This is a genomic window from Anatilimnocola aggregata (genome assembly GCF_007747655.1).
Taxonomy (GTDB): domain Bacteria; phylum Planctomycetota; class Planctomycetia; order Pirellulales; family Pirellulaceae; genus Anatilimnocola; species Anatilimnocola aggregata.
In genome coordinates, this window is record NZ_CP036274.1 from 2,536,769 (window position 1) to 2,652,111 (window position 115,343).

A 115,343-nucleotide genomic window follows, 5' to 3' on the forward strand; every position below is an offset into this window, starting at 1 on the left:
GACCGCGATTGGCTTCGTGCTGGTAATTGGCCTGCTCACGGTGATGCTGGCCTTTGTCAACGGCATGGTCGAATTGACTAAGTCGAGCGGCCAGCCCGGCAACGTGCTGGTTATTTCCGAAGGCTTTCAGGATGAAACCTTCAGCAATTTGACGGTCGATGTGGTCACCGACGTAGTGCTGCAGCCGGGCATTCTGCGCGACGAAAAAACGAACGAACCACTAGCCAGTCCCGAGACTTACCTGGTGGTCGTCCAGCCGATTGAGAATCAAGATTCCGGCCGTGCCGCGGGGCGACGATTCTTGCAAGTGCGCGGCGTCGACGATGCTCCGATGGCTGCCCGCGTGCATGGCATGTCGCTACTTGCTGGTGGCCGTTGGCTCTCGCGCGAAGGAGTGACCAGCGGCGGTGAGGGGCAACCCGACGTGCTGGAGGCAGTTATCGGTATTGGCATGGCGCGCGAACTGGGAAGCACGCGCACCAGCGCCGAGTTGGCCAAAGCCACTAATCGTGCGCATCTCGATATTGGCGATTTCTTCACCCTGGGCGAGCGCAAATGGATGGTCGTCGGCGTGATGGCACCGACCGGCTCCACGTTCGATTCCGAGATTTGGGCCAAGCGCGGCATCGTGGCCCCGATGTTCGGCAAGAATTCGTACTCTTCGGTGGTACTTCGGGCCGCGGGCGCACCGGAAGCACAAAAACTCAAGGCCTATTTGAACAACGACTACGCCAAGAGCGTGCAGGCGTATGTCGAGACCGAATACTTTGCCAGCTTGCAGGAGACGAGCAAGCAGTTCCTGTTTGCGATCATCGTCTTCGCAGCCGTGATGTCGATTGGCGGTCTGTTCGGCGTGATGAACACGATGTTCGCCACCGTGGCCCAGCGTTCGCGCGATATCGGCGTGCTGCGAATGCTCGGCTATTCACGGGCCGAAGTTCTGTCGTCGTTCCTGGTCGAGTCTCTCTGCCTGGCCATGCTCGGCGGTGCCCTGGGCTGTGCGCTCGGCACCTTGGCCGATGGCTATGAAGTGAAGAGCATCATCGGTGGCGGCCAAGGGGGGGGCAAATTCGTGGCCCTCGATATGGCCGTGAGTGGCGACATCATCGCCGCGGGGATGACCGTCGCCCTCGTCATCGGCGCTCTCGGCGGCCTGCTCCCCGCCATTAGCGCGATGCTGGTCAAACCGCTCTACTCGCTCCGCTGATTGGTTCCCTGGAGAGTGCGGCCGAGCATCGGTAGTGCAAAAGCCAATGAACCCCCGGGACGGGCCGGGGGCGTTTGTTAGGACTGGTCCGTATTCCCTGGCCCCTTCCTCCCTACTTCCTCTTCAGCGTGAAGTCGGTGTAATGAAAGCCCGTTTCGTCGTTGACGATCATGGCACCACCGGGAGCAAAGTAACGGGCGATGACGGAGAAGGGGGGCAACGGATTGTCTTTCATTGCCTTTTCGAGTCGGCCGAAGAACTGATTCGACTCTGCCTGCCGCGAGAGCATGCCTTGGGTGTCTTCGGATTGAGCCAGGTCGTAGAGCAGCTTCATGCCGACTTCAGGACGCGTGAAGCGAACCAGACCAGGAGTTTCGCCGCCATTCTGCCGGCGAATCTTGCTGGCGATTAACTTGTAGTCGAGTTCCGCAGCCAGCGAAGTGCCCGGTTGGCTGTGGGTGATGATGGCCTGCTGAATTGCCTGCGAGCTGTCGGTCAGAATCAAGTAATCGCCGAGAGTGGCGATGCAGGGATCGGGGCGGCGGAGGTTCGCGGGTGGTTCGTTGGCTGGCGGCGGTGTTTTGATTGCGTAGTAAGTGACGCCCGCATAGGCCTTCTCTTCGAGGTTCTCTTTGAATTTTTCGCGCAGTTTGTCGAACGTGGGCTGGAAGGCTTTCACGTCGCGAAGCTTGATGCCGAGAATGTTCGCCTGACTGTTGAGTTTGATTGGTTTCTCGATCCAGGCGACGTGCGAGACGCGCCCTTCCATGGCCGGGAGGATCTCGGTTTCGAAGTCGAGCCCCACCCATTCCTGCACGCGCGTTTTGACCTCCGCTTCCGCGGCCCCTTCGGCCATCAAGCTGTTATAGAGCTTGGCTCCGAGGCGATAAGTATCGCCGAACTTCCAGTGCAGGGTGTTGTAGTTCATCGAGTCGGCAGGGACCCACGGCTCGGGCGCGGTGTCGCCACTTCCCAGCGCGAGCATCTCGACGACGCCACTGCGGGGACTTTCGAGCAGCAAATGAATGTGGCTGACGGAGTCAAATTCGCCAGAGGAAAAAATCAAACTCCCCCCGACACCTTTGATGCCGTCGACACCGAGCACCGGCAGCAATGCGAGGCCAGTTTGCGCGGCGAAGTTGCCGCGGGCTGCGATCTTGGCGATTTGCACCGGATCGACGAAGTAGGTGAGTTGCGGCGGGTCGTCGGGCGTTCCCTGGCAGCGATTCATGATCGTGTTGAAGCGATCGTTATCGGCCAGCGTCTTTTCCAACTTGCCGTCCCAAGCGTCGAGCAAGAGTTTCATCACGTTCTTGCCCGAGGTAATGACGATGGTACCGTCGCGCTCGAGCTGCACGGCCTGAGTGCGGCCATTCTGGTTGGCAAAGAGATGAATGTCGTAGCCGTCGAGCTTCTCAGTCGTCTTGGTGATTTGATTTTCGGCCGCGAAGATCTCGCCTTTCTCCAACAGTTTGCGAGCATTCAGCAGGCGATCTTTCACATCGATGATAATGACCAGGCCGGTTGGTCCTTCGGGAACCGAGATGAAGGCGATGCAGATTTCGCCTTGCGGCACTGACAGAACCTGATCGAGGGGCAACCCAACGCGGTCCTCGATATTTCCCCACAACTCCTGCAGGGCTGCGTAGAACTCGGAAACGAGCGGCTTGATCTGCTCATCGGCCCCCATGCGGCCCAAGCTGGTTTCGCGAAACCGCTCGATCAGCTGGGGCGTATCGAGGATCCGAAAGTAGCCGAGCGTTTGTTCGGGCAGCAACTTGGGGGCAACCGGGCGCTGAGCTTGGGCGGGCAGAGTAGTCAGGCTAACCAATGCCAGCAGGCAGCCGGCGAGGAATGGACGGACGAAAGTCAGCATCTTTGGCACCGAATGGCTAGCGGAGAGAACAATAGGAGAGACGAGTGGGGTTTGCTTGCTGAGACATACCTGCCGCGCGGTGGGCTAGTTTCAAGACGGGGCTGCCGCGAATCTGCCGATTGTGTCAAAATTCCGCCCTGACCAACTGGTCAAGCTGCCAGCAAAAAGCTAAATTAACGGATCACTCCCAATTTGCGGATGGCCCGAAGTGCAGCTTTGGCTGGCGTCGTGTGCTGTTTTGCTTGGTAGCGAGTGGGTGAATGAGCATGGTTTGGGGCGAAATTGCCAGCCTTTGATGACGATCGCAAGCGATCGGCCAAGGTTGATGAGAAAGCCACGCTGCACTGCTTCACCAGCACATCGCTGCCCGGACTTAGGCAACCTTCCTGGTCTGATCTGGCTCGGTCTGGTCAGTGGGATGGTTGTCGAGGAGATGCGTTTATGATTTGACCTGCGGTACCGCCTGATTGGCGCGAAAATTTTGAATCGCGCCACTCGGCCTGAGGAGGGCAATGTGCCCACACGGATTTACGCGTTAGCGAAAGATTTGAAGCTGGATAGCAAAGAACTTGTGGATCTCTGCACAAAAGCAGGTATTCCCGGGAAAGGTTCGGCGCTGGCCAGTCTGGAAGACGATGAAGTAGTGAAGCTCAAGTCCTATCTTGAGGGTCACTCCAAGCGACCTGCTTCCTCCCCCTCAGCGGCACCGCCGGTCAATGTGAAGGCCGTTCTATCGGCCCCCGTTTCGACCACTGCGCTCACGCCGCCACCTCCGCCGCGTCCCACTGTGGGGCGAGCGCGCCCTGGCAGTGCTCCCGCGGTCGAGTCGTCGCCATTTGAAGAATCAACGTCAGCGGTGGCGGTCGAAGAGCCCCCCGTGGTAGCCGCCGAAGCGAAGACGGTCGAGTTGCCGCCCCCTCCGGTCGTCAAGCAGCCGGCTAGCCCGCCCGTTGCCAAGGCACCGGTTGTCGAAACACCCGAGCCGGTCGTATCGGTGCCCGAAGTTGCCCCGCCGCCACCGGTCAGCAAGGCTGTTCCAGCGAGCAAGCCGGCTCCTGCTGCGCCGGAGCCACCAGCTGCTGCACCTCCCACGGTCAGCGCGCACGGTAAAACATTCTCCACTCCAGCTCCCACAACGCCCTCGACCGCTCCGCACTCGGCCGTTCCCCAGCGGGGCGACCCGCTCGGTATGCGTGGTCGTGGTGCGATTCGCGTGATTGGCGCGGCTGGCAAGAAAAAGGAAGCAGAAGCCAAGACTGGCGAGGGAGCTGAAGTTCCCGCCAAGCCAGCGACCAAGGGGCCCGAACGACGTGGTCCCGCGGTGCGCGTGGCTGCGATGCCCGAAGTCAGGCAGCCTCAGCCCGTGGCCAAGGTGAACGAACCGCAGGCTCAAAAGCCAGTGATGCGGATTCCCACCGAGGCCTTGAAGGACAAACGCGGCCAAGGTGCCGCCCCGCTGAAGCAAGCGGCCGAACAGGCCAATGCCCAGCGCAAAGCCCGTGAACAGGGCGAAGCTCGCAAGCCCGGTGCCATGCCCATGCCAGCCGAAGGCGCTGGTTCGGGCAAGGGTGGTCGCGGTAAGGGTCGCCCCGGCGAAGGTGAAGGTCTGGGCGATATCGGTTCCGTGCGTGCCGAACGACAGAAGCAGCGGACTAGTCGCGGCAAGGTTCAGACCGGTGAGGACGATGATGATTCTCGTCGTCGTCGGGGGCTGGTGCGGATCAAGAAGCATGGTGGTCCGACCGCACCGCGCAAAGAAAAGGTCGAGTTGGAACTCCCCTGCACCGTTCGCGAATTCTGCGAGCAAACCGGCGTCGGTGCCGCCTCGGTGCTGCGGGTGCTGATGAACAACAAGATTCCGGCCAGCATCAACGGCCAGATTCCGGAACAGTTCGTCGAACTGCTCGCGGCGGAGTTGGGGCTTGATATTACCGTCAAGCAACCGCCCACGCCCGAAGAAGTGCTCGAACAGCGGTTTGCCAGCGAAGACGAGGCTGCGAACCTCGAACCTCGCCCGCCGATTGTGACGGTGCTCGGTCACGTCGATCACGGCAAAACGTCGCTGCTCGATAAGCTCATCGGCATCAATGTGGTCAAGGGCGAAGCGGGTGGCATTACTCAGCACATTCGCGCTTACTCGGTCCCAACTCCCGATGGCCGCCGCGTGGCGTTCGTCGATACTCCGGGTCACGAAGCATTCACCGAAATGCGTGCGCGTGGTGCCAACGTCACCGATATCGCGGTCCTGGTGGTCGCTGCCGATGACGGTGTGATGCCGCAAACTGAAGAAGCCATCAGCCATGCGAAGGCTGCCGGCGTGCCGATCGTCGTCGCGATGAACAAGATCGACCTGCCCGGCGCTCAGCCCGACAAGGTTTTCCAGCAGTTGGCCACCGCTGGCCTGCTGCCGAGCGAATGGGGCGGCGATGTCGAAGTGATTCGCACCAGTGCAATCACCGGCGAAGGGCTCGATACTCTGCTCGAGACGTTGCTCGTCACCGCTGAATTGCACGATTACAGGGCCAACCCCAATCGCCCGGCGATGGGCATGTGCCTCGAAGCGGAACAAGAAGCGGGCCGCGGTGTCATCGCCAAGGTGATGGTGCAGAACGGTACGCTCCGCGAAGGCGACATCATTGTCTGCGGTGCCGGTCATGGCCGCGTCAAGGCAATGTACGATACGCTCCGTCCGCGCGAACAGTTGGAATCAGCGGGGCCGAGCACTCCCGTCAATGTCACCGGTTTGGATGTCGCGCCCGAAGCGGGCGATCGTCTGTACGTGGTGCAAGACATTTCCGAAGCTCGCGAGTTGGCCAGTCGCCGCGCCTCGCAGACTCGGCAAACGTCGCTGTCGGGTGGCAACGTCAAGATGTCGTTCGAAGACTTCCAGAAGCGGTTGTCGGAAGGCCGGCTGCACGATTCGGAAGACGTGTCGACCCTGAACCTCATCATCCGCGCCGACGTGCGTGGTTCGATCGAGGCCATCGTCAAGGAACTCGGCAAGTTCGAGCATCCCGAAGTGAAGGTCAAAGTGCTACAGGCTTCGGTCGGTGGCATCACGGTGGCCGACGTTACTCTGGCACATGCTTCCGATGCGGTCATCGTGGGTTTCAATGTCATTCCCGATGAAGCGGCCCGGGCCTTGGCGGATGATCGTGGCGTCGAAATTCGCCGGTACGATATCATCTACAAGCTGACCGACGACATCAAAGCGATCCTCGAAGGCAAACTCAAGCCGGAAGAACGGATCGTGGAACTGGGTCGAGCGCTCGTCAAGCAAGCGTTCGCCATCAGTCGCGTCGGCACGGTTGCTGGTTGCCAGGTCATTCAAGGGAGCATCGAACGTGGTTGCCGCGTGCGTGTGAACCGCGAAAATCGCACGATTGGCGATTACGGCATCGATACGCTCCGCCGCGAAAAGGACGATGTGAAGGAAGTGAGCCGCGGTATGGAGTGCGGCATCAAGCTGCAGAACTTCAACGACATTAAAGAAGGCGACGTGCTGGAAGCGTATCGCATCGAGGAAGTGGCTCGTACGCTGTAACGCGTGCCGGCTCTCCCTGGGACGCTGCCACCAGGGCGGCGTCCCGCCTGGTTTTAATCGATTCTGTACGTTTAGCGATTTGAATGTCTGTATGAGCTCTCGCCGTTTATTGAAAGCCGCCGAAGCCTTCCGCGAAGTGGTCAGCATGGCCATTCTCACGGAAGTGCGCGATCCTCGTGTCAAGAACGTGACCGTCACGCTCGTGGAAGTAGCCCCCGACATGAAGTCGGCCAAGATCCACGTGTCGGTCATGGGGGACGAGAAGGAACAAACCCTCGCCTTGCGTGGCCTGCAAAACAGCGCCGGCTTTTTGCAAAGCGTGATCGCGGACAAAATCGATACTCGCTACACCCCCAAGCTGGTGTTTGTCATCGATAAAGGTGTCAAGCATTCGCTCGAAGTGGCGCGCATTCTCAAGGAAGTGCTACCGCCCGATAAGCCCGCCGATCTTCCGCCGCAGCAAGAGGCGGATGAAGAACTGGACTAAGGCTTGCACTCGCAACTGATATAACGCCCCGCAAGCACGCACATCCGACCGACCACTATTGACGAAGAGTCTGAGGCAGGCATGACAGGTTCCAATCGCGCCGCGATTTTGAGCAAGGTTCATAAGGTTCTAAAAAAGCACTACAAGCCTGCGGTGCCGCCGGCCGAGCGCAGCGTGCTCGAGCATTTGCTCTATGCCTGCTGCCTGGAGAATGCCCGCGTCGAAGCAGCCGACGAAGCGTTTGCCAAGTTGAAAGAGCTGTTTTTCGATTGGAACGAAGTTCGGGTCACCACTTTGACCGAACTGGCCGAAGTGATGACGAGCATTCCCGATGCGCCGGCAGCTGCCACGCGCATCAAGAAGTCGTTGCAGTCGGTCTTCGAGGCCAGCTATACGTTCGACCTCGACCCACTCATCAAGCAGAACCTGGGCAAAGCCGAGAAAGATCTCGAAAAGATCGTCGGCTCGTCGCTGTTTGTCCGCGCTTACGTGGTGCAACACGCACTGGGTGGACATTCGATTCCTGTGAACAACGGCGCAATCGACGCGCTGTATGCCGTCGGCGTGATCACCGACCAAGAAGCTGAGAAGAGCCAGGTTCCCGGTGCCGAGCGGGCCATTCCCAAGAACAAGGGCGTGGAGTTCGGCTCGCTGCTGCATCAGTTCGGTGCCGATCTCGCCGCTTCGCCCGGTTCGAGCAAGCTCCGCGCAATCCTGGCCGAAATCGACACGCAATATAAGGAACGGCTCGAAAAGCGGATTGCCATTCGCGAAGCGTTTGCCAAGTTGCCCGTCGTGCGCGAGAAAAAACCTTTCGAGCTTCCTGTTCCCACACCCAAGCCAAACCCAGCTGCCGAAGCCAAAGCTGCCGCCAAGAACGCCAAAGACGCCGCCATCAAAGAGGCTGCCGAAAAAGCCAAAGCGGCCGCCGATAAGATCGCCAAAGAAAAAGCGGCTTCTAAACCCCCGGCGAAGAATTCAGATACTGCCAAGCCTGCAGCTGCTTCCAAGTCTAAAGAAGCCAGCAAAGAGAAGCCCAAGGACAAGCCAAAGACCGACAGCAAGCCAGTCGCGAAGAAGCCCGACTCAAAAGGACTGGCCAAGAAGAAGCCACGCTAGTTCGCTTCACCTTAGCGAGTAGCAATGAGGGCTAACGTCACCCTGGTCACTGCCAGCGAAGCCGTCGATTGGCAAATGAAAATCGACGACGCTCGCTGAAACCTCATGTCCGTCTACCCAAAAACTAAGACGTGACAATCAACTAGTACTCTCGCGATCCTAGTCCAAATCGTCTTCTTCTTTCAGCACGTCCTGCTCCCAGGCGGCAATGGCATCGTACACGCTGTCGAACCAGGCTTCGGGTGGCGAATTGCTGGTCGTCGGCTGCCCATTCTTCGGCAGAGTGACGCGAAAGCCGGGCCCCAGCGGAGCTTTGGTTTCTATCTGCAACTGGCCGCCCAAGTGATGGGCAATCATGAAGGCCGAGAGGAGGTCCATATCGAGCCCGAGGGGCCACTTTTGCAGCGGAATGGCCGCGGAAAAAAGGGACGAGACGTGGCCGTTCGACAGTTTCTCAAAATTCCCGCGCACGCTCAGCACGAGCGGATCGGCGGCGGCATCGACCAGTTGAATCGAAATCTTCATCGGCTCTTCGTGCAGGTCGGCCACGCGGCGGACCATGATCTGCAGCAGTCGATTCAGCAGCCCGCGATCGCTGGCAAGGGCCAGGTCGGCGGGAATCTCGCCAACTTGCAAGTCGATATCTTCCGACTGTAGTTCGGGGCGCGCGCGCTCGGCAAACCCGTTGAGGACTTCGTGCAGGTTGAGCCACGGCTCTTGGCCGGTGGCCGCACCTACCGTGTCTTGCAGAATGACCTGCACTGTCTTAATCATCAGTTCCGCTTCGCGCCGTGCGACGGCCACCATGTTCAAACTGGCGATCTCGTCCATCTGCACGCGAATCCGCTGCTGCACGGGCGATTGCTGCATGTAAGCCACGAGCGCGCCCCAGGCATTGTTCAGCCGGCCTTCGAGCGCGGTGGCCGCGGTGGCCAGGCCGCGAATGCGGTCCATGATAATCAGACGGTGGAGCACGCTCAGTTTTTCGCGCAGCAGGCGATCACGATCGCTGAGAGCCTGGTGATAATCGAGCGCTCGCAATAGCGCGCCGACGATTTCGTCTTCGTTCCAGGGCTTGGTGATGTAACGAAAGGCTCCTCCTTCGTTCACCGATTTGATCGCCGCATCGAGATCGCTGTAGGCGGTCGTCAGAATGCGGACGATGTTCGGATGACGATGGCGCAAGTGCTCCATCAGCGCGACGCCGGTCTTGCCGGGCATCCGCTGGTCGGTGATGACGACGCCGATCTCGCCCGAGTCTTTCTCAAGCAAGGCAAGCGCCTCGTCGACCGAAGGAGCTGTCAGCACTTGAAAGCGGTCGCCGAACAGGCGCACGAAATACTTCAGTGCTTGGGCTTCGTCATCGACGTACAGAATCTGCTTCGCGGTGGGATGAGGATTCATACAAGTTTCCTTCGGAAAGTACGAGAGGCAGATCGAACGAGACTTCCGTCCCGCGCGGACCGCTGTTATTCAGCTCGGTGTTACCCAGCGAGTTGCTAGTTAAGACCAGGCTGCCTCCGTGGTTGCGGATGATCGTATCGCAAATGCTCAAGCCCAGGCCTAAGCCAGAGCCGGGAGCAGCTGTCGAGTAAAAAGGTTCGAGCACGCGGCTCAAGTCGGCGGCAGGAATCCCCGGGCCGTTGTCGGCCACCATCACTTGCACGCGATCTCTCACTCGCCGCGCGCGAATGGTGATCTGGCCTGAAAACTTATCCCCCTGCTTCTGAATGGCAGTCGCAGAGTTCGTAATCAGATTCACCAGCACCTGGCCAATTTGAATTTGCGAGCCGCGGACGAAGAGACCTTCGAAATCAGCATCGGCGACATCGAGGGCAATTGTCCGTGTGGCATGCGACGTAAATCGCAACGAAGTCCGAACGACATCGACCAGGCGAAACTCGGTGTGGAGCTGCGCTTGTTCGGGATAAGCAAAGTTCCGTAGTTCATCGAGAATCTGACCGACGCGGGTCACACCCGATTCGATGTCCCCCACGACTTCGCTCGTATCGCGCCCAGCGGCCAGATCTTTTTTGAGAGACCGAATCGCCAGCAACGTGTAATGCACGGGATTGTTGATCTCGTGCAACAGTCCAGCCGCGAGACTGCCGAGCCCGCGCATTTTTTCGCTTTGAAACAGTTTGACTTCCGTTTCGCGCAGGCGGACGAGCGATTGCTGCAACTCTTCGCGCTCGCGGCGCAGCAGCCCCTGCAAGTGCGAACTACGAACCAGGCCGGCGACACGCGTGCGGACTTCGGTAATGCCAAAAGGCTTCGAGAGAAAATCGTCGGCACCGAGCCGGAGGGCATCGATCTTGATAGTTTCGTCCAGGTTGGCTGTCAGCATGACGACTTTGGTATCGCGGAGCGTGGCGTCTGCCCGCACGGCCTTCAGCACGTCGAGCCCGCTGCCGTCGGGCAACATCAGGTCGAGCAGAATGCAGGCGGGCTTGAGTTCCTTGGCGAGGGCGAGGCCTTGCGCGCAGGTCGCAGCGCCGGCGGTGGCAAATTCACTTTGCAGCGAGTCGACCAGGTAGTGACGCAGGTCAGGTTCATCGTCGATCACCAGCAGTTCTTGCGGCCCTTCCTTAATCACTCGCGCGGCGGCAATGGCCCGCGCGTCGGCCGTCACTTCTTCGACCGAAGGCACAGCTCGCGAAGTCAGCCGGTTTGTGCGGCGTTCTGTCGCGGCGGTATCCTCTGTCTGACTCGCAGGAGGATGATCCGCCGGATCCCATTCGAGTGGCAAGGTGACAACAAAACGGCAACCCTTCACCGGGTTGTTGTGCGCTTCGATCTCGCCACCATGCGAGCGGACAATCTCGCGGGCGATCGCCAGCCCCAGTCCCAGGCCTTGTGAAGCCCGCGCGCGATTATTGCTGGCTTGAAAAAAGCGGTCGAAGATCTGCACCCGATCAGCTTCGGGAATGCCGGGCCCTTCGTCCGAAACGATGATCGCCGCAGCTCGCTCCCGAGCTTCGAGTTGCACGCGGACGGTCGACTTCTCGGGAGAAAACTTGAGCGAATTCGTAATCAAGTTCATCAGCACGCGTTCGACACGGGCGACGTCCAAGCGTAAGTCGAGGGGAGCCGTCTGCAGTTCGGCGACGAGTTTGATCTGCCGATCTTCAGCCATCGGCTGCAACGTGCGAATGATTTGCAGCAGAAACTCGCGAGCATCGACTTCTTCGACATCGAGCCGCATCACGCCGTGATCGAGCCGAACGACGTCCAGCAAATCGTCAACGAGCAGGCGCAGGCGATCGGCATTCTTGCGCACCAGCGTGAGGGTTTGTCCCATCTGCGGAGTGACGGTCTGCCGGGTCGAGAGGATCTCTTCGATCGGGGCAATGATCAGCGACAGCGGCGTCCGCAGTTCGTGACTCACATTGGCCAGGAAGCCCGCGCGCAGGCGGTCGAGTTCTTCCAGCTGATGATTTTTTTCGTCCAAGGTGCGACGGAGGAGAAACTCGGTTCGGCGATTACGCAAATTCAAATGACAGACGACCACACTAACGGCGCTCGTCGCCAGCAGAAAGAAGGTGCCGAGCGCGACGTGGTTGCCACTAACCGAAAAACCATGATTGCCGTAAATGGCTGCCAGATATGCGACCACGACCAGGCCGCAGTAAACGGCCGCTTCGGCAGCGCTAAAGCCCAGGAGTTGGATCAGCAGCATTAACAGCGTGAGGCCGACGAAATAGGTCGAGTTCTCGGCGTCGGTCAGGTAGATCATCAGGGCAATAGCGAGGGCGGGAAACAACACCAGCCCGAGACTTGCCCAACGAATCTTCCGCCCCAGGGGCACCCACAGCATGACGACCAGGCCGGCGGCAAGCACAGCCGTGGTGAGCGCGCGAACGGTCAGCAGTTGCCACAAGAACTGCGGATAAAAGAGGAGGTCGAGGACGATGCCGGCCGGCATCATGAACAGGCCGAGAATCAGGCCGATCTTGCCACGCTGCAAGCGCAGGTCGAGATCTGCCTGTTCAAAGGCTTGCAGTTCATCGAGTTGCGGGGCGGTATCGGACATGCAGTGAAAAAAACGAGTAGGAGGGGAGCAAGTCAATCAATTAGGGTTTGCGAACGGATAGAAACACGTTGACCGAGGTGGCATCGCAATAGACTTCCTGGCGACCGAGTCCCGGCGTGAGGGCCAGCATCTGCTTTTCGTCGCGCAGTTCCAAAGTCCATTCCATCACGAGGCTCATGATGGCTTCGGACGAATGGCGGGGTGTGACATTCGTGACAACTACCTCGCCCCCAGGACGGAGCAAGGAGTAGAAGTGCTGAATTAAAAAGCCGCAGGTCGTGTCGCGGAAATAGTCGAAGAGCCCGGCGGAGTAGACGAGATCGTAGGTGGGCGGTTCGGTTTGCTTCCCTTCCATCGATGTTTGAATGATCTCGTGTACCGACCGCTGCTCGATTTCGATCTTCATGTTGGGGCGTCGCGCGCGGGCCTTGGGAACCAGATTCTCGCGCACGAAGTTCAGAGTTTCCGTATTGAAGTCGACCAGTGTAAATTCCGTTTCATTGGCTAACTCGTCCTCTTCGAGAAAATGAGAGATTTCGACTGCCGGCCCGCAACCAATATTGAGCACGCGCAGGCGTCGTCCTTCGCTGGCCACCCGTTTGGCCTCGCGGCGAAGTGCGTCGACCAGCAGTTTGATGCGATTGCGGTGGGCAGCTGGCGCATCGTGACGAAGGGCGGAAGCATTGAGGATTTTGGCAAACGAACTCCCCCCTTCCCAGGGCTCGCTGAGCATCATCCGCACCATTTCGTAGTCCCCCGCATAGCCGAGCGGCTTGCTGAAGGCGCGGTACATGAAGGGGGAGCACATCATGAGTGGATGGAGTTCGCGCTGCGCATACCCGCGGTGATAGGGGAGCGACTTCCGCGAGATGTCTTTGGCGGTTTCTTCGAACTCTTGGTACAACTGGCCCAGACGAGGCGCAACTCCTTCATCGACGTCGACGACAAAGTTCAACTGCAAATCTTCAGAGACTGTTGTTTCGTGCAACCCGGCTTCGGTTTCCCAATGCTCGAGCCAGCGACTTACCTCTTGCAGGTAGTTCCGCAAGTTGCCAACGCTGAGTTGAAATGGCTTATGGAGCCGCTCGTTGCCGGCCTCCCAGTCGGCGACGAAGTCGTGAACGAACGAGCGGAGAACTTCGCCGGGGCGAAGTCCTTTTAGATCGGACCAGGGGTCGACGAGCGACACCGAGACGATGAGCATCAGCCCGGTGTTCATCAACGTGGTGACGACCGCGCGGCCCTTATAGACCTCGCGCTCGCCTTGATGAATTCGCAAGTCCGACAGTACCTCGGACAGCTGCACAATCGAGTAAGGATTGTAGATTTCGAACATCGCCTGCTGACGGCTGAGGCGCATCAGCGAGCCACGAGCTTCAATTCCTTGCGAATTGCGAAAGCTGACCAGTGAAGAGGCGAGATAGGCGTTCTTCTTACCCACGGGGAGTCTCGTTGCAACAGAAGTAGGGAGTATCGCCCTGCGCGACCTGAGTCGCGCGAGTGCGAACGTTCGGCAGGCTTCCTAAGGAGACATTGCCTCTGGCAAGCAATGTCCCTGATGCTCGTCGAAGTGAGGAAAGCAGCAATCAGGTTGATTCCGGCTTGGTGTGCGGAATGCTCATCGTAATTGGTGGCGGGGCTTCGTGGCGGCGAAAATCGACCGGTGCTTCGGCAAGCGCTGCTTCGCGAATGGAGACTAGCGCCAACTCGATGGTTCGTCCTTCCGGCACGAGTTGACCGCTGACGATTGCGCCAGGCGCGGCGAACGTCAGTTGCACAGCGCCCACGCGGATGGTTCGCAGTTCGCGACCTCCATCGACCAACGTCAAGTCGACTTGCTGCCCCAGGCGAATGGCGCGGAGGAGGAGAGCCACAACTTCGTGGTCATAGCCCTCGCTGGAGGCGCTGGCTTCGCTATAGAGAGGGAGGCGGCAGTAACGCAAAAAGTGCTCAACTTCGCTGCGATCGGTCGTGGGCAAGCTCGCCGCCAGGTGCTGAATGGTGCGGCCGATCAAATCGGCATTACCGCGGAGAATAAAGTTACCCAGGGCGGCCGCCTGCAACATGCGGAGCAGATCGGGCGAACGAATTCCTTCGGCCAGAAACTCTGGCAGGGCTACGAGGCTGTAGCAGGCTGTTTCGGGATCGAAACGGATCGGAATGCCCGCTCCTCGCAGCAGGGCAACATCGCGAAAGACGGTCCGCCGGTGGACGTTGGTCTCTTGCGCCAGTTGCAAGGCGTTGAACGGGGCGCCGCTCTGCAGCAGCGAGAGGATCCTCAGTATGCGCTCTAGACGGTGGGTCATGGTGCCAGTTGACTTGAAAGGCTGCTTGGGCCGAGCAACCCGAGACTGCGACAGAGAGGCAAACAATTACACAAACGAAAACGCAGTCACCAACGATCCGCAGCGAATCGGCCTTTCTTCCCCTGCCCAGGGAAAAAGAGGCAGACCGCCACACATCATTCTTCATCTTGGAATCATCGTCTACTGCAGTGACAGCATTTTGTCACCACTTCTCTGTTCGGGCACATTCTGCCATCGTTGTTAGTCTTTGTCGAATAAAGAATCGCGCACACAAAAGATTAAATGCGAAAATTAAACAAAAGCTTGAGAGCGAATCAATTGACATTGTAGTTGATTTGCGGGGAACTCCGGTCGGCGGGCAGCACCTTGGAGTGGGTTCGGCAACGGACGCATGCGCCCATTGGCCGTTGGTGGCAAGGAGTGCCCCTAAGAGCTAACATACGGCCTGGATTTACGCCTCTCGCCGCCCAGTGACCGATTCTGCCATGCCCAAGTCGACTGACATTACCTTGCGCGATCTGAGCCTGGCTCAGGAGCGAATTCAATATCGCGCCCCCATCAAATTTGGAGGCCGGGTCGTGACCGACGCGGTGCTCGTTAATGTCACCCTGCAGGTCGAGACCGTCGCCGGCCAGCGCGGCAGCGGATTTGGCTCAATGCCGATGGGAAATGTCTGGGCTTGGCCCAGCGCCAAGGTTTCGACCGAACAAAGCCTGCAGGCGATGCTGCGGTTTGTCGAGCTATTCGCGGCTGTCATTGCCAAGCAACCACTCACCGCACATCCGCTCGAGATCACCACCGGTTGGCATCCGCTGCAGTTGCAAGTGGCTGAGCAAGTGCAACGGGAACTGAACCTGGCCGAACCGCTGCCGCCACTCGCCCGGTTAGTGGCGGCCAGCCCGTTTGAAGCAGCCATTCACGATGCGTTTGGTAAAGTTCACCAACAAAATGCCTATAACTTGCTCGGTAAAGAATGGGTCGCGCACGACCTGGCTCATTACCTGACACCGGAATTCGCGGGCGAATATCTCGATCGCTATACCAGCCGCGTGCCCAAGCCAACGATGCCGCTGTATCACCTGGTCGGCGCGCTCGATCCGCTCTTCGAGAGCGACATTTCCAAACGCTTGAACGATGGTTTGGCAGAGACCTTGGGGGAGTGGATCATTCAGGACGAACTGACGCACCTGAAGATCAAGCTCAACGGCGACGATCTGGCCTGGGACGTGGAACGAGTCGTTCGCGTCGAACAGGCGGCCGTTCCCGCGCAGCAGGCGCGGGGTTGTACCCAGTGGAATTACTCCCTCGACTTCAATGAAAAATGCAGCGGCGTGGATTACCTGCTCGACTTTCTCAAGCTGGTGCGCGAGCGTACGCCGCACGCGCTCGACCGCGTGCAATACATCGAACAGCCCACGCATCGCGATTTGAAGTCGCATCCGGAAAATCGCATGCACAAGGCTGCGGCGATCAAGCCGGTGGTGATCGACGAATCGCTCATCGATCTTGAAAGCTTGCAGCTTGCGCGCGAGCAAGGCTACAGCGGCGTCGCGCTCAAGGCCTGTAAGGGGCACACCGAAGCGCTGCTGATGGGCGCAGCCGCGCAAAAATATGGCATGTTCCTCTGCGTGCAAGACCTCAGCTGTCCGGGCTATTCGTTTCTGCATTCTGCCAGCCTGGCCGCCCGCATTCCGACGATCGCGGCCATCGAAGGGAACAGCCGGCAGTATTGCCCGGCTGGCAATCAGGGGTGGAATCAAAAATTCCCCGGCATGTTCAAACTGAAGAACGGGACCGTCGCGACGGCGGAATTGACGGGCCCCGGTCTTGGCTTCTGATGGGTGCGCAGCATGAATGACGGAGCCCACCGCGCACACAAGCCGGCCTTTCCTGCCGGGCCACCGACTTGGCCACTGCTAGACGACGACGTTCGTGCGGCAATGCTGGCCTGCTACGCCAGCGGCGATTGGGGTCGCTACGAAGGTGCTCACTCGGCGGCCTTCGTGCAGGCGCTGGCCGAGAAATTTCAAACCGAACAGGCGATTCTCTGCGCGTCCGGCACGATTGCGGTGGAACTGGCACTGCGCGGTCTGAAGGTCGGTGCCGGCGATGAAGTGATTCTGGCCGGCTACGACTTTCCCGGTAATTTTCGCGCGATTGAAGCCGTCGGCGCGCGACCAGTACTGATCGACGTGGTGAAGAATGGCTGGACTATCGATTTGCAGCAGTTGGCAGCAGCAAAAGCGGCGACGACGAAGGCGGTCATCGCATCGCACCTGCACGGTCATTTGGCACCCATGCGAGCGCTGCTGGAGCAGGCTCACTCGCTAGGATTGAAGGTGCTGGAAGATGCCTGTCAGGTGCCTGGCGCGTTGATCGGTGGCCGTCCCGCGGGGAGTTGGGGCGATGTGGGAGTGCTCAGCTTCGGCGGCAGCAAGTTGCTGACAGCTGGTCGCGGAGGGGCGATTCTGACTTCGCAGGCTGACGTGGCGCAGCGAATTCGCAGCTTTACGTTTCGCGGGAACGAGGCTTATCCGCTGAGTGAATTGCAAGCGGCAGTGCTCTTGCCACAACTCGACAAGTTGGCCGCACGAACGCACACTCGCGCCGTAGCAGCAGCACGATTAATTGAAGAACTGCGCGATGTGAGCAAACTTCAAGCGGGACCGGCGAACGATCCGGCCGATCTGTCAGCGTTTTACAAAGTTGCCTGGCGTTACCAGACAGCCGAGGGGGGCGTACAGCCCGACTGCAGCAATCCGTCGCGAGATCGCCTGATCTGTGCTCTGCAAGCCGAAGGCATCGCCATCGATGCGGGCTTTCGGGGCTTTAACAAGCGCAGTGCGAATCGTTGCCGAGTGGTCGGCGAACTCTCGCAGGCGCAAGCAGCGGCCGAAGCGACGCTAGTCTTGCATCATCCCATCTTGCTCCAAAATCAAGAGCAGACGGCGCTTTTGGCAGCAACCATTCGAAAAGTAGTTACACAAGCTTGAGTGGAGGTTTTCCTGCTCAATGTCTTGTGCCGGACAACAGGCACCACGAGTCGAGGACAGGTGGGATGGTGCCTGCTTGGCAACAACGAATGATTACTTGGCCAAACGGGGCACAGCGAATTCGCGAACGTCATGCTCGGCATGAACAGCGGCTTTAGCCACCGCGCGAGTGCTGTCGCTGGGTACGGTTTCGCGTTCGGGCTGCAGTTCGCCACGAACAATGCGGACGTCATCGGGAGCTTCGATGCCGATGGTCACTCGGTTGCCAGCAACCCGGCTGACTACGACCGTGATATTGCCACCGATCACCAAACGCTCACCAACTTTGCGGCTGAGAACCAACATGACTCTTCCTCCTTGATGGGTTCGCTTCCTGCGAAGCGTGTTCCCTCGACTTAAAGCTGAGTTACAGCCCCCCGGCTGTCTGTCACATCGATGGACAGTGTAACTTGGTGGAGGTTCGATGTTGCAAAGTTTGCGCCGGTTACGAAAACTTGAGTAAAAGTTAGGCTACAAGGCCGATTTTGGTCACAAAACGGTGTAGCTGACTTCGCGAGACACCCTAGCGGCCCCATTTTGCCTTGACATGTGGAAAGTTATTGACACTCGCAGAACTTCTTGCCGCTCAAATTGAGACGCGAATCTCAAAATGGGAAATCAGCGCAGACCCTGATTGGTCAAAGTTCAGCCAGGTTGATCTCGCAGCGGTCAACTTTCCCTCGAATTGAAGCGAACTGGCGACGAAATATTGCCCTGTCAACGACCACTAGGTTGCAAGCAGCGTGCCGGCACCGTAGTGTCAGCAGTCGAAACAAATCTCTTTCGCGTGGAGCTGGAACATGCACAAGCTAACCCTCTTTTTGGCTGCAGTTCTTTCCTTTTTGGGCGCGGTTCCGCACGCCAGCTATGTCGCTTTCGCTCAGCAGCCTGCCGTCAAACCGGGCGAACAGCCCGTCGAACTGATGCAGCAAGCAGTGCGAGCGTCGCAGCGGGGAGACAGCTTGCAGGCGGTTGGCCTGTTCACCGACGTCATTAAGCAGGATCCCAAAAACGAGCTGGCCTATTACTATCGCGGTCGCGAGAACTTTCGCCTCGGCAACGTGAAGAAGTCAGTATCTGATCTGGATAAGTATGTCGAGCTCGAACCGCTGGCCGAATCTCGCCAATGGGAGCGAGGCATTTCTTATTACTACGCCGGCGAATACGACAAAGGGGCCGAGCAATTCAAGCTCTATCAGACCTATCACGATCAAGACGTCGAGAATTCCGTCTGGCGTTACCTGTGCGTGGCCGCCGTCGATGGCGTCGCCAAGGCCCAAGAGAACATGCTGCCGATCGAAGCCGATGCCCGCGTTCCCATGATGCAGATTTACGACCTCTATCGCGGCAAGCTCAAGCCCGAAGATGTCCTCAAGGCGATCGACCTCGGCAATCCCCCTGCCGAAGCCAAGAATGCCCGGCAGTTTTATGCCCACCTCTATCTAGGGCTCTGGTACCAGGCGGCCGGCAATCGCAAACTCGCCAGGGAGCACATTCTCGAAGCCGAGAAGCATAAGATTGGCCACTACATGTGGGATGTTGCCCACGTCCATGCCGACCTGCTGCGCGCCGAATCTAAAGATCAGTCCGACAAGAAGTGACCATTTCCCGAGCTGCCGGCGGCTATCGAGTCAGAATGTCACTTCGCAATGAAACCACTGCATGATTGAATTTCTGCAATCGAACTGGACTTACATTTTTGCCGCTGTCGATCTGGTGGTCGTGCTGGTGGCCTCCAGTCATGTGGTTCTTACCAAGCGCGACAACCGCGCCGCGCTCGGCTGGGTCGGCATTATCTGGTTCGCACCAATCATCGGCTCGCTGCTCTATTTTACCTTCGGCGTGAATCGGATTCGCCGCAAAGCCCAGCGCTTGCGCAAACGCGAATCCAAACGAGTTAGCCTGCAGCACGAGCAGGCAGCTGCCGAGGAACTAGCTCGCGCGCTCGAAGACGATGCCTTGCATCTCACGTCGCTCAGCGAATTCGTCCGCGGGCTGACCGATACGCCCCTCATTCCCGGCAATCGAATCGTACCGCTCCATTGCGGCGACGAAGCTTATCCGCGCATGATCGAGGCCATCGACGCCGCGGAACATTCTGTTTCGCTCTGCACCTACATCTTCGATAACGATCCTGAAGGACTGGAGTTTGTCGCTGCACTGACTCGGGCGCGCGAGCGGGGGGTTGAAGTTCGCGTGCTCATCGACGACGTCGGCACGCGTTATACCTTTCCGTCGATTAAGCATGCTCTGCGCCGCGGGAAAATCACCTTCTCCACGTTCTTGCCCACGTTTGTGCCTGGGCAATTTCACTACACCAACTTGCGCAACCATCGCAAGATCATGGTGGTCGATGGCAAGATCGGTTTCACCGGGGGGATGAACATTCGCGCGGGGCATCGGCTGGCCAGCAACACTCGTCATCCCGTCCGCGACATTCATTTCGAACTGCAGGGGCCGATCGTCGGCCAATTGCAAGAAACGTTCGTCGGCGATTGGGAGTTCTCGACCAAGGAACTGCTGGTTGGGCATCAATGGTTCCCAAAACTGCACCCCCGTGGGCCCATGCTCTGCCGCGGCATTGCCGATGGTCCCGATACCCGCCACGACAAAATTCGCTTCACACTCTTAGGCGCGATCGGCTGCGCCCGCCGGTCCCTCACGATCATCACTCCCTACTTTCTGCCCGATACTGCCCTGATTACGGCGCTCAATGTTGCCGCGATGCGCGGCGTGAACGTAACCATCGTCCTGCCGGCAAAAGGAAATCTCGCGCTCGTCCAGTGGGCCACCACCGCCCAGCTATGGCAGGTTTTGCAGCGCGGCTGTCGCGTCTTTCTCACCAAGATGCCCTTCGATCACACCAAAATCGTCACCGTCGACGATGCCTGGTCGTTCATCGGTTCCGCCAACTGGGACCCTCGCAGCCTGCGTTTGAATTTTGAATTCAACGTCGAATGCTACGATCTCGACTTCACCGCGCTCATGAACGAAACCATCCGCGCGCGCCTCTCTACCGCGCAGCAGATCACGCTCCGCGACGTTGACTCCCGCCCCCTCTTTATCCGCATTCGCGACGGCATCGCCCGCCTTGCCACGCCCTACCTGTAGTGCTGCTGGCCCGCACCTCACCCCCTTCCTCCCTTCGCTCCACGCCACCGCCCCTGCGGCGGTGGTTCATTGGCTTGTGCACTAGAGATGCTGAGAACTATCCGAAAATGTTCTCAAAATATGCTTGCGAGGTGAGCAGCAGGGCCTTAATGTTGCGAGTAGTTGCGCAGGATGTTATGCGCAGTTAGTGAGAACGCCAGGCCGGGGTCGGGAGGTTTTTCGGGCTCGGGAGTGGTTGTTTGGGCCGAGAGAGGTCGGCCCGAAAATCCTCCGGAACCCAATGGGGTGGAACCATCGCGCGAGCAGGGCGATCTCGCGGAATTGCGCTTGTGGGTCAGGACAATGTTTCGGGTCGGCGCTGGGCGGCTGAAGGCAACGTCTGCGCGCCCGAAAATTGCCCCGACCCGGTTTGGGGTCGGGAGGTTTTTCGGGCTCGGGAGTGGTTGCTTGGGCCGAGAGAGGTTGGCCCGAAAATCCTCCGGAACCCAATGGGGTGGAATCATCGCGAGATGAGAGCGATCTAGCGAAGCTGCGATTGTGGGTCAGGACAATGTTTCGGGTCGGCGCTGGGCGGCTGAAGGCAACGTCAGTGCGCCCGAAAATTGCCCCGACCCGGTTTGGGATTGTTGTTTTTTCATTTCGAAAGGAGCCGTTATGTCTCGCAGACCACGCATCAGTGCCCAGGATATTGAGATCTTCAAATTGGTTCGCGTCGAAGGGCGCAAGCAGAAGGACGTGGCGATCAGGTTTCAGCTGACGCCGAGCTCGATCTGCAAAATCGTGCAGAAGATGGAGCAATGGCAAGGCTCGCTGGTGCCGCACATCACGCGAAAGACGGCGGAGTTTCGCGAGCTGAGCCGCGAGCAGCGGTTGTACAACTGCGTGCGATTGCGGCGGCGACAGCTGCAAATGATGTACGAAGATTCGATGGAGGCGTGGCGCGAATCGCGCAAGCCGCTGATCTCGGCCAAGGTGGTGAAACGGAACGGCGTCGTCGAACGCGAGGAATCGTGGAGCCGGCAGTGCCGCGGCAATCCACGGATGCTGCGCGAGGCCCGCGAGATCAGCCGCGAGTTGGCCGAACTCGACGGGCTCAAGCGCGACGGCACGGTGGACCTCAGCTGCGAGGGTCGACTGTTCGAGCCCGCCGCGCTGACGAAGGAAGAAATGATCGCCGAGCTGCGCGCGGAGGTGGACCTGTCGCTGCGGGAACTGGCGAAGTGGGAGCGGGCGGGGAAAGAGGGGGAGAGTGGGAGTGCGGGAGAGGGGGAGAAGGAAGAAGAGAATAAGTCAGAAGGTAGAAGTCAGAATGCAGAAGTGAAGACGGAGGAAGAATTCTGGAAATTGAAAATGGAAAGTTTTGGGTGTCAGGAGGAAGTGATTGTGGCGGAAGTCGTGGAAGAGTCAGTAGATAAGAGCGTAGCGAGTCATGTCGAAACAATTGAAGATTCCGGAAATTTCCAGACGTCAATTCCCGCTCCTGTTCCTGTCTCCCCCTCTCCCTCACTCCCACTCTCCCCCTCTTCTTCTGCGCCCAAGCTAGAGATTCCGCAGAACCTGACCGCAGAGGGGAGGAGCCGGTTAGCGCAGCAGTTGTCGCTGTCGTACAAGTTGCAGCATGCTCCGGAACTGCTCGAGCTGCACGAGCGGCCCGCGGAACTTCCAGTGCCGTCGCAGGGCGCGCCAACGCAGCCCGTGAAGAAGAGCAAGCTGCACGTCAACCAGCACGGCCGCATCTTTCGCGACGTGGGTGGCTACCTCATGCCGATTCCAGGCATGTGGGTCGAGCCCGAGAAACCGTGGAAGCGGGAGGAACGGGAGGAACGGGAGGAACGGGAGGAACGGGAGGAACGGGAGGAACGGGAGAAGGCGGAGCGAGAGAAGGCGGAGCGAGAGAGGGGGAGAGAGGGAGAGTGGGAGCTAAGGAAAGGTCGTGCACAGTGCGGCCCCTCTCCCCGGAGTACCGAGGCGAGGGAGTGAGGAAGGAGAACGATCTCGCGGAGTTGCGTTAGTGGGTCAGGACAATGTTTCGGGCCAGCGGTTGGCGGCTGAAGGTAACGTCAGCGAGCCCGAAAATTGCCCCGACCCCTTCACTGGCCAGAGTACCGAGGCGAGGGAGGGAGGAGTAGTAACCTCTTCATCGCTTTGACCCTTCAACGCTTCAGCCCTTTCTCCCTGCAACCCTCCGGCTTGGCGCGGTTGTGAGGGGAATAACGAGGCGGGTCGGGGGACGAATTCTGCGGAAGCTAGGAGTTTTCGCGGGGGCAAAGTATACTGAAAGGCTGCAAGAAGCTGAGGTCCAAAGTGCAAGGAAGCGGAGGGATTGTGGGCGGCAGGCTCGTCGCAGGTTGATGGCGCAATTTATGAAACTGAACTCGATTTCTGGCGTGTGGGCGAAACCGGTCCTGGTTTCCTGGTCGCAAGCTGTCGCGCTGGGCGTGGCAGTGATGGCGCTGGGAATGTGGTGTGCCGTGGGACAGGCTCAATCGCGCCGCCTGGCACCGGGAGTGATGACGACCATTACCCCGGCTCCGCAAGAACACGAAATGTATGACGGGCCGCGGCCTTTGACGGAAATTCCCGTGACGATTCCGGGCCTGGATTATAAGCCCCATCTGCGGCCGAAGAGTGCCACCGTATTTGAGCAAGCCAAGGCGAGTACGCTGCGGCGCACGATCTGGAATCTGGAATTCTCGTTCAAGCCGATGCGGCTGGTCGAAGCTGAAATTCCACAAGCCAATGGCAAGTTGCAGCGGAAGCTGATTTGGTACATGGTTTATCGCGTGCGGAACCTGGGTGGCCACTGGAAGGCGATTCCCAAAGAGGAAGACTTTCGCGGCAATAAGCACATTACGTATTCCAAGGAACTGGTCAACGAGATTAGTGTGTTCGGCAAAGAGACTCAGGATTTGCGGTTCTTTCCGCACTTCATTTTGGAGTCGGTCGAGTTCAACAAGGAATATCTCGACCGGGTGATTCCGGCCGCGCTAGCTCCGATTAAGGCGCGCGAGTTTCCGGGCGATCCGAATGCTAAGCTGTTCGATTCGCAAGCGATTACCGAAGTGCCGATTCCGGTGAGCACCCCCGAAGCTGACAAGAGCGTGTGGGGCGTGGTGACTTGGGAAGATGTCGATCCGCGGATCGACTACTTCAGCGTGTTTGTGCAGGGACTGACGAATGCCTATCGCTATGAAGATCCACCGGGGGCATTCAAGAGTGGCGATAAGCCCGGGACGGGACGGCGGTTGATGCACAAGACGCTGCGGCTGAACTTCTGGCGGCCTGGCGATGCGGTGAACGAAACCGAAGAGGAAATTCGATACGGCATGCGGATCGATTCGGACGCAGCCGAGCAGGCGAGGATTTTCAAGCTGTTTGGAACGACAGAACGCCTTGATTACGAGTGGGTGTATCGCTAAACTCTAGGATTCTGCGAGGTTCTAGCGCTAGCATGGCGAACATGCGGGGCATTGATGCCCGGGGCGCTGTTAGCCGATACATCACATTTGCCAGTCGCCGGATGGCCAACAAGCTCCCCCTGGGTGGAGCGGCTTTCGGGGCCGGGCTCGATCGACGTAAAGGGTTACTGTCATGGCACATAAGAAGGGTCAGGGTTCCACCAGCAACGGCCGCGACTCGAATGGTCAGCGGCGTGGTGTGAAGAAGTTTGGTGGCGAAAAGGTCATCGCCGGGAACATTCTGGTCCGCCAATTGGGGACGGTGTTCCGCGCTGGTCGCAATGTCGGCCAGGGTAAGGACTACACGCTGTTCGCTTTGGTCGACGGGGTGGTGAAGTTCGATCAAGACAGCCGTCGCATCAATGTTGACGTGGCTGCCAACTAGTTCAAACGTGGCCAGTTTCCCACGATGAGTTTCGCTCATTGGGTGTGGGAAGGTTGCTTGCCCGGATCGAAGCTGACAGGATGAAGGCTCACGCGCTTTCGAGGCTCGTGGGCCTTTGCTATTTTACGAATGAGTTTTTTGCGCAGTGGTTCGTGCCGGAAGGTTAGAGTCGTGCAGTCATGTTTGTCGATCGCGTTCAAATTGAGGTTCAGGCCGGCAAGGGTGGCAATGGGTGCATGAGCTTTCGCCGGGAGAAGTACGTACCCAACGGCGGCCCCGATGGTGGTGACGGCGGCAAAGGGGGCAGCGTGATTATTGTCGCGCGGAATGGTGTGAATAACCTTGCGGGCTTCTCGCACCAAAAGTTCTGGAAGGCGAACTCCGGCAATCACGGCAGCGGAGCGAACAAGTCGGGTAAAGATGGCCACGACCTGACGCTCGAAGTTCCCGTCGGCACCTTGATTGTCGATTGCAAGAACGACTTCGTGCTGCGCGACATGATGAACGAAGGCGATACCATCGTCGTCGCCCGCGGCGGTGAAGCAGGCAAGGGAAACACGCGGTTCAAGACTTCGACCAATCGGGCCCCGCGCGATCATACGCCCGGCGGCGAAGGAGAGAAGCGAGAGCTGATTCTCGAACTAAAGGTGATCGCCGACGTCGGCATCATCGGCAAGCCCAACGCGGGCAAGAGCACGCTGCTGAGTCGCTTGACCAAAGCGCGGCCGCAGATTGCCGACTATCCGTTCACCACGAAGTATCCGAACTTGGGCATGGTGCAGGTCGATCGCGACCGCCACTTCGTGCTGGCCGATATTCCGGGTTTGATCGAAGGGGCCAGTCACGGCGCGGGACTGGGGCACGAGTTCTTAAGGCATGTCGAACGAGCCGGGATCTTGGTTCACCTCGTCGAACCAGAGCCAGCCGACCAGACCGATCCGCTGACGAACTATCACGCGATTCGCGAAGAGCTCTCGCTGTATGACAAAGACCTGGGGCTGCGGCAAGAGATTGTCGCTGTGACTAAGGCCGAGTTGCCCAGCGCCGCGGAAGTGCGGCAGCAGTTGCAGGAGTCGATTGGTTCGCCAGTGCTGCTGATTTCGGCAGTCACGGGGGAAGGGCTGAATCACCTGATGCAGGCTGTCACCACTGCCTTGGATGCAAAGGTCGTCGCATGAGTGCGGCGCAGCTGATCGCCGTCGATATTGGCAACAGCTTCGCCAAGCTCGGGTGGTTTGCTAAAGACGCGGTTGCTGCGAACGAGCTACCGCTGCCAACACAGGTCATCGACTTTCGGACTGACATAGGTCCCGGCGATGAACTGCTGGAGATGTTGCCGCGCGAGGCAGTTCGCTGGCGGGTCTCGAGTGTGAATCGAGCCGGGCAACAACGGCTGAGCCAGTGGGTGCAGCAGCATCGGCCGGCCGATGACTATCGCCTGCTCACGCGGCACGACCTACCCCTTGATGTGCAGGTCGATGAGCCACTGAAAGTCGGGCTCGATCGACTGGCCGCAGCCGTCGCGGCCAATGTGCTGCGAACTGCCCAGACGCCAGCGATTGTGATTGGAGCCGGGACCGCGGTGACGGTGAACCTGCTGAGCGCCGAAGGGGTCTTCCTGGGTGGGACGATTCTCGCTGGTTTTCGCATGTCGGCCGAAGCACTCTTTGGCGGTGCCGAGCAGTTGCCACTGACGACGTTTCATCCGAACGAAGAACCACCCGAAGTCGTTGGCAAGAATACCGAAGCGGCCATTCGCAGCGGACTCTTCTGGGGCGCTGTGGGGGCCGTGCGCGAGATCGTCACGCGGATCAAAGCGGACCTTGCGACTGAGCCCGAGTTGTTCATCACCGGAGGCGACTTGCGCAGGCTTTCGCCACTCGTCGATGAGCGGGCGCGGTACCTGCCGCACATGGTGTTGAGCGGAATCGCGGTAGCAAGTCGAAGCTGAAGTTAGTTCGCTTCGCCGAGTAACTCGGTCCGGCGCTCGTGGGCCGCGCGGAGGTTGCTGCTGATGATGGCGTCGAGTTGGGCGGCTTCTTCGGCGGGGCGATCGGGGCGACCGAACTTGGCGTGAATCGAGCGGGCAACGCCTTGGAACTTCTCGCTCTGCTTGAACTCGCTCAACGAGAAGAGCAGGACGAACATCACGAGGAGCAGCGTCATCAGGTCGCTATAGGTGATGAGCCAATCGGGCGTGCGGTCGGTCGGCTCGGTGGTGATTGAGTTGAGGCCGAGCATCAGGCGGTCCCTCGTTCCAACTGAGCACGTGCGGCAGGAGGCAGATAAACCTTCAGACGCTGGGCAATGAGTCGCGGATGCTCACCGGCTTGAATCGCCAGAATGCCGCGCACAATGATCTCGCGAGTCAGCATTTCTTGCCGGCTATAAAAGGCCAGCTTCTCGGCCATTGGCAACAGCGAAGCGGTCGAGAGAACTGCGCCATAGAGAGTCGTGATCAGAGCCACCGCCATGCCGCCGGCAATACTCGATGGATCACTGATGTTGCCCAGCATCACGATCAGTCCGAGCAGGGTGCCGATGAGCCCGAAGGCGGGTGCCGAGCGGCCAAGCTGGTCGAGCATTCCTTTGCCTTCGCGATGGCGACGAGCCATGCTGTCGATCTCGCTCCGCAGCACTTCTTCCAGCATCTCGGGGCGCGTGCCATCGACGGCCAACTCGACACCCAAGCGAACGAACGGATGCTCTCCTTCTTCCGCCCGATGTTCGAGCGCGAGGAGCCCATCGCGCCGCGCGATCTCGGCCAGGCGAACGAGCCGTTGCACGAGTGAACTCGTGTCCGTGACCTGCGGAAACAGCAGTCGGTAGAGCACCGCGGGCAAGCGGGCAACGGTACTGATTGGAAAACAAATCAAGAGGGCCGCGAGCATGCCGCCGCAAACAGTCGTGATCGCTGCGGAGTCATAGAACGCGTTCGGCGAGCCGCCGCTGAGGACGACAGACACGCCGATCATCGTCAATGCGAGTGTCAGGCCAAGTAATGTGGCGAGGTCCATCAGGCCGACTCCTGCTTCTCAAGAGTTGCCTGCTTCGCCGCGGCCCGCACGGCCGGTGGCGAAGGAAGGAGGAATTTCGTCTGTTGATAGCGAACCGCGCGCAGCATCACTTCGTCCATCGGCTCGCGCACGATCATCCGTTCGCCCGAGGTGAGCGTGACGAAGGTATCGGGACGCGATTCGATGTAGCGAATGAGTTCCGCGTTGAGGATGAACTCTTCGCCATCGAGACGTGTGAGCCTGATCATGACAATGCCATTTCCATTCAGTTCATTACTCTCCGGTCGCTAACGCTTCCGGCTCAGGGACTAGCGCCGCAGGTTGAGCAATTCGTCGAGCAACTGCTGGGCAGTCGTGATGACTCGCGCGTTACCACGATATTGGGTCGTGGCGAGTACGAGGTCGATCAGGTTCTTGCCGATGTCGGTATTCGACAGTTCAACTGCACCGGCAATGATCTTGCCTGTGCCGTCGTTGCCGGGGTTCCCTTCGATGGGGAGACCCGAGTTGACCCCTTGGCCGAAGAGGTTTTGTCCCTTCTGTTCGAGGCCTGTGGGGTTCGCAAAACGGGCGAGGCGAATCTGCCCCAGGTCGCGGGTCACACCGCTGCTGAACACACCGCGGATCGTGCCGTCTTCGCCGATGATGTAGCTGCTTAGCGTACCGGCGGCCGAACCGTCTTGCCGGGCAGCAGCAAGCGAACTCTTGGCTTGAGCCAGGCCCGAGACCGAAGTGAAGTCGAGTTGAAACTCAAGTGGATCGGACGAAGGAATATTACGCCGCTGGACGGTGACACGGTCATTGGTGGCACTGACAAAACTTCCCTTACCATCAAAAGTAATGAGTCCCGTACCGACCGCAATTTCGGAACCCGTCAACGGGCTGTTGTTTGCTGCGTCGGCATACCAACGATAAACAGTGGCCGAGTCAGTCACCGATTCGAGCACCGAAGTAACTCGAATGCTGAGCGGAATGCCGAGCGTGTCGTAGACGATAAAGTCGGTCACGGCACTTTGGCCCTTGGCATCTTGGATTTTGCCAAATCCCAAGTTGGGCGTAATCACCTCGCCGGTGGGGGTCGTGATCTTGAAGCTCGAGATATCGATCTCGATGGCGTTGTCGACGCCGTTGTTCGAGACGAGGCGAAGTTGTCCATCGTTAAATACGATGCCAGCAGACAGGGCGGTATTCTCACCGGGAATATTGTTGAGCGAACCGGGAATGGGATGCTGCGGATCGTCGAGCGAGGTCTGAATGCCAACGGCATTCTGCATGAAATCGACGAGGTCTTGCACCGTTGAAGTCGCAGTGATCTCGAACGACTTCGACTCAAGCGAACGACCACCCTTGCGAGCTGAGAACTCTAGTGTGCCCAGCTCAAACATCGGTTCGTAGTTGAGCCCATCACGTTTAATGACGTTCGTAAGCAGCGTGTTGCTGTCGACGCGCGGTCCGTTGAAATCGACTTCTTTATTCGTGACAACATTCAGATCCGAAATCGCGGCATCGGTTCGATTGTCGGTGAACTCTTCGCCGGGGGCCACTTCGCCCACCAGATAAAAGCGGCTCGTATCGGTCGACAGATTGCGATAAATGCGAATAGTATCGTAAGCTGGAAAACCGCCGCCCGGTGGTGGCACTGGTGGCGTGGGCAGGTTCGATAACTGTACGCGGCCATTCACAATGTTCTGTGGGCCTACCAGCAGCGACGGTCGGCTTTCTTCTTCACCCGCGCGGTAGTACGTGACCACATAGCTGTAGTTGCCGTTGATGGTCGTATCGTCAACGGGCGTCGAAGAGAGTGCTACCGAATTGTCGTCAACATAGTTGCTTCCCGCTGCGACGGTATCGAGTTCGAAGAAGTTCGATCCACCGGCAGCCGTGCGATAGATCTTGACCTGCGAATAATTTCCGCTGGCAGCTGGCAACGAGCCCAGGTCGATGGTGTTGTTCGCGAGACCGTCACCGACTGGGATGGTGTAGCTGATTTCGGTCGAAGCCGTAGTTTCCGTACCACTATCGTTGACATAAGCAAAGCGATAGCGATAGGTCGCACCCTCAGCATGGGTGCCGGCACCTTCGGTTGTGGTGCGAGTCACGCCGCTGGCATTGGGAATTGGGGCCACGCCCAGAAGGGCACCGGTTACATCCGGCCGGGGAATGGCAGTATCGCCCAGCGTAGCGCTCTGGATCACACCGGCCGTATCGGCGATGTCACCCGACGGCGAGAGCACCCCTTCGAGAAACACGTTTTGAGTCGCCTGGGCGACCGCAGCCGAACCCAGCGGAATCGTGATCGGCGTGAGGGTTGTCGTTTGAATATCGAACTGGTCGTCGACACCAAACCCCAGCACGCGGTTGCCGGTGGTCGTGACCAACTCGTTGTCGGAGTTCGTTTTGAACTGTCCGTTGCGCGTATATAGCTGCTCTCCCTGCGAGCCTTCGACAATGAAGAAACCATCGCCTTGAATCGCCAGATCCGAAGTGTTGGCACTGACTTCGATTGTGCCTTGCGTGAAGTCGGGTGTAATTTCCGACACGCGCACACCGAGGCCCGTTTGCCGTGGATTCGTACCACCCGAGCCTTGCGTGGGCGATGAACCCAAGCTTTGCGTTTGCAAGAACTGCGTGGCGAATACCGACGTCGAAGCTTTGAAGCCAACCGTCTGCGAGTTCGCCAGGTTGTTACCGACCACGTCGACTTGCGTTTCCGCGGCAGTCATACCCGTGAGTGCGGTGGTGAGTGCTGATGCTAGACCCATGACGAAATCCTCCGGTCCGGAAGGTAAGTAATCTGATTGGAAAGTTAGTTCCTCAGCTGCATTCAGGCGGGGACAGCGGCGAGCTGAGGTGCGCGCGCTGCCTGCGGCGATCGTTAGTCGGCGGGCAGAATTTCGCGAACGTTGCGCAAGTCGATGTTCTTCCCGTCGACATGCACGCGATATGTCCGCTTATCGGGATTGTCTTCATCCACGTCGATCGTGACACGTTCTACGATCCCTTCGACATTCTCCTGATCATCGGAGAGCGCTTGAATCTTGCGGCCGATTAGTGCACTCGCTGTGCTTAGGCTTTGGCCGGTCTGCACGCTTTCGAGCGATGTCGATAGCTTGTCGGTCGCCGCGATTTCTCGGATGCTGCCGATCTGCTGCACCAGTTGCGTATTGTCCATTGGATTGAGCGGATCTTGATTCGTGAGTTCCGCGATCATGATCTGCAGGAACTCGTTGATGTCGAGATCCTTAATATCCTTGGGCTTCTTCTTGTCGGTAGCGCTTGCAGCATCAGTCGCGGCGCTGGTGCCGATTCCATCGATGGCCATAGTCGAGCTTCCTTGCTGATTGATTTATCTCGCCCGTCGTGGGCTGGTGTGGTTTGGTTGTTCTCAAACAATGACGTTGAGTTGGCGATCTTGCCAGCCGGTTGCTGGTGTCGTTGTTGTTGTGATCTCGGCAGCAGTTGTTCGTGGCACGGTTGCTGGTCTCGGAGTTTGCGGCTGACCTTGCTCGCGACCATGCGAGCGATCGGGCATCCCTTCCGGCGGGCGACCATCGGGTTGCCGCTGCGAAAGTTCAACATCGAATCGTTCGAGTCGCAGGCCTTGCTCCGCCAGACGTTCGCGCAGGGCCGGCAAGTTTTCGATCAGCACGGCGCGTGCTTCGGGCGTCTCCGCCTCGACTCGCGCGAAGAGTCCTTCATTGTGCATCGTCACTTCGACCCGCAGGGCACCGAGTTCCGGTGGACTGAGTCGCAAGCGAATCTCGCCACCGCGCTCATTGGCCGATTCAAAAGCTTTGGCAACTCGCTGCAAGAACCGGGCTGCATCGACATGCACGGGAACTGCTTCCGCGGCTCCTGTTCCCGCTGTTCTCACCAGCGCGTGCGCGGGAAGTCGTTGAATGGCCGCCTGGGTAACTGCCAGATTGTTGGATTGAATGCCGGGGGAATTGACCCGTTCGGTTTGAGCAGCAACTGTCGCTTCTGGAACTGACGTTGGCGCGGCTAGAGCCGGTGCAGATGTCTCTGGGTTGACCGCCGCAGGAAAATCGCTCGTAGTCTCCGGAATCGCCACTTCGTCATTTGCAGCATGCACTGGAACTGCTTCGAGCAGTTTGTTGAACGACCTCTCCTTCGGCTCATCCTCGGTTGGTCGGTCGTTGGTCGCTGGTTCGACTGCGGTGGAATTCTGTTCGGCAACTTGCGTGGCACGCTCATCCGCAGTCGTTGCCGTCGTGCTCTTCTTGCCCACAGTTGGCTTTTGGTCGTTCTCTCGCTTCTCCGCAGCCTTAGGCTGATTCTTATCGACGAGAGCCGATGGTAGAACGCCGATGCCCTGCTCGGGCTGAGTGGTAGGGACTTCAGGAAGTGGAACCTCTTCAGCAACTGCTACTTCTGCCGCGGCAATCGTCAGCTGCTCAACGTCCCTCGCGGGAACAGTTATGTCGGTCGTGGGAGTTCCCTTGGGATGAGCAGAGTCGGTAGCAATCTCTGCTGTGGCGATCGTTGACTTCTCAATTGCCTCTTTATCCGCGGCATCGACAGGTTCAACGGCGACCGCACTAACCACTTCAGGCGCTCCCTTCAGCGGTTCAACAGGCTGTTGTGTCGAATGAAGATTCGAAACCGCGATCAGCGACTCAGCCGCAAGGTCGCGATCTGCAGGCTCTTCGTTAGTCGGTGCGATGTCATCTTTGGTTGCTAACTCGTCGGTAGCTTCTTCAGCAGTTCGGCAGATGGCCCCAGATTCGCAGTGTGCCTCTTCAGAAACCGGTTCAGCCTCATTCGAATGATCGGCCGCTTGAGCGCTATTGTCTTCGGTGCTCTCCGCCGGCTGATCGCCCGGCTTGTTCGAGGCTGCAGGCACCGGGGTCACTGATGGGGCGGAGTGGAGCGCGCGATTAAATCCCGCCGCTGAGTCGTCGCGCGCCGGGGCAACCACCGCAAACAAGTCGGTTGCCGTCGTCAGCGCCGTCGAATCAGTCCCGCGGATGTTCATGGCTGGCCTTGCTTCTTGGGGTTCAGCTGCTGCTGCAGTTGTTTGCGTGTATCGCGTAACAACTCGCTCTCCGGCGTGCCGAGGCGAATCTCGCGCAGGATTTCGCTCAGTTTCTCGGTCTCTTCCGGCAGCTTGAATTCGGCGAGGATCTTCTTCCGCTTGTCGAGCGGCATATTCTTCAGCAGATTAACAACGTCGTGCAGCGGCTGATCGTCGGCCGAGCGCGGCGGCGTATTCAAAATCTGCAGGATCTGTTCCTTCGCCTGTTTGGGCTGCATGGCTTCGATCGTTTGTTGCAGTTCGACAATTGCCTGATCGGATCGGCCGCTCTCGAGCGTTGCGATGCGATTGTCGAACGACTGCTTCCATAGATCGAGCCGTTGCCGCTCGGTCTTGATTTGTGATTCGAGGTTCCGCAAATCTTGCAGAGACTTGTCGAGCGCACTTTCCCGCAAATCCAAATCGAGACTCGCGAGTGCGCGGCGCTCAATCACGGCAGCGAGCGACGGCTGTTCCGGATTCTTACCGTCCTGCGCTTTTTCCGCAGCGGTTTTGCCTTCGAGCGGAATGCCATACAGCGCAGCCATTAACGACAGCGAACGATCGCCACTAAGCGCGCCTTTCATCCACAGCATGCCGCCAAGGACTGCGAGCGAGATAACTGTGGCTACGCAAAACGCGATGAAGGCAGCACCAATCCAGCCGACAATTTTCATTTCGAGCCCTCCCGTTGACGGAAGGCACGCACCAGGGCGATTTCATCGAGCTCGCGTTGTTCGAGAGCGAGTGAGGCCAGTTCGTGTTCGGTATAGCGCCGCTCTTGCAATTTCTCCAGCACCCGTACATCGCGATCGGCTTCGACGAGAGCGCTCTGCCGCTTAGCAATCTCTGCCGCAACTTGCTGCTGTTGCTGCGCAAGCTGGATGCCTTGTGCTTTGAGGACGAGCGAGTGACGATGGGCATTGAGCAACCCATCGACGCTCACGCCTTGCTGCGCAGCCGTATGTCGCAGCATCATTTGCCGAGTCTGTTCCTGGTTCTCAATAGCCTCAGCCGCCAATTTGGCCTGTTGCTCGCGCAATACTTCCGCGGCGCGCAACGCGCGGCCCAGTTCGGTGCGGCGTTCATCGCGCGCGGCAATTCGCAAGCGGAGAACAGTCTGCAGTCGGAAGCGGAAGGCTTGCATGAGTTATCAGCCGACGGGCTGGCCTCCTTTGCGAAGGTTCGCGGCAGCGACAGGCTGCGCGACGCCGACGGCCGGTTTGCGTGAAGCAAGACACTTCTGTGCAAGCTGGATCAAGGCCGTTCGCGCGAGTTCAACGCTCGAGCGGTCTTCTACGGTCTGGCGTAAGTACTTCTGCAACTCGTCGCGCATGGCGATCGCCATATCGACCGTCGGATTCGCGCCACTACGATAGGCACCGATAGAGATCAGGTCTTCGTGATCGCGATAGGCAGAAAGCAACTCGCGGATGGTTTGCGAGGCCGCGCGTTGTTCGGGCGGCACGATGTCGGTGAACAGCCGGCTGATGCTGCCAAGCACATCGATAGCCGGAAAATGAGCCTGCGCGGCCAACTTGCGCGAGAGGATCACGTGGCCATCGAGAAGTCCGCGAACCGTATCGCTTACCGGTTCGTTCGTATCGTCTCCTTCCACAAGCACCGAATAGAAGGCCGTAATGCTTCCTTTGTCGTTGCGTCCCGCCCGCTCGACGAGTCGCGGCAGCATCGCAAATACCGACGGGGGATAACCGCGCGTGGTCGGCGGTTCACCCGCAGCCAGGCCAATCTCACGCTGGGCCATCGCAAACCGCGTAAGTGAATCCATAATGAGCAGCACGCTCTTGCCCTGATCGCGAAAGTACTCAGCAACGGCTGTGGCTGTCATTGCCGCCTGCACGCGGACGAGAGCTGGCTCGTCACTGGTGGCGACGATGACCACGCTCCGCTTCAGCCCTTCGGGTCCGAGATCGCGCTCGAGGAACTCGTTGACTTCGCGGCCACGTTCGCCAATCAGGGCAATGACGTTTACATCGGCCGACGTATAACGCGACATCATTCCCAGCAGGACGCTCTTTCCCACGCCCGAGCCGGCAAAAATGCCCAGCCGTTGTCCGATGCCGCAGGTGAGCAGGCCATCGATCACGCGCACGCCGGTCGAGAGCGGGGCATGAACGCGCGGACGTTGCAATGCGGGTGGCGGTTTGCGCCCGAGTGGCACACGTTCGGTGAGCATCGGCCGAGGGAGATCGTCGAGCCAGTTGCCTTGGGCATCAATAACGCGACCTAGCAACTCGTCGCCGACTCCAATCATCCGTGAGGTGCGATGCAGCGTGACTCGGCTACCCGGTCGCACTCCGTTCATTTCGCCCAGGGGATACAACAGCGTGTAGCCATCGCGAAACCCGATTACCTCCGCCTCGACATCGCTGGCCGCTTGCCGCTGAATCTTGGCCAGAGCGCCCACAGGAGCTGGGAAGCCTCCTGCGGCTGCGACCAAACCTTCAGTGCGCACGATGCTGCCGGTCAGGCCGACGGGCAGAATCTGTTCGAGTTGTGACAAGTGATCGGACATGTTTAGTTGCTGCTGCCTAGCTCTTGAGCGATGCGATCAAGTTGGGTTTCGATGCGCTGGTCGACATTGCCGAACTCGGTATCGATGCGGCAGCCACCGGAAGTGATCTGGGGATCGCTGACGACTTGGACTTGACCCAGACGGGCCAGATGTTGCGAAATCTTCAGCACGCGATCGCCGAGTGCGGCGTGATCGGCGGGGTTCAAACGAACCGTAATGTGTTCGTGCCCCACGGCAAGTTCCAGCCCTTCTTTCACCAGATCGAGCGTGATCTCGGGCTGCTGGGCAAGCTGGCGACGAATCACCCGCGATGCGATGCCCAGCGAAAGCTTGAGCGCGTGTTGTTCCCAATGCCGCTGCCAAGCCTGCCGCGATTGTTGAATCTGCTGCACTGCGTTCTGCAATGTCGGAGTCAACGTTTGCAGTTGCTGGTCGATGCGTGTTTTCAGCGTGGCTTCGGCCGCGGCAATCGCGGCGCGCTTGCCATCTTCCATGGCCTGGGCTTTGACCTTGGCAGCTTCGTCGCGAGCTTGCTTGATAATCGCAGCTGCTTCCACCTGTACTTTTTGTAGGTAGGCGTTACCCATGTCGCCGAATTGAAACGGCTGAGCAAGTCCGTTCATGTCGCCGGATTGCGAAGTCGCTGCTTTGATGATGCCAGCCATAGCGAAACCAGTTGTTAAGATTGCAAACTCAAGTGCTGCTTGGCAGCGGGAAGAAACGGCAGTTGAATCAAACGTTGTTCATGCAGATCGACGGCCAACTGAGCGAGTTGCCGCTGAGCGTCGTCGACATCACGCAAACGTAACGCGCCGGGATGGTTCAAACGCTGGCGCAGCGCAACAGCCGCAGCTGTCGGCAGTTGTCGCAAGATCCGTTGTACGAGTTTGTCTTCGGCACCCGTCAGGGCGAGCAAGATCAACTGCGGATCGGCAGCCGCGAAGATCTTTTTTAACGTCTCATCGTTTAGCTTGCTCAATTGCGAGAAAGTGATCGTCGGTTCCGTAGCGGATCGCACCGGTTGCGCATGCAAACTATCCAGGTCGCGGTGCCGCGGTTGAGGGTTCTCCAAAGTCGCACTTCGTGAGTACGAGGCATCGAGATAGCCAAGTTGACGCACCAGCGCGTGATCGCGACTGGCCAAGTGCCCGAGCATCTTCGTGCGATGTTGATCGTTCAAGGCGGAGAGCACAGCGCTCGCGCCGGCAAGTCCTTGGGGGCGTCGTTCAGCTTCCATTCGCGGAACTAACTGCTGACGAATCTCGTCGGCCAAATCGGCGAGCACCTCGTCTGTTAACTGATACAGTCGAGCCATCCGTGCCAGCGATTCGGTGCTCAGTTCGTTTGGCAAACGTTCGAGCACGCGGGCTGCCTGATCGGGATCGAGATTGGCGAGCACGACGGCGACCGTTTGGGGATGTTCGTGACGCAAAAAATCGGCGAGCAATCCTGGGGAAGCTTCGCGAAGGAAATAAAAGGGCTGCAGATGGGTGGTCGAGCCGGAATCGGCTGGCAACGCTTGATTTGCGGCGGGGCTAAGATCGAGTTCAACCCCTGTGTCGTTGATCGCTGGTGCAATCTGTGGCAAGCGACCACCATTGCGCAGGAACTCGGCGATCACCTCTTGCTGAGCTTCAGCAGAAACGCCGTCGAGTTGCAGCATTGCATCGCGGACACGCGCAGCATGCTCTTCGGGCATTTGATCGAGCAACGCATCGGCCGCGCGCAAGTCGAGCGAATTGATCAACACCGCTGCTTTTTGCAGAGTGGTGAGGGCTGTCGGCAGTAAGGGTTTGTGGTTCAAGGTTCAGGTTCGAAATGGGTGGTTGAGAGTCGAGAACGTTTGTTTCTCTGCCTATGCTGCTTCGCCAATCCAGGTTCGCAGGATATTCGCAGCTGCATCTGGGTCTTCCTTCACCAGTACTTGCAACTCTTCCTTCAGGTTGCCTCCAGAAGGATTGAAACGCTTCAATCGCGGCGACGTAGTGGGCCCGTTACTAGCCTCCACGTCGTCTAGGTCATCTGCGCCACCATCGTGTTGATTTGCCGCTGCCGTTGCCGCTCCACCCGCGACTTCCGGCCCCGAAACTGCTTTTGAGTTCAGCATGCTCCGCATCATCATCAGGCTCATCAATCCGATGACGAGCATCGCTAATGTTCGCCAGTTATCACCGAGCCAGCCCAATGCATTGTCTGCCACGCTCGGCGGTACGATCGGGGCGGCGGCCAGATCCGTGAAGGTCGAAACCGTAATGTGGGGATAAGGGTTCGTCCCTTGCGCGACGGGAGGTAGGAGGTTGCGAACAGTCTCTTCGATTCGCTTGCGAGTTTCGTTCTCGATATTGGCGAGCGACACGGCATCTGGCTCAGCAGGTGCTTGACCGACAGACCGACGTTCTTTCCACACTTTCACGTAATAACTCGCCGGAATCTCGATCGAGGCTGTTACTTGGGCAGGAGCAAGTGGAACTTTCGTGATGAGTGTTTGTTCGTGACCGGGCAGGTTGCGGGTCTCCGAGCGAGACTCCGTCGTTTGCGATTGGCCGCCGCCACCGGCGGCATTCACGGCGATGGGACGGTTTCCACCTACTCCATTCGACTCGGCGCCAGGGCGACCACCGATGCTGGGCTGGGTCGCGGTCATTTCGCGGCTCGACTCCTGCGATTGCACGGTGATGGGTTTCGGGTCGAGCTTGATGAGGGAGGTGTTATGTGCCAACTCGGGATTTAGTTCCACATTTACCCCGACAATCACACCGGGAATCATCGCGAGTTGATCATAGATTTTCCGCTGCCATTCGCGCTCGAACTTCGACTTATGCGACGCGTAAATGCTGTCGTCTTCGCTAAAGCCGCCAGCGGACGATGGACCACCGTAGGTGTGATGGCTGGCAATATCGGTGATCGTCACATTTTGGCGATCAAGCCCGACATAGGCAGACGACACGACATTGCGAATTGCTTTGACTTGTTCTTCGCTCAAAGGACTGCCAAGTGTTTGCACGGCAACCATCGCGGTCTTCTTTTTCTGCCGCGAGAGTCCACCTTGCTGCTCCTCGTCGAATTGCACTGTGGCCGATTCAATTCCTCGCATTCGCGAGATAATCAGGGCAAGTTCTTTTTGCTTGGCATTCGATCGTCGCATCTCCAGCGAGCGCGTGGAGGAGAACGGATTGTCGGAATCGGTGGCCTTGGTCATGTGCAGGGAAAAGTCAGCGGGCAACGCATCCGATTCAGCCATCGCGCCGAGATAACGCTGCTTCTGCCCACGTGGGATGCGAATCTGATTGCCGCTGACCACACTTTGACCGAGACCCGCTTTGGCGAAGGCAGCTTCGATGGCGGTGAGTTCAGCGCCGGAAAAAGCTCGGCCATCCAGCAGGTATTCATCACCGCCGCCAACCTCGTACTGAAACAAATAGACCAGGCTTACCACGATCACGGCCAGCAGCAGGCCGGCGGCCACCCGCGTGCCCGGTGTCATCGACCGAAAAACATCGGTCAGCTGAGCGTAAAGTTTGTTGACGAAGTCCATGTTGAGCATCCTGCTTACTTACGTGTGTGCCTGCTTCCTGCCTGCGACATCTGCGACCTAAATCCGAATGTTATTGACCTCCTGCCAGGCACTCACGAGTTTGTTGCGAATCTGCAACATCAGGCGGAACGACATATCGGCCTTTTGCAGCGAAGTGAGAACCTCGGCGGGATTCACCTCGCCACCAGTGACGAGTTGCTGCACCGCCTGATCGGCCTCTTGCTGCATGTTGTTCACTTGATCGAGGGCCTCCAGCAGCATGTTCTTGAACGGCTGCTGCGTTCCTTCGGTCCCGCCCAGCTCGCCGGGCTGCAACCGCAGCGCATCGAGTTGGGGCTGTCCGCCGAGCTTGGCAATGTTCAATTGCGAAGCTGGAAACGAGCTAGTGGCCGAGATGGGATTCATAACCGACTCGCAAGTCAGAGAGTACTAAAGGGAACGCGTTAACCAAGAATCCGCAGCGTTTGTTGACTCATGTTCTTCGTGATTTCCAGTACACCGAGGTTGGCTTCATAAGCTCGCGAAGCCACGAGCGCGTCCACCATCTCGGTTTGCATGTTGATCTTGGGATAAGCGACATAGCCCCGCTTCGGGCCGTCCTTAATCGCGTACGGATGATCGGGCTGCCAACGATAGTTCGGCTCGACATTCTCCGTTTCGACCGAAGAGACTTTCACGCCCTGTGCGCCGTACGGAGTCGCGTTGCTCGGATCGACTTGAAACATGACGTAGCGACCTTGATAGGGCTGCATCTCGCCATCGGGACCGCGCGTCTGCGAGTTCAGATTCGCCAGATTGCTGGAGACCGCATCCATCCTCATTCTCTGAGCGACGAGTGCACTGGTGCTAATGTCCATTGCGCTAATCATGGCTGGCCCTCTGTATCCGATGTTCGTGTTGCTTAAACGCGTTCGCTGATGGCTGATTGAAGGAGTTGCATCTGATTGGTCATCACTTGCAGCGCCAGGCTGTGCAAAATCTGGTTTTTGTTGATCTCGGTGACTTGTTGCTCGAGGTCGATGTTGGTTTCGTCGTGATACAGCAGGTTAGTCATTGATTCGCTGACCTTGCGAATCGGGTCTTCCGGATCCGTCATGCTCATGCCAGCCGACAGCGGTTGCGAACTGCCGAATTTCGACTGCTCGATTGCATCCTTCAGTCGCTTTTCAAAAACTTCCACCGAAAGGTCTCGCGTTTTGTAGCCCGGCGTGTTGATGTTGGCGATATTGCCCGCCAACACACCGTGCCGTGCCTGCGCGAAGTTCAGTACTTGTTGCAGGACAGGGATATTCGTGGAACCAAGCAAGTTGGGCAACATCAGTTGTCCTTTCGAACGCCCCGATTGGGCAGGTATTTGCAATTGGTGTTCCCAGCGTGAGCGAAATTGCTCATCGGTTGATGCTCGGCAGTGGGAACAAGTGCGTAAGTCATAGTCGTGGCAGTAGAACGGGCGTGCGGGTTAATTTGCGAAGTTGAGGTAACATTTTGAATTGCTTTCACTGCCAGCGGCAGTTTTTGCCGCTCACGTTCGGCAAGTTATGCCACCCGAGCGAAGACCTTCGCCCGGGGAGCATAACCATAGAGACGCAGCTTGTTGGTCAAGGTGCGAATCCCAATTCCCAACGCTTGAGCCGCTTTCGCCCGATGGCCGTCGTAGTGGTCGAGGGTGGCTTCGATCAGCTTTCGTTCCATATCTTCCAGCTTCGTGCCAGCAGATAAGGGATTGGCTTCTGCGGGCAGCGACGACTTCGCGACCGGTTCGCCTTCAAGCAGCCAATCTTGGAGATCGTCGGCCGAGATGGGCTGATCGGAAGCCAGCACGCTGGCGCGGGTCACGAGGTTTTCGAGTTCCCGCACGTTACCGGGCCAGTGATAGTGGCAGAGCAGATCAAGAGCCGACTTTGAGAACTGGGCCGGCTCGCGGTTAAGTCGTCCCGCAACCTGCCCGGCGACGTGATTCACGAGAAGTGGCACATCGCTCAGCCGATGACGAAGCGGTGGCACTTCGAGCAGCACGACAGCCAGGCGGTAATACAAGTCTTGCCGAAAACGCCCTTGTGTCACTTCCAACCGCAAGTCGCGATTGGTCGAGGCGATCACGCGCACGTTGGTGGTGCGCGATTGACTGCTGCCGACGCGTTCGTAAGTCTTCTCTTGCAGCACTCGCAAGAGCTTGGCCTGCAGCGGCATATCGATCTCGGTGATTTCGTCGAGCAGGATCGTCCCGCGATCGGCCAATTCGAAGCGTCCCACTCGGGGAGCATCGGCACTCGTGAATGCACCCTTCTCATGACCGAAAAGTTCGCTCTCCATCAATTGGGGAGAGAGTGCTGGGCAGTTGAGTCCCACGAAGGCCCCGGTCGCTCGCCGGCTAGCAGCATGCAAACAACGGGCAACCAATTCCTTTCCTGTTCCACTTTCGCCAGTAATTAGCACCGTTTCGTCGGTCGGAGCAACCTGAGCGATGCGCCGCCGCAGCGTTGCCAGTGGTTCACTTTGGCCGACCATCAGGCCATGCCAATCGGGCACTGCTGACAGAATCTGCGAACGAGCGTGGTCGCGACCACCTTGGCGCAAGGCTCGCCCCACCAGTTGCTCGAGTTGTTCGGCATCGAACGGCTTTTCGATGAAATCGAACGCCCCGTGGCGCATGGCATCCACAGCCGCTTCGACCGTGGCAAACGCGGTGACCATGACCACCTGTCCATCGAACTTGCGGGCTTCGAGCGCGCGAATCAGTTCGAGTCCCGTCATGCCCGGCATTTGCAAATCGGTGACAACCACGTCGATCGCTTCCGTATCGAGCAGTTGCAAAGCTTCGCGACCGCTTGAGCAGGCAAATACCTCGTGCCGCGCATGGCGCAGAACATCGGCCATCGATTGGCGAGCGCGGGCATTGTCATCCACGACCAGTACTCGGCCCGTCTGCTGTTCGTCGTTGGTTTGTGTCATTCTAGATCTCCTCAGTCGGGGATGGAGTGAGCGGGCGATGTGGCAGGCAGAACGTAAAGGCTGCGCCACCTTTTGGGCAGTTGGCGGCGAGCACTTGTCCGCCATGGGCCTCGGCGATTCGTTCGACAATCGCTAGCCCCAGACCGGTTCCAGTGCTCTTGGTAGTAAAGAATGGCTCGAACAACCGGGCCAGCGCGTCGTCTTGCAGTCCCGGCCCGTTGTCGGCAACTTCGATTTCGATACCAAGTGGAGTGGTGCGAGCAGTAACGTGCAACTGCCCCCCCTGGGGCATCGCATCGACGGCATTCAAGATGAGATTTAGTAGCGCGCGGCGAAGCATGTCGGGGTCCGCTGTTGTCGTAAGGTCGAGAGGTGCTTCGACGATGGCCTCAATCCCCTGCGCCACGAACTGCGGCTGTAATGACTGGCACAGATCGTGAGCTAAAGCGCCCGGCGACAGGAGCTGTAATTTTGGATCGCGATGAGCGCTGAAGTGCAGCAAGTCACTGACAATCACTTCAAGGGCCCGAAAGCCCGCATCGACATTGCCCACAATCTCGATTCCCTCGGCATCGTCGCGAATGCGCCGCCGTAGCAAACTGAGATACAACTTGAGCGGTACAAGTCCATTGCGCACCTCGTGAGCTACGTGCGAAGCCATCTGGCCTAGATCGGCCAGACGATTGCGTCGCGCGAGTTCCCGATTCTTATCTTCCAGTTCGTCGCTCAGCCGGCGTACTTCCGCCTGCAGCGCTTCATGCGTGTGCTGCAACCGGTCGGTGGCTTCGTTCCAAGCCGCGAGGATCGTTTGCAGGTCAATCGACTCGGGAGCCAGTTCGGATCGCAGCTCGCTGGTCAGCAAGGTTGTCATGCGCGATTAGCCTTCCATGCTGAGGTCGAGGGAACTGGCGAGTGAAACGGGAGCAGAAACATAGGCACCCTGAGCCTCTTGCGAGCCGTACATGCCTTGCAGTTGCCGGGCTGTCGCATCGCGGCGGACGGTCATTTCGGCTTCCGATTTCTTTTCGAGGGCGACGATTTCGGCCAACAAGACTGCGCACCGTTGTGCATCGCGCTGGCAGGCTTCGCGGGCCGCGGCCGATTCCCAGCGACGTTCGTCTGGCTCTTCGTTGCGGAACGGATCGAGTTGAATTTCCACATGCTGAAGTTGTGTCAGCAGCGAGTCTTTGGAACCCAGCACTTGCATCAACCGCGACATGTCACCTTCGTTGACGAGTGACAACTGTGCTTCGCCTAAGCGGCGCAGCAGTTCGAGCAGCTGTGCTTTGCGAGCCATTGCGGCGGCGAGTTGATTGGAGTTATTCATGGCGTGTCGTTGCGATCGGACAAGTTACAAAGTGCTGAACCATTCCAATAGCTGAATCCACTGTTGGCGATCGAAGCGAGTCGTCTTGGCGAAGTCGGCATCTTTGCGAATTCGCTCGAGCACGACGCGCGCTTGTTCCAAGGTGCCGCGGGCTTCGGCATAGCGCTGCAGCCGGCGATAGCAGGTTGCTATCTGTACGTAGGCTTCGAGCGATTCAGGTTCGTGTTGATAACGATTGGTCGCGGCGGAATAAGCTTGAATGGCCTCTTCGTAACGCCCCAAGTCGAACAAGGCATCGGCTCGATTGAAGTAGCAATTTCGAAGCACCTTGAGATCGACCGTAGCACGGCTACTTTCCTGATCGTCCGACAATCGCTCGATGAGTCGCGTATACTCGGCAACGGCCGAGTTCAAATCGCTCGTTAGTTGTCGATTCAAGGTTTGCCGAGTCGAATCGATGGTGACAACCTGCAAACGCTGCCGTGGCCATTTCGCTGCATGACGATAGGCTTCAGCCACTTCATAGGTGGCTGCAATCGACTGCGACGCTGCGGGAAAGCGCTGGGTAGCTTCGGTCAGCGTCTTAATCGCTTCCTCGAAAAAGCCGGCGGCAATTTCCAGTTCGCGGAGTGATTCCGCCAGTCGTTTGTCCTCGGTCTCTTGCGGGGGCACATTCCGGCTGCGTGCTTCGTGCGTCATTCCTTGCCGGAATTGAATGTGACCAAGGGCAAACAGTGAGTCGCGCCATTCTGTACTTTGCGGCGTTAGGGCTGAGCCAAACAGGTTGGCGTTCAGCAGTTCGCGAGCAGCAGATAGGTCCCCTTGTTCTTGCAGCGCGGCAGCGGCGAGCAAGCGCGCCTGATAGTTGGCTGGATGCTTATCGAACATCTGCTGCACTTGATCGAGCGTGGCGAGAGCCTCGCTAGTGCGACCTTGAGCGAGCAAGGCCTGCCCCAAACCGATGAGTGCTTCGGGTTGTCCTTCGCGAGTCTGCTGTTGCAGGAACTGACGGAAGCCTTGTTCGGCCTGCTGGTAGCCATAGCCTTGCAGGTAAGTGGTCGCCGAGCGGAGGAGATCGTCGGGAAAGTTGCGAGTGGCAACACGGGCCGCTGCCAGTTCACGATCGCGGGCCGCTGCTTCGCGCAGGTGTGTGCGCGCCTGAGCTTGCAGCAAATCCTTCTCTTCGCGTGAGCGTCCCTTTTGTTGATCGAGCAGATCCGCTGCCCAGGCTCGCTCAATCTCGGCTCGCCAGAGCAGCGTTTGGGGCAAGGCGACAAGCGACGCAGCCGCTTCGGCCAGTTCTGCCGCTTCGGCAAACGACTTCAGCTCTTGATAGCGACGAATGGCCGCTTCCAGCCGACGTTCGATCTCTTGCCGCGGCAGCCAATGATTGTCGTAGTCTTCGCTGGGTTCCGCTTCTTGCAGACCACGACGATAGAGCGTGAGGGACTCTTCCACTTGCCCCGCACCGGCCAACCAATCGGCTTCCAGAAAGGTCGACGCGACCGCTTCCGGCGAGCCGTGATGCAGTTTGCGAATGCGGCCATAAAAGTGAGCTGCTTCCTTTTGCTTGCCCAAGCGTTCGTGGCACTGTGCGAGGAGCAAACTCAACTGGGCAGCGACACCCTGCTCCAAACCTTTGCGTTCGGCCAAGGGTTGCAGTTCGGCGATCAACGTTTGCAGCGGCTGTTGCTCGGCGGTACCTAGCGACTGCCCTGGCTTGGGTGGCGGCAGGCGTTGCAACTGCACTCGGGCGGCAAGCGCTTGGGCCTGTGGAAACACCGACGATGTATCGAGCACTTGGGCCAGCGACGCTTCGCAGGCAGCGGTATTGTTGGCCGTGAAATGGACATTCGCGGCCAACAGATGAGCTTCGTCGCGCTGGCGGGGCGAGATGCCCGGCAATCGCAACAGCCGTTCGATGTGCGTCAGGGCCACCTTGGGCTGCGGCGGCTGCATCTTCAGGTAGCAGTCGGTGAGGGCGTGTTCGAGTTCAATGGCCGAGTCAGGATTTTTCGCCAGCGCTTCGGCCAGCATCGTCGCCGCGGGGACGTAACGATTGGCTCGATAAAACGCCCGAGCTAGGGTCAACACACCTTGAGCCTCGCGATCCTTCGGCAGTCCGATTTGCCGCGACTGATCGAGATAGCGGGCTGCGATCAAGTTAAGCAACCGCCGCTGCGTGGGCTGGCCTGTCTTCTCCGCTTCTTCGGCCAGGACCGAACCGAGCACAAACAGGCAAGCCGATTGCAACTCTTCGTCCAGGTCGGGCTGCGACCGCAACTCGGCCGCCTGCTGACGCGCTTCTTGCAGCAAGCCTTCGTCGAGCGGGGCGAGAACATCGGCGACGGTAACTTTTTCCGGCTCAGCCAGAAAATAAAGTGATGTGGCGTAGTACGTAGCGACGATAAACGCCACCAAGCCCAGCGCGAGTGGCAAACCGACCTTGAGCGGGCTCCGCCTGGCAGCGGGCAGAATTTGGGTGACGGCCGCCAGTGAAAACCGGGCCTTGCTCACCTGCGACGTGCTTCCGTGCGCGTCAGTCATCCGTGACGACCTTGCCCCAAGCCCTCGACATCCTGTCAGTGGCTATTTAAGAAATTTGGGAAAGTACCGCCGGCGTTTGTACCGCGAATGCCCCGCGAGTGTCAATTGAGATTCACTCCCCCCGGACGTTGCCTGCTACTTCTCGCTGGCAGAAATTTCCTCACTCGGCACGGTCATGAAAAAGCAGCCACCGGCCTGGAGTTTTCCCTTAGCGACGTCGCAACTTCGCGCGATTCGCAACTTGCCGAAAGTTCATGGCTAAGAAATGGCAGGCAAAAAATTTCCACTATTCCAATGAAATGCGATCGTTGCCCGGCCTTCACAAGGTCTTTCCAGGCATACACTTTGGCGATTTATTCTTGCCTCAGGATGCGGAAATCTCCAAAATCGGTTTCCGTTATGTTTCCAGCAAAATTCGCCTTCGGTTGCCACAACTCGGCAGGCAGAGGATTGCCCGGGCGATCGGTACGCTGGACATCTAGGGCGCAGAATGCACCGTTGTGAATGCGCAGTTGCTAGCAAGTTATTGCCGATTTCCCAACGACAAACCGCGCAATTTACACACAGCTACTACCAGATTAAGAAAGAGCTCGCCGTCCATTAGACGCCAAGCTCGTGACAAGTCTGGTCCGCGGAAAGGAAGATTTTTGTTCCGCTCAAACTGCTCGCTCTGGCGAGCCTAGTTCCACTCTTCGGGAACCGGAGCTGGGGTCGGCTCGCAGGGCATGCCTGTGACCCGTTCCATTAGCCAGACGTCGACATCGTGCAACATCTGGGTTGTGACTTCGTCGCCACAAGGATACTGACGGATGGTGGCACCCAACCCGGCCGTATGGAACAACCGAAGTTCATCGCACAGCTGTTCGACGGGGTAGCGCTCCGAATCGCGGCAATGGGCGATGAACATCGGCATGCGGCGGGCTGCGGTGAGCATCGAGAGGGGCGACTGTCCCGTAGGAAAGTTGCCGCCGAGCGTCAGCGCGCCGGCAAAGCGGGCGGGATTACGCAGGGCCAGTCGCAGGGCCATCGTGCCACCTGCGCCGTTGCCCGCGACAAAGATCCGCTGGTTGTGAATGCGAAATTTCTGCGTGGCCAGATCGAGTGCGTCGCTTAGTTGATTTTCGGCAGCGATCGTTCCTTCGGCCGATTGTCGCCAGGCAAAACCGCGACCAGAGGCGAGGATTTCGCCCGAGATCGACACGCCGACGTAGTTCCGCATGCTGATCAGCGGCATCACTTTTTGCAGTTCGCGGGCATCGCCGCCGTCATCGTGGATCCAAACCAACAAGGGATAACTGTAATTGGGTTCGTAGTGCAGGGGAGCAAAGGTCTGGATGCCGGTCGGGGCCAGAATCGGCCGATGCTTGCGGGCCGTGGTGACCGTGGTCTTCTTGCCTGGGAATGGAACCGAAGGAGCCAGGGAATTAATGCGGTTCATACCGTGCTCGGCAGGGGGGTCTGAGGGGCGTGTAATTCAACTTTGCCAGCATCGCGGGGCGTTAAGTAAACGACGCGATCGGGCTGCTGCGAGTGACGGGCAAGATGCGACTGCAATTGCCGGAGGGTTTGCTGCGTCGTGAGCGACTGCGTCTGTGGAGACTAGGTCTGCTGAGACCAGGTCGCGCCACGCGATTTGCGAGCAGTTCGTTGAATGTCGAACGTGGAGTTCGGCGATCAAGGGAAGTTCTCGATGAGGATCGAAACCCGCAATCGGACGACGCTAAACCTCGTGTAGGCCGGCAGGGCCTGAGACAAGCACAGCTGGCAGACTGTGCCCGGCAGGCCGAGCCAATGCTCGGCGTCTGCCACAAGGTGAGGGGTGTTTTAGGTCATGCACAGGCGACTGTCAACGTCATTCGAACTACATACGGCAAAACGACTTGCAGTCAGTGAGTGCTGTCACCGCAGGTGCTGTGAGATAACGGAACTCGCAGCACCATTGGCCCAACATTGACGTTGCTCGCTTAAGCCTTCGACATCAGTTCGTTCATCGTGGCGACGAGCGACTTCACAGCTGAAACGCTGTGATCGAAAGCTTTTCGTTCTTCAGGATCGAGCTCGAGTTCGACAATCTTCTCGACGCCCTTAGCCCCCAGGATGGCTGGCACGCCCACATAGTAGCCACCGACGCCATATTCTTTGTCGCAATAGGCGGCGACTGGAATGATCCGCTTCTTATCGCGGACGATCGCTTCGACCATTTGCGCGGTCGCAGCAGCCGGTGCGTAGTAAGCGCTGCCTGTTTTCAGCAGCGAAACGATCTCCGCCCCGCCGTCGCGAGCCCGTTGCACAATGGCTTGCAACTTATCTTCTGCTAGCAGGCGGCGAATCGGAATGCCGCCGACGCTGGTGCAGCTGGGCATTGGCACCATCGTATCGCCGTGACCACCCATCAGCAGCGCCGAGACGTCTTCGACGCTCACGCCCAGTTCCATTGCGAGGAAAGTGCGATAGCGGGCCGTGTCGAGCACGCCAGCCTGACCGAACACACGGGCCGGGGGAAAACCAGTGACTTGCAGGGCCCGTTGCACCATAGCGTCGAGCGGGTTGCTGACGACGATCACAATCGCGTTCGGACTGGTGGCTTTCACTTGCTCGGCGACAGAACCGACGATCTTCGCATTGGTAGCTAGCAGATCGTCGCGGCTCATGCCTGGCTTGCGGGGAATACCCGCCGTGATGACCACCACGTCGCTATTGGCCGAAGCGGCATAGTCGGTCGCGCCGACAATATTCGAATCGAAACCCATGATCGGCGACGACTGCATCAGGTCGAGAGCTTTGCCCTTGGGCATGTCGCCGGCAGCTGGAATATCGAGCAGCACGATGTCGCCCAATTCTGCTGCTGCACACCAGTGAGCACAGGTGGCTCCGACATTTCCCGCGCCGACAATCGTGATCTTGGCCCGACCCATATTTGGCTCCTGGTGAGGTAAAACCCTGCGGAAGTCAGTTCACAATTAGTTAAGATTTCGACTGACTTTTCCTGGCTGAGTCCCCGAATATCGGGCTTTGACAGGCAACGTCAAGTGGGGAGCCTTATTGCGGCGCCAGAGCAACACCAAGCGCACACAAAATCTGCTCCCGTCAAGCACTGCCAGTTGACGAATATCCGACAATGTCGAACGAACCACGTTGAGTCACTTTGCACCACTTCAACTTGCCACTCCAAACACCATGTTCTTTCCCTGGGGCCGCAGAGCCCGCCGCCAAAAACTGCTCCAGTCACCCGTGCCCGCGCTGTGGGAAGAGACACTTGAGCATCAGGTGCCGTTGTATGGACTGTTGCCGGCCGACCTGCGCACGCGTTTGATCGGCAAAGCGCGAATCGTCGTGGCCGAGCGCATTTGGGGCGGGGGCGATGGCCTGGCAGTGACGGAAGAAATGAAGATCGTCGTCGCTGCGCAGGCGGTGGTACTGCTGGCTGGTGACGAAGGGTATCTCTACGAAAGGCTCCCGGCGATTCAGCTTTATCCAGAGTACATTGCGGCTCGTCCGCGGCGGGGCGATGGTGGGCCACATGTGGGCGTGCGGCTCGGCGATTCCTGGCAAGGTGGCAACGTGCGCCTTTCGTGGCCAGCTGTGTTCGAAGGGGCTGAGGATCCGCAGGATGGGAGCAACGTCGTCTTCCATGAAATGGCCCACCACCTCGATAGTCTCGATGGACAGATGGGTGGCGAGCCGCCTCTGACGACTGAATCGCTACAAAAGCGCTGGCCCGGAGTGAAGGTCGAGTTTCAGCGCCTGGTGCAACAACTGATGCACAATCGCCAGACCTGGCTCGATCCCTATGCGGCCGAAAGCCCGGCAGAGTTCTTTGCCGTCGTAACCGAGGCCTTCTTCGAAGAACCCGCTGGCTTGGCCGAACACCACCCCGAACTATTCACCACGTTTGCCGAGCTCTATCGAGTCGATCCCCGCGCCTGGTTTGAGCAGTAACGCTCCTCAGCTGAGTAGCAACTTTTGCGAAGTGCTTTTACCTCGCGGTGCGGTTGGTTCTCGTTTCGGTTGCGGCAGCCGCACTTCAGCATCGATCAGGGCGTACCGGGCTAATACCTGCGGCAACAACGCGGCAATCGACTGCGGCTGCTGACTGGTTTCCAGTTCGAGGTAATTTGCCCGGCGGAGACCACCTTCTTCTTGTGCCAAAACGACCATTGCCCGACTCCTTGCACATGGTGAACAAGCGAACACTTGCAAGTCTAGGCAGTAGTGTACAAATGTCAATAATGAATTTATCGATCGCGCAAAGAAAACGGCCCGGGAAATCTCCCGAGCCGTGCGTAAGTTGACGATATTCTTCGCCGCGCACTACAGCGCGCCGGCAAAGTTATCGGCCAGGCTCTTCACGAGCGCGCCGATGGTTTGCACCACACCTTCACCCAGTTCAAAGCGAACCTGCGAACTGCGTGGGGTTGCGGTACTGGTGAGAGAAATCTTGTCGTTGCCACTCTTCTCAAGCGTCGAGATAGCTGCCGGCAACATGGGGTTGTCGTCGACCGATTGAGCGAACTTCAAGATCGGCAGCAGGGCGATATTCAACTGCAGAGGCAGAGCCTCTTTCTCGCCAGCAGAGGCCGACTGATCCATGACCTTCTTAATCAGAGCCTGGCTGTTCTTGCCGAAAGCGACATAGGCGCTTTCGCCACTCGTGCCGAGCACCACATCGGCGCTTGGGCCGAAGAAGTCACGCATTTCGGCTTCACCTTCTGGAATCGGCACCGACAGGGTGTGGAACTTCACACCGGCATGCGTTGCGACGTCGAGCGTGGCCTTCGGAAATTCCGGATCGCTCTTCTTTACTTCCACCAGCTTCTTGAAGGCGGCTTCCAGGGCCAAGCCATCGGCGACCTTACCACCGGCCACAAAGCTGATGTTGGCTGGCTCAAGCACCAGAGCCGCGCCACCATCGAGCGTGCCGCTTTGCACAGTCTTGACGGCCACATCGATCAAATCGCTATAGGCCTGCTTCAGAGGGTCGCGTTTGTCGGCTTCGACTTGCGGATCGTTGTCGACCTGCTTCATCAACTGCTCTTTGGCCGTGTTGATCATGGTCACATTCTGTTCGATTTCTTCTGGGCCCAGCTTGCCGCCGAAGTTGGCGGTGACGGCTGCATTGGGAATCAGAAAGCCGGTGAACTTGGACTTCAGTCCGGCATTCATGGCAAACTGACGAGCCAGTGGAGTCCCTTCCTTGGCCACTAGCGAGAAATCGAAGTGCGACTTCTTGGTGACGGCATCGACCGTCAGGCCGATCGTGATTTCTTCGACTTCTTCGATGTATCGCGCGATCTGGGTCACGCCATTGCGGCCGGCCCGTTCCATGGCTGCCCGTTGCTCGGGAGTGGCATCGCCCGCGCCCCGTTCGAACATCCGTTCGAACGTGACTTTCATTTCGTCGACAGCCCACTTCTTCAACTCATCGGGAATGTTGTTGGCCAGCAAGCGGCCTGCGATGTTGTAGTCCTTGGGCAGATTCCCGAGGAGCGCGGCTGGATCGGCGGGAAGCCCGGTCAGGTGCTCTCGCTGCTGGGCGATGAAGGCCCAGCCATTTTGTTCTTTGATAAAGGCGGTCTGGTCAGTTCCCACTTCCAGCACACCGTCGCCGGCATCCTTGGGTTCGCCCAATTGTTCTTTGAACGTCTCCAGAATCGTTTCCAGATTCTTCACAGGGACGAACATCACCACCGGAAAGTCAGAACCTTGCGAGATGACGTACGCGCCGGAGGGACGCTTCTTGTCGAATCCGTTGGTAAAGGCATTGCCAACCAAGGCGGCGGTTTTACCCACATCGGCCTGCCCGGCAATCCGGGTTAGATAGATGATGTCGGCCAGGTTTTCTTCGATAGTGGCGACCGATACCACGGCTACCGGTTTGACCTCTTGCGCCGAAACAGCGGCCAGAGGCAACACGAACAGGGCAACCGCAGCTGCGCTGTAGGACGACCAAGATGGAGCGAACAATTTCACGAGAGATATCTCCCAGGGTGCCTTTTGGGCCCCAGAACCAGGGGACTCGTACGCGACCGAAACAATCTCAGCTCCGCGCGCGTCACCCCGAAACACTAAGGACGAAAGTTAATACTCGCCCTCTTCGTTCCGAGTTTTAACACGGGGGGAGGAAAAAAATAAGATGAGCTATCACGAGCCCAGAGCGAATCGCCGGAATCGGCCATCAGTAAGAAGTTTGGCCTGGCGTAATGCGAGTTGCTCTGCCGGACGCAGCGACCGGTGCAAATAGATTCGCCTTCGCGCGCAAAGAAAGGTCGATGGCAAGATCGACAAACGAAGGCTGCAAACGCAAGGGCCAGGAAAATGGTCCGCCGCACAGCGGCAGCGGAAATCAACTAACGAACGTCTATCGTTCGCGGTAAACGATGCGACCTTTTTCCAGATCGTAAGGAGACAACTCGACGTTCACCTTATCGCCAGGAACGATACGGATGAAGTTTTTACGCATCCGACCTGCCACGTGGGCCAGAACTTCGCCACCAGTTTCTAGCTGCACGCGAAACCGCGTATTCGCCAGCGCCTGCGTCACCGTACCGGCAACGACCAGGGCTTCTTCTTTCTCCGCCATGCACAACACTCCTTGCCCCGTAAAAGTCACAGCTGCGGGCAATCACAGCCTGCTCGGGTGGGGCAATTAGTCGCTCCGCAAATGTCCGAGTCAGAATCTGTTAGTATTACGCCTGTTACGACTTGCGTCCAGCCACTTTGGCCCCGCTCGCGCGTGAATTTCCGCAGCCAAGTTGATGAAGAGCGTCCATGCCGCGCCAGGTTCTGGTTACCGCGCCCAGTCGTTTGCACTTCGGGTTGTTCGCCTTAGCTGCCTCGTGCGAGGGAGTTGCGCACCCGTCGAGTGAAACTCCATCGCGCAGTTATGGCGGTGTGGGAGTAATGATCTCGCAGCCCGGAATTCAACTCCGAGTTCAGTCCGCAACCGCCTTTGCCGCTTGCGGACAATTGGCCGAACGCGCGGCTAGTTTTGCTCGCCGCTGGGCGGAATTCTACGCGCAGTCGCTCGATGATCTGTCCCTGGAAGTGCTAGCTGCGCCACCGGATCACGTGGGGCTTGGCACCGGGACACAACTGGGGCTGGCGATTTCCGCCGGACTAACCGCCTTTCGCGGCCTGCCCGTTCCTCAGCCCGATGAACTGGCCCGCAGTGTGGGTCGCGGTCTGCGCTCGGCTGTGGGTGCGTATGGGTTTTCGCTGGGGGGAATGATTGTCGATCGCGGCAAATTGCCCGGGGAATTTCTTTCGCCCCTCGATTGCCGCCTGGCGCTGCCGGAGACCTGGCGCTTCGTGTTAGTGCGTCCCTTGCAGGGGAGTGGACTGACCGGCGCGTGTGAACAGCAGGCCATGGACCAGGCCAATCGCAACCTGGCCCCCCTCTCCGAGCAATTGATTACCGAAGCTCGCGAGTCTCTCGTTCCCGCTGCTGCTCTTGGGCAGTTCGATAACTTCGCCGCCAGTTTGGGTCGCTACTGCGAACTGGCCGGTCAGTTCTATACCAGTGTGCAAGGCGGACCCTACAACGGTCCCGTCGTCACCGCCCTCGCCGTGCAAATTCGCGCGCTGGGGCATGTTGGCCTCGGACAAAGCTCCTGGGGCCCCACGCTGTTCGTCGCGTGCCCCGATGCGACTGTCGCTCAAGAGCTGGCCGACCAACTGCGCACTACGTTCTCAGTTCCCCTCGAAATCACGATCACCAGCGTTTACAACCACGCCGCGCTCATTGAGTAGGTTCCAGCAGTAGGTCGCATCGGCTCGATGCGACCTTGTTTCATAGGCATGGCTCGCGCTGAACTTCAAGGTCACATCCGGCGGATGTGACCTACATCTGCACCTTTTTTCTTGCAACCCGCGCACGATTTCGTCACATTGCTCCCAACAGAACTTTCCTCCGCTGGAGTCCCGGTGATGGGCATCGCCGTTCCGTTTGTTCCCTATCGTGCGCAGGCCAAGTTGTCTCCCTCGGCAATCAAGGCCGCGCTGGTCGAGCGCTGGCCAGAATTGCCGGAGCCAGTCGTCAACAAGAAGGCCAACGATCAGATCACACTCGACGTGGGCGATGATGCTTACATCGCGCAAATCGTGCGGGCCCCGGTGCCGTGGAATCAAGTCGAACCGATGTGCAGCGGAGCATGGATGTGGCCGAAAGCGGCCGAGGAACTGAAGCCCTGCGTGGGGCACTTGATTGCGACCGTCGTCACGCAAGATCCGTCGCCCGTCCATGGCGCAACGCAACTCACTCGTTTCTGCACAGCCATTCTCGCCTCCTGCGCAGAGGCTCCCGGTGTGATGTGGGGCTCGAGCGGGCACCTGGTTCCTTCGGGCGTGTTTCAGGATTTCGCCACCAGCGTGATGAGTGCCGGGCCTCCCTGGTATATCTGGGCGGACTTCCGCGAAGGACAAGTGGCGCCGGGCAAAACGAGCGGCTTCACACGCGGCCTGACCGACTTCGGCCTGATGGAGCTCGAAGCGGAAAACACTCCTGAGCCTCCGGGAGAATTGCGCGAACGTTTCTTCGGGCTGGCGAATTATCTGTTGGAGAACGGGCCGGTGATCAAGGACGGTGATACCATCGGCGAAGACGAAAATGAACGCATCCGAGTCGTCTATTCTCCTTCCGCTTTCGGCAATCCAGAGCAAGTGATGAAACTCCTCTACGAACCCACCAGGCCGGCGAAGAAAAAAGGCTGGTTCGGTTAATCCCGTCGCGAACGGCATTCGTCGCTTCCCGCCACTCGCTCCGCGCGGTGAGTCCGAGTTAAGATACTCATCTCCGCTCCATCACTCCCGCCCAATTTGAAAGTGCCTGCCATGTTTCTGGTCGATGGTCATCTCGATCTGTCGATGAACGCGCTCGAATGGAATCGCGACCTCACCTTGCCGCTGGCTGATGTGCGCCGGCGCGAAAAAGGAAAAACCGATAAAGTCGATCGTGGCGTGGGGGTCTGCACGTTTCCCGAAATGCGAAAGGGGAAGATTGGCCTCTGCATCGCCACGCAAATTGCCCGCTATGTCGCCGAAGGGAATAACCTGCCGGGCTGGCATGCTCCGGAAATTGCCTGGGCACAAACGCAGGGCCAGCTTGCCTATTACCGGGCGATGGAACGGGCCGGGCAGATGAAACAGATTGTCGATCGCGCGGGACTCGCCCAGCACGTGGCGCTGTGGCAAAATAATCCGCCCGCTGATGCGCCGATTGGCTACGTCCTGTCGCTGGAAGGAGCCGATTCGATCGTCGACCTCAGCTATCTCGAAACAGCGTATGAGAGTGGCCTGCGGGCGATTGGCCCGGCCCACTATGGTCCCGGTCGTTACAGTCCCGGTACCGGCGCGGAAGGTGGCCTGACGGCAGCCGGCTTTGAGCTCGTCAAAGAAATGCAGCGGCTCGGCATCATTCTCGATGCGACGCACCTGACCGACGAAGCGTTTTGGGATGCGATGAAAATCTACGATGGTCCGGTCTGGGCCAGCCATCAAAACTGCCGCGCACTGGTGCCGCATCAACGCCAATTCAGCGACGAGCAATTGAAAGAACTGATTCGCCGCGATGCGGTGATCGGCGCTGCCTTCGATGCGTGGATGATGGTGCCGAACTGGACTCGCGGCAAAACCACGCCGCAAGAGACAGGCTGCAAAATCGAAACCATTGCCCTGCATATCGATCATATTTGCCAATTGGCCGGCACCGCGCGGCACTGCGCGATTGGCTCCGACCTCGACGGCGGTTACGGGCTGGAACAGACGGCCCTCGATCTCGATTCGATTGCCGACCTGCAGCAAGTTGGCGTCATTTTGAAAAAGCGAGGCTACAGCGATGCAGATGTCGCCGGTATCATGCACGGTAATTGGGTGCGCAAACTGGGCGACAGCTTGCCGAAGTAACTTTTTCTCAATCTCGCTTTGTTCCCTCGCCTCGGTACTCCGCGGAGAGGGAGTAGTGACACCGGAACTCTCTCATGAAGTTGGCCAAATACGTTCTTCCATCGGGCAAGCCTGGCGTCGGTCGCGTGGAAGGAGATCAGATCCTGCCGCTCCATACGACGGATGGTCCGATCCATTCGCTGGCTGAACTGCTGGATGCCGAAGATCCTTACGCAACCGCCGAGTTCATGACGCACACGAGCGACGCTGTGCCGCTGGCGAGTGTGGAACTGCTCCCGCCCATCGATCAGCAGGAAGTCTGGGCCGCCGGCGTGACCTACAAGCGCAGCCGCACTGCTCGCATGGAAGAATCAGCGACCGCAGCGTCGTGCTACGACCGGGTCTATGCGTCGCCCCGGCCGGAGATTTTCTTCAAGGCATCGCCCAGCCGATGCTCGGGTCCGAACAAGCCGCTCCGCATTCGCGTCGACTCCGATTGGAACGTCCCCGAGCCCGAACTGGCCCTGGTGCTGAACAGCAGGCTGGAGCTTGTGGGCTTCACCATCGGCAACGATATGAGCAGCCGCGATATCGAAGGAGACAACCCGCTCTATCTGCCGCAAGCCAAGGTCTACAACCAATGCTGCGGCCTTGGTCCCTGGATCACCTTGCATCGCGACATGCCGCCGGCCGCGGAAATCGGCATCGCGCTCGCCATTCATCGCGGCGGTGCGAAAGTCTTCGAAGGACACACTTCCGTCGCCCAAATGGCCCGCTCCTTCGAAAATCTCATCGGCTGGCTCGGTCGCGACCAAAGCTTTCCCACCGGCTGCTTCCTCCTCACCGGCACCGGCATCGTCCCAGATAACAGCTTCACGCTGCACGCTGGCGACGTAGTCGAAATCACCATCGACGGCATCGGCACGCTGAAGAATCCGATTGTGCGGGGATAGGAGATGCCAAGCAAATCGGCACCACTTTCTCGACTCTCGCCGCAGTCGAGAAAACTCCTCAAATCGCTCATTCGTAAGCATGCCTTAGCGGCCGTTGAATACGCAATCTTGTCTGCTGCAGAAGAGTATGTGCTGTTAATACTCAACGGCCGCGAGGATTACTCAGTCCTTGGTAGTTCTCGCTACGGTGGTGTGCCAGACCTGCCAGTATCCATGCCTTGGCCCAGGTCAGAGCGAGGGTTCCTCACATTCCTGATGCAAGTGAATCTGGCCGAGGTGCCCAAGCTATTCAGAAATCCACTTCCTAAAAAAGGTCTGCTCTACTTTTTCGTCGAGGATGATACTGGAGCCGCCGACGTCGATGCCAAGATTGTTTTTGTTGACGCAAAATCTGTTCAACTCAAGAAAGCGAAGCCGCCTAGTCACGAACAATTCTCCCGGCCTGATTATCTCGGATTGAAAGCACATAAGCTGCGACTTGGATTCGGGATTGATGTTCCTTCTTACTTCTCACCTCTGTTCCAGTTTGTAGAGAAGTCGGTCGCAGAAAACGGACTTGGCACTGCCGAAGATCGATTGGTCGCCCTTGTCCGAGAGGCGGCAAGAGGCAACGGTCGATATGATGAAGCGGGGCAATTACTGGGTTCAGCGTTCACCCATGGTGGGGATCCTTGCATGGCAGCCTTTCTGCATTCGCAGGGCAAACTTGATCGGCTTTATGATTCCCAATACCAACGGCGCAACCATAAGTCGATTGACGCTGGAGCGCGTCAATGGAAACTCCTCTGGACGATCGGATCGAGCCGTAAAGTAAAGTCCTGTTTCGGTGACTTTGGCAGTTTGCAGGCATTCATCAACACGGAGGATTTAAAGCGGCAGGACTTTTCACGCACCTACTTCAGCGCTGAATCGAGTTAGGCGAACAAATACAATATGTGCGGCATTGCGGGAGCCATTTGGACGAAGCCGGAGCGGGCGATTGAGTTGCCCGTGCTCGAGCGGATGACGAGTGCGTTGAAGCACCGTGGGCCGGACGATCAAGGGCTGTATCAAAACGGTTATCGCGTGCGCCCGCCCTACGATGCCCAGCCTGGGATCGCGTTGGGGCATCGCCGCCTGTCAATCATCGACCTCGCTGGCGGCCATCAGCCTTTGGCCAATGAAGACGAAACCGTCTGGGTCGTCTTCAATGGCGAGATTTACAACTTTGTCGACTTGCGCCGCAGGCTGGAAGGCTCGGGGCACAAGTTCCGGACCGATAGCGACACCGAAACCATCGTCCACTTGTATGAAGACGAAGGGCCCGAGTGCTTCGCCCATCTCGCCGGCATGTTTTCGATTGCCATATGGGACAGCAACCGCCGGCGCCTCGTCCTCGGTCGCGATCGCCTCGGCAAAAAGCCACTCGTTTATCGGCACGAAGCAGGCAGGCTGCTGTTCGCCAGCGAGCTCAAAAGCCTGTTGCAAGTTCCAGGCGCGCCTCGCGACATCGATTTCTCGGCCATCGATGAATACCTGACCTATCAATATGTCCCGCACCCAAACACGATCTTTCGCGGTTACAAGAAACTGCCTCCCGGTCATTTCGCGGTTTGGCAGGACGACGAGCTGCAGGTGCGGCCCTACTGGCAGCCCGATTTTACGGCCGAACATCCCTGCGCCGAAATAGAAGCCGTGGAACGCGTGCGCGAGCTGCTCAATTCCGCTGTGAAAACTCGCTTGCGCAGTGATGTGCCGCTCGGCGCGTTTCTGTCAGGCGGAATCGACTCCTCTTTGATCGTCGCCCTGATGCAGCAGCAGGCTGGCGAGCGCGTCAAAACGTTCACGATTGGTTTTCCGATCAAAGAGTACGACGAATCGCCGTATGCCGAGCGCGTCGCGAAGCATCTAGGAACCGATCATCAAACGTTGCGCGTCGATCCCGATGCGGTGAGGGTGTTGCCGCAACTGGCCTATCACTACGATGAACCTTTCGGCGATAGCAGCGCGGTTCCCACCTGGTATGTCTCGCAACTTACTCGCGAGCATGTCACGGTCGCGCTGAGCGGCGATGGTGGCGACGAATTGTTCGCCGGCTATCCTCGCTATCGAGCCGCGGCACTGGGGGGCTGGTTCGACCGGGTGCCAATGATCCGCAGCCTGTTCGCGGCGAACCTTTGGCAATCGCTCCCATCGTCGGGGCGGCAGAAGTCTCGCGTCCGGCAGTTCAAGCGCTTTGCGAGTAGTTTGTCACTGACACCCGAGCGGCGGTATCTCGACTGGATTTCCATCTTCAACGAAGCGCGCCGGGGCGAGTTGTATAACGAAGATTTCTTGGCGCAATTGCCCAATTCCGATCCCGCGGGTTTTCTGCTTGCGGCCTGGAAGCGGACCAAAGGTCGCGACCCGATTTCCGCCGCGTCACTCACCGACCTGGTGACGTATCTGCCATGTGACCTGATGACGAAGGTCGATATTGCCTCAATGGCCCATGGCCTGGAAATTCGCGCTCCGTTTCTCGATCACCGACTCGTTGAATTCGCCGCAGGTTTACCGGTGAAGTTCAAACATCGCAATCGCCGCGGCAAATGGCTGCTCAAGCGGGCGTTTGGCGAGTTGTTGCCAAACGAAGTCTGGCAACGGCCCAAGATGGGTTTTGGTGTGCCGCTCGATCATTGGTTCCGGAACGAACTCCGCCCACTGGTGCGAGAGACGTTGCTCGATGGACAGTGTACGACGCAATGGTTCCGCCGCGAGGCGATCTCAGAACTGATCGAAGACCACGAGCAGCGACGCTTCGATCATAGCGCCCGGATCTGGTCACTATTGATGCTCGAGCTATGGCTGCGCGAGTGGGGCGGACCGCAGATTCCCAACTTGCCTGCGCCGACAACCTCCGTCACTGAGGCGCCCAGTTTGTAGTCCTGAGTTTGCCACGAGCGGAAACGTCCGCGGACTGCCTCTTGGGGTGAACTGCAAATCTGACTAGAATCGACCAACGAGTAGTCGAACTCCTTCTCTCCCCAGATGGAGGATGGGCGCGACTGCGAATCGATTCGCCTGTTTGATGGCCGAGCATTTCACCGCTCGCTCATTTCTGCCAGCTTGCTTCGGCAAGCTTTGCCAGCGCAAGTCTGTTCGCGGGGAGCGGCCCCGAAACGTTCACTTACGTCGACCAACGGGCAGAATCGGCGAGCGGCATCGGGTTTGCACCTATCTGCAACCTCAGCCGGTCGTTTCACGAAGGATCAGCATCATGAAGAATATCCTGGCTGTCATCCTCGCGGGTGGCAAAGGCACGCGACTGGAACCACTTACGCGCGATCGTGCCAAGCCGGCGGTCCCCTTTGGTGGCCTCTACCGCATCATCGACTTCACTCTTTCGAACTGTATCAACAGTAGTTTTCGCAAGATCCTGCTGCTCACGCAGTACAAGGCGATGAGTCTCGATCGGCACATCAATCTCGGTTGGCGTCACTATTTCAATCGCGAGATGGGCGAGTTCATCGACGTGGTGCCGCCCCAACAGCGGATTGATGAACAGTGGTATCAAGGGACTGCTGACGCCGTTTATCAAAACATCTATGTGCTTGAAAAAGAGCGCCCCGAATATGTGGTGATCCTCGCGGGCGACCACATCTACAAGATGAATTACGAATCGATGGTGCAGTACCATCAGGAAACCAAAGCCGACCTGACGGTGGGTGTGCTCCGCGTCACGCCGCAGGAAGGAACCCAGTTCGGGATTGTGCAGGTCGATACCGAAAACCGGATTATTGGCTTTCAAGAGAAACCCGCGAATCCGCGCACGATCCCTGGCGACGATGCTCACTGCCTGGGCTCGATGGGCATTTATGTCTTCACAGCCCGGTTCTTATTCGAACAATTGTGCCGCGATGCGACCAAAACCGGCAGCCGGCACGACTTCGGCCGCGACATCATTCCGGCAATTATCGACACGCATAAAGTCGTAGCATTTCCGTTCCGTGACGAAAACCGCAAGAGTGATGCTTACTGGCGCGATGTCGGCACGCTCGATGCTTACTACGAAGCCAACATGGATCTGATCTCGGTCGATCCGCTCCTCAATCTGTACGACGATACCTGGCCGATCCGAACTTTTCAGGCCAACATTCCGCCGCCGAAGTTCGTCTTTGGCAGTCGCGGCGAGCAGGATCGCTGCGGCCGCGCGATTGACAGCGTGGTTTGCCAAGGGACGATCATCTCGGGCGGGCTTGTCGAGCGCTCGATTGTCGGTCCTCTTTGCCGCGTGAATAGTTACTCGCACGTCGCCGATTCGATCCTCTTCGAAGGGGTCGATATCGGCCGGCATTCACGCGTGAAACGCTGCATCATCGATAAGGGCGTGAAGGTTCCGGCCGGTGTCGAAATCGGTTACGACCTGGAACTTGATCGCCGCCGCGGTTTCACCATCAGCGACAACGGCATCGTCGTCATCGCCAAAGACGACGGCCTCGAACACATGCTGCAGCAAGGGCGAGGCTAACCCGTAGACGAGTCATTCCATGACACGATCCCCTTGTATACCTGCATCAGGAATCGCGCGGAAGACTTCGAGAGATGTCGGCAGTACATCGCTGACAATCCGACGAAAGCTAATTTGGAAACTGGCGAGTTTCGCTACTACGCCAGGGAGATAGGCTAAAATCGAGTCATGGAATGACTCAACTACGGGGTCAGCTGTTTGTATTTCTCTTGATACTTGTCGAACAGCCGTTTGTGGCGGTCGTTCCAGGCGACCTTGCGACCTTGGATATAGGCACCGGTGACCTGCGTGGGTGTTTCGAGTGGGTCACCACTGGTGATGATGAGCGTGGCGTCTTTGCCGGTTTTTAAGGAACCAACGCGATCGTCAACGCCGAGGATCTGCGCCGGATAGAGCGTGATCGATTTCAGCGCTTCGTCAGCGGGCAAGCCATAGGCAGCAGCGGTAGCGGCGTGATAAGGCAAGTTGCGCACGGTCGACGCGCCAAATCGACTGCTGCTGGAGATGCAGAATTTCACCCCCGCAGCTCGCAGCCGTTCGCAGAGGGTGTAGGGGGCGTCGTAATCGTCGTTGCGTCTGCGGGGCAAACGATAGACGGCGGTGACGATGACTGGAATGCCGCGCGGCTTCAGCAAATCGGCACAGCGAGGGGCATCGTAACCGCCCACGATAATCAGCTTCAATTTGAACTCATCGCCAAAGGCAACCGCGGACTGAATTTGCTCCAGGCTCTCGGCATGGACCATCAAGGGCAATTCTCCGGCCAGAACGGGTTGCAGCGATTCCCAGCGGGCATCGGCCGGATAGTTTGCATCAGCCTGCCGCGCCGCGCCATAACTGCGGGCATCGTTCAGCGCCTTGCGAAGTTGCTTGATCGCATCGTCCTTGGGCAAGCTGAGGATGGGATCGTCGCTCGGATCAGCGGGCGCAGGATTCGACGAGGGTTGCGGCCAATGTACCATCAGGCCGGCAGCTGACTTGAGGCTCATTTGCTCGGGAGTCCAGCCATCCATTTGAATGACCGCCGATTGCCCGGCCACGAACACTCCGCGCGGTGCAGTGAGCGCCAGCAGTACGCCGTTGCTGCGAGTGACAGGAATCAGTTCGCTATCGGGATTCACTGCGGATAGTGCCCGCACGTTCGGGTTCATATTGCCGACTTCACGAAAGTCCGCTGTAGCCCGCACGGAGTTAATCTCCACGAGCCCGATATCGGTGTAGGCATCAAAGAGCCCGGGATAGATATGCTGTCCGCGGCAATCGATTTTTTCCGTCTTGGCGGGGAGTTTCACATCGTTACCCACTGCGATGATCTTGCCCCCATCGAACAAAATAGTCCCCGCTTCGATCACAGAGCCTTCCACGGGATGAATCGTGCCACCGACGAGCGCGATTGGTCCGCTTTGCGGTGGCGCAGGAACCTCGGGATTGGCGCGGGCAATCGCGGTAACCGTGCAAACGATTAGTAACGCAAGCGAGAAGCGAGTTAGCGACGGCATGGCAGACTCAATGAGGAAGGACTGGGCGCGACTGCTTTCAGCATAGTCAGTGGCAGGCTACTCGCCACGCTTACTTGTAATCGAGCGTGACGACGAGCGGGTAGTGATCGCTGACGTCGCGCTCGGCTTCGGGAATGGTCCAGAAGATGTCCATGTGATCTTTGTCCTGTTCCTTGCCGCGGATGACCAGGTCGTGACGGATGGCAACCGACTTGAAGCAGAGGTCTTTCCGCTTCGGATCGTCTTCCGTCAGGCCCTTGCTCAGCAGGATGCGGTCGTATTGCTGACCGTTGAGGTGCGTATGGCGCTGCTTATCCTTGAGATCGACCAGAGTATCGAACAGGTCATCGTCCTGCTCCGGCGTGTTCAAGCCGCGCATCGTACCAATATCCCCTTCGGGTGTGGTCTCGGCTGCAAACTCGTCCGAGTTCATATCGCCAAGGAGAATCACGTTCTCGCCCTTCTTGATCAGATCGTTGACCCAGGCACGAATCAGGTTCGCTTGACGCACGCGAAGGTGGGCCACTTCGCCACGGGCGCGCAAGTGCATGTTGACGACCGTCAACGTTTCGCGGTCGTCGCCGGTTCCCCAGGCGAAGGTCGCAAACATGTGCTTGGCCACGCTCATATGTCGCTTGTCTTCGAACTGTTCCTTCGACATGTCCCACCGGCCAAAGTTCGTTAAGCCACTGAGCGCGAGCAGACCGACGTCCTGCTCGGTGAAGAAATCTTCCCCTTCGACAAAGGCCGTGCGGAACTTCAGTTCGGGTTCATTCTTGAATCGCTGCGTCAGATAGAAGAGGACGCGCTTATTTTCGATCTCTTGCAGCGCGAGGATCGTCGGCTTGATTTCGCGGACGACTTTCTCGACACCCGCGAGTTTCCAGTCCCAATCGGGGCGCGTAGGTGCCGTCATCTTCTTACCGAGATCCGAGGGGTTATCTCCCGAATAATTATCGAACAGCCACTCGGTGTTCCACGAGCAAACCACCACTTGCTCGGGAATCGGATCAGCTGCGGCGGTGCCAACAAGCACGCTGCAAACCAGAGCGAGAACGGCAATCGAACAGCAGGACATCCGCAACATTCCAAACTCCTCACGCAGCAAGCCAGATTAATCTATTTGCAGTATTTGTTCGCCAGCGATCATTGAGAGATAACGACCAACAAAGCCACCAAAAAGTCGGACTGGGGCAGGCAAGCCGCCATAATCGAGCCAGGTACTTCTTGGGGGCAATCCACTGACGTTAACTTGCGGCCCGCAGCCAAGATAGTCCCGAGAGTGCGACAATCTACACGCGTTGACGATCTTGCCCGCAAACCGGTAGAGTAACAGGCTCAACAGATTCGGTATTTGGGGCGATTCTCGTCGTTTGGATTCAGGTAGTAAGAGCACGCAATCATGGCAACTGCAGAGCTTTCCGTTGGCATCGAACAATTGGCAATCAACACCATCCGCACGCTGGCGATGGATGCCGTTCAAAAGGCCAATAGCGGCCACCCTGGCACGCCGATGGCATTGGCCCCGGTCGCCTATCAAATCTGGAACAACAACCTGAAGCTCGACCCGGCCAATCCCCTTTGGCCCTGCCGCGACCGTTTCGTCCTTTCCTGCGGCCACGCGTCGATGCTTCTCTATTCGATGATTCACCTCGCCGGGCTGAAGAAGGTCGACAAGAAGGGGGTGCAGCACGATGAGCCAGCCCTGTCGCTCGACGATCTGAAAAACTTTCGTCAACTCGGCAGCCCATGTGCCGGCCACCCGGAATTCGGCGATGCGACGGGCATCGAAACCACTACGGGTCCGCTCGGCCAAGGCTGCGGCAACAGCGTCGGCATGGCGATGGGTGCCAAATGGCTAGCCGCTCGCTACAATCGCCCCGGCTTCGATCTGTTCGAAAACAATGTCTACGTCCTCTGCAGCGACGGCGACATCATGGAAGGCGTGGCTTGCGAAGCCGCTTCGCTCGCCGGCCACCTGCAACTCGATAACCTGATTTGGGTCTACGACGATAACAACATCACCATCGAAGGCGAAACAGAACTCGCCTTCAGCGAAGATGTCGCCACGCGGTTCCAAGGTCTTGGCTGGAACACTATCGTTGTTGAAGACGCCAACGACCTGACGGCTATTCAGGGTGCCATCGATAACTTCCATAGCACCGAGCACAAGCCCACACTGGTTGTCCTCCGCAGCATCATTGGCTGGGGTTCGCCCAACAAGGCGAACACTCACAACGCTCACGGTGCTCCGCTGGGCGAAGACGAAATCGTGCTGACGAAGCGGGCCTATGGCTGGCCCGAGAATGAAAAGTTCCTGGTCCCTGGCGAAGTTCGCAAGCAATTCGAAAAGGGAATCGGAGCCCGCGGCAGCAAGGCTTACAGCGACTGGGCTGCGAAGTTCGCCGACTACAAGGCCAAGTTTCCGCAGGAAGCAGCCGAGCTCGATGCCATGTGGGCCGGCAACTTGCCCGCTGGTTTCGATGCCGGGATTCCCGTCTTCCCCGCCGATGCAAAGGGGATGGCCACTCGCATCTCGTCGGGCAAGGTTCTCAATGGCCTGGCCAAGCACTATCCGTGGATGATTGGCGGTTCAGCGGACCTCGCCCCGTCAACCATGACCATGCTCGAATTCGAAGGTGCCGGGCACTTCGGCCCGCACAACTATGCCGGTCGCAATCTGCACTTCGGCATTCGCGAGCACGGCATGGCCGCAGCCTGCAACGGGCTGTCGCTGATGGGGATTCGCCCTTACTGTGCGACGTTCTTCGTCTTCACCGACTATCTCCGCCCCAGCATGCGGCTAAGCAGCATCATGCACCGCCCAGTCACTTATGTTTTCACTCACGATTCGATCGGTCTGGGCGAAGACGGCCCAACCCATCAGCCGGTCGAACATCTGGCCGCAGCCCGCGCCATTCCTGGCCTGGCGGTTGTTCGTCCCGGCGATGCCAACGAAGTGGGCGAATGCTATCGCGAAGTCATGAAGCGTTTGAAGCAACCCGCTGCGATGGTGCTGACTCGGCAGAACGTGCCAACCATCGACCGGACCAAGTTTGCCCCCGCAGCGATGGCTGCCAAGGGTGGGTACATCCTCGCCGAAGCCAAGAGCGGCAAGCCCGAGGTGATTCTCATCGCGACTGGCAGCGAGCTCGATATCGGCATGAAGGCCTGGGAACAACTGACCGCGGGTGGCGTTGAGGCTCGCCTCGTCAGCATGCCCTGCTGCGAATGGTTCGAAGAACAGGACCAGAAGTATCGCGACGAAGTCCTGCCGCCAACCGTGGTCAATCGCGTCGCCATCGAAGCGGGCATTCGCCAAAGCTGGGACCGCTACCTCGGTTTTCAAGGTCGCTTTGTCGGCATGTCGTCGTTCGGTGCGAGCGGACCTTTCAACCTGCTCTATAAGCACTTCGCGCTCACGCCCGAAAACGTCGTAACTCAAGTGATGGGCCTGCTCGGTAAATAGGCCTGCTTGCTGTTGATATCGTTCATCCGCGCCCGCATTCTGCCGGCGTGCGTGCCGGGCGTGGCAAGTTCGCGCCACGACCCTTTCGGGTGGCGACGTAACGCTGCGGGCTCCGCCTTCTGTGTGTCCATACACCATCAGCGGACGAAATCTTACCTAGCCGGCACGCGCGAACCTGGCGCGTGGACCGTAGCTCACTGACTGTTAATCGCAGAATGAGCAATCGCAATCGGGCGTTGCTCCCGCTGCATGTACGGCTTCGGAGCAATCACGATGTTCGACATTCGGGAAGTCGATCTGCACAAACTAAACAGCTTGACGAAGTATCCGTCAATTTTTACGTATCACGCTTTGGGCGATAAGGGCGTGCTGCGCGATGAGGTCCGGATTCCATTTGCGGGCCGCATGATTGGCAGCGAGAAAGTGGATGGCACCAATACGCGCATCATCTGCTGCCCCGACGGCAGCGTTCTGCTGGGCAGCCGCGAAGATCTGCTGTGGGAACGTCGTGACTTGATTGGCAACTCAGCCATGGGCATCGTCGAGTTGCTCAAGGAAACTGTGAATCGCCTGGCCCCCGTGATTTGCGAACCGGACCAGATTGCCGTCTATTACGTCGAGTTGTATGGACGAAACATCGGTGCTGGTGCAAAGAACTATTCTCGCACCGGAAATGCCGGTTTCCGTTTGTTCGACGCGATGTTCATAGAGAACTTTGGCGAACTGTTGGCCTGGCCAGCGGACAAACTGGCGCTGTGGAGGGATCAAGGTGGACAGCCCTTTGTTCATCACGACCGTTTGCAAGATCTGGCGATGCGGCTTGGCTTGCAACCGGTTCCGGCGCTGTTTGATTTGGATGCCACGCAGCTGCCAACGGACTTGCCAGGCATGTATGAGTTTCTCGTGAGCTTCGGACAGACTCGTTGCCCATTGGATGACGAAGCACAGGGCGTACCAGAGGGGATAGTTGTTCGCAGTCCTGACCGTGCTCGAATCGCCAAGATTCGGCGCGAAGACTACGAGCGCACGCTGAAGCGGCGACCGAAGAAATAGTTGATATTCACGGCATCATCTCATGCTGTGAATATCGGCTGGAAGGAAGTCCGTTGGTGGCAGATCACGTCGACCATAACTCGAACCTCATTTTCTCGATTGGCACGCAGGTCGTCACGCTGCGGAACATCACGGGTGAAGGAGGACGCATTCTGCTGCCCCAAGGCTCGGTAGGGGTTGTCGTGCGTGCTCCGGCCGATCTGGTGCACTCGTACCGCATTCGCTTTCTCGATGGGCGAGAAGAATCGTTGCGCCGCGAGGATGTGATGCTGCTGGCGCGGTTCAAGGAGGGAGAGATCGGCGACTCACAAGTGACGGCCGGACGTAACGATTTGTTCTCGCGCGTGATTTTTCGCTGCGTCATCGGCTCGCGAGCTTACGGGCTCGAAAGCGAACAGTCCGATACCGACTACCGCGGCATCTATCTGCCGGTGGCCGATCTCCATTGGTCGCTGTATGGAGTGCCGGACCAGATCGAGCGGCAAGAAACGCAGGAGCAGTACTGGGAACTGCAGCGGTTTCTGGTCTTGGCGTTGAAGGCGAACCCCAACGTGCTCGAGTGCCTCTATACACCAATCATCGAGAAGATTACTCCGCTCGGCGAAGAACTGCTGCAAATGCGGTCGTCGTTTTTGTCGCGTCTGGTTTTTCAGACGTACAACGGATACGTCACATCGCAGTTCAAGAAGATGCAGGCCGATATCCGCAATCAAGGACAAGTGAAGTGGAAGCATGTGATGCACCTGATCCGACTGTTAATTGCGGGCATCAGCGTGCTGCGCCAGGGCTTTGTGCCCGTGCGAGTGGACGAGCAGCGCGAGCAACTGCTGGCCATTAAGCGGGGCGAAGTCGCGTGGAGCGAAACCGAGAAGCTGCGGCTCAGCTTGCATCGTGACTTTGAGCAGGCCGTGCAACTGACAAGTTTGCCCGAGCGACCGGACTACGAACGCGCGAACGCTTTACTCCTCAAAGCGAGGCGGGCCGCGATGCAGGAGGAACTACCATGAACTTTGACCCTCGTCTCCACAAGCAAGTCGCCGAGCATCCGTACCCGCTCCTCTTCGCCACGATCAGCGGTGCGCACCTGTACGGCTTTCCTTCCCCCGATTCCGACTTTGACCTGCGCGGCGTTCACGTTCTGCCGCTGCGGAATGTTGTCGGGATGGTGCCTGGAGAAGAGACCGTCGAGAAATCGGGCATCCACGATGGCCTCGAAATTGATCTGGTGACGCACGACGCCAGAAAGTTCTTCGAGCTGATGCTGAAGAAAAACGGCTATGTGCTGGAGCAGTTACTCTCGCCGCTAGTGATTCATACAACCCCCGAGCATGCGGAGCTGAAGGCGCTGGCAACTGGTTGCGTTACCCGTCATCATGCGCACCACTACCTGGGCTTTGCTGCCACGCAGTGGAAATTGTTCCGGAAGGAAGATCCGCCGCATGTGAAGCCGTTGCTTTACGTGTATCGCGTGCTTCTGACCGGCATTCACTTGATGCGCAGCGGCGAAGTCGAGGCCAATCTCGTTCACCTCAATGAGACAGCCAAGCTGCCATATATCCCAGAGCTGATTGCGCGCAAAACGGGCGGCCCCGAGAAGGGCCGGCTGGAACAAGCGGACCTGGCATTTCACCAGCGGGAGTATGAGCGCCTGACTGCCCAACTCGAGGAAGCGTATGCAGGCAGCTCGTTGCCTGAAGCAGCAAGTGGTGCCGCGGAGATGAACGAGCTGCTGGTGCGAATTCGTCTGCAGCAGTGAAGTGCAGCAGCAAGAAAAACAAAAGGCGGCTGTTGAAGCCGCCCTTCGTTTACTCCGGTATCAGAAAAATCCAGCTCTTGATCGGGCCATTCCATGCCCAAAGGTCGTTCCACGCGTCATTGCATGCGACCGACCGGAGTCATCATTCGGCAAAATGTAGACGGTGCGAGTTGCAATTGCGAGCCCCTCGCGTGCGGGGATCCAGTTGCACGACAGCTAGCGGCGTCTACGTGGTTTGTTAGCTGACCGAAACTTCGACAGCATCGATCAACTGACGAGCACCCTCAGCTTGGCAATGCTGAATGGCCAGCTGCTTCTCGTAGAACCAGCGGACCTGTCCCCGCAACGTCACGAGTCCTTCGTGCACATCGACAACCAACCGCCGCAAAGCCTGATGATGACTTTGAGCCAGATGGGAAATGATCCGTAATTGCAGGCTACGATCGGAATCGAGCAGCACGGAATCAGAGCACGGAGCAACCATGACAGAGGGCATCCTTACGCGGAACAACCAGTTGAGGGTAAAGCGGGTTTATTAAAGAGCCGTGCCGCCGGTTTCGCCGGTGCGAATGCGGATGGCTTCCTTGATCTCAGACACAAAAATCTTGCCGTCGCCGATTTGACCGGTTTGGGCGGTCTTTACGATCGAACTGATCGCCTTATCGGCCGATTCCGAAGGAACCACCAATTCGATCTTGAGCTTGGGAATGAAGTCGATCTTGTACTCAGCTCCGCGGTACGTTTCTTTTTGCCCCTTCTGGCGGCCGAAACCGCGCACTTCCGTGACCGTCAAGCCGTGAAAACCAGCCGTGACCAGGGCATTCTTGATCTCATCCAAGCGGTGATGCCGAACAATCGCCTCAATCTTCACCATCATTGCGAATAACTCCCAAGCAAGATTTGCAAATCCGCCGGGAAAACAAGTTCTCTCCGGCCGCCTACCGATGCCCCTCCTGTTTAGCAACCTCTATGCCAGCTGCAAGGCCCTGGGACCGTCGGCCGTACGTAACTCTTGATGCCGTAAGGAACAACAAAAATTCGGCCTATTCGCGACAACCCGCAATCTCGCGATTTGCCCATTCTGCTGGCACAAGGTCTGGGCGACCATGCCTAGAAACGTGGCAGGGGACGAATGCAGAAGTGAGAAGTCAGAATGCAGAAGTAAATACAAAAAGCTGCGAAAAAACGACTGTCCGAAAGTGCTCTCAGTGGATGGCAGATGTGCCACCCAATGCTATCACTGCTATCACTTGCTTCGCCTGTTTTACTTCTGCGTTCTGCCTTCTCGCTTCTTCCTTTCTCCCGTTCCTTTACACCACCGTCGAATTTCCTCATACTTCCCCTTCGCGATTTGGAAGTCTGAGATCTCCGCGGTAGCCCGCGCAAAAATACGAGCCGAGAAATGCGCGGTTTGGAACTCCACGGTCGAGAACTCTCTCGTCTCGCGATCAGCGAGATTACGACCTTCCGCTGGTCGTTCGAAGAAGATCTGCAGCACTATCAGGCAGCTGGAATTTCGGCCCTGGGCATCTGGCGACAAAAGCTGACGGACTTTGGTGCGGACCGCGGTGTCGAACTGCTGCTTCATCGCGGCCTGCGGGCTAGCAGCCTGCAATGGGCCGGCGGTTTTACGGGGAGCGAAGGGGGGACGCACGACGAAAGCATCGACGACGCCTGCGAAGCCATTCGGCTGGCCAGTGCCCTGGGTGCCCCCTGCCTGATCCTGCACAGCGGCTCACGGGGCATCCACACCCACAAGCACGCGCGCCGCTTGCTCCGAACCGCCATCGATCAACTCCTGCCGCTGGCTGAAGCCCTGCAGGTTTGCCTGGCCCTGGAACCGATGCCCCGCGAAGTGGGCACCGACTGGACCTTTCTGCACGACTGGAACGAGACCCTCGGGCTGATCAACGACGTCGGCAGCGAGCACCTCCGCGCGGTCCTCGATTTGTACTACTGGGGGAATGACGAAAAGACACTGGCTCGCCTCCCCGAACTGGCTCCCAAGCTCACCCTGGTTCAACTGGCCGATGCCCGCCAGCCTCCGCAACTCGAACCGAATCGCACCCCGCTAGGCGATGGCAACTTGCCCCTGCACAGCATTACCGAGCAACTGACCGCTGCTGGCTATCACGGCTACTTCGAAGTCGAGCTGATGGGGGAAGAAATCGAAGCCAGCGACTACCACGACTTGCTCCGCCGCTCGCAGCAATTCTTCGATCGATTGCCTACGACTTAGCGTGGCTCGTCCCGCACAACTTCGCTCATCGCGGGGCGCAACAGTTAATCGGCCGGCTCATTGCCTACGCTACTTCTGCTGAAACAACTCACTCGCCACAATCGCGTGAATTAAATCGCGGAAGCCGTACTCTTTGGCTTTCACGCGACTGACAATCTGTTCCAGCTGCGGAGCGTCGAGCGTTTCGGGTGGGGCACCGGTGCCATAGGTGATGAGCTTGGTGGCCAAGGCGCGGGTGAGTTGATCTTTATCGGTCAGCAGCAATTGTTTGAACTCGTCGATGTTGGCGAATGCTCGGCCGTCGGCCAGTTTGTCGGCGGGGTCGATGGGCGGGCCTTGCAAATAGGGCATCCGCTTGCCGTCGATCATTACCGCCTTGCCACTGCCGCTCGTGCGATAGAATTCGCGATAGCCGCCGATCACATCGAAGCTTTCGAGCGCGAAACCAGGGGGATCGATCTGCACGTGGCAACTGGCGCATGAGTCGAGCTGTCGATGCTTGGCCAGCTGCTGGCGGATGGTCGTGGCACCCCGAATATCGGGTTCGAGCCCGGCGATGTTCTCGGGAGGTTTGGGGGGCGGTGTGCCCAGGATGCGATCGAGCACAAAGGCCCCGCGCACGACGGGCGAAGTGTGCGTGCCGTTCGCTGTCACCTTCAGCACGCTGGCCATGGTCAACAAGCCGCCACGATGACTATCGGCCGGCAGTTGCACCTTCTGAAACTCCCAGCCCGCGACGCCGGGAATACCGTAGTGCCTGGCTAATCTGCCGTTAAGCATGCTGAAATCGGACGACACAAAGTTCGTCAGTGGCCGGTTGTTACTCAACACTTCGGCAAAGAACAGCTCGGTCTCGCGGACCATCGACGCCTTCAGCATGTCGTCCATTTCAGGATACAAGATATGGCTCGGATTGGTCGCGTCGATCTCGCGTAAGTTCAGCCATTGCCCGACGAAGTTTTCGGTGAAGGCGTGACTTTTTGGATGACGGAGAAGGCGTTCAACCTGATCTCCCAATACGTCTTTGCTCTCCCTCTCCCTCTCTCCCACTCTCCCGCTCTTCTTCAACAAGCCTTGCTCCGCCAAACTCAGCAACTCTTCATCCGGCATACTGCTCCAAAGAAAGTACGACAGCCGACTGGCGAGCGCAAAGTCGTTTAGCTGGCCTGGCTCTTCCTTCAAAAACAGAAACTCGGGCGAGACCATGATTGCGGCCAGGGCCACGCGAATGGCTTGCTCGAACGTTTGCTTCTCGTCCAAGCTGGCGGAGAACAGAGCGAGAAACGGCTTCAGTTCTTCATCAGTCACACTGCGGCGAAACGCGCGGCGGGCGAACTTTTTCACAATCCGCTCGGCATCGACCAGCGGCTGCTCGGAAATCACTTCCACCCGGTCGCGTTGGTTGTAAATGGGAAACGATCCTTGTTTCATGTCACCAAACAAACGCTGATGGCTTTCTGGTGGCCACGTCTCATGCAGCGGTCCTTCGACATCGACCCAGTCGATTGCCAGCCCGGGGCCATCGTAGACATCGGCCCCAATCTTGTTGATGGCCTGCGCGCTCGGCAGCCCATAGGGCAGGATGGTGATGCTGGTGCGCGGCTCCATGTGATCGACGAATTCGATCACCCGCGGCTCTTCGTCGCGCACATCGAAATAGCCGACCAGATGCGCCTTCGGCCCCCCCATGCCGCCGGCTCCGCTCAAGATGCGAAAGGTAACAGGCTCTGCTTTGTTTTGAATGGCCGACGCCGAGAGGCGAAAGCGATAGCGGCCGCGATCTTGCGGATAAAAGTGAGACAGCCCGACACTTTGCCACAGCGACGAACAGAACAGCACCACGCTGCCGTCCTCGCGCTTGCGAAAGACTTTTTCGGTCGTGTTCTTCACCTGATGCGAGTCCTGTAGACTCAGCCGCTTCTTTACCAGCGTCGGTGGCTGCGGACGGTTGGAAATTGCCTGATTGATCGCGGTATCGGCAGCTTCCAGGTAGCGATCGAGCAGAAACGACGACGTGTGGAGCGCTTCGCCCACGTTATCGAAACCAGCTGCCGAAGTATCGAGCGGCAACAGTTCACGCAGCGGAGTTTCGATGCCGAGTAGATCGCGCACGGTATTTTCGTACTCAATACGATTCATGCGCCGCAGGACCACGCGCCCCGTGGCCGCGCGTTTTCGTTCCTCGGCTGCTGCGAGCCGCGCATCGATCCAAGTTGTCAGTTGAGTCAGCTCTTCTTTCGTGGGCCGCGGCTTCTCTTTGGGGGGCATCGCGCCGATGCGCAGTTGCTCATGCACGTTCTGCCACGCTTCGCGAGTCTCTTTGGCGGTCAAATCGGTGCCGAGTTGATCCAGCCGCAGTTCGCCTTTGGGTTCTGTGCCGCTATGACAGCCGAGGCAATGCTTTTGCAAGACGGGACGAACTTCGGCGAGTAGTTTTTCACTGGCAGGATCAGCTGCAGTCGACGCCCCAATATCGAAACAACACAGCACGAGTGCCGCAACAAATAGGTGCCTATTGCTCATGATCGCTCTCCGCTAACCGCCCGATGTCAATCGCCAACCGCTTGCCAGTCTAACGCACAAGCATCAACGGCCGCGAATGGAAAGTCAGCTGCAGCGGTGGCGGCTGTCCGCCTATTGCAATGCCCGCTGATAGATCTGGCGATAAGGAATGTGCGTGAGCGAGCCGAACAGGGCCTCGCGCGAGGCGCGGGCTTTCGTCAGGCCCGGCGAGGTTAGGCCGCACAAGAAGCGAGTGAAGTCGCGCGGCGAGCGGAGAATCTCGTACTGCTGGCGGAGCTGCAGGGCTTGCTGCCAAAGCTTGTCGGGAATCGCTTGCTCGGCCGGTGTTTCGAGATGGAGCGGTTGGCCTGTTACGCAAAAGGTGCAGGTGCCGCAAGGCTGGTTGAGTGTTTCGCCAAAATGCTCGCACAACTGCGCGGTAATGCAGCTTGGCTGGCTGACCAGCGACAGGACTTGCTGCAAACGATCGAGTTCGCGAGTTTCGCGCGCGACGAGCTTGGCATGCAGTTCTGCGGCGAGCGCTACGACGTCGTCGGGCTTGCGCAACAGCGTGAAGCGATTGCGGACACCTTCAGCTTTCAGCGTGAGGAGCTTTTGTTCGGCCAGATAGTCGAGCGCACGCACGATGCGGTCGCGCGGCGCGCCGGTCACTTCGCTGGCGCGAGTCAGGTCGAGCTTGAACCAGGTCTTCGCCTTTTGCGCTTGCCGCAGCACACTGGCGAGGAACTCGCGCCGCTCACCTTCGAACTGCTGCAGGATTTCGGCCGACGTACAGTGAGGCTGAAACGAATAGGTGTCGTAGAACGCGGTTCCTTCTTCGATCCATTCGCCCAGTTCCAAATAGACGAGCAGCGTGCGGACGACCAACTGCTTGATATCGTGCTTGCTGGAAAGATCGTAGAGCGAGACATCGAACTGCTCGGGCTGGCGGAAAATGTACTTCACGAGTGACTGCACCGCTTCGGCCGACGGGGTATCGCCGAGCGCAAAGTTTTCGAGCACTTGCAGATCGGCCGCGCACACCAGCAACTCGCAGGTGGCCGGCAAGCCGTCGCGCCCCGAGCGACCAATTTCCTGCGAATAGTTTTCCAGGCTCTTCGGCAAGTTGTAGTGATAAACATAACGAATGTCCGCTTTATCGATCCCCATACCAAAGGCAATCGTGGCCACGACAATGGGCTGGTGGCTATCGCGGAACCAGTTCTGCACGGCAGTTCGTTCTTCGGTCTCCAATCCCGCGTGATAAGCTTTCGCTGCGAAGCCAGCCGCCGCGAGTCGCTCGGCCACTTGCTCGGCGGTCTTTTGCAACGTGACGTAAACGATGCTCGCGCCCGGTGGCCGCGCGTGCAGCTTCTCAATGAGGAGTGCATCGCGATTGGGCGAGGAAACGGTACTGGCCTGCAGCGCCAGATTGGGGCGGAAGAAGCCGGTGCGAATCGCCGCCTGCGGTTCGATTTTGAATTCGCGGCAAATATCACGGAGCACTTCGGGCGTAGCCGTCGCAGTGAGCGCGAGCAGTCGTTCGGCTCGGCACCGATTGGCAAAACGGACGAGCTTGAGATAGTCGGGACGAAAGTTATGACCCCACTCCGAGATGCAGTGTGCTTCGTCGACCGCGAACAGCGAAACATGCATCCGCTCGATCGCTTCGCGAAAGCGTTCGTTGTTGAAACGCTCGGGAGCTACATACAGCAACTTGATCTCGCCGCTACGAATCCGCTGCATGACGGCTGCGGTTTCGCCAGCCGCCAGGGTCGAATCGATCCTGGCGGCAGCAATCCCGCGGCGGTCCAATGCATCGATTTGATCTTTCATCAGCGCAATCAGCGGCGAAACGACCAGCGTCAATCCAGGCAGCAATAGCGCCGGCAATTGATAACAGAGACTCTTCCCACCACCCGTCGGAAACACCGCAGCTGCCGAATTACCTGCCAGCAGCTGCTCAATCACCGCGTGCTGCCCGGGCTTGAAGGCTGCAATGCCAAAGCGAGCGGAGAGGATTTCTTGAGGGGACATTCAAACTCCACCTGAATTCCGGCAGGGTCTTACGACACTGAGTCGAGACAGATCCGCGGAGGCAACGCCATTGTAGCTGCGTGCGTCTGCCTGAAGGAGCCAATGCGATCACCCAAGAAACGCCAACTGCCGGAAGAATAACCTCCCGGCAGTTGCGTACTTGAGTTGTTTGCCTAACCTGGCAGTAGCGACTACTCGCTCTTCTTCCGTTCGGGGCGCTTACCCCGTTCGCCACCACGTTGGCTGCGACTTTCCTTGAGCTTGGTCTTTTGTTCGTCGGTCAGCACGCCTTCGACTTCCTTGGTGATTTCGGCAGTCAGGGCGGTCAGTTCTTCGCGACCTTTCTTCTGGTCGTCGGTCAGGCCGAGTTCCTTGGCCATGAAAGCTTGCATTTCTTGCCGGGGAGTGTTGGCTTCGCGGGCCTTGGTGAAGACGTCGCGCATCTTGCCTTGTTGTTCTTCGGTCAGCTTGGCCTTGTCCTGGGCAGCCTTCACCTTGTCGGCAAACTTCTTTTGAATGTCGGCGAGTTTGGCTTTTTGCTCGTCGGTGGCTTCCAGTCCACGAGGAAGTTCGGTGGGATTGCGGAAGCCACCAGGGCCACCCGGCCCACGCTGCGGACGGCCTTCCTGGGCAGACAAACTGGAAACAAGAGCCAGCAGGGCAACGCCGGCTAGGCACAATGAGCGGAACGAATGCAACATGAACGAATCCTGTACGAGAAGTGCTGAGTGCGTGGCGAATCCAGGCCAAAAGGGTCTGGGGACAATCGCCCGCTGGACATTCTTAAGGATTCAAACACCTCGCGGGGGCCGATGTTTCGCTGTGTAAGCAATTTCAGGCGGGAATCGTCAAGGTGGAACGAAAAAGGCCCCGCAAACTAATGATTTGCGGGGCCTTGGAAGTTGGTAGCGTGGGCTTTAGCCCACGAACCGATGAAACAAAACGTGGGCTAAAGCCCACCGCTACATTGACTACTTCGAGGTCATATCGCAGCTGAGGCCACCGGCCGAGGGGACGTAGCTATAGCGGGCATAGTCCATCACCATGCGGTGAGCACTAAACCGCCAGGCCAGCGTGCTGATGCTGTTCATCATCCGCTTGATCCATTGGCGGGGCAGACCATCCACGTCGCGGTCGTAGTACATCGGCACGACTTCGTCTTCGATCGCCTTAAAGAGGAACTCACAGTCCCGCTTATCAGTGACCGCGTCATCGTGATGGCTCTTGCCGTGACCAATGGCAAAGCCATTGGTGCCGTCGTAGGCTTCGGCCCACCAACCATCGAGGATAGATAGGTTCAGGCCGCCGTTGAGGACGGTCTTCTGACCGCTGGTGCCCGAAGCTTCCAGCGGACGACGCGGGTTATTGAGCCACACGTCGACACCCTGAATCATGTGACGGCAGACGTTCATGTCGTAGTCTTCGACGTACACAATCTTGCCCGCGAACCGCGGGTCGTGACGTAGGTTGGCAATCGTCTGGATGAACCGCTTACCGGGTTCGTCCTTCGGATGGGCCTTACCGGCAAAGACGAACTGCACGGGGCGTTCTTTGTCGTTGACAAGCGCCGACAAACGTTCGGCATCGTTGAGCAGCAGCGTGGCTCGCTTGTACGTGGCAAAGCGACGGCCGAAGCCAATCGTCAGCACGTTGGGGTCGAGCACATTGCGAGCGGCTTCCACCGTCTCGTCACTTTCGCCCCGGCGACGGCACTGACGGCTGACACGGCGACGCACGAACGCGAGGAGTAAGTTCTTGAGAGCGTTGTGGGTTTCCCACAATTCGCCCGGATCGACGTTGTGAATGGCTTGCCACACTTCGGGCTCACCCATGCGATAGATCCACTGGGCGACGAAGTGCCGGTCGTAGAGCTGCATCATCTGCGAGGCGAGCCACGTCGGAATGTGCACACCGTTGGTGATGTGGCCAATCGGAATTTCTTCTTCGACGCGCCACGGCCACAGCTGAGCCCACATCCGCCGGCTGATATGCCCGTGCAATTGGCTCACTGCATTTGCTTTGCGCGACAGCTTGAGACCCACGACGGTCATGCAGAACGGCTCTTGCGGATTCTGTGGCTCCACGCGGCCGAGCCCCATCAACTGGTCATAGCTGATGCCCAGCGCGTCACGGAGTGGTCCCAAGTGTTCTTCGACCATTTCGCCGCCGAAGCGGTCGTGACCGGCAGGCACGGGTGTGTGCGTGGTGAAGACCGTTTGCGTCGCGACATCGCGCAGGGCTTCGTCGAAGGGCAAGCCGTCGTCGTGCATCCGTTCGCGAATCACTTCGAGCGGGCCGAAGGCGCTGTGACCTTCGTTCAAGTGATAAACACCGGGATGAATGCCCAGAGCGCGGAGGGCTTTCACGCCACCAACACCGAGTACCAGCTCCTGGCGAATGCGGGTTCGCTCATCACCACCGTACAATCGGCTGGTGAGTTCGCGATCTTCCGGGCTGTTGCCATCGACGTCGCAATCGAGCAGGAAGAGCCGGACGCGACCGACCTGCATCTTCCACACCTTGGCGAAGAGTGCGCCATTGCGTGTATCGACGCGCACGGTGATCGGCTTGCCTTCGGGGGAGAGTGCTGGTTCGATCGGCATGTTCTCGACCTTGGTGTCGAGATACTCTTCCTTTTGGAAACCTTTGTCGTCGAGTTGTTGCTTGAAATAGCCTTGGTCGTAGAACAGGCCGATGCCGACCAGGTTTACACCCAGACCGCTGGCACTCTTGACGTGATCGCCCGAGAGCACGCCCAGGCCACCAGAGTAAATCGGAATCGATTCGTGCAGGCCGAACTCAGCCGAGAAATAGGCGACCGGATTGCCACCCAGCACGCCCGCGTGCGTGGCTGCCCAGGTCTTGGTGTTCGCCATGTATTCCTTCAGCCGGCGATGGGCGTAATTAATACGGCTGGAAAGGACCATTTCGGCGGCGCGGCTGGCCAAACGCTCGGCGGTGAATTCACGGAGCAATGCGACCGGATTGTGATCGAGCTGACGCCAACGAATGGGATCCAGATCTCGAAAAATGCTGATGACTTCGGGGTGCCAGGTCCACCACAAGTTCTTCGCCAGGGCCCAACATTTGTCGTACAAAGCCTGGCCTGAAAGCTCGCCGGCCATCTGAGTTGATTCCGCAAGAACGCCGGTCTCGATCGTTGACATTTGGGGTTCCTTCTCCGCCTTTGCCAAAACGCCCCATTTGCCGACAGCCTGCGGAACGACGAGAGAGAGGTCCGCAGCAATGCACATCGGGCGGGCACAATAGGGCAATTTGGCCGCGCATTATAGCTGCGTCTTATCGGCACGGTGCCCCGGTTGTCAAGAGACCGGCGCAGCGAATGTTAAGGCGAACTTCTCGTTGCCAAACGCTAAGGCAAAATCCTCGCCACTAAGGCCAGACTACCGGCAGCTAGCTGACAATCAGTCGTTGTGCTGCGGCGTTTCCACGACATAAGAATCTATGACTTCGGTCCGGCGGATTGCCGCGGCACTTGGGGCTGCCTCGTTGCCTTGCGTGAAAGTCGTGATCACGCGCGCGTGAAAATACCACAGGAGCAAGAGGCCATACCAACGCCGACACCAAGGAATGAGGAGCGTGATGCCGACAAAATCGGTGAGGACACCCGGCGAAATGAGAAGCGTCGAAGCCAGCAGAATCAAAAAGCCATCGACGAGCGAAGCTGTCGGCATTTTGCCCGCGCGCAGATCGTTCTGTACGTTCCGCCAGGCTTGCACCCCTTGAATGCGTAGCAGCACGGTCCCAATCAGGCCAGTAATCAGCACGAAGCCCACTGCGGTCCAGACGCTGGTGTATCTGCCGAGCAAAAGTAGCAGCGTGAGTTCCACGATGGGAAGAATCGTCAGGAATAAGAAGATGCGTGCGAACAAGGTTGGCGTCGTGCTAAGGAATTGGGTGGTAGGAATTCGAACAGCGGCGGGCTGCTGAGTTAATTCTAGGCAGCGGCGCGAGAGTTGAGTGATCTACTTCGCAGAAAGTGAGATCATTTTTGCCGCGCCATTTTCGCCAGCAATCAACAGACGAGACTTATCGGCGGGATCAGCGAGCAGAACATGGACTCGGCCGACCATTCCTGAAAGCTGCTGCACGACGTCCGCAGTTGCCGGGTCGATGACGCGCAGTTGGCCATCGTTGCAGCCAACGAACAATTGTTCGCCCGAATGCGACCACGCCAAAGCGCGCGGAACCGATGACAACCTGGCGAACCTCACCAGTCGACCGATCGTGGCCTGCCACTGCCGAACCGTACGGTCTTCGCTGGCAGACGCAATCAGCGGGATGGTTCCCGGCGCTTGCTGCGGCTGAATCGCCAGGTCGTTCACGCTATCCAAATGATTGTCGAGCGACCGTACTTCTTTGCCGCTGCGAATCTCCCATAGTCTTATGCTGTGATCGGCCCCTGCCGAAATGGCCGTCTTACCGTCCGGCAAACAGCCCAGCGCCAGGACAGCGCGCGAATGCCCCGTGAACTGGCTGGTTTGTTTTCGAGTGGTCGCCGCAAATACGCGGCAGAGTCCATCGGCACCAGCTGTGATCCAAAAATCGTCGTTGGCAGACCAAACAGCGCGATATATTACATCGTCGCCAATCTTCAATCGCTGTGGACTGCTGTCTTGCCCGGGCCAGCGATGGACTTCGACGAACCCACTTTCGCCCGGACTTCCTCCCGCGACGAGCAATAAGCGACCCGTGGTTGAGAAGGCCAGATCGTGAACGTTGGCCAGCTCGGTTGGAAACCGATCTATAAGTTTCAACTCGGGCCACGAGCGGATTTCCACCCCAGCCTGCGAGCCAAGCAGGACGAGCTTGCCATCCGGCGCGAAGGCTGCCGCTGTGATCGGGGGCGCTGCGATGAGCGAACTGGCAAGAGGTGAGATCACCGTGCAAATGATGCTGACGACGCAGCGCACTGGAAACAACATATCGGCAACTCAAATCAGTTCGTGAATCAATTGGCCACCGGTATTCACCCGCACGGGTCGTCCGTCTGCTGTAGGCAACGTCTGCTGCGGATCGATACCGAGTAACGTGTAAATCGTCGCCGCCAAATCGGCAGGGGTGATCGGGCGATCTTGGGGACTTTCTCCAACGCGGTCACTCGCACCGATTACTTTTCCACCGTTGATGCCCGCGCCAGCAAGGAGAGCGCTGAAAACGCGCGGCCAGTGATCGCGACCGCCACGGGTGTTCAACTTGGGCGTGCGACCAAACTCCCCCATCGCAATCACCAGCGTTTCGGCGAGCAGGCCGCGCTGATCGAGATCCTCGATCAAGGCCGAGAATCCCAGATCGAAGGTGGGAATCAGCCCCACGCCCGTTTTCGCGCCGCTATAACCATCGCGCAGCTGCAGCGTGAGTCCGTCGTGCGTATCCCACCCAGTGTTCCAGACAGTGACGAACGGAACACCGCGCTCGACGAGTCGCCGCGCGAGCAAACAACTTTGCCCGAACATGCGAGGACCATACCCGGCACGTACCTCAGCCGTTTCTGCACTCAAATCGAAAGCCCGCTTGGCAGCGGTGGAAGTGACCAGCCGATAAGCCTGCTCGAACGTGGGATCGGTACTTGCCGTGGTTCCTTCTACCGCGGCTTGCGCCCGCTCGAACTCGGCCAGGTACTCGCGGCGGCGATTCAATCTGGCTTCCGTTACGCCCGGAAAACGCTCCAGATCGCGCACGCGAAACTCAGGCTTGCTGGGATCGCTACCGGTCGCGAACGGTTCGTGAGCGCTGCTCAAATAGCCTGCCCCAGCTGGTGAGCGCGATTCGGGCACGGCGATATAGGGCGGTAAGATCGATTCGACCTGTCGCACGTGACTCAAGACCGAACCATAGCTTGGATATTGCAGCACCGGCGATGGTTGGTAACCGGTGAGCAGATAATGGTTCGCCAACCCGTGTTCGCCCAGCGGTGATGTGAGCGACCGCACGAGGGCGAGCTTGCCTGTAATCCGCGCGGTGCGGGGCAGCAGTTCACTGATTTGAATGCCCGGTACCGCGGTTGAGATGGCTCGAAACGGCCCGCGCACTTCTGCGGGTGCGTCCGGCTTGAGGTCGAATGTTTCGAGATGACTGGGCCCGCCATCGAGCCAGAGCAGGATGCAGTTTTTAGCTCGTGGCCGCAAAGCGGGCTCGGCAACTGCCCGACCGCGAACCAGGTCGATCAAACTCAAGCCGAGCGCACCGAGGCTGCCAACGCGCAGGATGTCTCGTCGTGTGATTTGTTTCAGGTGCGCATTCATCAATGATTCTCACTAAACTCGCGACTGCTCAGCAGACTCCACACGAAGTCTTCGCACCGTTCGGTTCGCTCTTGTTGGTTGGTGGAATTCAGTTGTCTCGTCCAACGAGTTAGCTCGGCGACGGTGGGCTCTCTTGCCAGCGCCCGTAAGTAGAACTCTTTCACAATTTCGCGATCCGCTGCACCAGCTGCGAGCAGTTGTTGCAGCCTCCCTTGCTTGTCGATCAATTTGGCGTTGATGAAGTCGCCATTGAGCAGATGCAGCTGCGCCGGCAATCCGCGGGCGCTCGGCGCGGCTTCGTCGCAGTTGCTGCCGCGACCGCAGCGCCCGAGAATCTCGAGCACCGGGGCCGGGCTGAGGAAGTCGACAATTTGCACGGCTCGTGTCTGCGCGGCCAGGTGCGCGTAACCATTGCTCACCCCTGTCACGTCGGCAATGGCATCGGCCAGCACTTCCGCGCTGAGTGGGCGGTGATACGACCGGGCATAAAACCGATCGTCCGTCGCATTGCCGGGCAAGTGCTGCCCGCCGCGGGCATAGGTCTGGCTAAGCGCGATCTGCCTGAGCGTGTGCCGTAGGTCGTAGCCATGCGCGGCAAAATCATCGGCCAATTGTTGCAACAACTGGGGATGCGTGGCTGGGTTGGTCGCGCGCAGGTCATCGGTTGGCTCGACTAACCCGCGACCGAACATACCTTGCCATAAGCGATTGACGAGCGCCTGGGCAAAGAGTGGATTCTCGCGCGAGATCAGCCAGCGGGCGACGGTTTGATGATTTTCGTTGGTTGGCAGAAGGTCGCGATGCCCCGGAATTCGCGGCGTTGCCGGTTGGCCGGTGCGCAAATTCGTGACGCTCCCACGCGCAACAAATTGGACGTGTCGCCCACGTTCGAGGCGGGCAAATACCGCGGCCAGTCCGTGATAATCGTTCTGCGTCCAGCGATCGAGCGGGTGATCATGGCAGTTCGCGCAGCCCAGGCGCGCGCCGAGAAAGAACCGTCCGACCAGTTCTGCCTGGCCGCGCGCATCAGGGACCATGCGGCCGAAATTCGCCGGTCCTACGGCGTGCGAGTCACCGGTCGCGACCAACAGTTGCTCGGCCCACACGTTGATTGGCGCATTCGAGGCAATTTGTGTTCGCAGCCAGGCTGAGTACGCCATTAGTCCTTCGCGTTCGTTGGGAAGCGAGTGAATGTTGAGCAAGCGGGCGAAGCGGAGCGTCCAGTAGTCGTTGAACGCCTCACTCGCGAGCAGGCGGTCGACCAATCTGGTTCGTTTGTCTGGTGCTTGGTCAGCCTGATATTCGCTAACCTCGTCCGGTGTCGGCAAGCGACCCGTCAGGTCGAGTGTCACTCGCCTCAAATAAGTCGCATCCTCTGCCGGAGGTGAAGGAGGAATTCGCAGTCTGCTGAGCGTAAGTAAGACTTCGTCGTCAATGAAATTGACTCGCGGCGAGTGCGCTAGATCCACTGCATCGTCCGATAGTGACAAGCTGAGTTGCACGGAGACAACGCGATCGAGATAGCGGGCAATTACCGTGTGCTGTCCGCGGCGATGAATCGTCGCTACTGCGGTCTGCGGATGAATTTCAAGCGCCGTGGGATCAGCTGAACTGAATACGGTCCACTTTGTCACATCGAGCGGTTGCTCGTTGGCGAAAGTCGCAGTAGCGCGAAGGGGGATCTTCTCGTTCAGCGATTTGGCCAGTTGCTGCTGGGGTGAAACCTGAAAATCAATCAGCGTGCGCGGTGTGCCAAATGCCGCGCCGGCCTTAATCCAGTTGGTGATTTTGTTCGTGGCCGCGCTCTCTTCGTCCCACAGCAGGCCACCTTCATGGTCGAGATAGCCTGTCGGCTTGCGCAGCAGCAGACTGCGCGCGGGCTGCTGCATGTTAATTCGCCGCCCTTCGTAGGCATGCACGATCGCTTCGTAATCCGCGGCCGCATCGCTGCCGAAAAGCGAAAGGTGCAATCCGCCGCGGCCCGCTGCTGCACCGTGACACGCGCCGGCATTGCAGCCCGCTTTCGTCAGGATGGGAACGATCTCCGTGGCGAAATCACTCGTCGTTGGTGGCTGGGCAACAGGATCGGCCGAGATTAGCACGAAGAGGAGCGAAACCAGACTCATCGCTCCTCCCCCGATTTCTTCTGCGGTGCTTCTGCAGCTGGAGTGCCGAACTCCTTTGCCCACTTTTGCAAATACTCCTGCGCTCGCGGGGTGCCATAATCCTTGAGCTTGCCAGCCTTGATGATCGTGTTGGCGATGCGGCCCACTTCCTTGCGCGTCGCTTCGTTGTTCGCAACGTACTCTTCCACCCTCTTCGCCGCGCGGTCGACATCTTCCGGCTGGGCATCGCGGCGAATCACCGGCGTCAGCAGCCCACGCAAATTCGGATCCTGTTCGTTGGCCGCTGGTCGCGCGGGCATGCCAGCCAACTCTTCCAACTTGGGAGCTTTGCCGCCAGCGACTTTCACCACTTCGTCCAAGATTTTAGGCAGGTCCACCTGCAAGCTGGGCTGCACCAGAGCGAAGTTCGCGGTCACCTTGCCGTCTTTGCCAACCAGGATCGTCAGCATCACGTTGCGATTCAGCCCATAAGCGCCCGGCCCTTCGCGCCCGTCGGGCGAAACGCCCGTCGGTGCCTTGGGCGTAAGAGCGTGACTGATCCGCTTGAGCGTGTTTTCGGCTGCGGTGGCATCGTCGTCGAGCAGGATTACGCCGGTATGCAAGCCGTCCTGCTCGCGGCCGACGGTATAGCCGCTGAGCGTGCGGAGCATACCGATCGACTGGCGATTCACATCGTGCAGAAAGATCAGCACCAGCGGTTTACCAGCGGCCTGCGTGACGAAGTCGAGTTCCTTCCCCGCCGCATCGCCCAACACTCCCCGCACTTTAAACGCGGGAAGCTGCTCGCCCACTTGAGGGCCGGAGAACACTACGTCTACCGCGGGCAACCTGTTGGCGCCGCCCAACAGGGTCATAAGTACGAAGAACAAAAAAGAACGATTCATGGATTTGCTTCTCCAAAGAATAGTGCGACGAGTTACTTCGCGGCCGGTTTGTCGGATTGTTTTTCTGCAGGTTTGAGCGACGAACGGAGCGCGTTCTCAATTCGCCGGCTAAGTATTTGAAAACGCTCGGCGCCGACGATCGAGCGCAGTTCGGTTTGCAGCCGATGATGACTAGCCAGCAGTTGTTTTTGTTGCTCGAGAATTTCAGCCTGCAGGCGGGCGACTTGTGGTTCATCCAGTTGGTACTCGGCATAACAACGGGCCAGCTGTTCTTGGGAGGCAGCCAGTTCGGTTTTCAGCTTCGCTTGAACAGACTGCGTCCGCTGCACAAGTTCGCGGACCTTGGTGAGTTGCTCGGCCGTTAGCGGTGGCGGTTCGGCAGCTACCTGCGCGGGGATTGCGGAAAGAAGCAGGAGGAGCGAGGCGATCATTGGTTATTCTCCAAGCGGCGCAGTGCGCCCAAGGCAAGCGACTGTTGCCGATCGAGCAAACTGAGGGGATCGACGGGGGGCGGTGCGAAGAGAGCTTCTAGTTCGGCCAGTTGCAGCCCGTCGCGCGCGCGCTGCGTTGCCGGCCGGTTCCACGCTTGCCAGCTAAAGAGAATAAGGAACGCCACGCTGGCTGAAACGGAGCGAACCAGTACTCGCCGGCGAACATGCTGGCGAATGACTTGCCGCGTTCGTTGCTCCAGATCGCGGGGCGGATAGTCCGTGCCGCGCAGTGTGCAACTCAACTGCTGGTCGAGCAATGTTTCGGATTCGTCGCGTTCGTTGGTCATGGTTGTTCCAAACTGGCTTGCAGTTTTTTTCGCACGCGGCTGAGTCTCATCTTCAGCGCATCACGAGTTGTCCCCAGCACTACGGCGATCTCAGCCAAACTTTGCTCTTCGAAATAGTGCCAATGCACGAGCGCTCGGTCTGCGGGTGAAAGCTGCGCAATTGCAGCCTGCAATCGCCGCGCTCGCTGCTGCTGGTCATCGCTGTTTGCCAATTGCTCGGCCGGATCAACGCTGGAGCCAGCTATTACTTCTTCTGTTTCGACTTTGAACTCCCAGAATCGCCACCAGCGCCGCCGACGCCGATGATGATCGAGCACCACCCGCCAGGCGACTTGTTGAACCCAAGTGCTGGCCTTTGCCGTGCCGCGCCAACTGCCGCAGCGCGACCAAATCGTTGCCAGCGCGTCGGCGGTGGCATCTTCTGCGCGGGCTTCATCGGCCAGCACCCGCAGGGCGAGACGAAAAATTCGCTCCTGAAAATGATGCACTAACTGCGTGAGCGCGCGATCGTCTCCCTGCTGGCAGCGGCGGAGCAAATCGTCCTCGTCCACCCGGTCCTCCCCTTCAGAAATCGAATCGCGTCTGTTGGTTAGACGCTGGCTGCGGGCCGGTGGTAACTACCAACCCGGCATCAAAATGCCACGATCCGGCGGCCGCTTTGGCCAGCATATCGGGGATGAACGGCCAGAAAAACCGATAAAATCGCCGGTTTGCCCAGAGCGACGCAAAGAAATCTCCCTCGGCGGAAAGTTCGGATTAGGATGACAGTAGCATTTCGACGTTGCCTGCGTCATCCGGAGATCGACCTCATGAAGTCTTTGTCGTTGTTTCTGTTTTCAGTTTGCGCCCTGTCCGCAGCGACCACGTTCGCGCAGGCTCCCAAGGGACCGCCGAATCCGGCCACTAACCCCGTGCCGAACAATCCTGCACAAAATCCCAACGGCCAGTTTGGTCAGCCCTTTAATCCCGGCGCGGGTGCGCAAAATGCTGCCGCGGTGCGCGAAGCCATGATGAAGCGGTTTGATCGCAACGGCGATGGCCGACTCGATCAGCAAGAGCAACTGGCGGCGACGAAAGCCATGCAGCAGCAGGGCATTCGCGTTCCCGGCGCACCGAACCTCGTGGGTCCTGGCAAAAACGCCGGGCCGCAAGCTGGCCCTGGTTTGCAGGCCCCACAACCGCAACAGCCCCCGGCTCCCAAGCTCAACAAGCGGGAAGAGCTATTGCTCAAGCGGTTCGATAAAGATGGCGATGGCAAACTGAACAACGAAGAAAAAGCAGCCGCCCGCGCAGAACTCGGTCAGAAGAACAAGACCGACAAGAAGTAACCTACTCGCAACTTCCGGCCAACACACAATCCAGCCCCGGCGAGACTCTCTTTGCCGGGGCTTGGTTCGTTCTTGGGTAGCCCCAATCGGTCGCTGCCATTGGCAACCGCCGAAACTCTCTCTGGCACTCGGTGTTCGATAGGTAGGAACAGCGTGCGCTGAAAAATCAATTTTCCCGAGGGGAGCCAGAAGCGATGAAGATTTTGACCGGCTTGGTGTTCGGCTGTTGCGCCGTGGTGGCAACGGGTTTGTGGGCGGAAGAAGGAAAAGGCCCAGGCAAACGACCCGAAGGTAAGGGTCCGCCTCCTGGTGCGAAACGTGGTCCTGGCGGCCCCGGTGGCGAAGCCATGCGAGCTGAAATGCTGAAGAAGTTCGACAAGGACGGTGATGGCAAACTGAGCGAAGACGAACGAGCCTCGCTCATGGCTGCCATGAAAGAGCGCGGCGGTCGACCGGGTGGCCCAGGTGCTGGCAAGCGCGGCCCGGGTGGTCCTGGCAGACCCAACTTCGCCGAGCTGATGAAGAAGTTCGACAAGGATGGTGACGGCAAGTTAAGCGAAGACGAACGAGCCGCCGCTCGCGAAGCGATGCCCAAGGGTGGTCCAGGCCGTCGTCCCGGCGGACCTCAGGGTGAGAAGAAGCCCGAGTAGTTCAGACTCCCCTTCATTCCCAAATCAACCTCTCCTGCTGGCCCAAGCATTCATTCGAGATTGCTTGGGCCGCTTTTATTCTTGGTGAGACTTTTGCGCACAAACCGCAAAAGGGGGGTGTCCAACAATCGGGTCCATAGTTGGACAGTGCTATGCGTAACGCTCGGGTTTGAGTGCGGGTTAGTGTCCAACTATCGATGGAAAGTTGGACATTTACGCAAAAAATGAGTAGCTGGATTTTGTGTGGAAGCGACGCGCGGACCGCGTGCCGGGGTCACTTCACTTCCCCACTGGTTTGCTCGCGTACAATAGACCGAGTCCTCTCCGCCACCGCGCAATCTCCCGTTCGTGCCATCACCAGGTCGAGATCTGCAATGCCTGAAAAACGCCCCGGCGGAATCATTCACACGTATCAGAAGTTCGACCCAGTCAATTTTCCCAGCCCGACGCAGCCGCCGCCGGATCTGGTTTCGCCCGCGTTCGAGCACATGTTGCAGTATGGCAACATGCGCCGCCTTACCGACGAAGAACTCGCACGGGCGGTGCGGCTCGACCCCAGCCAAATTGCAGGACTTGGACCCAGCCTCGATGCGCTGATGGCGATGTTGCTCGAACGGAAGCGGAAAATTCTGGCCAAGTACGAAACGGATACTGTCCAGCAGCGGGCGAGCACGAATTTCCAAAAGGGGGCAGATAAAGTCCATCCGCCGGAAGCTCTGCAGAAATCGTTTCGCCGCGCCGTGAAGGAAGAACAGCTGCGCGATCTCGAAATGCTCTGGTACGCGGCCGGGGACGACCGCTCGAAGTTCGCCCATCAACTGGTCAGCTTGATCGACGTGCTGGGGCAGAAGTATCAGGTGGACGAGTTAGCAGCCAAGTATCAGTTCACCGGACAAACGCCCCTGACGGTCGAAGAGGCTCTGCAAGTCAAAGAAGAGTTGGAGAAAATCGATCGGCTGCTGAAGCAACTCGAAGAGGCACAGGCCACGGCACAGATTGGCATCATCGAGCTCGACTTGCTCGAACATTTCACCGAACCCGGAGATATGGAAAAGCTCTCCGAGCTGCAACAGATGGTCGAGAACATGGTCCGCGAAATAGCCGAGCGGCAAGGCCTCGAGCGCGACGGCGACGGCTTTCGCCTCACGCCGAAGGCTTACCGGCTGTTTCAAGGCAAGCTGCTCGAAAAGATCTTCAGCAACCTGCTCGATTCGAAAACTGGTCGACATCCCAACGCCGTGCAAGGCGAAGGAGCCGTCGAATTGCAGGTGACGAAGCCTTACGAATTTGGCGATTCGCTCACGCAGATGGATATTCCGCAGTCGTTCGTCAACGCGCTGCTGCGAACGGGTGGCGGTCTGCCAATCCAATTGAAGCAGGAAGATATCGTCATCCATAAGACGCGCAACACGCCCAAGTGTGCGACCTGCGTCATCATGGATATGAGCGGCAGCATGCGGCACGATGGGCAGTATGTAAACGTCAAGCGCATGGGGCTCGCGCTCGAAGGGCTGATTCGCCGCGAGTACCCGGGGGACTTCTTGCAGTTCATCGAGATGGCCACATTCGCCCGCGCGGTGCAGCCCGGCAAAGTCGTCGAACTGATGCCCAAGCCCGTTACGTTGTTCGATCCGGTCGTGCGCTTGAAGGTCGACATGACCCGCGACGATGTGGCTGAGCATCGCATTCCGCCCCACTTCACCAACATCCAGCGCTCGTTGCAGATGGCGAGGCAATTTCTGACCAATCAGGATACGCCCAATCGCCAGATCATTCTCATTACCGATGGCTTGCCAACCGCTCATTACAGCGGTGACTGGCTCTACTTGCTCTATCCGCCCGATCCATTGACCGAAGCGGCCACGATGCGGGAAGGGATGCTCTGCAGCCGGGAGGGAATCACGATCAACCTGTTCCTTATTCCCAGCTGGTCGCAGTCCGAGGAAGACATTCGCTTTGCCTATCGCCTGGCAGAGAGCACCAAAGGGCGCGTCTTTTTCACTGCTGGCAAAGACCTCGATCGCTATGTGATCTGGGACTACGTGCAGCGGAAGCGGGACATCGTCGCCTGAGCTAGCTCTGTTCTCAAATCCGGCTGACCCTGACCGCTTCGCCGGCCGGAACTCACCCCCGCGACTTTCTGACAGCGCTCACGACGCCGTGACCGGACTAGTCACGGGGCCAGGCTCTAATGTCTGCTAGGCGATCTTTTTTAATCGGGTAGCTACTGACGTGCATTTGCGCAGCAAGTGCAGCGCACTTCATTTCGATATTGCGATTTACTGAACACGATCAATGGAGAACATTTTGCCGCAGCGGTCGCACGGGTGATTTTACCGGGGGATTGCCAGAAGGGGCTTTTTGCGTGAATTCAGCAGCAGAATTCCGGAAACTGATTATGGAAATTTCCCCTTCGCAAGCGGGATTTACGACAGTCGAACCAGTCACAACAGCTGCCGGGGGCAAGACTTGCAAGGGAATGGCTCCCCGGAAGGCATTTGTAGATTTTTTGAAATAACGGAAATTTCCTGGGGCATGAAAAGCTGAAATGAAGGCTTCGTCAGCGAAATCCCAGGGTCGTTATCCGGTCGCTTAGGGCGGGGCATTTACCCCAGCCGCAAGCAGTCGGTCAGCGACCAATGAGTGCCATTCCCACCAGCGGAGATTCCTTATGAACCAGATTGCGAGCCAGGCAGTCCATCGTTTGGCTGCACCGGCTCCCCAGCCTTGACCGGTCAGGGGGGAGCCGTCAGAGTAATATGTTTGCCGTGATGTTCCCGGGGGCGATTGCTCGCCCGGTTGGTCCGTTTTTCAGGAGTGCTCCGCGTGTCCGGTACGTGTGTCATTGGTCTGCAATGGGGAGACGAAGCCAAAGGCAAGCTCGTCGACCTGCTCACTTCCCGCTTCGATGTCGTGGTTCGCTATCAGGGGGGGGCCAATGCGGGACATACTGTTGTCGTGGGAGACAAGACCTACAAGTTGCACCACATTCCGAGCGGCATCCTTTCGCCGCAGGTAATGAACGTGGTCACGCCGGGCGTGGTGATCAATCCGCCGACCATCCTGCAAGAGCTTGACTCGCTCGCCTCGCAGGGGGTGAAGGTGGCCGAAAACCTGATGCTGAGCGACCGCGCTCACGTCGTGTTTCCCTGGCACATTGCCGAAGACAAGGTGCGGAACGAATCGACCGACCGCGAAAGCATTGGCACGACTCTCCGCGGCATCGGACCCTGCTATGGCGACAAAGTCGGCCGAATGCACGCCGTTCGCTTGGGCGACATGTTCCGCGATGATTTCCGCACCCGCGTCGAACAAATCGTCGCCGCCAAGAATCGGTTTCTCGCCGCCCTCGGCAGCAACTCTGACCTGCTCGATGCGGGTGCGATTTACGATCAGTACAGCGGCTACGCAGCCCGGCTGAAGCCTTTTGTCACCGACACGACGGCCTATCTGCTCGACGCGGTTGAAGATGGCAAGCGGATGCTGTTCGAAGGAGCCCAAGGTTCGCTGCTCGATATCGATCACGGCACATTCCCTTACGTGACCAGCAGCAATGCCTCGGGCGTAGGCGTTTCGGCCGGTTCGGGTGTGCCGGGCAAGTGGATCAGCAAGGTCATCGGCGTGTGCAAGGCTTACACCACGCGAGTTGGCGGCGGGCCGTTCCCCACGGAACTCAAGAATGACATGGGAAACAAGATTCGCGAACTAGGTCGCGAATATGGCACTACGACAGGTCGCCCGCGCCGCTGCGGTTGGTTCGACGCGGTCGCCGTTCGTTACACGTCGCGGTTGAGTGGCGTCGATGCCATTTCGCTGATGATGATGGACGTCCTCAGCCAATTGCCCGAAGTGAAGATTTGCACCGAGTATGAGATCGACGGTCACCGGACCAAGCAGTTCCCCAGTCATGTCGACGATTTGCGTAAAGTCGTGCCGATTTATGAAACGGTGCCGGGCTGGGAAACCGATGTGACTAAGGTTCGCCAGATTGCCGATTTACCGCTCGGCGCGAGGAAGTATATCGACCGTGTGACGGAATTGGTTGGCAAACCCGTGGAGGTTGTGTCGGTTGGTCCGGATCGAGCGCAAACGATGTTCGCCGGCTCGATGATTCCTTAGCGTTAACCGCCATTTTCCACAGGAACGCGTTACAAACGGCGTTCCCCGAACGATCATAGTGGTATGGCCCCTACGCCCGAAACTTTCGACCCCTACCTGCATTGGCTAGGTATTCCGCCGACTACTCGGCCATTGCATCATTATTTGCTGCTGGGCCTTGAGACGTTTGAAGCTGATCCGGCTCGCATTACTGCTGCGGCCGATCAGCGGATGACGCTGATCCGGCAATATCAGTCTGGCCCGCGCGGCGCGTTCACTCACAAGTTGCTCAACGATCTGGCCACCGCGCGGATCTGTCTTCTTTCGCCGGCCCACAAAGCGGCCTACGACCAGGCACTGCATCAAGCGCTCTATCCCCCCGTGCCGACTGCTGCCGCGCCAGCGCCCAGGCGTCGCAAGCTCGAAGAAGTGATGCCGCCAGGTTGGACGGGAAGTGAACCGCCGCTTCCTCCACCTGTCGCGCCCGTCGCTGCCGTTCCCTCCTATCAACACTATGGTGAGGAGACGGAAGCTGCTCCCGTGAAGAGCAGTTCGTCCAAGATCATGGTCTTGAGCTTGGGTGCAATGATTCTGTTGGTGGCGATTATCGGCGGCGCGGGAATGTGGCTAGCCAATCAGCCTGCGCAAGCTGACCGCGACCGTCCGGTCGTGGCCACGCAGGTCGGCGAGGAAGTCGATCCCAGCGAAATCAAGAGCGATTCAGTTGTGCCGGTGAACGTAGAAGCGAAAGCCGTCGAGACACGACCGACTCCTGATTTCCCGAACAAGGCGGTCGTGCTGATGCAGGAAGGTTCGGGCGAGGTGAATCTCTCACCTGCGACCGCAGCCCTGACAGGGCAAGTAACTCGCGAGGTTGTCGGGACAAGCGATGTCTTGTCGCAGTGGATTTCGCCCAATGATATTGCCGAGTGGCAGTTCAATCTGGTGAAGCCGGGCTTCTTCGAACTCGAGCTTCAGTACACGGCCGGTGCGGCGATCCGTGGCAAGCAAGCGAATGTCATTCTGGACGATGAAACCAAGCGATTCTCGCTGCGTGAATCGGACGGCGAAGGGAAGCTGGTGCGCGACTCGCACATCGTCGTCCTTAAGCGAAGTGGCAAACACAAACTGTCTCTGCACCCGGCTCAACCTTGGGCAGAGGGAGCCTGGCAGCTAAGTAACGTCCGCTTGGTGCCCGCCACTGGCCCCTGATTTTGAGGTTCGTGCAAAGCTCTGCCTCGCATGACCTGCACGACCACTCCAGAGCGACCGGATTGATGGCCGGCACTTTAACCACCGCATTGATTTGGACTAAGCTGGAGTTTGGGAGAAGTGGTTATGTCCTTGCGCGCGAAGCGCTCCGCTTGGAGCTTGTCGATGTGGGCCATCGTGGCCTGCTGCGCGCTTCCGTTAGAGGGAGGCGAACCACATTGGGCCTATCGTGCGCCCGAGCGTGTAGCACTGCCCGCAATCAGGCTGCCTGATAAGGTGGCTGGGCCCATCGATACCTTTCTGCAGCATGAGCTCGCGCGGCACAAACTCGAACCTACTGCCGAGGCGAATCGCTCCACGCTTTTGCGACGTTTGACACTCACGCTGCATGGCCTGTTTCCTGAGTTGGCCGATCTCGCTGACTTCGAGCGGAATCAAGCGCCCGATGCCTACGAGCAGCAAGTCGACCGACTCCTGGCTTCGCCCCGCTATGGTCAACACATGGCCAGCGATTGGCTTGATCTCGCCCGCTACGCCGATACGCATGGCTATCATGCCGACACGGAACGCGAACAATGGCGCTGGCGCGACTGGGTGATCGAGCGTTTGAATGAAGGACAGCCGTTCGATCAATTCACGCTCGAACAACTGGCCGGCGACTTGCTGCCGGATGCCACGCTGATGCAGCGCATTGCAACGGGCTTTTTGCGGAACCACATGCTGAACGATGAGAACGGTGCGATCCCGGAGGAGTTCCTCGCCGAGTATGCGATTGACCGCGTCAGCACCGTCGGCACCACGTGGCTGGGGCAAACGTGGGGCTGTGCTCGGTGCCACGATCACAAGTACGACCCCGTTTCGCAGCGCGAGTTTTATAGTCTGCTGGCCTTCTTCAACAGTGTGGAGGAGCCGCCAATCCTCGCCAAGATGACCACGGCTAAGCCGCGACTAGCCGCACCCACGCGTAAGCAGCAAATGGAACTCGATGCGTTGAATTCGCGAATCGCTGCAGCTCAAATGTCGCTGACCAGGCGAGTTGCGGAATCGAGCACCGATCAACAGCGATGGGAATCGCAAGTTCGACCTGAAGACTTGCAAGCGCCCCCCAGCGATGCTGCTGTTTATTTGCCGCTCGACACAGTGAAAGACAATCTCACGCCGGATGGCGGCCGGTCCCAGCACGCAGCGCGGATTCGCGGGACGGTGCGCACAGCATCTGGACAGTTGGAGCAGGCATTGCTCCTTGATGGACAGACATCGCTGGAACTGGCTCATGTCCCGGCACTTGCCGAGGGTCGCTCATTCACGCTCAGCGCCTGGATCTTTCCGACCACGCGCGACGCGATGTCGCTGGCAGCGCAAGTCGACGAAGTACTTTACCGTCGCGGCTGGGAGTGGAACCTGCACGAAGGGAAATTGCAAATTTGCCTTGCGCAGCGACGCGGCGAAGAAGAATTGGTAGTACGTGCGAAGCAACCGGTCGACCTGCGCCGCTGGCAGCATGTTGCGGCCAGGTACGACAGTCGCAAACCTGGAGCCGTGGAATTGTGGCTCAACGGCAAACAAGTCGAGACTGAGACGACAGGCAAGTTTCCAGCCAGTGGCTTTGCTGCCGCAGGGCCGCTGCGAATCGGTGGGACGGAACACGACGACGGTTGGCGCGGCATGCTCGACGAAGTTCGGCTTTATGGGCGAGCTGTCAGTGAGAGTGAATTGCAACTTCTCAGTGGCAGCAACCCGCTGGCTTCGCTGTTAAGTGTGAAGCCAATTGAGCGATCGCCGCAAGAGCAGCAAGCTGTGCGGCAATATTACCTGGAGCATCACGACGCCGAGTATCGTCGAATAAACGCACTGCTGCACACGGAAATCGCTCGGCGAGAGTTGCTCTCACAGCAAATCCCTTCCGTACTCGTCATGCAAGAACTTAGTGAGCCGCGACCAACATTCGTGCTGCTAAACGGACAATACGATCAGCCCGGCGAACGGGTGCAACGACAATCGCCGGACTATCTTTCGGAGCGGGCGAAACTCGTGCGACAAGATCGCCTCGGCTTTGCGCGCTGGCTCATCGATCCGCAGCACCCACTCACGGGTCGAGTGGGGGTGAACCGCGCGTGGCAACAAGTTTTTGGCAATGGCTTGGTTACCACGCCGGACGACTTTGGCCTGCGGGGTGCGAAGCCTTCGCATCCAGCACTCCTCGATTGGCTTGCGCGCGAATGGGTCGACCGGGGCTGGGACACAAAGCGGCTTCATCGGCAACTGGTATCGTCGGGCGCATTTCGCCAGCAGAGTGATGTCTCGGCTGCAATCGAAGCGGCCGACCCGACGAATCGATTGCTCGCGCGCGGGCCCCGGCAACGGCTCTCGGCAGAAGCGGTTCGTGATTCCATTCTGGGTAGTGCCGGTCTGCTCAACTTCGCTCAAGGGGGGCCCGGAGCTCGGCCTTACCAGCCGGGCGACTTGTGGAAGGAATTGGCTTTGGATGTCAACGAATTAAGCGCGCAAACATACGTCCCGAGCCAAGGGGCCGAGCTTTATCGCCGCAGCGTCTATCTCTTTTGGAAGCGGAACTCGCCGCCGGTGAACTTAACGACGTTCGATGCACCCAGTCGCGACAAATGCACTGCCACGCGCAGTCGCACCAATACTCCACTGCAAGCGCTGGTGCTGCTGAACGATCCCACGTTCGTCGAGGCCGCCCGAGAATTGGCCGCGCGGGTGTTGCAAGCCAAAGGACTGAATGCCGACGCTCGCGTGACTCTACTGCTGGAATTGGTCCTGAGCCGCAAGCCCAGCGACGCCGAGCGAGAATTGCTTACCAAACAACTGACCGCCGATTTCGAACACTACACTCGCGAGCCAGCGGCCGCAGATCAGTTGCTGCACGTGGGGCAAGCTCACCTGCCCCCCAATCTCTCCCACCCCGAATTAGCTGCTTGGACGAATCTGGCGGCAGTAGTCCTTAACCTCGACGAAACCATTACCAACCACTAACGATCATGTCCTCATCTTTCGGACCCGCTTTCGATGAACTCATTCCGGCCAAGCGCCGCTGCGAGCTTGGTCCCGGTAATGCGAATGAAGCGCTTCGCCCCCAACTGGCCGCGCTAACCGTGGCGCGGGCCTTCGCTACGCAAAGAGTAGTCAATGAAGCTGCGGCTCGCTGTTGCCTGTCTGGCATCTGGCTGCTGCACGATTTTCTCGATGAGTCGCATTCGCTCAGCCAGGAGATCGAGTCGACGGACGGCAGCTATTGGCACGGCATCATGCATCGCCGCGAGCCCGACTATGGCAACGCCAAGTACTGGTTTCGCCGCGTAAGGCAACATCCCGTGCTTCCTTCGCTGGCCGCGCAGGCACGCGATCTGATTGCTGCTGAAGGAGCCCAGGACGCGATCGCGAAGAAGATCGAGCAATCCGGAGAGTGGGATCCTGACCTGCTCATCGATTGGTGCGAACAATTAGCTCGCGGCCGAGCGCAGCAGCGTGAACTGGCTGAACAAATCGCTCAGGCCGAATGGCAGCTGCTGTTTGAGCATTGCTACCAGAGCGCAATTGGCACTCGGTAGCTATTTGCCGCCGCGCAAGAAGGCGATGATTTCGTCGTTCGTCTTAAACTTGCCCAGCATCGACTTTACTTCGCCAGTGGCCGGAGCGGCCGCGACAGGTGGAGGTGCGGGCTCGGGTGCCGGTGGAGGAGCTGCTTCCGCTTTGGGAACCGGAGCCTTGGCGACCGGAGCAGCAGGGGCTGGGGCTGCTGCCGGTTTGACACCACCCTTGGCCGCGGCCAATATCTCCGCAGCGGTCATCTTGCCAGCTGGCTTAGCGGGGGCTTCCGCCTTGGGTACTTCTGCAACAGGAGTAGCGGGTTTCGCGCCCCCTTTGGCAGCCGCCAGGATATCGGCCGCACTCATCTTGCCCGTCGGTTTGGGGGCAGCTGTTTCCGCGGGCTTCGTTCCACCTTTAGCGGCTGCCAGAATATCGGCTGCGCTCTTGGCCGCCGGTTTGGCTCCACCCTTGGCAGCGGCCAGAATATCGGCTGCGCTCTTCGCGGCGGGCTTGGCCGGCGCAGCTTCGGCCTTGGGGGCAGCCTCTTTGGGCTTTTTCTCAGCCTTGGCTTCGGGCTTGGGAAGTGGAGCGTCGATCACCTTCAGGTACAGCGGGTCGATATCGTACCAGCCGATGTTGTTATTGCCATCGAACTGCACCAAGGCCCGGCCGCTGAAGTTCACCGTCTTCACGGTGCCGGTTTGGCCGTTAAAACGCCGCAGTTCGGGCCGATTGGCATCGACGATTACGAACTTGTCGGTCAACTGTTTTTGCAGCTTCAGGATGTTATCGAAGACCATGGCGGTGCGGCAGTTGTGCGAAAAAAGGTGCGGGCCGGGGGCTCTTCCAGCTCAGGCAGACGAGCTTGAGAAGTCGCACAATTCTCCCGTCTCTTCGCCTAGAAAACAAGGGCCGATCAGCACCATCGGCGAGTCATTCCCTGGCCGGCATGAGATGGGGTACAGCAAAGATTTGACCGCGTTCTCAGTCACGGAGTGACTGAGTTACGGGTGAGCGAACCACAAAGCTCAGTGATGGGCCTTGGCTGGAGCGGGCGAATGTTCCGTCGCCGGATGGCCGCCGGCATCGCCTTCGGCCGCGTGGGATTTCTTCCAGAAGAGGAGCGCTTGCCAGCCACCGGCCGGGCCATGCCCCAGGTGGATGGCTAAACCAAACCCCAATGCCAGATTGCCAACGCTAACCATCAGCACCACGGTCATCAGAAGTAGAGTCGAAAGCATGGCCGCGTCCGCTAGATTGATTTGCAGGTGAGCCAAACTGCTGTTGGCTCATGATTAGACAAATCTACGGCGCACTTTGCCTCGGCACTGGGGGCGACAAATACTTCGCGACCCGGTTATGCCGATTGTGACTACTGCGACTGGCCGCGAACGATCGGCGAGCCATCGGTCCGTCCATAGTCGCCAGTCTGGCCCAGGCGAGGTGCACTTCGCAGCATGTCTTGCGAAGTGCCGCGCTGGGCAGGTCGGCCCGCTGTCTGCAGCTGTTGCAGAATCTCAGCTGCCGGACGATCCATTACGAAGATCTCACTTTGTCGCGCTGGATTCGAGCGCGAGCGGACAATCACGATTACTTCCGTGTCGTCGGCCGGAAGGCCCGCGGGTGCCATCGCCGGCGTGCTTTGCTGAGAGAACTGCGTCGGCATCGTTGCCGGCAGCAGTGCCGGCGCGGCAGCAACGGGCGGTGCTGCCATTGGCGCAGGTTGATTTGCCAAAGGTTGAGCGCTCTGGAAACTGGCCGGCATAATCGGCGCGGGAGCCGTCGTACCCGCAATATTCATTTGCATCGCCGGGGTCCGCTTATAGATGGCCGACTGACCAATCTGATCAAGTTGCCAATGAACCGAGGCAAGGGCTGCATACAAACCTTCGTTCCCTTTTTCGTCGGCTGCATTGCAAACACCAATCAGCATGCCATTTTCGGCGAACAAACCGCCACCGCTGCGGCCACCGACAGGCATGCCAGCCACGGTAATGTTCGGCGCACCTTGATAACGATTGATCTGCAACACGTGGCTTGGCACCAGGCTCGGGTCTGCCCCCTTGTCGCAACCAATAGTGAAGATGCGGTCGCGCGGAGCCACCACATAGTCACCGGGTGCCACCGGCACTGGATCAATTTTGATTCCCGGTCGAACACTGACCAACGCCACATCGCGATCCAGGTCATAGCCGATTAATTGTCCTTCAATCGACTTGCCCGCACCGGGAGCAAACAAGTCGACCGAAATCTTCCCCTTCCCTTGCGACTGGCGAAAAATGTGGCCGCACGTCATCACGAGTGCTTCATCATCGTGGCGGTCGATAATCGTACCCGTACCAAAGCCATAGCCGCCGGCGTCTTCGACTTTCAATCGCACCGTGGCCCACGCCGCTCGCTGTTCGGGCGAGATGGTCGGACCATTCGGCGACATCATGTTCGCTGCTTCGGGCGCACCGGGCATGCTGACGAACTGAGTCTCCTGCGCACTGGTTGCGGGCTGGTGCCCCGGTTGCTGAAGCGGCTGTTGATACGCGACCTGTTGAACGGCTGCATTCGGCTTGAAGCCCGTCCGTGTGACCAACTGCGAGAGTTGATCGAAGGTTGCGGGGCCTTCGACGCGGTCGACTTCTCGTCCCTGATTAAACAGGATGAACGTCGGCAGACTTCGTACCTTAAATTGCTGGGCTAGTTGCGGCTGCTGGTCGGTATCGACCTGCTGCAGCGGATAGCCTTCGCCTGCCAGGCGTTGCACGACAGGGTGCATCGCTCGGCAAGGGCCACAATTGGTCGAATGAAATTGCACCAGCACGGGGTCGCCCCCGACAGCACAAACGGCAAGTAACACGAGCGAAGATAGCGTGGTCATGGCTTCCCTCCTTGAAAGCTGAGGGAAGCTACGCGCGGCGCGAACCGGCATGCAGTGAACCTGTCACTACAGCCTGCGCTGGCTTGGCATCCCTGCTGGGTTCTTTGCCGGACGGTCGCAGATCCCTTGCGAGAGCTTCCGGCAGTTTCGTGTGGAGTTTGTCGCCTCGGCCGTTGCGGGTGGCCAAAGCGACAGGCGTCAATGTGGACCAGGATTGAAAATTTTACAAGATCAACTTCTTGACCATCCTCGCCTACCCGCTGTTCTCAATAGTCGGCGGGATGGCTAAAACCCTTGCTATACCGCACTTGTAGGCACCAAGGCGACCATCCGCCATTTCTGCCCACAAGCTGCGGCGGCGAGAAAGCGAAACCTATGCCAAGCAAATCTAGTAGCCAACCGAGCTACAACCTGAGTGAACTTCTGGCGGTCGACTACGACTTGGTGATGACGCTCTGGAACTCCGCACCCGGTGTGCGGGCCAGCGAACCGCGCGCTGAGTTCGCAAGGATCCTGCTCCGCAATCCAGGTCTCTCCACCGTAGCGCGAGTCGGCAATGAACTCGCTGGTGCCGTCCTCTGCTGTCACGATGGCCGCCGCGGCTATCTCTATCATCTGGCCGTGGCCGAGAAGTTCCGTCGCCAAGGAATCGCCCGCGCTCTAGTCGATCGTTCCCTCAGTGGCCTGCAAAAAGTCGGCATCAGCCGCTGTACGATTTTTCTCGTTGCCGATAATGCCCAAGGCAAAACCTTTTGGCAAGAACTCGGCTGGTTCGAGCGAACCGATCTCATCGCGTTCGCAAAAGACCTTTAATCGCCGTTATGTCGTAACGTGGCCTTCAGCCCACGCTACGCAATTTGCCCGCGAACTTAACTCAACACCAGCGGTCCACCGCCACAGAAGTCGGGATTGCCAAACTTCTCGATCCGATGGCCGAACGAATGAGCAAAGGCCATCAACAGGCGATTGTGTGGAACCTTGCCGAGCTTGTGCGAGCGCCCCATCTGCCAATCGAGACCATTGCCGACCAGCACGAAGGGCGTGTTATCGAGCGTGTGCGAATTTCCCTTACCAAGCTCGTTCGTCCAGACAATCGTCGTATTATCGAGCATGCTCCCCTGGCCATCGGGCTCGGGGGTTTCGGCCAAGCGCTGAGCCAGGTAAGCCAGCTGTTCGCAGTACCAGTGATTCACCTTCGTTAATTTTTCCTGCACCTTTTCGTTGCTGTCGGGCTCGTGAGACATCTCGTGATGCCCTTCGTCGATCCCCAGCCACTTGTGCCGCGCGCCACCGACACTGTTCGTGTATTGCAACGTGGCGATGCGGGCAAAGTCCGCTTGAAAGCTGTTAATCATCAATTCGATCTGCAGCTTGCTGATCTGCGGAATATTGTCGTTCTCTTCCTTAATTCCCTGTTCAATCTGCGGCACAGCATGCGTCAGCGGGCCCGAAGCCTTCAATTCTTGCTCCAACTCACGGACCAGCGTCGTCTGCTCTTCCAGCAGTCGCTTATCGGCTGAGCTGATGTGCTGGCTGACCTTCTTCAGGTCTTCCTGCAAATCGTCGAGCACGCTCTTCAGACTCTCTTGATCCTTCTGCCGACCATAGAGCTTATTGAACATCTGATACGGATCGTCAATCGGCGCAATCGGTTTATTGCCGGCCGAATAGACCATGCGGGTCCAAGTATCGGCCCGATCGGGAACCATCACCCCAAACTCGAGCGAGCCAAACCGCGTGCGGGTGGCTTCGCTGGCTTGCAGATAATTTTTGATTTCCTGATCGATCGAAATACCGCTCGACCAACCGGCTGGCGTGTGCGAACCGCCCTGAATATTGCCGGGAAACAACTCGGCCCCGGTCAGCAAGCAGCCGATGCCGCGCATGTGGTTGTCGCCGTCGCCGCGCACCTTGTCGCACACGCCGTGTAACACCAGCGTCCGCTCGCGGAACTTCTCCAGCGGCTGCAAGCTTTCTTTCAACTTGAAGTCGGCCCCGACTTCATCGGGCCAGAATGTTTTTGGCACCACGCCGTTCGGGCTGAACATGATGATCAGCCGCTTTTTGCGAGGGGTCTCGGCAGCTGCCAGGCTTTGCAGGTTGGTCACAAACGGCAACGCCGCTGCCCCAACGCCCAGGTCACGCAAAAACTGACGACGGGTGCGATAACTAGCCACAACAAACCTCCCGGCAAAACGGACCAATCAACTTCCATCAGTCTATCACAGTGGGCCCGCTGCTGTCATCGTGTTTCGGCCCATCCATCTTCCCGCTTGAATCCGTTTACATGGACCCTCATCTCGCCCCACATTCGACGTAACTTCGGCCGCGCACCGACTCAATTTCATCCTATTTGTTGATAAACCGACCGGCTTCCTCACCATCACCTAGCGCAACTCTTGGCAATGGCACACTTCTCTGTCGAAAACCGCCCGAGTTTATCAACACCCCCCTTTTGCGGTCACGAGTGACTTACGTCGCGTGAGCGTCCTTTTAATCGCTTGCTCCAATCAATCATCTTACGGCCCCGTTTGACACGTCTGGTCACGACTCGACGCGATTCGTAGCCATTCACGCTGGCACGTCTTTAGGAAACCCGAAGCGTGAGCGAGGAAAGCGAACGGGAGGTACGGAAGTGCAAGTCTCACGAAATACGTTGGAACGACTCGGGGCGGACCATAGCGCTGGTTAAAGCAAATGGTCTAGCGGCCGCGACAGCTCTTAACCGTGATCAGCACGCGCCTCGCTCACGCTTCGGGTTTCCTGAAAGGCGGCGAAACGGAGTCTCATTACCCCCGACATCATGCCGGCGTGAACGATTACGCGAAGTTCCCAAGCGTTCGCCATCTAGCCTCTATCACTTTCCCGCCCACTTCGATTCTAGACAGACGCGCTACCCCGCAAGTACCGTAGAGGACTGCCGAACTGCCCCAGCCTTGATTCGCCTGCCATGACCTCCATCAGTTCCATCAAAAGCGCGCTGAGTAAGCTTGACCCGCCGGTGCGCTGGGATCTCACCCAGTTCGCGCTTGACCTGATCGGCATTTTTGACCCGTCGCCCATTTCCGACGGGGCGAACACCATCATCAGTTTGTGTCGCGGCGATTGGTTTGGAGCGGCAATCAACGCAGTGAGCATGGTGCCCGGTGCCGACCTGGCCAAGATTCTCAAGCTCGAAAAGTATCTCAACTCGCTCAAGCTGGTCGTGAAAGAAGCCAAGCGCAATCCCTACCTGCGGGTCACGCTGCGGCCGATGATGGAGTCGTTCAGCAAGATGCTCGCCCGCCTGCCGCGCACCAACAACACGGTCATCGTGCGCTTGGATGCCGAGATCAAAGCGTTTTTGCATTTGCCCATCGGTCCGCAGAAGTTCCCCCTGCAACTTCTCAAGCACACCAGCCCCGAGCACGTTCGCATGCTCCTCAAGCAGGAAGGCTTCGTGATGGCCTCGGCCGGCGAAGGAGCTTACAAGGTTGCCAGTTCCAAAGGGGTCGGCGTCGGTTCGATCGAAATTTGGGTGAAGAAGGACAAAGCCAGCGGCGGTTACTTCGCCGTGCGCATGGACATGCAGGGAAATGCGTTCAAGAAGGATGGCGGCCCGGGGAACTTTTCGATCGTCTCGCAAACCAAGAGTGGCGTGCATCAAACGCACGGCGGCCGTCCCCACTATCACAAGGAATGGATTCCCGACGGGGACTACAACACCTATCTGAAGTCGCCGACCAGCAACACCTTCAAATACAACGACGCCGGCGATCTGGCCGACGACATCGCCGGCACTCATATTCCTCGCTAACTGCTGGCGCGTCGATTGTGATTGGATCCTCGAGTTGAGGAAATGTGGTCATGTTCCCGATGCGGTCGCACTCGGGCGTTAACGCTTGGTATTCACGAGGCAACCGCCCCTGCGAACGCCTCACGGCCACACCAGTAACCGTCGCGTCAGATCAGGCAGCGCCGCATGTTGCAATCTCTCACGCGACTACTGCCAGATCTCAAGCTCATAGGGCATCTACACACGTTTCGCCGCCCATTCATCTCGAGGGCGCTAACGCGTGGTCTTTGTTTTCTAAGTGGTCAAGCATAGCTCGCGCTTGCGGAATCGCAGGGTTGATTTCTAGGGCACTTCGAAATGCGGATTTTGCATCTTCGGCTCTGCCTTGGCGTGCCATGATCGTGCCCAAGTTACTATGGGCGGCTGCGGGGCCAGAGACTTCGGAAAACAACACAAAAGCCTCTTTATACTTGGACTGATGCGCCAGTGTGATCGCCAGGTTCGTCTTAGCACGGTCATGCGTCGGTTCAGCGGCAATGGCTTGCCTCAAGAGTCCTTCTGCTGCTTCAAAGTTACCTTGTCTATCATTCAGGCAGCCAAAATCGTTGAGCAGGTTAGGATCGGCGGGGTACTTTTGTAACGCCAACTCATATTCGGCCTTGGCCTTGGAGAAATTTTCCTGTCCATCGTAGAGCGAGGCCAGTAGCCGCGAATAATCCGCTGCCTCTGGGTCCAAAGCGCGCGCCTTTTCGTACAGTAGAATCGCCTCTTGCAAATGGCCTTGCTGAGTCAACTCCGCAGCAGTCGTCAGGCATAACTTCACGGTTTGTGCTGTGGGTAGTTCTTCATCTGCGGGGGTCTTCGCTCTCGTCAGCGTTGGTAGGGCTGGCATCGCCGGCAGGCTTGGCTTTTTCAGCGACAAACTCGCGCAACCACTTTGCCAAACGACCGTCAGCACCAGCAAAGCGAACGCTCGCGATATCGTTAGTGGATTCAACATTGGTGTAGTCCTGGTGAGTGAGTCAACGGAGCCTTAGAAAAAGCCGCCCCCACCAAAACCTCCACCTCCCAAGCCACTACTGTTGCTGGTCGATGCCTGTCCGCTGCCGGCCTGACTTCCGGTGCCGAAATAGCCGCGGGCGATGAACGGAGCTTCTTGCCCTAACATCCCTTCAGCAGCAGGATTGCCAATCACAATCCGATCTTCTGCACCGGGAACTTCGCGTTCGAGCAGAAATTGCACAAGTGTTAACCGACGGGATTCGTTCAATGCCGCATCGGTGGTCGGTTCAATCACTACCGTGTAAGGCTGGTCGAGCAAGCGGCGGGCGATGCGAACCAGATGATCGTGACCGTAAGGGCTCAACTGAGCCGTTTTCTCCAGCCATTCTTTTTCATAGACCGCAAAGTCATCCTGCTCCGCCCGAATCATTTGCGCTTGTTGCCATTGGCAGGCATAGGTTCCCACCGGTTGCGGAATCGCACCATGAGGTACTTTGTCGCCACATTTGCCCCCTCCGCTGAGAAAGTCGTCGGTAGTCTGGCAACCTACAATTGCCGAGAACGCACCGATCGCCAGCAGTTCGCCGATTGCCGCGCGACGATTGATGTCAATGTTCATAACTGTCCCGATTGTTCGAAAAGGTGAAGCGGCTTTTGGTTGGACTACTTGATTGCCGGAGTAATTACACTCGCCGGCGGACAGTTACACGTATTCTTATCGCAGCAGCCGTAGGTGGGACCATTGGGACCAATGATGAAACGGTCTTCGCAGAACTTGTCCCCGGCACGAATGCGCGCGAAATCGGTTCTGACTGGACTCCGATAGTCGCGGGTTCGTCGCCCCTCTAAGTGATTGCCCAAGTAGAACTCGACATCTCCAGGTTCGAAGACATCGGCTCCCGGCAGTTGTGGTGTATCGCAGGCTTCCAGCGGATGAACCAATTCTGGAGTGACGAGAATGACGAGTTCTTGCTCACCGGCCGTCGTCCGGCTGAACCCACCAGTGTGACCAATCAGAGGCAAATCGCCCCAGAGCGGCACTCGGTCGCTATCTGCTCCGAAGTTGGTTTGAATTAAGCCGGCAACTGCCAATGTCTGACCTTCTCGCAGTTCCACGGTCGAGTCGAAGGTCCGCGAGTTCAAGCCCGACACTTGTGTTCCGCCTGCTCCCGCCGACCCGCCAATGCTCGTTCCCAAACTCTCGTCGCGCACACTCACGCCAGCAGATAGCTGTAAGCGAATTCGATCCCGATCGATCACATAAGGAGTGAATTGAATCGAGACTCCAAAGGGGACGAAGACCGTGCCCTGCAAACCAGTTCCACCCAGCCCGCCGATTTGCGGCACAGGAAAACTTCCGCCGGCACGAAACGAAGCTGGCTTGCCGTTTAGCGTGGTGAGGTTGGGTTCGGCCAATGTCTTGGCGAGTTTCAAACTTCGTAGTGCGTTGATGGCCAGAATGACCTGTCCGTTATCGAGACTGGCAAGAACATTCGAGAGATTGCCAGTACTCCCCGCGGCATTGCCGCCAGTCGAGAGTCCGCCAGTAAGATTCTGAAAGACGGTTGTCCCTTGATTGTTCCGCACGCTGAAGTTGAGGCCGATGCTACGAGCCGCGGTGCGATTCACTTCCGCCACAGTGACTCGAAGCATGACTTGCTGCTCACCAGGAATTTGCATCAGATTGATGATTCCGGCCCGGGCGAGCACGTTCGTATCCACTACGCTTTGACGGATATTGGCCTGGTCTTGATCGACAAGAGGATCGCGAGTTTGATCGAAGAAAGCCGCTTGTTGAACATATTGCGAGGGCCGCCCAAACTCATCCTGACCTCTGAATGGACTGTGACGGGCAACAATTTGTAGAATATGACTCGCGTCGACGGAATCGTGAGCTTGGCCGCGGACTGCCAACTGATCACCGATTAAACTTAGCTGGATCTTGCTCTTGGGAAATGCCTGATTGATCTCTCGCTCCAGTCCGGCATAGACCTCGTCGAGCCGCTCTTTCTGTTGAGGCTCGGGCAACACTTTTACCAGGTAGCTAAGAACAATCTCTTTACCTGTGGTTGGATCGACCACCCAGATGTTTAACGCGGTTGACCCGACCCTGCGACCCACAACGGAGATTTGTCGGTCGTCAATGACTTGATAGGCGGCAATTCCCTCATCGGGCAGATAGATGCGCTTAGGAGTCTCGTTAAAGACGAGAATGCGCGGCCGACCCAGGATTACTTCGAGTACATTCTCTGGGTCGATCTTCCGTTGAATGAATCGATCAAAGCGCTCGGTAACTTCAGGCGTCGGTTGCGGATTCGCAAATCCAGCAGGCGTTGGAGGCAGATGCTGCAGGCGGCTGAGGCCGCGTTCAGGAACTGCGCTTTGCTGGAGCGAAGGCCCGGCAGGTTGCAAGTAGGGCACTGTTTCCAGCATCGGCGCAGGATTCATGCCAGGTGCGGGCAAAGGCTGCGGCGCAGGCGGTTGATTCAACTGCCATGCTGCTTGCCGAACTTGAAAGTAAGATTGCTCGGGGCTCTGCAGTTGCGGAACGACCTGTGGCAACTGTTGAGCTTGCGATATCTCTCCGGCCAGTAAGACGATTGTGGTAGCAATCGTTAGCAGCATACCTGTCCTGTGCGCTGGCGCGACATGGGCAGTGCTAAGAAAGCGTTTCTGAAACGACGAAGTGGTCACCACAGCCTCACAGTCGATTGCAATTTCGCCACCAACGCCAAATAGACCGATCCCCTGGCGAAGCTCACTTGCTCGTCAGAGCAAAATCAGCCGCCTATTAACCGAGTCTGATTTAACGCAGTGCAAATGGCAGGTTGCCAACAAGCTAACAATTGAGGTGAGCGATCTGTCCGACCTGTGAATCTGTATCGGTTGTAACGCCACTAGACTTCGGTTCGATCCGTTTGCGCAGGCAAGAACTGCCGAATTGTCTCAAGATCGCTGGCTGCTAGCTCAGCTGAGGCCAGATCTCGCGCCCTAGCACGCTTTAGGCCTTCAGCAGGCCTGCGATCAAACTGGGAGGCTTTCCGCGACTTGCCGCCGGAAGATCGTAGAGCGAAAGATAGAGGCGATCACCGCTTCTAGTTGCCACCGTCCCCGAACTGACTTCCACTACACAGGCAGCACCCCAAACTGGATAGGTCGCCCTCCAGGGGCGGACATTGCTTTTGACCGCTAGCACCGTTCCGTCGGGGCTTAGAAAAACCGCGTCGATAGAAAACCTCATCCAGCAACTATGAATGGAATTGCAGGGGGCAATGAGTAAGCCCGCTCGGGGAGGCAACTCCCGCCGGAACTGCAACCCCCAGAATCTCTCGGAGAAGGTGGTGGCAATTTGCAGGTGTTCGACGAGAACCTTCCCCGTGTTTCGATCGTGCAATCGTGCCTGCATGCTAAGTTCACCGCGCTACTCTAAGGCCCTAGGCCGCGGACACGGGTAAACGAATCAGCCAGTTGAAACAACTGAACGAAAAACGGCCCCAACGTCCACACAAACAGGCCAGGCAAAAAACAGACCACGAGCGGAATCACGCGCTTCACCGTTAACGACATTGCAAACGCATTGGCCCGTTCGCGGCGGCGATCCCGCATGTCGTCGGCCTGGCGACGCAGCACCTGGGCAATACCCATTCCCAGCTGCTCGGCTTGAACCAAGGCTGACACGAAAATTGAGATCGGCGGAATCTGCAGTCGATTGGAAAGTCTCCGAAGCGCGTGAATGCGCGGCCGTCCCGACAAGAGGTCCGCCTGAAAGCTGCGAAATTCGGTCGCGAGGGGACGGATTGCCAAACGAGTGCTCTGCAATCGTGCGAGAGCTGCATCGAATCCCAACCCAGCTTCGCTCAGCGTAGCCAGCAACTCCAAAGTCAGCGGCAAATCTTGCTCCACCAGTTCCACTCGCTGCCGCCGAGCACGATGCACGGCCAAGGCAGGCAGCGCTGCGAGACCGAGTAAGACAATCCAGGGGGACATCCAGACCGCTGGCAAGAAAACTTCTCCCACCCCTCCGGGAACTGCATCGGTGCTAATGACCATGAGGCGATACAGACCTGAGAGAAAAAACACCGCCGTCAGCAGAACTCCTAACATGCTGGTCGCCAGAGTTATCAGCATGAACCACGTGGCCGCGTTGGGGTGCCGGTAGCCCGCCAGGAATAGCCAACGCCGCACGAACCACATTTCTTCTAGCTGTGTGGGCGGAATCGTTGCGAGTGCTTCGTCATCTTCCGCAAAAGCTCTTCGTCGTGTTTCTTGCGCCGCATGCAGCCATAGCCAAACGAGATACGCTACGCCCGCGAGACAGAACCAAACAATCGCGACCAAACTGATTTGAAACACGCTCATCAGAACTTCGCCTTACTGATGGCCGACATCCAAATGATCCCTACCGCCTGTAACACCATCGATCCAGCCACAATCGTGCTGCCAATCTCGGTGCCAATAAAAGCCTGCATTTGCCCGGGACTGTTGCGCCATACAACCGCGGCAATAAAGTAGGTGAGCAGCAAAATGAAGACGGTTGAGATCTGGGATTGAGCGATGTTCGATTGAATTCGCCTGCCAATTTCAATCCGGTCACGAATGGTGCGACCCACGCTAGCCAACGTGGGTGCAAGGCTACCACCGACTTCCCAATGCACTGCCAAAGTCGAAGAAAAGAGTAGGAAGGTTTCCAACGGAATCCGCTGCGCCAAGCTACGGAATACGGCTTGAGGATCATCTCCTAAGCGGATCCGACCAAGCAAGTCTTCCAGTTGTCCCTTCAGAGGCTGACTGGTTTCTTCGATGGCCGCCGACATGGCATTCGTAACGCCCGTTCCCGCGCCAAGCGCGCCAATCATCAAATCGATGGCATCGGCTAACTGTCGTTCGATCTTTGCTGCTCTGGCCGTGGCGAAGTAAGACTCGCATTCAGCGCCTAGCATCGCCACGATCAATCCGAACGCAACCGACAATGTCGGCGAAAGACCCAACACCAGCCAACTCACAATCGCAATCAGCACACCAAGTAAATAAGGAACGAAACGCAGTGTGCGCCGTAATGGCCCGCTGCCTGCTGGTTCCTGTCGATCGACTCGCGTGCTCGGCGCGGACGATTCGTTCAGGCGATTGAGCGCCAAGCCGCGTAGCGCAAGTGTCCGCCATTGATAGACAACAAGCGTCGCTACCGCAAACAGACAGCCGAAAGTGAGTGCCAAATGAAACATGGGGAATCTTATGCGTGGCTGGTCCCGCTCGCCTGGCGCTGAAAGAGCGACATCGGCAAGCCAAAGTCTCGCTCGCGAAGTTCTTCGGCAATTCTGGGCACGATTCCCGTGGCGACGAACTCGCCCACGATGCGGCGGCCTACGCGCGACTTCGGCTCGAAGCGAAAGATGTCCTGCATCTGGGGTGTGTTCCCCTCCAACCCCAAAACCTCAGCAATGCTCTCAACCCGTCGCACACCGTCTTCGTAGCGGCGAATGTGGACGACCAGGTGCAAGGCAGCGACCATTTGCTCGCGAATGGCGCGCGAGGGGAGGTCGAGGCCGGCCATCAGCACCATCGTTTCCACACGTGCCAACGCATCGCGCGGGCTATTGGCGTGGACGGTCGTCATGCCGCCATCGTGACCGGTGTTTAAGGCTTGCAGCATATCGAGCGCTTCGGCTGCCCGAATTTCGCCAACGATAATCCGATCGGGCCGCATTCGCAAAGCGTTTACAACTAAATCGCGAGCAACAATGCGACCGCGCCCTTCGACATTTGCCGGCCGCGTTTCCATCCGAACGACATGCGCTTGATCGAGGATCAACTCCGCCGCATCTTCGATGGTGACGATTCGCTCGTGTTCCGGAATTGCTTCGGCAATCGCCCCGAGAAAGGTCGACTTACCGCTGCCAGTACCACCGGAGACCAGCAAATTCTTGCGGCCACGCACGGCTAGTTCCAAAAATTGCATCATCTCAGTCGAAAACATCCCCAACTGCTGCAAGTCGTCGCGTCGCAGACGGCGATGACCGAAGCGGCGAATCGAAAGGGTCGGACCATCAATGGTTACCGGAGGAAGGGTCGCGTTGACGCGGCTTCCATCCGGTAATCGGGCATCGACCATCGGAGAGCTTTCGTCAATTCTGCGTCCCACTCGGGCCGCGATCCGCTGAATGATGCGAACCAAGTGCTCGTCATCGCGGAAGCGGATCGCCGTCCGCTCCAACCGACCGAAGCGCTCGATGTAAACCTGCTGCGAACCATTTACCAAAATGTCAGTAACGGCCGGGTCGGCCATCAGCGGCGCTAGCGGGCCAATTCCCAAAGTCTCTTCGAGCAGGTCGTCGACGAGTCGCCGTCGTTCATCTTCATTGAGCGGCAAATCTTCGTTGGAAAGAGAAGTCTCGACAAACTCTTTCACCTCTTCCGTCAAACGCTCTTCACTGGCCGTAAGCAAATTACGCCGATCGAGTTCATCCAGCAAACGCTGATGCAATTCGCCTTTCACTACCAAATAAGCAGCCGCACCGGGCCTGTCCGTCACTACCTCCGCGGCAGATCCTGCAGGAGCGGCAAGCGGACGCGCGACCGCGCGCTTGGACTGAGCCCGCAAACGATCGAGTGGTAGTATCGAGCTGGTATGTGACAGAATGCTGCGCGAGGTCGCGCCGGGCAACGGCATTTCCTGTTTCGGCTCGTCATTTGGCGATGGTCCGGTCATGGCTGCACCTCGCGAACAAAAGTCGGAGGTGACCGAGATCCCGTTTCGTCCTGTGAGATGTTCGACACTCCTGACCCGGTTTGATGGTCCTGCTCCACTGCGGACTCACTGGCGGCCGGCTTCGTTCCCGAAATCGCCGCCAAGTCTGAGATCAACAGTTTCAGCGGCGGGCCGATCCCGAACCAACGACTCGGTTGCATGGCATAGGGTCGACCAGTGTTTGCAGCAACCATGATTTGCTTGTCGTACGGGAGTACGAAGTCGACCGTCCGTTGGAGCTTGGTTGCCACGTCGAGCAGGCTTAACCCTCCCGTGATCGACTGGTAGCGATTTACGACTACACGTTGCCGCTCGATTGGAAACCCCAAGCCACCCAGCAATTCGAGTAACTTCGCAGCGCCGAGCAGCGTGGGCACAACATTCTCCAGCACGATATAGGCTCGGTCGCTTAGATCGAGAATTGCAATAACCACGCGATCAAACAGCGGAAATGTATCGACAATGACAAAGTCATAGCTACGCCGCGCCAACGTAATGATGCGGCTGATCGACTCGTCGTCGACTTCTGCAGCTTCGATGGCATCTCGTGGGGCTGCGAGCACATGCAGGCCACTTTCGTGGACGGCCGTCAGTTGCCGCAGAAACATTTCGTCCAACCTGGCACTTTCACGCACGGCATCGGTCAGGGTGGCTGACGGGTTGAGGTCGAGCATGGACGCAGCTACACCTAGCTGCAACGAAGCGTCAATCAGCAGCACCCGTCCAGGGTTGAGGCGAGCCAGGCCACATGCAGAGTTGACTGCCAGCGTGCTCTTGCCAACGCCCCCTTTGTTGCTGATGAACGAAATCACGTGTCCCATTTGCGTGGCAGCACGCAATCCTTGCCGGCGAGTGCGTTCCAGTAATTGTTCGAGTTCGCCGGTCGATACAGGCCGGCGCAGAAAATCCTTCACCCCTGCGCGCAGGGCTTCAATGACGACGGCACTTTCGGAAACATCGTTGCCAAAGACATCCGGCCGAAACACGGCGGCAACGGTGGTATCTGGCGCAATGGCCGCCAATTCCATCGTCACGCTTTTCAATGCGGCCAGATTGCGTCCCATCTCGACCAAAGCCAAATCGGGCGCACGACTGCGCGCTGCCTCCACGCCTTGCCGTGCTTCCGTCACAAAATGCGCCACCGGCGCACGATCACCCATCGCGCGCAGCGCGGCTTGCAACTCCTCTTTCAGCTTCGGGTCGGCAGTGATGATCAGGATGTTAGGTGTGGCGGCCAATTGAAACTCGAAGCGTTAGCGCACGAGAGCGGGAGCTAAAAGGGGGAATCGGAATTGAACGTCATCATCGTGGAGTCCAAGCAAACGATGAAGATGAGTGGCATTTGCAGGATTGCGAAAATACTCGTCAAATTGCCGAATCAACGATGCCGACACGTTCTCAGAAGCTATTCGGCCGGCGAAGCGAGTTAAAAAGACAGAGTTACCTTGCAACCTGATGTGCGCAATTCCAAAGCCAATAATGCGATTCTCAAGAGGCCCCGCTTCGGTGCTAATGATAGACACATAACCAAGCTTTTGCTCTTCCGACACAACTTCACGCAACGTGTTCGCAAGCTCAGGCTGAGTTAGGTTAGTACGCTCTTCTTGATCTCCGAGAATTTTCAGGTGGCTGAATCCAACGGCAAAGCCAACATCAATTGTGTTCACCGAAATCGTTCCTGAATCGGCGACGATTTCGATTTCTGTGTCGATAGGCAGTGGAGTTTCCAAATTCCAACTACTGGCAAAAATCGTGATAGGTAATACTCCCGGCAGACGGTCGCTGAGCCGTGCAACTCCGACCGACTTCGCTTTTTGTGTCTGCGAAATCGTCGTTGAGCGTATCGTAACCCCCTTTTGATAGTGCTGCTTTGAGACCAAGTCGGTCTCACCTCCCAGAATTGCAGGGTGCGCAAACAGATACGGAAGAGGCGGCCCCGCACTGCCAACTTCTGGATCGAGACCGCTATCTTCTAGGCGATTCGATCGTCTCATGCGCACGAGAAAAGCGTCTGTACCGGTGTTAGCAGCAAAATCTTCTCGCAGAAACGTATCGCTCTCAGTGTGGCTGCCATTCGGATCATAGATTCCGGCAACCATGTCACCACTGGCCAAGTTGTCAGTGTTTTGGCGTAGTTCGGGGTGATAAATGCCTCGCTTGAGCATCGCAGTGAAGGCGGGGTCGATCTGCGGACTGCTCTCCATTGTGGCAATGGTTTCGTCTCGCTGATCGAAATCAAAAGCCTGTTGTCGCGCGACCAGGTCACTCACGGCACGGCGACGAACCTCGTCATACCAGCCTTCCCACTCAGGCAGCGATTGCGGCAACGGCGGGTGTGGACTCGCTCCTGTTATGAACGGCGGATCGTTTGAAGTGTCTTCATCCACCCACGCTGCCGGCACCCCATCCCGAAATCGCAACCCCTCCAGCGCCGCGCTATCAACTGCAGTCTGCATCTGCCGTTGGGTGAGGCGAACGAGGCCGAGGTCGATCACGAGCGCTGCGAGGGCGAAGAGCGCAAAGAGGAGCATCGCGAAGATCACCAAGGTATAACCTTTGCGGCGTCGATACTTGGATGTTCGCGTAGGTTGTCTCATCATGGCTTCACCGTCGCGGGAAAAACGGAGACTCGCCGCTGGCTACCAACCAGTTGCTCCAAAAACTTAGCCCCCACGAGCGGATCGGCAGCAGTGATGACGTCACTGGCTGCGTTGGCTTGAGGTGCGGCAATGAATACCGTTTGACTGCGCGGAACCACTCGCAGTTCGCCATCGGCGGCCAAGGAGGCTTCGAACCTTGACGCCTCTTCCACGGGAATGGCCAGGACGGCGGCGACTACGCCTCGATTGGGCTCTTTGTAAACCTGCACCACTTCGACGTTCTGGGCGGCAACTTCCACCCTGCCCCGAGCAATCATTTCTGGCGCAACGTCGTAGTTATCTGGAAAGTTCAATTCACTTGCCGCCAACACGTCGACGCGCGACCCTTGCTGGATGACGTCGAGGCCAGCTAACTGGTCCTTTGCCACCAAAAAGCCACGATGCCCTGCGGCAATTCCCGCAGCCACGCCAGGCTTCGCATCCTCGGGCAAAAAGTCGGCTGTGGTAAAGTAATCGCCGGGCTGTTTATTCCGGCTGAGTACGCGACCGGCGTAAGGCCGAAGATCCGTGATGATCTGCCGCGCAGCAACAACGTCATTAGAAACGAAGCTCATCGCGGGCCGCAGCACAGCTGGACTCCACGCATCCAAAGCTTCAAACGCTCGTAAGCCAACCGAACAGATGGGCACGCTGGTAAGATCGGGACTATGAGCTGTCGGCAGGTTCGAACGAAAAGCGGCTGTTAAGACAATCTTCTTATCCATGGCTGCTGCCTGGGCGATGGCTTCCGCATCCTTCAGGCGTACCGCCAGAGTGAGAGATGACACTGGCCGCGCGGTGGGCGCAGCCGAGGCGGCAGAACTGTCCAGGGAACGTGCAATCGCAACAACGTGAGCATCGATCGCCACGAACCAATGCTCTGAACGATGGCCGAGGCTATCCGACCACGCAAGTTCGGTTTTCCGCTCGATCGATTCCGAGAAGTTGCGATTGCGCGCCACATCTCCAACCCGCTCGGTTTCTACGACCGACCGTTCCAGCTCTAAAGCGAAGCTGCCGAGCACATCGAGCCGATCGCCAACACTGAGCATGTCTGCCCCGACAATGCGATGCGCATCGACCACCACTGCCTGACGATCGGCCGGAATCACGCTGCCAATTCCGCCCTGCGCACCTTGCTGCGCCAGTTCGGTTTCGGAGATGACGCTGCCAACATCAATATCGCGGCTGGCGACGCGGCCGAGCAGAAAGTCGTACGGTACGAGTTTCCGTTGCGTGGCTACATCGGGATCGACGTAGGAAAACTCAGGGCGACGAGTCACTGGGTCGATAAAGTCTTGATCTGTGATGCGCTGGAAGGCTGGTATTGTTCGCTTGACGAGCGGAAACGCCACGGCCAACTTGGTAGCTGGTTCAGGCGTGGCCACTGGTGCTCCTTCACCACCACGACCGGACTGGGCGACAGCGATTACGTTCAGTCCTTTATCGATAGCCTTCTTCACATGCGATAGGTCGGCTGGCATCAGCGCCAATACGACTTCCTCAACAGGTATGTTCTGCACTTTCTGGCCTTGGGTCAGCGACGAGGTCGTCGAGGGCTTCTGCCGAATACGCACCGGAGAAATGATCAGGGCACCTTGGGCAATTGTCCGCTCGGCAAACGGTTGCGACGAATCGTCAGTTCCTTTTCCTTTGTTCACATAAACCACGCCGCGGCGCTGCCGATGCGTCGGATCGAACTCGCCGAGAAATTCATGCGGGATCGACGCAATCAAGTCGATGGTGTCGCCGAGTTTCAACCCATGCAACCCGGTGATCTTGCTGCTTTCTAACGTGATGGATTGCATGCCCGGTGGTGTCGCGCCGGCCAAACCAGGCCTGGTTCCCTTGGGCAGAAAGGAGCTTTCGTTGAATGCCAACCCGGGGTTCTTATCCTTACCGACCACGCGACCAATAATGTCATTCACGCTCATCAGTGCCCCGCCTAATTCACGCACGCGACCGAGCGGAACCTTTTGGCCACTGGCTACCACGAGCGTGAATTGGCCGTTGTCTTCCAGCACTTCTTTCACCGCCGA

At 58.3% G+C, this 115,343-nt stretch carries 96 protein-coding genes (2 of these 96 running past the window's edge); 36 read left to right on the top strand and 60 right to left on the bottom strand.

Annotated elements, in window-relative coordinates; translation table 11 throughout:
- Positions 1-1,207, top strand: partial view of an ABC transporter permease gene (locus ETAA8_RS09695; protein ID WP_145087823.1) — the 3' portion only. Its footprint begins 146 nt before the window's first position; the window shows 1,207 of its 1,353 coding nt (coding positions 147-1,353); the start codon falls outside the window, past its left edge; its stop codon occupies positions 1,205-1,207.
- A gap of 112 nt (positions 1,208-1,319) precedes the next feature.
- On the opposite strand, the gene ETAA8_RS09700 is transcribed toward ETAA8_RS09695, so the two are convergent.
- Positions 1,320-3,083: a DUF3352 domain-containing protein gene (locus ETAA8_RS09700; RefSeq protein ID WP_145087824.1), complete on the bottom strand. Its 1,764-nt coding sequence runs from the start codon at positions 3,081-3,083 to the stop codon at positions 1,320-1,322.
- A 514-nt stretch (positions 3,084-3,597) separates the two neighbouring features.
- Between ETAA8_RS09700 and infB the strand changes: the two genes are divergently transcribed.
- The 3 genes from infB to ETAA8_RS34520 all read left to right on the top strand — a co-directional run bounded on the left by infB (position 3,598) and on the right by ETAA8_RS34520 (position 8,233).
- Positions 3,598-6,627, top strand: coding sequence for a translation initiation factor IF-2 (infB, locus tag ETAA8_RS09705; protein WP_145087825.1), 3,030 nt, complete (start codon positions 3,598-3,600; stop codon positions 6,625-6,627).
- A gap of 91 nt (positions 6,628-6,718) precedes the next feature.
- Positions 6,719-7,114: a 30S ribosome-binding factor RbfA gene (gene rbfA, locus ETAA8_RS09710; RefSeq protein ID WP_145087826.1), complete on the top strand. Its 396-nt coding sequence runs from the start codon at positions 6,719-6,721 to the stop codon at positions 7,112-7,114.
- Positions 7,115-7,195: 81 nt separating this feature from the next.
- Entirely contained in the window at positions 7,196-8,233 is a 1,038-nt protein-coding gene (locus ETAA8_RS34520) for a hypothetical protein (protein WP_202921712.1), read from the top strand.
- A 159-nt stretch (positions 8,234-8,392) separates the two neighbouring features.
- Here the strand turns inward: ETAA8_RS34520 and ETAA8_RS09725 are convergent, their stop codons facing one another.
- The 4 genes from ETAA8_RS09725 to ETAA8_RS09740 form a co-directional block, all read right to left on the bottom strand.
- Positions 8,393-9,637, bottom strand: a complete 1,245-nt coding sequence (locus ETAA8_RS09725; protein WP_145087828.1) for a response regulator — start codon at positions 9,635-9,637, stop codon at positions 8,393-8,395.
- Complete coding sequence (locus tag ETAA8_RS09730; RefSeq protein ID WP_145087829.1) at positions 9,594-12,266, bottom strand: ATP-binding protein; 2,673 nt, start codon at positions 12,264-12,266, stop codon at positions 9,594-9,596. The genes ETAA8_RS09725 and ETAA8_RS09730 overlap by 44 nt, the downstream gene beginning before the upstream one ends.
- A 40-nt stretch (positions 12,267-12,306) precedes the next feature.
- A complete protein-coding gene (locus ETAA8_RS09735) occupies positions 12,307-13,707 on the bottom strand; it encodes a class I SAM-dependent methyltransferase (protein WP_145087830.1) in 1,401 nt (466 codons plus the stop codon).
- A 145-nt stretch (positions 13,708-13,852) separates the two neighbouring features.
- Positions 13,853-14,572 carry a helix-turn-helix transcriptional regulator gene (locus ETAA8_RS09740; RefSeq protein ID WP_145087831.1) on the bottom strand — a complete coding sequence of 240 codons (720 nt, stop codon included), beginning with the start codon at positions 14,570-14,572 and terminating at the stop codon, positions 13,853-13,855.
- Positions 14,573-15,057: 485 nt separating this feature from the next.
- On the opposite strand from ETAA8_RS09740, the gene ETAA8_RS09745 reads away from it, so the two are divergent.
- Both ETAA8_RS09745 and ETAA8_RS09750 read left to right on the top strand, forming a co-directional pair.
- Positions 15,058-16,410, top strand: coding sequence for a mandelate racemase/muconate lactonizing enzyme family protein (locus ETAA8_RS09745; protein ID WP_145087832.1), 1,353 nt, complete (start codon positions 15,058-15,060; stop codon positions 16,408-16,410).
- Between the two features lie 12 nt (positions 16,411-16,422).
- Positions 16,423-17,565 carry a DegT/DnrJ/EryC1/StrS family aminotransferase gene (locus ETAA8_RS09750; protein ID WP_145087833.1) on the top strand — a complete coding sequence of 381 codons (1,143 nt, stop codon included), beginning with the start codon at positions 16,423-16,425 and terminating at the stop codon, positions 17,563-17,565.
- Between the two features lie 93 nt (positions 17,566-17,658).
- On the opposite strand, the gene ETAA8_RS09755 is transcribed toward ETAA8_RS09750, so the two are convergent.
- Positions 17,659-17,910 (bottom strand): carbon storage regulator, encoded by a 252-nt coding sequence (locus ETAA8_RS09755; RefSeq protein WP_145087834.1) that lies wholly within the window; start codon positions 17,908-17,910, stop codon positions 17,659-17,661.
- Positions 17,911-18,404: 494 nt separating this feature from the next.
- Between ETAA8_RS09755 and ETAA8_RS09760 the strand changes: the two genes are divergently transcribed.
- The 7 genes from ETAA8_RS09760 (at position 18,405) to ETAA8_RS09790 (ending at position 26,509) form a co-directional block, all read left to right on the top strand.
- On the top strand, positions 18,405-19,205 hold the full coding sequence (locus ETAA8_RS09760; protein WP_145087835.1) for a hypothetical protein: 801 nt from the start codon (positions 18,405-18,407) through the stop codon (positions 19,203-19,205).
- Between the two features lie 61 nt (positions 19,206-19,266).
- A complete protein-coding gene (gene cls / locus ETAA8_RS09765) occupies positions 19,267-20,715 on the top strand; it encodes a cardiolipin synthase (RefSeq protein WP_145087836.1) in 1,449 nt (482 codons plus the stop codon).
- Between the two features lie 654 nt (positions 20,716-21,369).
- Positions 21,370-22,695, top strand: coding sequence for a hypothetical protein (locus ETAA8_RS34525; protein WP_202921713.1), 1,326 nt, complete (start codon positions 21,370-21,372; stop codon positions 22,693-22,695).
- Positions 22,696-23,078: 383 nt separating this feature from the next.
- Positions 23,079-24,134 (top strand): hypothetical protein, encoded by a 1,056-nt coding sequence (locus tag ETAA8_RS09775; RefSeq protein ID WP_145087838.1) that lies wholly within the window; start codon positions 23,079-23,081, stop codon positions 24,132-24,134.
- Between the two features lie 172 nt (positions 24,135-24,306).
- Positions 24,307-24,558: a 50S ribosomal protein L27 gene (rpmA, locus tag ETAA8_RS09780; protein WP_145087839.1), complete on the top strand. Its 252-nt coding sequence runs from the start codon at positions 24,307-24,309 to the stop codon at positions 24,556-24,558.
- Positions 24,559-24,737: 179 nt separating this feature from the next.
- On the top strand, positions 24,738-25,736 hold the full coding sequence (gene obgE / locus ETAA8_RS09785) for a GTPase ObgE (RefSeq protein WP_145087840.1): 999 nt from the start codon (positions 24,738-24,740) through the stop codon (positions 25,734-25,736).
- Entirely contained in the window at positions 25,733-26,509 is a 777-nt protein-coding gene (locus ETAA8_RS09790; RefSeq protein WP_145087841.1) for a type III pantothenate kinase, read from the top strand. Before obgE ends, ETAA8_RS09790 begins: the two co-directional genes overlap by 4 nt.
- Before the next feature lie 2 nt (positions 26,510-26,511).
- Here the strand turns inward: ETAA8_RS09790 and ETAA8_RS09795 are convergent, their stop codons facing one another.
- The 19 genes from ETAA8_RS09795 to ETAA8_RS09885 form a co-directional block, all read right to left on the bottom strand.
- Entirely contained in the window at positions 26,512-26,799 is a 288-nt protein-coding gene (locus ETAA8_RS09795) for a flagellar motor protein MotB (RefSeq protein ID WP_145087842.1), read from the bottom strand.
- The gene (locus ETAA8_RS09800) at positions 26,799-27,575 is read right to left on the bottom strand and encodes a motility protein A (RefSeq protein WP_145087843.1); all 777 of its coding nucleotides are present in this window, start codon (positions 27,573-27,575) and stop codon (positions 26,799-26,801) included. The genes ETAA8_RS09795 and ETAA8_RS09800 overlap by 1 nt, the downstream gene beginning before the upstream one ends.
- Complete coding sequence (locus tag ETAA8_RS09805; protein WP_145087844.1) at positions 27,575-27,823, bottom strand: flagellar FlbD family protein; 249 nt, start codon at positions 27,821-27,823, stop codon at positions 27,575-27,577. Before ETAA8_RS09805 ends, ETAA8_RS09800 begins: the two co-directional genes overlap by 1 nt.
- 60 nt (positions 27,824-27,883) lie before the next feature.
- Complete coding sequence (locus tag ETAA8_RS09810; protein ID WP_145087845.1) at positions 27,884-30,337, bottom strand: flagellar hook-basal body complex protein; 2,454 nt, start codon at positions 30,335-30,337, stop codon at positions 27,884-27,886.
- Between the two features lie 113 nt (positions 30,338-30,450).
- Positions 30,451-30,897 carry a flagellar hook assembly protein FlgD gene (locus ETAA8_RS09815; RefSeq protein ID WP_145087846.1) on the bottom strand — a complete coding sequence of 149 codons (447 nt, stop codon included), beginning with the start codon at positions 30,895-30,897 and terminating at the stop codon, positions 30,451-30,453.
- A gap of 63 nt (positions 30,898-30,960) precedes the next feature.
- Complete coding sequence (locus ETAA8_RS09820; RefSeq protein ID WP_145087847.1) at positions 30,961-32,571, bottom strand: flagellar hook-length control protein FliK; 1,611 nt, start codon at positions 32,569-32,571, stop codon at positions 30,961-30,963.
- Positions 32,568-33,287, bottom strand: a complete 720-nt coding sequence (locus ETAA8_RS09825; RefSeq protein WP_145087848.1) for a hypothetical protein — start codon at positions 33,285-33,287, stop codon at positions 32,568-32,570. The genes ETAA8_RS09820 and ETAA8_RS09825 overlap by 4 nt, the downstream gene beginning before the upstream one ends.
- Entirely contained in the window at positions 33,284-33,757 is a 474-nt protein-coding gene (fliJ, locus tag ETAA8_RS09830) for a flagellar export protein FliJ (protein WP_145087849.1), read from the bottom strand. The genes ETAA8_RS09825 and fliJ overlap by 4 nt, the downstream gene beginning before the upstream one ends.
- Positions 33,758-33,763: 6 nt before the next feature.
- Positions 33,764-35,146 carry a FliI/YscN family ATPase gene (locus ETAA8_RS09835; RefSeq protein ID WP_145087850.1) on the bottom strand — a complete coding sequence of 461 codons (1,383 nt, stop codon included), beginning with the start codon at positions 35,144-35,146 and terminating at the stop codon, positions 33,764-33,766.
- Between the two features lie 2 nt (positions 35,147-35,148).
- Positions 35,149-35,811, bottom strand: coding sequence for a FliH/SctL family protein (locus ETAA8_RS09840; protein ID WP_145087851.1), 663 nt, complete (start codon positions 35,809-35,811; stop codon positions 35,149-35,151).
- 14 nt (positions 35,812-35,825) lie between these two features.
- Entirely contained in the window at positions 35,826-36,950 is a 1,125-nt protein-coding gene (locus ETAA8_RS09845; RefSeq protein ID WP_145087852.1) for a FliG C-terminal domain-containing protein, read from the bottom strand.
- Positions 36,951-37,001: 51 nt separating this feature from the next.
- Positions 37,002-38,681, bottom strand: a complete 1,680-nt coding sequence (locus ETAA8_RS09850; protein ID WP_202921714.1) for a hypothetical protein — start codon at positions 38,679-38,681, stop codon at positions 37,002-37,004.
- Positions 38,682-38,738: 57 nt separating this feature from the next.
- The gene (gene fliE, locus ETAA8_RS09855; protein ID WP_145087854.1) at positions 38,739-39,086 is read right to left on the bottom strand and encodes a flagellar hook-basal body complex protein FliE; all 348 of its coding nucleotides are present in this window, start codon (positions 39,084-39,086) and stop codon (positions 38,739-38,741) included.
- A 38-nt stretch (positions 39,087-39,124) separates the two neighbouring features.
- Positions 39,125-39,550 (bottom strand): flagellar basal body rod protein FlgC, encoded by a 426-nt coding sequence (gene flgC, locus ETAA8_RS09860; protein ID WP_145087855.1) that lies wholly within the window; start codon positions 39,548-39,550, stop codon positions 39,125-39,127.
- A gap of 32 nt (positions 39,551-39,582) precedes the next feature.
- On the bottom strand, positions 39,583-39,999 hold the full coding sequence (flgB, locus tag ETAA8_RS09865; protein ID WP_145087856.1) for a flagellar basal body rod protein FlgB: 417 nt from the start codon (positions 39,997-39,999) through the stop codon (positions 39,583-39,585).
- 218 nt (positions 40,000-40,217) lie between these two features.
- Positions 40,218-41,633 carry a sigma-54-dependent transcriptional regulator gene (locus ETAA8_RS09870; RefSeq protein WP_145087857.1) on the bottom strand — a complete coding sequence of 472 codons (1,416 nt, stop codon included), beginning with the start codon at positions 41,631-41,633 and terminating at the stop codon, positions 40,218-40,220.
- A gap of 1 nt (position 41,634) precedes the next feature.
- Positions 41,635-42,504 (bottom strand): sensor histidine kinase, encoded by an 870-nt coding sequence (locus ETAA8_RS09875; protein WP_145087858.1) that lies wholly within the window; start codon positions 42,502-42,504, stop codon positions 41,635-41,637.
- Between the two features lie 6 nt (positions 42,505-42,510).
- Complete coding sequence (locus ETAA8_RS09880) at positions 42,511-42,960, bottom strand: hypothetical protein (RefSeq protein WP_145087859.1); 450 nt, start codon at positions 42,958-42,960, stop codon at positions 42,511-42,513.
- Between the two features lie 24 nt (positions 42,961-42,984).
- Entirely contained in the window at positions 42,985-45,507 is a 2,523-nt protein-coding gene (locus ETAA8_RS09885; RefSeq protein WP_145087860.1) for a tetratricopeptide repeat protein, read from the bottom strand.
- Positions 45,508-45,761: 254 nt separating this feature from the next.
- On the opposite strand from ETAA8_RS09885, the gene ETAA8_RS09890 reads away from it, so the two are divergent.
- Positions 45,762-45,989 (top strand): hypothetical protein, encoded by a 228-nt coding sequence (locus tag ETAA8_RS09890; RefSeq protein WP_145087861.1) that lies wholly within the window; start codon positions 45,762-45,764, stop codon positions 45,987-45,989.
- Between the two features lie 197 nt (positions 45,990-46,186).
- On the opposite strand, the gene ETAA8_RS09895 is transcribed toward ETAA8_RS09890, so the two are convergent.
- Entirely contained in the window at positions 46,187-46,945 is a 759-nt protein-coding gene (locus ETAA8_RS09895) for an alpha/beta hydrolase (RefSeq protein ID WP_145087862.1), read from the bottom strand.
- 526 nt (positions 46,946-47,471) lie between these two features.
- Entirely contained in the window at positions 47,472-48,422 is a 951-nt protein-coding gene (mdh, locus tag ETAA8_RS09900) for a malate dehydrogenase (protein ID WP_145087863.1), read from the bottom strand.
- Positions 48,423-48,684: 262 nt separating this feature from the next.
- On the opposite strand from mdh, the gene ETAA8_RS09905 reads away from it, so the two are divergent.
- Complete coding sequence (locus tag ETAA8_RS09905; protein WP_145087864.1) at positions 48,685-49,446, top strand: M90 family metallopeptidase; 762 nt, start codon at positions 48,685-48,687, stop codon at positions 49,444-49,446.
- 6 nt (positions 49,447-49,452) lie between these two features.
- Here ETAA8_RS09905 and ETAA8_RS09910 read toward each other — a convergent pair whose 3' ends face one another.
- From ETAA8_RS09910 to infA, 3 genes are all read right to left on the bottom strand, one after another.
- Positions 49,453-49,665, bottom strand: coding sequence for a hypothetical protein (locus ETAA8_RS09910; RefSeq protein ID WP_145087865.1), 213 nt, complete (start codon positions 49,663-49,665; stop codon positions 49,453-49,455).
- Positions 49,666-49,818: 153 nt separating this feature from the next.
- Positions 49,819-51,477 (bottom strand): hypothetical protein, encoded by a 1,659-nt coding sequence (locus ETAA8_RS09915; protein ID WP_145087866.1) that lies wholly within the window; start codon positions 51,475-51,477, stop codon positions 49,819-49,821.
- A gap of 388 nt (positions 51,478-51,865) precedes the next feature.
- The gene (gene infA, locus ETAA8_RS09920; protein ID WP_145087867.1) at positions 51,866-52,087 is read right to left on the bottom strand and encodes a translation initiation factor IF-1; all 222 of its coding nucleotides are present in this window, start codon (positions 52,085-52,087) and stop codon (positions 51,866-51,868) included.
- Positions 52,088-52,275: 188 nt separating this feature from the next.
- Here infA and ETAA8_RS09925 point away from each other — a divergent pair, with 188 nt between their 5' ends.
- The 7 genes from ETAA8_RS09925 (at position 52,276) to glgC (ending at position 60,825) form a co-directional block, all read left to right on the top strand.
- Positions 52,276-53,256 carry a hypothetical protein gene (locus tag ETAA8_RS09925; RefSeq protein WP_145087868.1) on the top strand — a complete coding sequence of 327 codons (981 nt, stop codon included), beginning with the start codon at positions 52,276-52,278 and terminating at the stop codon, positions 53,254-53,256.
- A gap of 177 nt (positions 53,257-53,433) precedes the next feature.
- The gene (locus tag ETAA8_RS09930; RefSeq protein WP_145087869.1) at positions 53,434-54,225 is read left to right on the top strand and encodes a DUF4261 domain-containing protein; all 792 of its coding nucleotides are present in this window, start codon (positions 53,434-53,436) and stop codon (positions 54,223-54,225) included.
- 111 nt (positions 54,226-54,336) lie between these two features.
- A complete protein-coding gene (locus ETAA8_RS09935) occupies positions 54,337-55,407 on the top strand; it encodes a dipeptidase (protein WP_145087870.1) in 1,071 nt (356 codons plus the stop codon).
- Positions 55,408-55,481: 74 nt separating this feature from the next.
- Complete coding sequence (locus ETAA8_RS09940) at positions 55,482-56,339, top strand: fumarylacetoacetate hydrolase family protein (RefSeq protein ID WP_145087871.1); 858 nt, start codon at positions 55,482-55,484, stop codon at positions 56,337-56,339.
- 3 nt (positions 56,340-56,342) lie between these two features.
- Positions 56,343-57,257 (top strand): DUF1963 domain-containing protein, encoded by a 915-nt coding sequence (locus ETAA8_RS09945; RefSeq protein WP_145087872.1) that lies wholly within the window; start codon positions 56,343-56,345, stop codon positions 57,255-57,257.
- Between the two features lie 15 nt (positions 57,258-57,272).
- Positions 57,273-59,240, top strand: coding sequence for an asparagine synthase (glutamine-hydrolyzing) (asnB, locus tag ETAA8_RS09950; protein WP_145087873.1), 1,968 nt, complete (start codon positions 57,273-57,275; stop codon positions 59,238-59,240).
- A 334-nt stretch (positions 59,241-59,574) separates the two neighbouring features.
- Positions 59,575-60,825 (top strand): glucose-1-phosphate adenylyltransferase, encoded by a 1,251-nt coding sequence (gene glgC, locus ETAA8_RS09955; protein ID WP_145087874.1) that lies wholly within the window; start codon positions 59,575-59,577, stop codon positions 60,823-60,825.
- Between the two features lie 182 nt (positions 60,826-61,007).
- Here the strand turns inward: glgC and ETAA8_RS09960 are convergent, their stop codons facing one another.
- Complete coding sequence (locus tag ETAA8_RS09960) at positions 61,008-62,324, bottom strand: amidohydrolase family protein (RefSeq protein ID WP_145087875.1); 1,317 nt, start codon at positions 62,322-62,324, stop codon at positions 61,008-61,010.
- Positions 62,325-62,394: 70 nt separating this feature from the next.
- The gene (locus ETAA8_RS09965) at positions 62,395-63,411 is read right to left on the bottom strand and encodes an endonuclease/exonuclease/phosphatase family protein (protein ID WP_145087876.1); all 1,017 of its coding nucleotides are present in this window, start codon (positions 63,409-63,411) and stop codon (positions 62,395-62,397) included.
- Between the two features lie 315 nt (positions 63,412-63,726).
- On the opposite strand from ETAA8_RS09965, the gene tkt reads away from it, so the two are divergent.
- The 4 genes from tkt to ETAA8_RS09985 all read left to right on the top strand — a co-directional run bounded on the left by tkt (position 63,727) and on the right by ETAA8_RS09985 (position 68,602).
- Complete coding sequence (tkt, locus tag ETAA8_RS09970; protein ID WP_145087877.1) at positions 63,727-65,793, top strand: transketolase; 2,067 nt, start codon at positions 63,727-63,729, stop codon at positions 65,791-65,793.
- Positions 65,794-66,066: 273 nt separating this feature from the next.
- Positions 66,067-66,846 carry an RNA ligase family protein gene (locus tag ETAA8_RS09975; protein ID WP_202921715.1) on the top strand — a complete coding sequence of 260 codons (780 nt, stop codon included), beginning with the start codon at positions 66,067-66,069 and terminating at the stop codon, positions 66,844-66,846.
- Between the two features lie 56 nt (positions 66,847-66,902).
- Positions 66,903-67,853 carry a nucleotidyltransferase domain-containing protein gene (locus tag ETAA8_RS09980; RefSeq protein WP_145087879.1) on the top strand — a complete coding sequence of 317 codons (951 nt, stop codon included), beginning with the start codon at positions 66,903-66,905 and terminating at the stop codon, positions 67,851-67,853.
- Positions 67,850-68,602: a nucleotidyltransferase domain-containing protein gene (locus ETAA8_RS09985; RefSeq protein WP_145087880.1), complete on the top strand. Its 753-nt coding sequence runs from the start codon at positions 67,850-67,852 to the stop codon at positions 68,600-68,602. The genes ETAA8_RS09980 and ETAA8_RS09985 overlap by 4 nt, the downstream gene beginning before the upstream one ends.
- Positions 68,603-68,840: 238 nt before the next feature.
- Here ETAA8_RS09985 and ETAA8_RS09990 read toward each other — a convergent pair whose 3' ends face one another.
- Together ETAA8_RS09990 and ETAA8_RS09995 are read right to left on the bottom strand one after the other, a co-directional pair.
- Positions 68,841-69,086: a BON domain-containing protein gene (locus ETAA8_RS09990; protein ID WP_202921716.1), complete on the bottom strand. Its 246-nt coding sequence runs from the start codon at positions 69,084-69,086 to the stop codon at positions 68,841-68,843.
- Between the two features lie 51 nt (positions 69,087-69,137).
- Positions 69,138-69,476, bottom strand: a complete 339-nt coding sequence (locus tag ETAA8_RS09995; protein WP_145100368.1) for a P-II family nitrogen regulator — start codon at positions 69,474-69,476, stop codon at positions 69,138-69,140.
- Positions 69,477-70,004: 528 nt separating this feature from the next.
- Here ETAA8_RS09995 and ETAA8_RS10000 point away from each other — a divergent pair.
- Positions 70,005-70,841 (top strand): sugar phosphate isomerase/epimerase family protein, encoded by an 837-nt coding sequence (locus ETAA8_RS10000; RefSeq protein WP_145087882.1) that lies wholly within the window; start codon positions 70,005-70,007, stop codon positions 70,839-70,841.
- Positions 70,842-70,910: 69 nt separating this feature from the next.
- Here the strand turns inward: ETAA8_RS10000 and ETAA8_RS10005 are convergent, their stop codons facing one another.
- From ETAA8_RS10005 to ETAA8_RS10060, 12 genes are all read right to left on the bottom strand, one after another.
- The gene (locus ETAA8_RS10005; RefSeq protein WP_145087883.1) at positions 70,911-73,364 is read right to left on the bottom strand and encodes a DUF1592 domain-containing protein; all 2,454 of its coding nucleotides are present in this window, start codon (positions 73,362-73,364) and stop codon (positions 70,911-70,913) included.
- Between the two features lie 111 nt (positions 73,365-73,475).
- Positions 73,476-75,380, bottom strand: coding sequence for a RecQ family ATP-dependent DNA helicase (locus ETAA8_RS10010; RefSeq protein WP_145087884.1), 1,905 nt, complete (start codon positions 75,378-75,380; stop codon positions 73,476-73,478).
- A gap of 191 nt (positions 75,381-75,571) precedes the next feature.
- Positions 75,572-76,081: a hypothetical protein gene (locus ETAA8_RS10015; protein ID WP_145087885.1), complete on the bottom strand. Its 510-nt coding sequence runs from the start codon at positions 76,079-76,081 to the stop codon at positions 75,572-75,574.
- 270 nt (positions 76,082-76,351) lie between these two features.
- Positions 76,352-78,547, bottom strand: a complete 2,196-nt coding sequence (gene glgP / locus ETAA8_RS10020) for an alpha-glucan family phosphorylase (protein ID WP_145087886.1) — start codon at positions 78,545-78,547, stop codon at positions 76,352-76,354.
- A gap of 258 nt (positions 78,548-78,805) precedes the next feature.
- On the bottom strand, positions 78,806-79,273 hold the full coding sequence (locus tag ETAA8_RS10025; RefSeq protein ID WP_202921717.1) for an FxsA family protein: 468 nt from the start codon (positions 79,271-79,273) through the stop codon (positions 78,806-78,808).
- Positions 79,274-79,366: 93 nt separating this feature from the next.
- Positions 79,367-80,326: a WD40 repeat domain-containing protein gene (locus ETAA8_RS10030; RefSeq protein ID WP_145087888.1), complete on the bottom strand. Its 960-nt coding sequence runs from the start codon at positions 80,324-80,326 to the stop codon at positions 79,367-79,369.
- Positions 80,327-80,335: 9 nt separating this feature from the next.
- Positions 80,336-81,646 (bottom strand): DUF1501 domain-containing protein, encoded by a 1,311-nt coding sequence (locus ETAA8_RS10035; RefSeq protein ID WP_145087889.1) that lies wholly within the window; start codon positions 81,644-81,646, stop codon positions 80,336-80,338.
- A complete protein-coding gene (locus tag ETAA8_RS10040) occupies positions 81,646-83,772 on the bottom strand; it encodes a DUF1549 and DUF1553 domain-containing protein (RefSeq protein ID WP_145087890.1) in 2,127 nt (708 codons plus the stop codon). The genes ETAA8_RS10035 and ETAA8_RS10040 overlap by 1 nt, the downstream gene beginning before the upstream one ends.
- Complete coding sequence (locus ETAA8_RS10045; RefSeq protein ID WP_145087891.1) at positions 83,769-84,656, bottom strand: hypothetical protein; 888 nt, start codon at positions 84,654-84,656, stop codon at positions 83,769-83,771. Before ETAA8_RS10045 ends, ETAA8_RS10040 begins: the two co-directional genes overlap by 4 nt.
- Positions 84,657-84,688: 32 nt before the next feature.
- Positions 84,689-85,087: a hypothetical protein gene (locus ETAA8_RS10050; RefSeq protein ID WP_145087892.1), complete on the bottom strand. Its 399-nt coding sequence runs from the start codon at positions 85,085-85,087 to the stop codon at positions 84,689-84,691.
- Positions 85,084-85,434 (bottom strand): hypothetical protein, encoded by a 351-nt coding sequence (locus ETAA8_RS10055; RefSeq protein WP_145087893.1) that lies wholly within the window; start codon positions 85,432-85,434, stop codon positions 85,084-85,086. Before ETAA8_RS10055 ends, ETAA8_RS10050 begins: the two co-directional genes overlap by 4 nt.
- Positions 85,431-85,985, bottom strand: coding sequence for an RNA polymerase sigma factor (locus ETAA8_RS10060; RefSeq protein WP_202921718.1), 555 nt, complete (start codon positions 85,983-85,985; stop codon positions 85,431-85,433). The genes ETAA8_RS10055 and ETAA8_RS10060 overlap by 4 nt, the downstream gene beginning before the upstream one ends.
- 258 nt (positions 85,986-86,243) lie before the next feature.
- Here ETAA8_RS10060 and ETAA8_RS10065 point away from each other — a divergent pair, with 258 nt between their 5' ends.
- The 7 genes from ETAA8_RS10065 to ETAA8_RS10095 all read left to right on the top strand — a co-directional run bounded on the left by ETAA8_RS10065 (position 86,244) and on the right by ETAA8_RS10095 (position 96,294).
- Positions 86,244-86,762 (top strand): EF-hand domain-containing protein, encoded by a 519-nt coding sequence (locus ETAA8_RS10065; protein WP_202921719.1) that lies wholly within the window; start codon positions 86,244-86,246, stop codon positions 86,760-86,762.
- 194 nt (positions 86,763-86,956) lie between these two features.
- Complete coding sequence (locus tag ETAA8_RS10070) at positions 86,957-87,412, top strand: EF-hand domain-containing protein (RefSeq protein WP_145087896.1); 456 nt, start codon at positions 86,957-86,959, stop codon at positions 87,410-87,412.
- A 374-nt stretch (positions 87,413-87,786) separates the two neighbouring features.
- Positions 87,787-89,484 (top strand): vWA domain-containing protein, encoded by a 1,698-nt coding sequence (locus tag ETAA8_RS10075; RefSeq protein WP_145087897.1) that lies wholly within the window; start codon positions 87,787-87,789, stop codon positions 89,482-89,484.
- Positions 89,485-90,238: 754 nt separating this feature from the next.
- Positions 90,239-91,531: an adenylosuccinate synthase gene (locus ETAA8_RS10080; RefSeq protein WP_202921720.1), complete on the top strand. Its 1,293-nt coding sequence runs from the start codon at positions 90,239-90,241 to the stop codon at positions 91,529-91,531.
- 63 nt (positions 91,532-91,594) lie between these two features.
- Positions 91,595-92,722, top strand: coding sequence for a hypothetical protein (locus tag ETAA8_RS10085; protein ID WP_145087898.1), 1,128 nt, complete (start codon positions 91,595-91,597; stop codon positions 92,720-92,722).
- Between the two features lie 126 nt (positions 92,723-92,848).
- A complete protein-coding gene (locus tag ETAA8_RS10090) occupies positions 92,849-95,719 on the top strand; it encodes a DUF1553 domain-containing protein (RefSeq protein ID WP_145087899.1) in 2,871 nt (956 codons plus the stop codon).
- Positions 95,720-95,724: 5 nt separating this feature from the next.
- A complete protein-coding gene (locus ETAA8_RS10095) occupies positions 95,725-96,294 on the top strand; it encodes a hypothetical protein (RefSeq protein WP_145087900.1) in 570 nt (189 codons plus the stop codon).
- Here ETAA8_RS10095 and ETAA8_RS10100 read toward each other — a convergent pair whose 3' ends face one another.
- The 3 genes from ETAA8_RS10100 to ETAA8_RS10110 all read right to left on the bottom strand — a co-directional run bounded on the left by ETAA8_RS10100 (position 96,295) and on the right by ETAA8_RS10110 (position 99,143).
- Complete coding sequence (locus ETAA8_RS10100) at positions 96,295-97,074, bottom strand: hypothetical protein (RefSeq protein WP_145087901.1); 780 nt, start codon at positions 97,072-97,074, stop codon at positions 96,295-96,297.
- Between the two features lie 228 nt (positions 97,075-97,302).
- Positions 97,303-97,515: a hypothetical protein gene (locus ETAA8_RS10105; protein ID WP_145087902.1), complete on the bottom strand. Its 213-nt coding sequence runs from the start codon at positions 97,513-97,515 to the stop codon at positions 97,303-97,305.
- Positions 97,516-97,646: 131 nt separating this feature from the next.
- Complete coding sequence (locus ETAA8_RS10110) at positions 97,647-99,143, bottom strand: trypsin-like peptidase domain-containing protein (protein ID WP_145087903.1); 1,497 nt, start codon at positions 99,141-99,143, stop codon at positions 97,647-97,649.
- A gap of 375 nt (positions 99,144-99,518) precedes the next feature.
- On the opposite strand from ETAA8_RS10110, the gene ETAA8_RS10115 reads away from it, so the two are divergent.
- The gene (locus ETAA8_RS10115) at positions 99,519-99,956 is read left to right on the top strand and encodes a GNAT family N-acetyltransferase (RefSeq protein WP_145087904.1); all 438 of its coding nucleotides are present in this window, start codon (positions 99,519-99,521) and stop codon (positions 99,954-99,956) included.
- A 56-nt stretch (positions 99,957-100,012) separates the two neighbouring features.
- On the opposite strand, the gene ETAA8_RS10120 is transcribed toward ETAA8_RS10115, so the two are convergent.
- Positions 100,013-101,320 carry a DUF1552 domain-containing protein gene (locus tag ETAA8_RS10120; RefSeq protein WP_145087905.1) on the bottom strand — a complete coding sequence of 436 codons (1,308 nt, stop codon included), beginning with the start codon at positions 101,318-101,320 and terminating at the stop codon, positions 100,013-100,015.
- Between the two features lie 773 nt (positions 101,321-102,093).
- On the opposite strand from ETAA8_RS10120, the gene ETAA8_RS10125 reads away from it, so the two are divergent.
- Positions 102,094-102,939 (top strand): hypothetical protein, encoded by an 846-nt coding sequence (locus tag ETAA8_RS10125; RefSeq protein ID WP_145087906.1) that lies wholly within the window; start codon positions 102,094-102,096, stop codon positions 102,937-102,939.
- Positions 102,940-103,177: 238 nt separating this feature from the next.
- Here ETAA8_RS10125 and ETAA8_RS10130 read toward each other — a convergent pair whose 3' ends face one another.
- The 10 genes from ETAA8_RS10130 to ETAA8_RS10175 all read right to left on the bottom strand — a co-directional run.
- Positions 103,178-103,918: a tetratricopeptide repeat protein gene (locus ETAA8_RS10130; protein ID WP_145087907.1), complete on the bottom strand. Its 741-nt coding sequence runs from the start codon at positions 103,916-103,918 to the stop codon at positions 103,178-103,180.
- 33 nt (positions 103,919-103,951) lie between these two features.
- Positions 103,952-104,539, bottom strand: a complete 588-nt coding sequence (locus tag ETAA8_RS10135) for a hypothetical protein (protein WP_145087908.1) — start codon at positions 104,537-104,539, stop codon at positions 103,952-103,954.
- 44 nt (positions 104,540-104,583) lie between these two features.
- Positions 104,584-106,545, bottom strand: a complete 1,962-nt coding sequence (locus ETAA8_RS10140; RefSeq protein ID WP_145087909.1) for a type II and III secretion system protein family protein — start codon at positions 106,543-106,545, stop codon at positions 104,584-104,586.
- A 376-nt stretch (positions 106,546-106,921) separates the two neighbouring features.
- Positions 106,922-107,326, bottom strand: coding sequence for a DUF192 domain-containing protein (locus tag ETAA8_RS35885; RefSeq protein WP_145087910.1), 405 nt, complete (start codon positions 107,324-107,326; stop codon positions 106,922-106,924).
- A 20-nt stretch (positions 107,327-107,346) separates the two neighbouring features.
- The gene (locus ETAA8_RS10150; RefSeq protein WP_145087911.1) at positions 107,347-108,279 is read right to left on the bottom strand and encodes a type II secretion system F family protein; all 933 of its coding nucleotides are present in this window, start codon (positions 108,277-108,279) and stop codon (positions 107,347-107,349) included.
- A complete protein-coding gene (locus tag ETAA8_RS10155; protein ID WP_145087912.1) occupies positions 108,279-109,142 on the bottom strand; it encodes a type II secretion system F family protein in 864 nt (287 codons plus the stop codon). The genes ETAA8_RS10150 and ETAA8_RS10155 overlap by 1 nt, the downstream gene beginning before the upstream one ends.
- A gap of 8 nt (positions 109,143-109,150) precedes the next feature.
- A complete protein-coding gene (locus tag ETAA8_RS10160) occupies positions 109,151-110,626 on the bottom strand; it encodes a CpaF family protein (protein WP_238397724.1) in 1,476 nt (491 codons plus the stop codon).
- Positions 110,623-111,903 carry an AAA family ATPase gene (locus tag ETAA8_RS10165; RefSeq protein ID WP_145087913.1) on the bottom strand — a complete coding sequence of 427 codons (1,281 nt, stop codon included), beginning with the start codon at positions 111,901-111,903 and terminating at the stop codon, positions 110,623-110,625. The genes ETAA8_RS10160 and ETAA8_RS10165 overlap by 4 nt, the downstream gene beginning before the upstream one ends.
- Before the next feature lie 15 nt (positions 111,904-111,918).
- On the bottom strand, positions 111,919-113,265 hold the full coding sequence (locus tag ETAA8_RS10170; RefSeq protein WP_145087914.1) for a Tad domain-containing protein: 1,347 nt from the start codon (positions 113,263-113,265) through the stop codon (positions 111,919-111,921).
- A protein-coding gene (locus ETAA8_RS10175; protein WP_145087915.1) for a CpaB family protein crosses the window boundary here: on the bottom strand, positions 113,262-115,343 show its 3' portion. It continues 321 nt past the right edge of the window; the window shows 2,082 of its 2,403 coding nt (coding positions 322-2,403); its start codon lies off the right edge, out of view — the gene reads right to left on this strand; its stop codon occupies positions 113,262-113,264. The genes ETAA8_RS10170 and ETAA8_RS10175 overlap by 4 nt, the downstream gene beginning before the upstream one ends.

Bases quoted from the DNA above. Each gene is read 5' to 3' on its own strand.
- ETAA8_RS09700 (WP_145087824.1), bottom strand. From the start codon at position 3,083: ATGCTGACTTTCGTCCGTCCATTCCTCGCCGGCTGCCTGCTGGCATTG.
- rbfA (WP_145087826.1), top strand. From the start codon at position 6,719: ATGAGCTCTCGCCGTTTATTGAAAGCCGCCGAAGCCTTCCGCGAAGTG.
- ETAA8_RS34520 (WP_202921712.1), top strand. From the start codon at position 7,196: ATGACAGGTTCCAATCGCGCCGCGATTTTGAGCAAGGTTCATAAGGTT.
- ETAA8_RS09725 (WP_145087828.1), bottom strand. From the start codon at position 9,637: ATGAATCCTCATCCCACCGCGAAGCAGATTCTGTACGTCGATGACGAA.
- ETAA8_RS09730 (WP_145087829.1), bottom strand. From the start codon at position 12,266: ATGTCCGATACCGCCCCGCAACTCGATGAACTGCAAGCCTTTGAACAG.
- ETAA8_RS09740 (WP_145087831.1), bottom strand. From the start codon at position 14,572: ATGACCCACCGTCTAGAGCGCATACTGAGGATCCTCTCGCTGCTGCAG.
- ETAA8_RS09745 (WP_145087832.1), top strand. From the start codon at position 15,058: ATGCCCAAGTCGACTGACATTACCTTGCGCGATCTGAGCCTGGCTCAG.
- ETAA8_RS09750 (WP_145087833.1), top strand. From the start codon at position 16,423: ATGAATGACGGAGCCCACCGCGCACACAAGCCGGCCTTTCCTGCCGGG.
- ETAA8_RS09755 (WP_145087834.1), bottom strand. From the start codon at position 17,910: ATGTTGGTTCTCAGCCGCAAAGTTGGTGAGCGTTTGGTGATCGGTGGC.
- ETAA8_RS09760 (WP_145087835.1), top strand. From the start codon at position 18,405: ATGCACAAGCTAACCCTCTTTTTGGCTGCAGTTCTTTCCTTTTTGGGC.
- cls (WP_145087836.1), top strand. From the start codon at position 19,267: ATGATTGAATTTCTGCAATCGAACTGGACTTACATTTTTGCCGCTGTC.
- ETAA8_RS34525 (WP_202921713.1), top strand. From the start codon at position 21,370: ATGTCTCGCAGACCACGCATCAGTGCCCAGGATATTGAGATCTTCAAA.
- ETAA8_RS09775 (WP_145087838.1), top strand. From the start codon at position 23,079: ATGAAACTGAACTCGATTTCTGGCGTGTGGGCGAAACCGGTCCTGGTT.
- rpmA (WP_145087839.1), top strand. From the start codon at position 24,307: ATGGCACATAAGAAGGGTCAGGGTTCCACCAGCAACGGCCGCGACTCG.
- obgE (WP_145087840.1), top strand. From the start codon at position 24,738: ATGTTTGTCGATCGCGTTCAAATTGAGGTTCAGGCCGGCAAGGGTGGC.
- ETAA8_RS09790 (WP_145087841.1), top strand. From the start codon at position 25,733: ATGAGTGCGGCGCAGCTGATCGCCGTCGATATTGGCAACAGCTTCGCC.
- ETAA8_RS09795 (WP_145087842.1), bottom strand. From the start codon at position 26,799: ATGCTCGGCCTCAACTCAATCACCACCGAGCCGACCGACCGCACGCCC.
- ETAA8_RS09800 (WP_145087843.1), bottom strand. From the start codon at position 27,575: ATGGACCTCGCCACATTACTTGGCCTGACACTCGCATTGACGATGATC.
- ETAA8_RS09805 (WP_145087844.1), bottom strand. From the start codon at position 27,823: ATGATCAGGCTCACACGTCTCGATGGCGAAGAGTTCATCCTCAACGCG.
- ETAA8_RS09810 (WP_145087845.1), bottom strand. From the start codon at position 30,337: ATGGGTCTAGCATCAGCACTCACCACCGCACTCACGGGTATGACTGCC.
- ETAA8_RS09815 (WP_145087846.1), bottom strand. From the start codon at position 30,897: ATGGCCATCGATGGAATCGGCACCAGCGCCGCGACTGATGCTGCAAGC.
- ETAA8_RS09820 (WP_145087847.1), bottom strand. From the start codon at position 32,571: ATGAACATCCGCGGGACTGATTCGACGGCGCTGACGACGGCAACCGAC.
- ETAA8_RS09825 (WP_145087848.1), bottom strand. From the start codon at position 33,287: ATGAAAATTGTCGGCTGGATTGGTGCTGCCTTCATCGCGTTTTGCGTA.
- fliJ (WP_145087849.1), bottom strand. From the start codon at position 33,757: ATGCAAGCCTTCCGCTTCCGACTGCAGACTGTTCTCCGCTTGCGAATT.
- ETAA8_RS09835 (WP_145087850.1), bottom strand. From the start codon at position 35,146: ATGTCCGATCACTTGTCACAACTCGAACAGATTCTGCCCGTCGGCCTG.
- ETAA8_RS09840 (WP_145087851.1), bottom strand. From the start codon at position 35,811: ATGGCTGGCATCATCAAAGCAGCGACTTCGCAATCCGGCGACATGAAC.
- ETAA8_RS09850 (WP_202921714.1), bottom strand. From the start codon at position 38,681: ATGGACTTCGTCAACAAACTTTACGCTCAGCTGACCGATGTTTTTCGG.
- fliE (WP_145087854.1), bottom strand. From the start codon at position 39,086: ATGAATCCCATCTCGGCCACTAGCTCGTTTCCAGCTTCGCAATTGAAC.
- flgC (WP_145087855.1), bottom strand. From the start codon at position 39,550: ATGATTAGCGCAATGGACATTAGCACCAGTGCACTCGTCGCTCAGAGA.
- flgB (WP_145087856.1), bottom strand. From the start codon at position 39,999: ATGTTGCCCAACTTGCTTGGTTCCACGAATATCCCTGTCCTGCAACAA.
- ETAA8_RS09870 (WP_145087857.1), bottom strand. From the start codon at position 41,633: ATGACACAAACCAACGACGAACAGCAGACGGGCCGAGTACTGGTCGTG.
- ETAA8_RS09875 (WP_145087858.1), bottom strand. From the start codon at position 42,504: ATGACAACCTTGCTGACCAGCGAGCTGCGATCCGAACTGGCTCCCGAG.
- ETAA8_RS09880 (WP_145087859.1), bottom strand. From the start codon at position 42,960: ATGAATAACTCCAATCAACTCGCCGCCGCAATGGCTCGCAAAGCACAG.
- ETAA8_RS09885 (WP_145087860.1), bottom strand. From the start codon at position 45,507: ATGACTGACGCGCACGGAAGCACGTCGCAGGTGAGCAAGGCCCGGTTT.
- ETAA8_RS09890 (WP_145087861.1), top strand. From the start codon at position 45,762: ATGGCTAAGAAATGGCAGGCAAAAAATTTCCACTATTCCAATGAAATG.
- ETAA8_RS09895 (WP_145087862.1), bottom strand. From the start codon at position 46,945: ATGAACCGCATTAATTCCCTGGCTCCTTCGGTTCCATTCCCAGGCAAG.
- mdh (WP_145087863.1), bottom strand. From the start codon at position 48,422: ATGGGTCGGGCCAAGATCACGATTGTCGGCGCGGGAAATGTCGGAGCC.
- ETAA8_RS09905 (WP_145087864.1), top strand. From the start codon at position 48,685: ATGTTCTTTCCCTGGGGCCGCAGAGCCCGCCGCCAAAAACTGCTCCAG.
- ETAA8_RS09910 (WP_145087865.1), bottom strand. From the start codon at position 49,665: ATGGTCGTTTTGGCACAAGAAGAAGGTGGTCTCCGCCGGGCAAATTAC.
- infA (WP_145087867.1), bottom strand. From the start codon at position 52,087: ATGGCGGAGAAAGAAGAAGCCCTGGTCGTTGCCGGTACGGTGACGCAG.
- ETAA8_RS09925 (WP_145087868.1), top strand. From the start codon at position 52,276: ATGCCGCGCCAGGTTCTGGTTACCGCGCCCAGTCGTTTGCACTTCGGG.
- ETAA8_RS09930 (WP_145087869.1), top strand. From the start codon at position 53,434: ATGGGCATCGCCGTTCCGTTTGTTCCCTATCGTGCGCAGGCCAAGTTG.
- ETAA8_RS09935 (WP_145087870.1), top strand. From the start codon at position 54,337: ATGTTTCTGGTCGATGGTCATCTCGATCTGTCGATGAACGCGCTCGAA.
- ETAA8_RS09940 (WP_145087871.1), top strand. From the start codon at position 55,482: ATGAAGTTGGCCAAATACGTTCTTCCATCGGGCAAGCCTGGCGTCGGT.
- ETAA8_RS09945 (WP_145087872.1), top strand. From the start codon at position 56,343: ATGCCAAGCAAATCGGCACCACTTTCTCGACTCTCGCCGCAGTCGAGA.
- asnB (WP_145087873.1), top strand. From the start codon at position 57,273: ATGTGCGGCATTGCGGGAGCCATTTGGACGAAGCCGGAGCGGGCGATT.
- glgC (WP_145087874.1), top strand. From the start codon at position 59,575: ATGAAGAATATCCTGGCTGTCATCCTCGCGGGTGGCAAAGGCACGCGA.
- ETAA8_RS09960 (WP_145087875.1), bottom strand. From the start codon at position 62,324: ATGCCGTCGCTAACTCGCTTCTCGCTTGCGTTACTAATCGTTTGCACG.
- ETAA8_RS09965 (WP_145087876.1), bottom strand. From the start codon at position 63,411: ATGTTGCGGATGTCCTGCTGTTCGATTGCCGTTCTCGCTCTGGTTTGC.
- tkt (WP_145087877.1), top strand. From the start codon at position 63,727: ATGGCAACTGCAGAGCTTTCCGTTGGCATCGAACAATTGGCAATCAAC.
- ETAA8_RS09975 (WP_202921715.1), top strand. From the start codon at position 66,067: ATGTTCGACATTCGGGAAGTCGATCTGCACAAACTAAACAGCTTGACG.
- ETAA8_RS09985 (WP_145087880.1), top strand. From the start codon at position 67,850: ATGAACTTTGACCCTCGTCTCCACAAGCAAGTCGCCGAGCATCCGTAC.
- ETAA8_RS09990 (WP_202921716.1), bottom strand. From the start codon at position 69,086: ATGGTTGCTCCGTGCTCTGATTCCGTGCTGCTCGATTCCGATCGTAGC.
- ETAA8_RS09995 (WP_145100368.1), bottom strand. From the start codon at position 69,476: ATGGTGAAGATTGAGGCGATTGTTCGGCATCACCGCTTGGATGAGATC.
- ETAA8_RS10000 (WP_145087882.1), top strand. From the start codon at position 70,005: ATGCGCGGTTTGGAACTCCACGGTCGAGAACTCTCTCGTCTCGCGATC.
- ETAA8_RS10005 (WP_145087883.1), bottom strand. From the start codon at position 73,364: ATGAGCAATAGGCACCTATTTGTTGCGGCACTCGTGCTGTGTTGTTTC.
- ETAA8_RS10010 (WP_145087884.1), bottom strand. From the start codon at position 75,380: ATGTCCCCTCAAGAAATCCTCTCCGCTCGCTTTGGCATTGCAGCCTTC.
- ETAA8_RS10015 (WP_145087885.1), bottom strand. From the start codon at position 76,081: ATGTTGCATTCGTTCCGCTCATTGTGCCTAGCCGGCGTTGCCCTGCTG.
- glgP (WP_145087886.1), bottom strand. From the start codon at position 78,547: ATGTCAACGATCGAGACCGGCGTTCTTGCGGAATCAACTCAGATGGCC.
- ETAA8_RS10030 (WP_145087888.1), bottom strand. From the start codon at position 80,326: ATGTTGTTTCCAGTGCGCTGCGTCGTCAGCATCATTTGCACGGTGATC.
- ETAA8_RS10035 (WP_145087889.1), bottom strand. From the start codon at position 81,646: ATGAATGCGCACCTGAAACAAATCACACGACGAGACATCCTGCGCGTT.
- ETAA8_RS10040 (WP_145087890.1), bottom strand. From the start codon at position 83,772: ATGAGTCTGGTTTCGCTCCTCTTCGTGCTAATCTCGGCCGATCCTGTT.
- ETAA8_RS10045 (WP_145087891.1), bottom strand. From the start codon at position 84,656: ATGAATCGTTCTTTTTTGTTCTTCGTACTTATGACCCTGTTGGGCGGC.
- ETAA8_RS10050 (WP_145087892.1), bottom strand. From the start codon at position 85,087: ATGATCGCCTCGCTCCTCCTGCTTCTTTCCGCAATCCCCGCGCAGGTA.
- ETAA8_RS10055 (WP_145087893.1), bottom strand. From the start codon at position 85,434: ATGACCAACGAACGCGACGAATCCGAAACATTGCTCGACCAGCAGTTG.
- ETAA8_RS10065 (WP_202921719.1), top strand. From the start codon at position 86,244: ATGAAGTCTTTGTCGTTGTTTCTGTTTTCAGTTTGCGCCCTGTCCGCA.
- ETAA8_RS10070 (WP_145087896.1), top strand. From the start codon at position 86,957: ATGAAGATTTTGACCGGCTTGGTGTTCGGCTGTTGCGCCGTGGTGGCA.
- ETAA8_RS10075 (WP_145087897.1), top strand. From the start codon at position 87,787: ATGCCTGAAAAACGCCCCGGCGGAATCATTCACACGTATCAGAAGTTC.
- ETAA8_RS10085 (WP_145087898.1), top strand. From the start codon at position 91,595: ATGGCCCCTACGCCCGAAACTTTCGACCCCTACCTGCATTGGCTAGGT.
- ETAA8_RS10090 (WP_145087899.1), top strand. From the start codon at position 92,849: ATGTCCTTGCGCGCGAAGCGCTCCGCTTGGAGCTTGTCGATGTGGGCC.
- ETAA8_RS10095 (WP_145087900.1), top strand. From the start codon at position 95,725: ATGTCCTCATCTTTCGGACCCGCTTTCGATGAACTCATTCCGGCCAAG.
- ETAA8_RS10100 (WP_145087901.1), bottom strand. From the start codon at position 97,074: ATGGTCTTCGATAACATCCTGAAGCTGCAAAAACAGTTGACCGACAAG.
- ETAA8_RS10105 (WP_145087902.1), bottom strand. From the start codon at position 97,515: ATGCTTTCGACTCTACTTCTGATGACCGTGGTGCTGATGGTTAGCGTT.
- ETAA8_RS10110 (WP_145087903.1), bottom strand. From the start codon at position 99,143: ATGACCACGCTATCTTCGCTCGTGTTACTTGCCGTTTGTGCTGTCGGG.
- ETAA8_RS10115 (WP_145087904.1), top strand. From the start codon at position 99,519: ATGCCAAGCAAATCTAGTAGCCAACCGAGCTACAACCTGAGTGAACTT.
- ETAA8_RS10125 (WP_145087906.1), top strand. From the start codon at position 102,094: ATGACCTCCATCAGTTCCATCAAAAGCGCGCTGAGTAAGCTTGACCCG.
- ETAA8_RS10130 (WP_145087907.1), bottom strand. From the start codon at position 103,918: ATGTTGAATCCACTAACGATATCGCGAGCGTTCGCTTTGCTGGTGCTG.
- ETAA8_RS10135 (WP_145087908.1), bottom strand. From the start codon at position 104,539: ATGAACATTGACATCAATCGTCGCGCGGCAATCGGCGAACTGCTGGCG.
- ETAA8_RS10140 (WP_145087909.1), bottom strand. From the start codon at position 106,545: ATGCTGCTAACGATTGCTACCACAATCGTCTTACTGGCCGGAGAGATA.
- ETAA8_RS35885 (WP_145087910.1), bottom strand. From the start codon at position 107,326: ATGCAGGCACGATTGCACGATCGAAACACGGGGAAGGTTCTCGTCGAA.
- ETAA8_RS10150 (WP_145087911.1), bottom strand. From the start codon at position 108,279: ATGAGCGTGTTTCAAATCAGTTTGGTCGCGATTGTTTGGTTCTGTCTC.
- ETAA8_RS10155 (WP_145087912.1), bottom strand. From the start codon at position 109,142: ATGTTTCATTTGGCACTCACTTTCGGCTGTCTGTTTGCGGTAGCGACG.
- ETAA8_RS10160 (WP_238397724.1), bottom strand. From the start codon at position 110,626: ATGACCGGACCATCGCCAAATGACGAGCCGAAACAGGAAATGCCGTTG.
- ETAA8_RS10170 (WP_145087914.1), bottom strand. From the start codon at position 113,265: ATGATGAGACAACCTACGCGAACATCCAAGTATCGACGCCGCAAAGGT.